Source organism: Pseudomonas sp. R3-52-08 (assembly GCF_003851745.1).
In the GTDB taxonomy this organism is placed as follows: domain Bacteria; phylum Pseudomonadota; class Gammaproteobacteria; order Pseudomonadales; family Pseudomonadaceae; genus Aquipseudomonas.
The window spans coordinates 3,820,313-3,928,786 of the sequence record NZ_CP027730.1; the positions used below are offsets into that span (position 1 = coordinate 3,820,313).

125 protein-coding genes, 2 tRNA genes and 1 pseudogene (2 of these 128 only partly in view) are annotated in these 108,474 nt (G+C 58.5%); 25 read left to right on the top strand and 103 right to left on the bottom strand.

Annotation, left to right across the window (positions count from 1 at the left end; translation table 11 throughout):
* From C4J91_RS17400 to C4J91_RS17460, 13 genes are all read right to left on the bottom strand, one after another.
* Positions 1 to 368: the beginning of an amino acid ABC transporter permease gene (locus tag C4J91_RS17400; protein ID WP_124363474.1), read on the bottom strand. Its footprint begins 604 nt before the window's first position; only the first 368 of its 972 coding nucleotides appear in the window; it begins with the start codon at positions 366 to 368; its stop codon lies beyond the left edge, outside the window.
* Positions 369 to 387: 19 nt separating this feature from the next.
* Positions 388 to 2,781, bottom strand: a complete 2,394-nt coding sequence (locus C4J91_RS17405) for a TonB-dependent siderophore receptor (RefSeq protein WP_124363475.1) — start codon at positions 2,779 to 2,781, stop codon at positions 388 to 390.
* A 524-nt stretch (positions 2,782 to 3,305) separates the two neighbouring features.
* The gene (gspD, locus tag C4J91_RS17410; protein ID WP_124365175.1) at positions 3,306 to 5,429 is read right to left on the bottom strand and encodes a type II secretion system secretin GspD; all 2,124 of its coding nucleotides are present in this window, start codon (positions 5,427 to 5,429) and stop codon (positions 3,306 to 3,308) included.
* Between the two features lie 5 nt (positions 5,430 to 5,434).
* Positions 5,435 to 5,935: a general secretion pathway protein GspN gene (locus C4J91_RS17415; protein ID WP_124363476.1), complete on the bottom strand. Its 501-nt coding sequence runs from the start codon at positions 5,933 to 5,935 to the stop codon at positions 5,435 to 5,437.
* Complete coding sequence (gspM, locus tag C4J91_RS17420) at positions 5,932 to 6,534, bottom strand: type II secretion system protein GspM (RefSeq protein WP_124363477.1); 603 nt, start codon at positions 6,532 to 6,534, stop codon at positions 5,932 to 5,934. Before gspM ends, C4J91_RS17415 begins: the two co-directional genes overlap by 4 nt.
* The gene (locus C4J91_RS17425) at positions 6,509 to 7,501 is read right to left on the bottom strand and encodes a type II secretion system protein GspL (protein ID WP_124363478.1); all 993 of its coding nucleotides are present in this window, start codon (positions 7,499 to 7,501) and stop codon (positions 6,509 to 6,511) included. The genes gspM and C4J91_RS17425 overlap by 26 nt, the downstream gene beginning before the upstream one ends.
* On the bottom strand, positions 7,498 to 8,199 hold the full coding sequence (locus C4J91_RS17430; protein ID WP_124363479.1) for a general secretion pathway protein GspK: 702 nt from the start codon (positions 8,197 to 8,199) through the stop codon (positions 7,498 to 7,500). Before C4J91_RS17430 ends, C4J91_RS17425 begins: the two co-directional genes overlap by 4 nt.
* Positions 8,196 to 8,804 (bottom strand): prepilin-type N-terminal cleavage/methylation domain-containing protein, encoded by a 609-nt coding sequence (locus tag C4J91_RS17435; RefSeq protein ID WP_124363480.1) that lies wholly within the window; start codon positions 8,802 to 8,804, stop codon positions 8,196 to 8,198. Before C4J91_RS17435 ends, C4J91_RS17430 begins: the two co-directional genes overlap by 4 nt.
* A complete protein-coding gene (locus tag C4J91_RS17440; protein ID WP_124363481.1) occupies positions 8,801 to 9,133 on the bottom strand; it encodes a type II secretion system protein in 333 nt (110 codons plus the stop codon). Before C4J91_RS17440 ends, C4J91_RS17435 begins: the two co-directional genes overlap by 4 nt.
* Complete coding sequence (locus tag C4J91_RS17445) at positions 9,130 to 9,555, bottom strand: GspH/FimT family pseudopilin (protein ID WP_124363482.1); 426 nt, start codon at positions 9,553 to 9,555, stop codon at positions 9,130 to 9,132. The genes C4J91_RS17440 and C4J91_RS17445 overlap by 4 nt, the downstream gene beginning before the upstream one ends.
* A gap of 7 nt (positions 9,556 to 9,562) precedes the next feature.
* Positions 9,563 to 9,973 (bottom strand): type II secretion system major pseudopilin GspG, encoded by a 411-nt coding sequence (gene gspG, locus C4J91_RS17450; protein ID WP_124363483.1) that lies wholly within the window; start codon positions 9,971 to 9,973, stop codon positions 9,563 to 9,565.
* A 19-nt stretch (positions 9,974 to 9,992) separates the two neighbouring features.
* Positions 9,993 to 11,189, bottom strand: a complete 1,197-nt coding sequence (gene gspF, locus C4J91_RS17455; protein WP_124363484.1) for a type II secretion system inner membrane protein GspF — start codon at positions 11,187 to 11,189, stop codon at positions 9,993 to 9,995.
* Positions 11,186 to 12,853, bottom strand: coding sequence for a GspE/PulE family protein (locus C4J91_RS17460; RefSeq protein WP_124365176.1), 1,668 nt, complete (start codon positions 12,851 to 12,853; stop codon positions 11,186 to 11,188). Before C4J91_RS17460 ends, gspF begins: the two co-directional genes overlap by 4 nt.
* A gap of 663 nt (positions 12,854 to 13,516) precedes the next feature.
* Here C4J91_RS17460 and C4J91_RS17465 point away from each other — a divergent pair.
* From C4J91_RS17465 to C4J91_RS17485, 5 genes are all read left to right on the top strand, one after another.
* Positions 13,517 to 13,852 (top strand): hypothetical protein, encoded by a 336-nt coding sequence (locus C4J91_RS17465; protein WP_124363485.1) that lies wholly within the window; start codon positions 13,517 to 13,519, stop codon positions 13,850 to 13,852.
* A 100-nt stretch (positions 13,853 to 13,952) separates the two neighbouring features.
* Positions 13,953 to 14,888: a hypothetical protein gene (locus tag C4J91_RS17470; protein WP_164484551.1), complete on the top strand. Its 936-nt coding sequence runs from the start codon at positions 13,953 to 13,955 to the stop codon at positions 14,886 to 14,888.
* A gap of 2 nt (positions 14,889 to 14,890) precedes the next feature.
* Entirely contained in the window at positions 14,891 to 18,466 is a 3,576-nt protein-coding gene (locus tag C4J91_RS17475) for a hypothetical protein (RefSeq protein ID WP_124363487.1), read from the top strand.
* The gene (locus tag C4J91_RS17480) at positions 18,463 to 19,821 is read left to right on the top strand and encodes a hypothetical protein (protein WP_124363488.1); all 1,359 of its coding nucleotides are present in this window, start codon (positions 18,463 to 18,465) and stop codon (positions 19,819 to 19,821) included. The genes C4J91_RS17475 and C4J91_RS17480 overlap by 4 nt, the downstream gene beginning before the upstream one ends.
* A gap of 16 nt (positions 19,822 to 19,837) precedes the next feature.
* Positions 19,838 to 30,250: a peptidoglycan-binding protein gene (locus C4J91_RS17485; RefSeq protein ID WP_124363489.1), complete on the top strand. Its 10,413-nt coding sequence runs from the start codon at positions 19,838 to 19,840 to the stop codon at positions 30,248 to 30,250.
* 418 nt (positions 30,251 to 30,668) lie between these two features.
* On the opposite strand, the gene C4J91_RS17500 is transcribed toward C4J91_RS17485, so the two are convergent.
* The 3 genes from C4J91_RS17500 to C4J91_RS17510 form a co-directional block, all read right to left on the bottom strand.
* A complete protein-coding gene (locus C4J91_RS17500) occupies positions 30,669 to 31,541 on the bottom strand; it encodes an oxaloacetate decarboxylase (protein WP_124363492.1) in 873 nt (290 codons plus the stop codon).
* A 119-nt stretch (positions 31,542 to 31,660) separates the two neighbouring features.
* Positions 31,661 to 32,968: a C4-dicarboxylate transporter DctA gene (gene dctA, locus C4J91_RS17505; protein ID WP_124363493.1), complete on the bottom strand. Its 1,308-nt coding sequence runs from the start codon at positions 32,966 to 32,968 to the stop codon at positions 31,661 to 31,663.
* 102 nt (positions 32,969 to 33,070) lie between these two features.
* Positions 33,071 to 34,240, bottom strand: a complete 1,170-nt coding sequence (locus C4J91_RS17510) for a mandelate racemase/muconate lactonizing enzyme family protein (protein WP_124363494.1) — start codon at positions 34,238 to 34,240, stop codon at positions 33,071 to 33,073.
* A gap of 99 nt (positions 34,241 to 34,339) precedes the next feature.
* Here C4J91_RS17510 and C4J91_RS17515 point away from each other — a divergent pair, with 99 nt between their 5' ends.
* Positions 34,340 to 35,215 (top strand): LysR family transcriptional regulator, encoded by an 876-nt coding sequence (locus tag C4J91_RS17515; protein ID WP_124363495.1) that lies wholly within the window; start codon positions 34,340 to 34,342, stop codon positions 35,213 to 35,215.
* A 461-nt stretch (positions 35,216 to 35,676) separates the two neighbouring features.
* Here C4J91_RS17515 and C4J91_RS27600 read toward each other — a convergent pair.
* Positions 35,677 to 35,745, bottom strand: a tRNA-Pro gene (locus C4J91_RS27600).
* Between the two features lie 162 nt (positions 35,746 to 35,907).
* On the opposite strand from C4J91_RS27600, the pseudogene C4J91_RS17520 reads away from it, so the two are divergent.
* Positions 35,908 to 36,131: pseudogene (locus C4J91_RS17520) on the top strand (hypothetical protein).
* A 3-nt stretch (positions 36,132 to 36,134) separates the two neighbouring features.
* On the opposite strand, the gene C4J91_RS27990 reads toward C4J91_RS17520, so the two are convergent.
* From C4J91_RS27990 to C4J91_RS17575, 11 genes are all read right to left on the bottom strand, one after another.
* Positions 36,135 to 36,371 carry a DUF4113 domain-containing protein gene (locus C4J91_RS27990; protein ID WP_164484552.1) on the bottom strand — a complete coding sequence of 79 codons (237 nt, stop codon included), beginning with the start codon at positions 36,369 to 36,371 and terminating at the stop codon, positions 36,135 to 36,137.
* 684 nt (positions 36,372 to 37,055) lie between these two features.
* Entirely contained in the window at positions 37,056 to 37,643 is a 588-nt protein-coding gene (locus C4J91_RS17530) for a hypothetical protein (protein WP_124363496.1), read from the bottom strand.
* Complete coding sequence (locus tag C4J91_RS17535) at positions 37,618 to 38,037, bottom strand: helix-turn-helix transcriptional regulator (protein WP_164484553.1); 420 nt, start codon at positions 38,035 to 38,037, stop codon at positions 37,618 to 37,620. The genes C4J91_RS17530 and C4J91_RS17535 overlap by 26 nt, the downstream gene beginning before the upstream one ends.
* Before the next feature lie 9 nt (positions 38,038 to 38,046).
* Positions 38,047 to 38,553 (bottom strand): hypothetical protein, encoded by a 507-nt coding sequence (locus C4J91_RS17540; RefSeq protein WP_124363498.1) that lies wholly within the window; start codon positions 38,551 to 38,553, stop codon positions 38,047 to 38,049.
* A 302-nt stretch (positions 38,554 to 38,855) separates the two neighbouring features.
* Complete coding sequence (locus tag C4J91_RS27610; RefSeq protein ID WP_164484554.1) at positions 38,856 to 39,005, bottom strand: hypothetical protein; 150 nt, start codon at positions 39,003 to 39,005, stop codon at positions 38,856 to 38,858.
* A gap of 316 nt (positions 39,006 to 39,321) precedes the next feature.
* Positions 39,322 to 39,846, bottom strand: coding sequence for a lysis system i-spanin subunit Rz (locus tag C4J91_RS17545; RefSeq protein WP_124363499.1), 525 nt, complete (start codon positions 39,844 to 39,846; stop codon positions 39,322 to 39,324).
* The gene (locus tag C4J91_RS17550) at positions 39,843 to 40,268 is read right to left on the bottom strand and encodes a structural protein (protein WP_124363500.1); all 426 of its coding nucleotides are present in this window, start codon (positions 40,266 to 40,268) and stop codon (positions 39,843 to 39,845) included. The genes C4J91_RS17545 and C4J91_RS17550 overlap by 4 nt, the downstream gene beginning before the upstream one ends.
* Before the next feature lie 41 nt (positions 40,269 to 40,309).
* The gene (locus tag C4J91_RS27655) at positions 40,310 to 41,497 is read right to left on the bottom strand and encodes a hypothetical protein (protein WP_177412831.1); all 1,188 of its coding nucleotides are present in this window, start codon (positions 41,495 to 41,497) and stop codon (positions 40,310 to 40,312) included.
* Between the two features lie 53 nt (positions 41,498 to 41,550).
* The gene (locus C4J91_RS17565; protein ID WP_124363501.1) at positions 41,551 to 42,240 is read right to left on the bottom strand and encodes a hypothetical protein; all 690 of its coding nucleotides are present in this window, start codon (positions 42,238 to 42,240) and stop codon (positions 41,551 to 41,553) included.
* Positions 42,240 to 42,575 carry a hypothetical protein gene (locus C4J91_RS17570; protein WP_124363502.1) on the bottom strand — a complete coding sequence of 112 codons (336 nt, stop codon included), beginning with the start codon at positions 42,573 to 42,575 and terminating at the stop codon, positions 42,240 to 42,242. The genes C4J91_RS17565 and C4J91_RS17570 overlap by 1 nt, the downstream gene beginning before the upstream one ends.
* Entirely contained in the window at positions 42,568 to 46,536 is a 3,969-nt protein-coding gene (locus C4J91_RS17575; protein ID WP_124363503.1) for a DUF1983 domain-containing protein, read from the bottom strand. The genes C4J91_RS17570 and C4J91_RS17575 overlap by 8 nt, the downstream gene beginning before the upstream one ends.
* Before the next feature lie 78 nt (positions 46,537 to 46,614).
* Between C4J91_RS17575 and C4J91_RS17580 the strand changes: the two genes are divergently transcribed.
* On the top strand, positions 46,615 to 46,953 hold the full coding sequence (locus tag C4J91_RS17580) for a YceK/YidQ family lipoprotein (protein ID WP_124363504.1): 339 nt from the start codon (positions 46,615 to 46,617) through the stop codon (positions 46,951 to 46,953).
* 48 nt (positions 46,954 to 47,001) lie between these two features.
* On the opposite strand, the gene C4J91_RS17585 is transcribed toward C4J91_RS17580, so the two are convergent.
* The 5 genes from C4J91_RS17585 to C4J91_RS17605 form a co-directional block, all read right to left on the bottom strand.
* Complete coding sequence (locus C4J91_RS17585) at positions 47,002 to 47,595, bottom strand: tail assembly protein (RefSeq protein ID WP_124363505.1); 594 nt, start codon at positions 47,593 to 47,595, stop codon at positions 47,002 to 47,004.
* 56 nt (positions 47,596 to 47,651) lie between these two features.
* On the bottom strand, positions 47,652 to 48,074 hold the full coding sequence (locus tag C4J91_RS17590; protein WP_124363506.1) for a hypothetical protein: 423 nt from the start codon (positions 48,072 to 48,074) through the stop codon (positions 47,652 to 47,654).
* Between the two features lie 2 nt (positions 48,075 to 48,076).
* Positions 48,077 to 48,352: a hypothetical protein gene (locus tag C4J91_RS17595; RefSeq protein ID WP_256681600.1), complete on the bottom strand. Its 276-nt coding sequence runs from the start codon at positions 48,350 to 48,352 to the stop codon at positions 48,077 to 48,079.
* A gap of 181 nt (positions 48,353 to 48,533) precedes the next feature.
* Positions 48,534 to 48,950, bottom strand: coding sequence for a hypothetical protein (locus C4J91_RS17600; protein WP_124363508.1), 417 nt, complete (start codon positions 48,948 to 48,950; stop codon positions 48,534 to 48,536).
* Complete coding sequence (locus C4J91_RS17605; RefSeq protein ID WP_124363509.1) at positions 48,947 to 49,429, bottom strand: ImmA/IrrE family metallo-endopeptidase; 483 nt, start codon at positions 49,427 to 49,429, stop codon at positions 48,947 to 48,949. The genes C4J91_RS17600 and C4J91_RS17605 overlap by 4 nt, the downstream gene beginning before the upstream one ends.
* A gap of 260 nt (positions 49,430 to 49,689) precedes the next feature.
* Here C4J91_RS17605 and C4J91_RS17610 point away from each other — a divergent pair, with 260 nt between their 5' ends.
* Together C4J91_RS17610 and C4J91_RS17615 are read left to right on the top strand one after the other, a co-directional pair.
* Positions 49,690 to 49,950 carry a protein L gene (locus C4J91_RS17610; RefSeq protein ID WP_124363510.1) on the top strand — a complete coding sequence of 87 codons (261 nt, stop codon included), beginning with the start codon at positions 49,690 to 49,692 and terminating at the stop codon, positions 49,948 to 49,950.
* Positions 49,951 to 50,030: 80 nt separating this feature from the next.
* A complete protein-coding gene (locus C4J91_RS17615) occupies positions 50,031 to 50,243 on the top strand; it encodes a hypothetical protein (RefSeq protein WP_124363511.1) in 213 nt (70 codons plus the stop codon).
* 10 nt (positions 50,244 to 50,253) lie between these two features.
* Here the strand turns inward: C4J91_RS17615 and C4J91_RS17620 are convergent, their stop codons facing one another.
* The 15 genes from C4J91_RS17620 to C4J91_RS17695 all read right to left on the bottom strand — a co-directional run bounded on the left by C4J91_RS17620 (position 50,254) and on the right by C4J91_RS17695 (position 61,619).
* Positions 50,254 to 50,496 (bottom strand): hypothetical protein, encoded by a 243-nt coding sequence (locus tag C4J91_RS17620; RefSeq protein ID WP_124363512.1) that lies wholly within the window; start codon positions 50,494 to 50,496, stop codon positions 50,254 to 50,256.
* A gap of 25 nt (positions 50,497 to 50,521) precedes the next feature.
* Positions 50,522 to 51,286: a C40 family peptidase gene (locus tag C4J91_RS17625; RefSeq protein WP_124363513.1), complete on the bottom strand. Its 765-nt coding sequence runs from the start codon at positions 51,284 to 51,286 to the stop codon at positions 50,522 to 50,524.
* Positions 51,287 to 51,288: 2 nt separating this feature from the next.
* Positions 51,289 to 52,041, bottom strand: a complete 753-nt coding sequence (locus C4J91_RS17630; RefSeq protein WP_124363514.1) for a phage minor tail protein L — start codon at positions 52,039 to 52,041, stop codon at positions 51,289 to 51,291.
* 10 nt (positions 52,042 to 52,051) lie between these two features.
* The gene (locus C4J91_RS17635; RefSeq protein ID WP_124363515.1) at positions 52,052 to 52,390 is read right to left on the bottom strand and encodes a phage tail protein; all 339 of its coding nucleotides are present in this window, start codon (positions 52,388 to 52,390) and stop codon (positions 52,052 to 52,054) included.
* Entirely contained in the window at positions 52,390 to 55,452 is a 3,063-nt protein-coding gene (locus tag C4J91_RS17640) for a phage tail tape measure protein (protein ID WP_124363516.1), read from the bottom strand. The genes C4J91_RS17635 and C4J91_RS17640 overlap by 1 nt, the downstream gene beginning before the upstream one ends.
* Before the next feature lie 27 nt (positions 55,453 to 55,479).
* On the bottom strand, positions 55,480 to 55,722 hold the full coding sequence (locus C4J91_RS17645; protein ID WP_124363517.1) for a DUF1799 domain-containing protein: 243 nt from the start codon (positions 55,720 to 55,722) through the stop codon (positions 55,480 to 55,482).
* A 77-nt stretch (positions 55,723 to 55,799) separates the two neighbouring features.
* Positions 55,800 to 56,180 (bottom strand): phage tail assembly chaperone, encoded by a 381-nt coding sequence (locus tag C4J91_RS17650; RefSeq protein WP_124363518.1) that lies wholly within the window; start codon positions 56,178 to 56,180, stop codon positions 55,800 to 55,802.
* A gap of 2 nt (positions 56,181 to 56,182) precedes the next feature.
* Positions 56,183 to 56,854 (bottom strand): phage tail tube protein, encoded by a 672-nt coding sequence (locus tag C4J91_RS17655; RefSeq protein ID WP_124363519.1) that lies wholly within the window; start codon positions 56,852 to 56,854, stop codon positions 56,183 to 56,185.
* A gap of 387 nt (positions 56,855 to 57,241) precedes the next feature.
* Positions 57,242 to 57,658 carry a DUF4128 domain-containing protein gene (locus C4J91_RS17665; protein WP_124363520.1) on the bottom strand — a complete coding sequence of 139 codons (417 nt, stop codon included), beginning with the start codon at positions 57,656 to 57,658 and terminating at the stop codon, positions 57,242 to 57,244.
* Positions 57,655 to 58,251 carry a hypothetical protein gene (locus C4J91_RS17670; protein ID WP_124363521.1) on the bottom strand — a complete coding sequence of 199 codons (597 nt, stop codon included), beginning with the start codon at positions 58,249 to 58,251 and terminating at the stop codon, positions 57,655 to 57,657. Before C4J91_RS17670 ends, C4J91_RS17665 begins: the two co-directional genes overlap by 4 nt.
* Entirely contained in the window at positions 58,248 to 58,616 is a 369-nt protein-coding gene (locus tag C4J91_RS17675; RefSeq protein ID WP_124363522.1) for a hypothetical protein, read from the bottom strand. Before C4J91_RS17675 ends, C4J91_RS17670 begins: the two co-directional genes overlap by 4 nt.
* Before the next feature lie 300 nt (positions 58,617 to 58,916).
* Complete coding sequence (locus C4J91_RS17680; protein WP_164484585.1) at positions 58,917 to 59,420, bottom strand: DnaT-like ssDNA-binding protein; 504 nt, start codon at positions 59,418 to 59,420, stop codon at positions 58,917 to 58,919.
* On the bottom strand, positions 59,420 to 59,869 hold the full coding sequence (locus C4J91_RS17685) for a CTP synthase (protein ID WP_256681603.1): 450 nt from the start codon (positions 59,867 to 59,869) through the stop codon (positions 59,420 to 59,422). Before C4J91_RS17685 ends, C4J91_RS17680 begins: the two co-directional genes overlap by 1 nt.
* Positions 59,870 to 59,915: 46 nt before the next feature.
* Complete coding sequence (locus C4J91_RS17690) at positions 59,916 to 60,878, bottom strand: major capsid protein (protein WP_065950825.1); 963 nt, start codon at positions 60,876 to 60,878, stop codon at positions 59,916 to 59,918.
* Positions 60,879 to 60,890: 12 nt separating this feature from the next.
* A complete protein-coding gene (locus C4J91_RS17695; RefSeq protein ID WP_124363525.1) occupies positions 60,891 to 61,619 on the bottom strand; it encodes a hypothetical protein in 729 nt (242 codons plus the stop codon).
* 141 nt (positions 61,620 to 61,760) lie between these two features.
* On the opposite strand from C4J91_RS17695, the gene C4J91_RS17700 reads away from it, so the two are divergent.
* Positions 61,761 to 62,279, top strand: coding sequence for a hypothetical protein (locus tag C4J91_RS17700; protein WP_124363526.1), 519 nt, complete (start codon positions 61,761 to 61,763; stop codon positions 62,277 to 62,279).
* Here the strand turns inward: C4J91_RS17700 and C4J91_RS17705 are convergent.
* From C4J91_RS17705 to C4J91_RS17820, 24 genes are all read right to left on the bottom strand, one after another.
* Positions 62,276 to 63,364, bottom strand: coding sequence for a minor capsid protein (locus tag C4J91_RS17705; protein WP_124363527.1), 1,089 nt, complete (start codon positions 63,362 to 63,364; stop codon positions 62,276 to 62,278). The genes C4J91_RS17700 and C4J91_RS17705 overlap by 4 nt on opposite strands.
* A complete protein-coding gene (locus C4J91_RS17710; protein WP_124363528.1) occupies positions 63,339 to 64,757 on the bottom strand; it encodes a DUF4055 domain-containing protein in 1,419 nt (472 codons plus the stop codon). Before C4J91_RS17710 ends, C4J91_RS17705 begins: the two co-directional genes overlap by 26 nt.
* Positions 64,754 to 66,055 (bottom strand): terminase large subunit domain-containing protein, encoded by a 1,302-nt coding sequence (locus C4J91_RS17715; protein WP_124363529.1) that lies wholly within the window; start codon positions 66,053 to 66,055, stop codon positions 64,754 to 64,756. The genes C4J91_RS17710 and C4J91_RS17715 overlap by 4 nt, the downstream gene beginning before the upstream one ends.
* Positions 66,042 to 66,503 (bottom strand): DUF2280 domain-containing protein, encoded by a 462-nt coding sequence (locus C4J91_RS17720; RefSeq protein ID WP_124363530.1) that lies wholly within the window; start codon positions 66,501 to 66,503, stop codon positions 66,042 to 66,044. The genes C4J91_RS17715 and C4J91_RS17720 overlap by 14 nt, the downstream gene beginning before the upstream one ends.
* Before the next feature lie 31 nt (positions 66,504 to 66,534).
* Positions 66,535 to 67,158, bottom strand: coding sequence for a putative metallopeptidase (locus C4J91_RS17725; protein WP_124363531.1), 624 nt, complete (start codon positions 67,156 to 67,158; stop codon positions 66,535 to 66,537).
* Positions 67,124 to 67,585, bottom strand: a complete 462-nt coding sequence (locus C4J91_RS17730; protein ID WP_124363532.1) for a proteasome subunit beta — start codon at positions 67,583 to 67,585, stop codon at positions 67,124 to 67,126. Before C4J91_RS17730 ends, C4J91_RS17725 begins: the two co-directional genes overlap by 35 nt.
* Positions 67,582 to 67,773 carry a hypothetical protein gene (locus C4J91_RS17735; RefSeq protein WP_124363533.1) on the bottom strand — a complete coding sequence of 64 codons (192 nt, stop codon included), beginning with the start codon at positions 67,771 to 67,773 and terminating at the stop codon, positions 67,582 to 67,584. The genes C4J91_RS17730 and C4J91_RS17735 overlap by 4 nt, the downstream gene beginning before the upstream one ends.
* Positions 67,770 to 67,991, bottom strand: a complete 222-nt coding sequence (locus C4J91_RS17740; RefSeq protein ID WP_124363534.1) for a hypothetical protein — start codon at positions 67,989 to 67,991, stop codon at positions 67,770 to 67,772. Before C4J91_RS17740 ends, C4J91_RS17735 begins: the two co-directional genes overlap by 4 nt.
* Positions 67,988 to 68,251, bottom strand: coding sequence for a hypothetical protein (locus C4J91_RS17745; RefSeq protein WP_124363535.1), 264 nt, complete (start codon positions 68,249 to 68,251; stop codon positions 67,988 to 67,990). The genes C4J91_RS17740 and C4J91_RS17745 overlap by 4 nt, the downstream gene beginning before the upstream one ends.
* Before the next feature lie 59 nt (positions 68,252 to 68,310).
* Positions 68,311 to 68,559 carry a hypothetical protein gene (locus tag C4J91_RS17750; RefSeq protein WP_124363536.1) on the bottom strand — a complete coding sequence of 83 codons (249 nt, stop codon included), beginning with the start codon at positions 68,557 to 68,559 and terminating at the stop codon, positions 68,311 to 68,313.
* A 47-nt stretch (positions 68,560 to 68,606) separates the two neighbouring features.
* Positions 68,607 to 68,951 carry a hypothetical protein gene (locus C4J91_RS17755; protein WP_124363537.1) on the bottom strand — a complete coding sequence of 115 codons (345 nt, stop codon included), beginning with the start codon at positions 68,949 to 68,951 and terminating at the stop codon, positions 68,607 to 68,609.
* Positions 68,948 to 69,286, bottom strand: a complete 339-nt coding sequence (locus tag C4J91_RS17760) for a hypothetical protein (protein ID WP_010211438.1) — start codon at positions 69,284 to 69,286, stop codon at positions 68,948 to 68,950. Before C4J91_RS17760 ends, C4J91_RS17755 begins: the two co-directional genes overlap by 4 nt.
* 196 nt (positions 69,287 to 69,482) lie before the next feature.
* Positions 69,483 to 70,028: a hypothetical protein gene (locus C4J91_RS17765; RefSeq protein ID WP_124363538.1), complete on the bottom strand. Its 546-nt coding sequence runs from the start codon at positions 70,026 to 70,028 to the stop codon at positions 69,483 to 69,485.
* A gap of 72 nt (positions 70,029 to 70,100) precedes the next feature.
* Positions 70,101 to 70,418, bottom strand: coding sequence for an FxLYD domain-containing protein (locus tag C4J91_RS17770; RefSeq protein WP_124363539.1), 318 nt, complete (start codon positions 70,416 to 70,418; stop codon positions 70,101 to 70,103).
* A 194-nt stretch (positions 70,419 to 70,612) separates the two neighbouring features.
* A complete protein-coding gene (locus tag C4J91_RS17775) occupies positions 70,613 to 70,996 on the bottom strand; it encodes an antiterminator Q family protein (RefSeq protein WP_124363540.1) in 384 nt (127 codons plus the stop codon).
* A complete protein-coding gene (locus C4J91_RS17780) occupies positions 70,993 to 71,280 on the bottom strand; it encodes a hypothetical protein (protein WP_124363541.1) in 288 nt (95 codons plus the stop codon). The genes C4J91_RS17775 and C4J91_RS17780 overlap by 4 nt, the downstream gene beginning before the upstream one ends.
* Complete coding sequence (locus C4J91_RS17785; RefSeq protein WP_124363542.1) at positions 71,273 to 72,649, bottom strand: replicative DNA helicase; 1,377 nt, start codon at positions 72,647 to 72,649, stop codon at positions 71,273 to 71,275. The genes C4J91_RS17780 and C4J91_RS17785 overlap by 8 nt, the downstream gene beginning before the upstream one ends.
* Positions 72,646 to 73,431 (bottom strand): ATP-binding protein, encoded by a 786-nt coding sequence (locus tag C4J91_RS17790; protein ID WP_124363543.1) that lies wholly within the window; start codon positions 73,429 to 73,431, stop codon positions 72,646 to 72,648. The genes C4J91_RS17785 and C4J91_RS17790 overlap by 4 nt, the downstream gene beginning before the upstream one ends.
* Positions 73,428 to 74,435, bottom strand: coding sequence for a hypothetical protein (locus C4J91_RS17795; protein ID WP_124363544.1), 1,008 nt, complete (start codon positions 74,433 to 74,435; stop codon positions 73,428 to 73,430). The genes C4J91_RS17790 and C4J91_RS17795 overlap by 4 nt, the downstream gene beginning before the upstream one ends.
* Positions 74,435 to 74,671 (bottom strand): hypothetical protein, encoded by a 237-nt coding sequence (locus C4J91_RS17800; protein WP_053128920.1) that lies wholly within the window; start codon positions 74,669 to 74,671, stop codon positions 74,435 to 74,437. The genes C4J91_RS17795 and C4J91_RS17800 overlap by 1 nt, the downstream gene beginning before the upstream one ends.
* Positions 74,668 to 75,246, bottom strand: a complete 579-nt coding sequence (locus C4J91_RS17805; protein ID WP_124363545.1) for a hypothetical protein — start codon at positions 75,244 to 75,246, stop codon at positions 74,668 to 74,670. The genes C4J91_RS17800 and C4J91_RS17805 overlap by 4 nt, the downstream gene beginning before the upstream one ends.
* Complete coding sequence (locus C4J91_RS17810) at positions 75,243 to 75,617, bottom strand: hypothetical protein (RefSeq protein ID WP_124363546.1); 375 nt, start codon at positions 75,615 to 75,617, stop codon at positions 75,243 to 75,245. Before C4J91_RS17810 ends, C4J91_RS17805 begins: the two co-directional genes overlap by 4 nt.
* Positions 75,618 to 75,774: 157 nt before the next feature.
* Positions 75,775 to 76,197, bottom strand: a complete 423-nt coding sequence (locus C4J91_RS17815; protein ID WP_124363547.1) for a phage regulatory CII family protein — start codon at positions 76,195 to 76,197, stop codon at positions 75,775 to 75,777.
* 89 nt (positions 76,198 to 76,286) lie between these two features.
* Positions 76,287 to 76,523: a YdaS family helix-turn-helix protein gene (locus tag C4J91_RS17820; RefSeq protein ID WP_008431880.1), complete on the bottom strand. Its 237-nt coding sequence runs from the start codon at positions 76,521 to 76,523 to the stop codon at positions 76,287 to 76,289.
* Positions 76,524 to 76,621: 98 nt separating this feature from the next.
* Between C4J91_RS17820 and C4J91_RS17825 the strand changes: the two genes are divergently transcribed.
* The gene (locus tag C4J91_RS17825; protein WP_124363548.1) at positions 76,622 to 77,047 is read left to right on the top strand and encodes a hypothetical protein; all 426 of its coding nucleotides are present in this window, start codon (positions 76,622 to 76,624) and stop codon (positions 77,045 to 77,047) included.
* 53 nt (positions 77,048 to 77,100) lie between these two features.
* Here C4J91_RS17825 and C4J91_RS17830 read toward each other — a convergent pair whose 3' ends face one another.
* The 5 genes from C4J91_RS17830 to C4J91_RS17850 all read right to left on the bottom strand — a co-directional run bounded on the left by C4J91_RS17830 (position 77,101) and on the right by C4J91_RS17850 (position 79,737).
* Positions 77,101 to 77,541 carry a type II toxin-antitoxin system YafO family toxin gene (locus C4J91_RS17830; RefSeq protein ID WP_124363549.1) on the bottom strand — a complete coding sequence of 147 codons (441 nt, stop codon included), beginning with the start codon at positions 77,539 to 77,541 and terminating at the stop codon, positions 77,101 to 77,103.
* A gap of 3 nt (positions 77,542 to 77,544) precedes the next feature.
* Positions 77,545 to 78,084, bottom strand: coding sequence for a hypothetical protein (locus C4J91_RS17835; RefSeq protein WP_124363550.1), 540 nt, complete (start codon positions 78,082 to 78,084; stop codon positions 77,545 to 77,547).
* A 315-nt stretch (positions 78,085 to 78,399) separates the two neighbouring features.
* Complete coding sequence (locus C4J91_RS17840; protein WP_124363551.1) at positions 78,400 to 79,197, bottom strand: phage antirepressor KilAC domain-containing protein; 798 nt, start codon at positions 79,195 to 79,197, stop codon at positions 78,400 to 78,402.
* Positions 79,194 to 79,595 carry a DUF3077 domain-containing protein gene (locus tag C4J91_RS17845; protein WP_256681604.1) on the bottom strand — a complete coding sequence of 134 codons (402 nt, stop codon included), beginning with the start codon at positions 79,593 to 79,595 and terminating at the stop codon, positions 79,194 to 79,196. The genes C4J91_RS17840 and C4J91_RS17845 overlap by 4 nt, the downstream gene beginning before the upstream one ends.
* Positions 79,573 to 79,737 carry an Arc family DNA-binding protein gene (locus C4J91_RS17850; protein WP_124363552.1) on the bottom strand — a complete coding sequence of 55 codons (165 nt, stop codon included), beginning with the start codon at positions 79,735 to 79,737 and terminating at the stop codon, positions 79,573 to 79,575. The genes C4J91_RS17845 and C4J91_RS17850 overlap by 23 nt, the downstream gene beginning before the upstream one ends.
* 103 nt (positions 79,738 to 79,840) lie before the next feature.
* Between C4J91_RS17850 and C4J91_RS17855 the strand changes: the two genes are divergently transcribed.
* Positions 79,841 to 80,308: a helix-turn-helix domain-containing protein gene (locus C4J91_RS17855; RefSeq protein ID WP_124363553.1), complete on the top strand. Its 468-nt coding sequence runs from the start codon at positions 79,841 to 79,843 to the stop codon at positions 80,306 to 80,308.
* A 97-nt stretch (positions 80,309 to 80,405) separates the two neighbouring features.
* Here C4J91_RS17855 and C4J91_RS17860 read toward each other — a convergent pair whose 3' ends face one another.
* Entirely contained in the window at positions 80,406 to 81,233 is an 828-nt protein-coding gene (locus tag C4J91_RS17860) for a hypothetical protein (protein ID WP_124363554.1), read from the bottom strand.
* A gap of 197 nt (positions 81,234 to 81,430) precedes the next feature.
* Here C4J91_RS17860 and C4J91_RS17865 point away from each other — a divergent pair, with 197 nt between their 5' ends.
* The 3 genes from C4J91_RS17865 to C4J91_RS17875 all read left to right on the top strand — a co-directional run bounded on the left by C4J91_RS17865 (position 81,431) and on the right by C4J91_RS17875 (position 83,646).
* Entirely contained in the window at positions 81,431 to 81,781 is a 351-nt protein-coding gene (locus C4J91_RS17865; RefSeq protein WP_124363555.1) for a hypothetical protein, read from the top strand.
* 102 nt (positions 81,782 to 81,883) lie between these two features.
* Positions 81,884 to 82,258 (top strand): hypothetical protein, encoded by a 375-nt coding sequence (locus C4J91_RS17870; RefSeq protein WP_124363556.1) that lies wholly within the window; start codon positions 81,884 to 81,886, stop codon positions 82,256 to 82,258.
* 128 nt (positions 82,259 to 82,386) lie between these two features.
* Positions 82,387 to 83,646: a hypothetical protein gene (locus C4J91_RS17875; RefSeq protein ID WP_124363557.1), complete on the top strand. Its 1,260-nt coding sequence runs from the start codon at positions 82,387 to 82,389 to the stop codon at positions 83,644 to 83,646.
* Here the strand turns inward: C4J91_RS17875 and C4J91_RS17880 are convergent.
* The 7 genes from C4J91_RS17880 to C4J91_RS17910 all read right to left on the bottom strand — a co-directional run bounded on the left by C4J91_RS17880 (position 83,618) and on the right by C4J91_RS17910 (position 87,684).
* On the bottom strand, positions 83,618 to 83,836 hold the full coding sequence (locus tag C4J91_RS17880; protein ID WP_124363558.1) for a hypothetical protein: 219 nt from the start codon (positions 83,834 to 83,836) through the stop codon (positions 83,618 to 83,620). The genes C4J91_RS17875 and C4J91_RS17880 overlap by 29 nt on opposite strands.
* Positions 83,837 to 83,969: 133 nt before the next feature.
* Positions 83,970 to 84,488, bottom strand: a complete 519-nt coding sequence (locus C4J91_RS17885) for an AidA/PixA family protein (RefSeq protein WP_124363559.1) — start codon at positions 84,486 to 84,488, stop codon at positions 83,970 to 83,972.
* Between the two features lie 754 nt (positions 84,489 to 85,242).
* Positions 85,243 to 85,569, bottom strand: a complete 327-nt coding sequence (locus C4J91_RS17890; protein WP_124363560.1) for a DUF2388 domain-containing protein — start codon at positions 85,567 to 85,569, stop codon at positions 85,243 to 85,245.
* A gap of 88 nt (positions 85,570 to 85,657) precedes the next feature.
* Complete coding sequence (locus C4J91_RS17895; protein ID WP_124363561.1) at positions 85,658 to 86,425, bottom strand: DUF1828 domain-containing protein; 768 nt, start codon at positions 86,423 to 86,425, stop codon at positions 85,658 to 85,660.
* The gene (locus C4J91_RS17900; protein ID WP_177412832.1) at positions 86,418 to 86,939 is read right to left on the bottom strand and encodes a hypothetical protein; all 522 of its coding nucleotides are present in this window, start codon (positions 86,937 to 86,939) and stop codon (positions 86,418 to 86,420) included. The genes C4J91_RS17895 and C4J91_RS17900 overlap by 8 nt, the downstream gene beginning before the upstream one ends.
* Positions 86,940 to 86,981: 42 nt before the next feature.
* Positions 86,982 to 87,209: a hypothetical protein gene (locus tag C4J91_RS17905; protein ID WP_124363562.1), complete on the bottom strand. Its 228-nt coding sequence runs from the start codon at positions 87,207 to 87,209 to the stop codon at positions 86,982 to 86,984.
* Positions 87,210 to 87,219: 10 nt separating this feature from the next.
* Positions 87,220 to 87,684 carry a hypothetical protein gene (locus C4J91_RS17910; protein WP_124363563.1) on the bottom strand — a complete coding sequence of 155 codons (465 nt, stop codon included), beginning with the start codon at positions 87,682 to 87,684 and terminating at the stop codon, positions 87,220 to 87,222.
* Positions 87,685 to 87,967: 283 nt separating this feature from the next.
* On the opposite strand from C4J91_RS17910, the gene C4J91_RS17915 reads away from it, so the two are divergent.
* From C4J91_RS17915 to C4J91_RS17930, 5 genes are all read left to right on the top strand, one after another.
* Positions 87,968 to 88,189 (top strand): hypothetical protein, encoded by a 222-nt coding sequence (locus tag C4J91_RS17915; protein ID WP_124363564.1) that lies wholly within the window; start codon positions 87,968 to 87,970, stop codon positions 88,187 to 88,189.
* A gap of 48 nt (positions 88,190 to 88,237) precedes the next feature.
* Complete coding sequence (locus tag C4J91_RS17920; protein WP_124363565.1) at positions 88,238 to 88,471, top strand: Arc family DNA-binding protein; 234 nt, start codon at positions 88,238 to 88,240, stop codon at positions 88,469 to 88,471.
* The gene (locus C4J91_RS27615; protein ID WP_164484556.1) at positions 88,468 to 88,635 is read left to right on the top strand and encodes a hypothetical protein; all 168 of its coding nucleotides are present in this window, start codon (positions 88,468 to 88,470) and stop codon (positions 88,633 to 88,635) included. The genes C4J91_RS17920 and C4J91_RS27615 overlap by 4 nt, the downstream gene beginning before the upstream one ends.
* Positions 88,628 to 88,975, top strand: coding sequence for a hypothetical protein (locus C4J91_RS17925; RefSeq protein ID WP_124363566.1), 348 nt, complete (start codon positions 88,628 to 88,630; stop codon positions 88,973 to 88,975). The genes C4J91_RS27615 and C4J91_RS17925 overlap by 8 nt, the downstream gene beginning before the upstream one ends.
* Positions 88,976 to 89,266: 291 nt before the next feature.
* Positions 89,267 to 90,451 carry a tyrosine-type recombinase/integrase gene (locus C4J91_RS17930; RefSeq protein ID WP_124363567.1) on the top strand — a complete coding sequence of 395 codons (1,185 nt, stop codon included), beginning with the start codon at positions 89,267 to 89,269 and terminating at the stop codon, positions 90,449 to 90,451.
* Positions 90,452 to 90,533: 82 nt separating this feature from the next.
* Here the strand turns inward: C4J91_RS17930 and C4J91_RS17935 are convergent.
* The 9 genes from C4J91_RS17935 to thrS all read right to left on the bottom strand — a co-directional run bounded on the left by C4J91_RS17935 (position 90,534) and on the right by thrS (position 97,989).
* Positions 90,534 to 90,610: transfer RNA gene (locus C4J91_RS17935), tRNA-Pro, on the bottom strand.
* A gap of 90 nt (positions 90,611 to 90,700) precedes the next feature.
* Positions 90,701 to 91,057 carry a MerR family transcriptional regulator gene (locus C4J91_RS17940; protein WP_003219935.1) on the bottom strand — a complete coding sequence of 119 codons (357 nt, stop codon included), beginning with the start codon at positions 91,055 to 91,057 and terminating at the stop codon, positions 90,701 to 90,703.
* Complete coding sequence (gene ihfA, locus C4J91_RS17945) at positions 91,038 to 91,340, bottom strand: integration host factor subunit alpha (RefSeq protein ID WP_002553164.1); 303 nt, start codon at positions 91,338 to 91,340, stop codon at positions 91,038 to 91,040. The genes C4J91_RS17940 and ihfA overlap by 20 nt, the downstream gene beginning before the upstream one ends.
* Before the next feature lie 3 nt (positions 91,341 to 91,343).
* The gene (pheT, locus tag C4J91_RS17950) at positions 91,344 to 93,722 is read right to left on the bottom strand and encodes a phenylalanine--tRNA ligase subunit beta (RefSeq protein WP_124363568.1); all 2,379 of its coding nucleotides are present in this window, start codon (positions 93,720 to 93,722) and stop codon (positions 91,344 to 91,346) included.
* A gap of 26 nt (positions 93,723 to 93,748) precedes the next feature.
* Positions 93,749 to 94,765, bottom strand: a complete 1,017-nt coding sequence (gene pheS / locus C4J91_RS17955; protein ID WP_034099107.1) for a phenylalanine--tRNA ligase subunit alpha — start codon at positions 94,763 to 94,765, stop codon at positions 93,749 to 93,751.
* A 109-nt stretch (positions 94,766 to 94,874) separates the two neighbouring features.
* Entirely contained in the window at positions 94,875 to 95,231 is a 357-nt protein-coding gene (gene rplT, locus C4J91_RS17960) for a 50S ribosomal protein L20 (protein WP_005789679.1), read from the bottom strand.
* A 29-nt stretch (positions 95,232 to 95,260) separates the two neighbouring features.
* A complete protein-coding gene (gene rpmI, locus C4J91_RS17965; protein WP_002553160.1) occupies positions 95,261 to 95,455 on the bottom strand; it encodes a 50S ribosomal protein L35 in 195 nt (64 codons plus the stop codon).
* Between the two features lie 60 nt (positions 95,456 to 95,515).
* A complete protein-coding gene (gene infC / locus C4J91_RS17970) occupies positions 95,516 to 96,067 on the bottom strand; it encodes a translation initiation factor IF-3 (protein WP_015884933.1) in 552 nt (183 codons plus the stop codon).
* A complete protein-coding gene (gene thrS / locus C4J91_RS17975; RefSeq protein ID WP_124363569.1) occupies positions 96,067 to 97,989 on the bottom strand; it encodes a threonine--tRNA ligase in 1,923 nt (640 codons plus the stop codon). Before thrS ends, infC begins: the two co-directional genes overlap by 1 nt.
* A 364-nt stretch (positions 97,990 to 98,353) precedes the next feature.
* On the opposite strand from thrS, the gene C4J91_RS17980 reads away from it, so the two are divergent.
* Positions 98,354 to 98,668, top strand: coding sequence for a hypothetical protein (locus C4J91_RS17980; protein WP_124363570.1), 315 nt, complete (start codon positions 98,354 to 98,356; stop codon positions 98,666 to 98,668).
* 289 nt (positions 98,669 to 98,957) lie between these two features.
* Complete coding sequence (locus C4J91_RS17985) at positions 98,958 to 99,170, top strand: cold-shock protein (protein WP_003234260.1); 213 nt, start codon at positions 98,958 to 98,960, stop codon at positions 99,168 to 99,170.
* A 72-nt stretch (positions 99,171 to 99,242) separates the two neighbouring features.
* On the opposite strand, the gene C4J91_RS17990 is transcribed toward C4J91_RS17985, so the two are convergent.
* The gene (locus C4J91_RS17990) at positions 99,243 to 99,563 is read right to left on the bottom strand and encodes an I78 family peptidase inhibitor (protein WP_124363571.1); all 321 of its coding nucleotides are present in this window, start codon (positions 99,561 to 99,563) and stop codon (positions 99,243 to 99,245) included.
* Positions 99,564 to 99,707: 144 nt separating this feature from the next.
* Positions 99,708 to 100,013: a hypothetical protein gene (locus tag C4J91_RS17995; RefSeq protein ID WP_124363572.1), complete on the bottom strand. Its 306-nt coding sequence runs from the start codon at positions 100,011 to 100,013 to the stop codon at positions 99,708 to 99,710.
* A 156-nt stretch (positions 100,014 to 100,169) separates the two neighbouring features.
* Here C4J91_RS17995 and C4J91_RS18000 point away from each other — a divergent pair, with 156 nt between their 5' ends.
* Positions 100,170 to 100,376 carry a hypothetical protein gene (locus C4J91_RS18000; RefSeq protein ID WP_124363573.1) on the top strand — a complete coding sequence of 69 codons (207 nt, stop codon included), beginning with the start codon at positions 100,170 to 100,172 and terminating at the stop codon, positions 100,374 to 100,376.
* 33 nt (positions 100,377 to 100,409) lie between these two features.
* Here the strand turns inward: C4J91_RS18000 and C4J91_RS18005 are convergent, their stop codons facing one another.
* From C4J91_RS18005 to C4J91_RS18035, 7 genes are read right to left on the bottom strand one after another with little or no spacing between them, the layout of a single operon-like run.
* Positions 100,410 to 101,438, bottom strand: coding sequence for a nucleoside hydrolase (locus tag C4J91_RS18005; RefSeq protein ID WP_124363574.1), 1,029 nt, complete (start codon positions 101,436 to 101,438; stop codon positions 100,410 to 100,412).
* Positions 101,439 to 101,464: 26 nt separating this feature from the next.
* Positions 101,465 to 101,869: a D-ribose pyranase gene (gene rbsD / locus C4J91_RS18010; protein ID WP_124363575.1), complete on the bottom strand. Its 405-nt coding sequence runs from the start codon at positions 101,867 to 101,869 to the stop codon at positions 101,465 to 101,467.
* A complete protein-coding gene (gene rbsK, locus C4J91_RS18015; protein ID WP_124363576.1) occupies positions 101,866 to 102,783 on the bottom strand; it encodes a ribokinase in 918 nt (305 codons plus the stop codon). The genes rbsD and rbsK overlap by 4 nt, the downstream gene beginning before the upstream one ends.
* Positions 102,784 to 102,806: 23 nt before the next feature.
* Positions 102,807 to 103,829, bottom strand: coding sequence for a LacI family DNA-binding transcriptional regulator (locus tag C4J91_RS18020; protein ID WP_124363577.1), 1,023 nt, complete (start codon positions 103,827 to 103,829; stop codon positions 102,807 to 102,809).
* Positions 103,830 to 103,832: 3 nt separating this feature from the next.
* On the bottom strand, positions 103,833 to 104,810 hold the full coding sequence (locus tag C4J91_RS18025) for an ABC transporter permease (RefSeq protein WP_003174987.1): 978 nt from the start codon (positions 104,808 to 104,810) through the stop codon (positions 103,833 to 103,835).
* Positions 104,807 to 106,360 carry a sugar ABC transporter ATP-binding protein gene (locus C4J91_RS18030; RefSeq protein ID WP_124363578.1) on the bottom strand — a complete coding sequence of 518 codons (1,554 nt, stop codon included), beginning with the start codon at positions 106,358 to 106,360 and terminating at the stop codon, positions 104,807 to 104,809. Before C4J91_RS18030 ends, C4J91_RS18025 begins: the two co-directional genes overlap by 4 nt.
* Before the next feature lie 57 nt (positions 106,361 to 106,417).
* Positions 106,418 to 107,377, bottom strand: a complete 960-nt coding sequence (locus C4J91_RS18035; protein ID WP_124363579.1) for a sugar ABC transporter substrate-binding protein — start codon at positions 107,375 to 107,377, stop codon at positions 106,418 to 106,420.
* Positions 107,378 to 107,828: 451 nt separating this feature from the next.
* Between C4J91_RS18035 and C4J91_RS18040 the strand changes: the two genes are divergently transcribed.
* Positions 107,829 to 108,474: the 5' portion of an asparaginase gene (locus C4J91_RS18040; protein WP_124363580.1), read on the top strand. 443 nt of this gene lie beyond the right edge of the window; 646 of the gene's 1,089 nt are visible here — the first part of the coding sequence; its start codon is at positions 107,829 to 107,831; its stop codon lies beyond the right edge, outside the window.

Below are 108,474 nucleotides of genomic sequence, written 5' to 3' on the forward strand. Positions count from 1 at the left end.
ATATAACCCCAGGCCAACGCCGCCAGCAGCGGCGAGCCCGACAACCGCGCCAGGGCCAGCGCGGTGCCGAGAATGACGCTGAACAGCGTGCTCAGCAGCGTCAGCAACAGGGTCTGCCCCAGGCCGCGCAGCACCGACGGCGAGAAGAACCACTGGCCGAACACGCCCCACTCCCAACGCGGGTTGGTGGCCAGGGAGTGCACGATGGCGAGCAGCACCAGCGCGGCGAAGATCGACCCAGCCCAGCGCCACGGATGCCGGGCCGGCACCACCTGCAGGGCCTTGATCGGCGTGGCGGCGCGGCGCGTGCGGATCGGGTAATGGTTGACCTCATCGATCAGGTCGTAGGGTTTGGCGACAATGGGCATGTTCTATTCCTCGCAGGCCTCAGAAGGCATAAGTCAACCGGGTGTAGTAGTACCCGCCGGTAAAACCATAGGGCGAATAGGTGCCGTAGCTGGCGAGCATGGTGCTGCTCGGCACGCCTTGTTTCTTGGGGTAAATGTCGAAGAGGTTCTTGGCGCCGATGGCCAGGTTGAGGTCCTTGGTGAGGTTGTAGCCAAGGTCGAGGTCGGTGATCCATTTGGCGCTGTAGACGCGGTCCAGGTCGCGATTGGCCGATGCGTTGACTTCCTTGTAGGCGCCGTAGCGCGTCAGGGCCAGGTTGAGGTTCACGCGCCCGATGCTCCAGTCACCGCCGAGGATCAGCTTGGTGTTGGGTTGCACGTCGGTGATCAGGTTGCGCGCCTCGCGGTCCATCAGCTCGTAGGAGGTGCCGAGGATGGTGGTCGACTCCTTGTAATTGAGGATTTTGGTCTGGTTCCAGTTGAACGCGGCCGTCCACTTCACGGCACCGAACGCGCCCAGGTCGTGGTTATAGCTGCTGACCAGGTCCAGGCCCTTGGTGCGGGTGTCGGCACCGTTGATGAAGTACTGGCCGCCAGAGGTGGAGTTGACGCCGTTGTTCTGCAACACCTGGGTAACTTCCGGCCCGAGCAAGGTGCCCGTGAGGGTGATGCGGTCGCGCAGGTTGATCACGTAGGCATCGGCGGTGAAGCTCAGGCGGTCGGTGGGGGTGAGGGTGAAACCGAGGCTGAAGTTGGTGGAGCGTTCGGGCTTGAGGTCCTCGGCGCCCAACGCCTTGGCCGCCGCCGAACCGACTGGCAATACGCCGTAGTTGATCGACTGGTACACCCCGTCGACCACGCCATAGGTGGTCGAGCGCGCACTGAACAGGCTGTTGGCCAGGGACGGCGCACGAAAGCCATTGCTCACCGTGGCACGCACCGCGAATTGCGGCGTGAAGTCATAACGCGTGGTCAGTTTGCCGCTGCGAGTAGCGCCCACGCCCTGGTTGTAATGCTCATAGCGCACGGCGGTGCCCACGTACCAGTCCGGCAGCGGGTTGAAGCCCGCGTCCACGTAACCTGCGACGCTGTTGCGCGAGGCGGTGCTTTCTTCGTCCGGGGAAATGCCGTTGGTGACCTGGGCCCCAGACGACGCGCAATTGCCCGGTGCCACGCAGTAGCCGCCGTTGGCATAGGACGCGTAGTCACCGGCCTGCACCTCATAGGTGTCGCGTCGGTGCTCGAGGCCATAAGACAGGTCCAGCGGCTTTTGCAGGCCGATATCGAAGCCGCGCTTGACGTCCAGGTTGGTGGTCAGCTCGGTGGAAATCCAGGTGCCGGAGGTGAAGCTGTTCGGCGTGGCCTCGCCCAGGGACGGGTTCTGGTTATGGGTGGTGCCCTGCTCCGCTTCGTTGCGCCCGTAGGTGGTGGACAGGTCCCAGTCCCACTCGCCCACGGTGCCTTTGCCACCGAAGGCGGCCTGGAAATCGTCTTCGTCGATGTACCAGGTGGGCGTGTAGCCGGCCGGATAACCGTTGGGCCCGGTGGTGATGGTGTTGGTGATGGTCGGCAGGCGAAAGTTCTGGCCCTGCTCGGCCTTGCGCCGTGAGTAAGTGGTGAAGGAGTAAAGGCTCAGGCTGTCGTCGAGCGGCAGTTCGGCGTTGTAGCCCAGGGTCAGCAGGTTGGTCTTGGGCGTGCCGTAGCCGCCGTAAGTGGACTTGCCGGCCAGGCCGTAGGCTTGTTCGTAGGTGTAGCCGTTGGCGCTGGCCTTGTTGTCGTCATTCTGGCTGCGCGCATCCAGGGCCAGTTGCACGATGCCGCCGTCGCCGATTTCAAAGCCTTTGTTGAGGCTTTGCTGCACAGTCTGCTTCTTGCCGTCATAGCCAAGGCCGGCGTTGGTCACCGAGGTGCCGCTGGTGTCGGCCTTGAGGATCACATTGATCACCCCGGCGATGGCGTCGGAACCGTACTGGGCGGCGGCGCCGTCGCGCAGCACTTCCACATGGTCGATGGCGCTGATGGGGATCAGGTCCAGGTCGGCCGGTGCGGCGCCGGTGTTGATGCCGTTGATGTTCAGGGTCGCACTGGTATGACGCCGCTTGCCATTGACCAGTACCAGCACCTCGGCGGCGCTCAAGCCACGCAGGTTGGGTGCGCGGGCAATGCCGCTGGCGTCCCAGCCGGTTTTTTCCGGGAGTGTCAGCGATGGAATCACCGCACTGAGCGCTTCCATCAAACCGGGTTTACCGGTGCTTTGCAGTTGTTTGGCGCTGACCACATCGATAGGCACCGGGCTGCTGGTGACCGTGCGTTGCTCGGCGCCACGGTTACCGGTGACGACCACGGTGGATAGGGTGCTGTCGCCCTGGGCCTGGGCCGCGGCGGCCAGCAGGGAAAAAGTCAAGGCTGCGGTGGGGGGTAGAACATGCTTCATCGCTGATCCCGGTTTTTCAAATCGCAGGGTCGGGCAGGCACGCGTCAGACGCGGCATGGCCGGTGTTCAAGGTGTGGGTGCGGTTTGAACTAGGTGTGGGGCGAGCGAGGGGCTTGAAGGGGCAACATACGTTGAACTCCGTTCCAACGATTCTGCTGCCGGGGATTACCCGGTCAGGTGCGCAGAATCTGAATCACGCTGGGTACCATCCGGGGTCTGGGGTAGGCTGTTGAGACCAAACATAACGGAATGGATTTTAAAAATATAATGCTATTTGGGTATAAGCTAATATTTGTTAATTTCATTATTTATAAATATCTTTATTCATATAAATAATGTCTCAGCCACATTGGTACGGCGTTCGAAAATCGTTCCCACGCTCCCGCGTGGGAATGCAGCCCGTGACGCTCTGCGTCACCTATACGCAGCAGCATCGGCCGGAAGCTGGACGCGGAGCGTCCCAGGAGGCGTTACCACGCAGAGCGTGGGAACGATCAAAATTCCACATGTGGGAGGGCTCGCTCCTACAGGGGCCGCAACAGCTGCATCTGCTGGCGGTAATCATCCGTCACCTGCCGTGCCTGGCTGCTGCTGGTAATCACCCGTGGGGTAATCAGCACGATCAACTCCGTGCGGTCCTTGGATTTGCTGGTGTTGCCAAACAACCAGCGCAGGCCGGGGATCTTGCCCAGGTACGGCACGGCGCTGACGCTCTCGGCGTTGTCCTGCTTGATCAACCCACCCAATAACACCGTCTGCCCGCTTTGCACGGCGACCTGAGTCGACACCGAGCGCGTGGAAATCCGTGGATTGACCGGCGTTTCACTGCTGCTACCCGGGCTCTGTGCATCGCTGACCTGCTGCTGGATATCCATGTACACCAGCCCGCCCGGATTGATGCGCGGCACCACGTCGAGGATCACGCCGGTCTGCACGTATTCGACGCTGCTCAAGGTGGTATCGGCGTCACCTGTGTTGACGGTGGTCTGGCTGATGGGAATGTTGTCCCCCACCTGAATCTGCGCCGGCTGGTTGTTCATCACCACCAGCGACGGCGCCGACAGCACTTGGGTGCGGCCGTTGGTTTCCAAGGCGTGCAGGGCCACTTGCAGGTTGGAGCTGACGAAGGAATAGAACAACGAATCCGCCGCCCCCAGCCCTGCCCCGCCACCGCCCAATGCGCCTTGGCTGCCGGAGGCGTTGGCCACCGTGGTGCTGGTGGAGTTGCCGGCCAGGCGGCCGAGGTACCACTGCACGCCAAGGTCGAGTTCGCCGGTCAGTTTGACTTCGAGAATGCGTGTCTCGATCTGCACTTGGAGCGGTGGGTTGTCGAGGCGCTTGATCGCCGCTTCGATTTCTTTCCATTGCGCCGGACGCGTGCGCACCAGCAGTTGGTTGCTGCTTTTTTGCGCGGTGATGCGGGTGCCGGTTTCGAGGTCGCTGATGGGCGGCGCCGGAGTCTCCTCGCTGCTCTCCTGCGTGGGTTCCTCTGCGGCGGGCGCGGGGGTGTTGGCCTGCAGCCCTGCGCTGGTGGACGAGGACAGCGTAGTGGTGCGCAACCCCGGCGCGACCTTGGCCGGGGTGTCGTCCTTGATCGCGCCATTGCCATAGATCTGCCGCAGGTACTTGGCCAGGTCCGCGGCCTTCATGTTGCGCACGTCGTACACGTACATCTGCGGCTCATTGCCGCCACCCTCGTCGATGGTGCGAATCCAGTCACCCACTTCGCTGAGGTACTGGGGCTGGGAAGAAATCGCCACCACCGAGTTGGTGCGCTCCACCGGCAAGAACCGCAGCATGCCCGCCAGGGGCGTGCCGCTGTCGGCGCCGAACATGGCTTGCAGCTCGGGCATCAGCTCGGCCACCGAGGCGCGTTGCAGGCCGAACACGCCCACCGACATGCCCTTGAGCCAATCCACATCGAAGGTGTCGATGGTGTCCTGGTAGTTGGCCAGTTCTTCCGGGGTGCCGGCCAGGCTCAGCACATTGCGCGCCGGGTCCACCAGCAGGAAGGCGTTCTCCCGGGCGAAGGGCTTGAGCAGTTTCTGCATCTCGGTGGCGGAGATATAGCGCAGCGAGAACAGGCGTGCCGAGAGGCCGCTGGCGGGCTGCGCCACGCGCATCTGCGGCACCAGCTTGCCGGCCACCGCCTGATTGGCCGGTAGGATTACATAGCGGTTGCCCTGGCGGATCATGGCGTTATCGGTCCAGGACAACAGGGTTTCGAGGATCGACAGCGCCTGCTGCTTATCCACCGGCCTGGAGGTGGAGAAGCTGACGTTGCCCTTTACGCCCTGGGCGATGCTGTAGTTTTCGTGCAGCAGGTCGCCCATTACGCTGTTGATCACCGCTTCGATGGGCTGGTCCTGAAAGTTGAACACGATGTCGCCGCCCGCCTCCTTCAACGCAGGCGTTGATGCAGGCGCGCGCAGGAACTGCTGGTTGCCGCGAATCAACTGGCGCGGCGCGGGTGACTTCGCCTCGGGCTGGGAGCTTTGCAGCACGGGCGCCTCGCTGGGCGGGCGTTGCGAACCGGTGCCCTGCAGGGCTTCGTGGAGCAGTTCTTTATCCGGGTCGAGGCGGTCGGGCAACGCACCGCAGCCGCCGAGGGCGACGGTGGTGGCCAGGCAAAACAACGGGGTGCGCATATCAATCAAGGGAGTGGCTCGCGAGAAGGAGAAATCGAGGGCAGCCGCTTGCCGTACAGGCTCAGGGTCTGGGTGCGTCCGTCCAGGGCGAAGCGCGCCGATTGCGGGGTGAGGTGTTCCAGGCGCCAGCCGTTGGGCAGGCTCTGGCCCAGGCGCACCGTCAGGGGTGGGCCGTCGGATTGTTTAAGCATGGCCATTTGCAGATTGCCGGTGATCATGATGCCGCTGAGGCTCAGGTTCGACAGGCTGGTGACCCGCGCCTTGCCCGCCACACGGTCAGGGCTGCGATCCGGGCTGAACAGCGGCGCTTGCCAGGTACCGGCGAGGTCAGCCAGGGCCACCGTCGGCGGCGCCTGCAGATTGACGGCGGGCTGCGCCGGTGCAGGTTCCTCGGGCAACCACTGTGGTTCATCGCCGATGCTGCTGAGGATCACCGCCATCAACAGTCCCAGTAACCCGGCCAGGCCGAGCAAGCCCCATTCCAGGGGGCGCAGTGTGCCGTTCATGGCGCCACCCGCGCCGGTTGCAGGTAGCCGCGCACCAGCAGGTTGACCACCAACTTGCCCGCGCCGCCACGGGCGGGCGCTTCGCGACTGCGACGGATGCGCAGCTCATCGACGAACAGATACGGCGGCTGATACTCCAGCGCATGCAGGATCGCGGTCAACGGTTCGATGGCGCACTCAAGGGTCAGGCTGACCTTGACCTGGCGATACGGCTCGCCGGCGTCCTGCCCGGCAGTGATGGGTTTGCGCTGGGTCAGGCTGCAACCGCCGCCACGACTGGCCTGGCTGGCGATGAGGTCGGCGAGGCGCTGCATCAGGTCGGCGGCGACCACGTCGGGGTCATCCCCCGGCAACAGGCTGGCGCTGCTGGCCGGGTCCTGCCGTGCCTGCTCAAGCTGCTGGCGCAGCGCATCGCCCTGGCGCAACAGGCTGGCATAGCGTTGCTGTTGTTCGCGCAACTGTTCGGCGTGGGCGCCCATACTGCGCAGCGGCCCGGCGAACCAGCTGTCGATCAGCAGCCAATAGGCCGCGCCCAGCACGACGGCCAGCACCAGCAAGGCGGCCCCGCGGCGTTCACGGGGTGTGAGGGGTCGGCGCATCGGCAGCCTCCTGGCGCAAGTGGGCACGCAGGGCAAACTGATCCTTGCCGGTGCGCGCATCGGGTTGAATCACCCCTTCGAACTGGGCGTTTTCCAAACGGTGGCAGCCTTTGATTCGGGTGATCAGGCCGCTGGCCTTGGCGCTTTGACCGGCGATGGAAATCTCACCGTCCTTGACGTCCAATTGCTCGAGCCAGGTGTCGGTCGGCAGGCAGCGGGTCAAGTCATTCAGCAGCCCGGCCAAGGGCGGCTGCGCCAGTTTGCGGCGCGTGAGGTACTGCGCCGCGCCCTGAGTGTTGAGCAGTTGCTGGCGCAGGGCATGCACCTGGGCCACCTGGGCTTTTTGTTGCTGGACGCTGTGCTGCATGGCATCGAGGACACGCTGGCGGTCGTTGAGCCACAGCAGCATCGCCGCGATCAGCAAGGCGCCGCACAGCCACGGCAGGCTGCGTTGCAAGCCTAAGCCCTGTGCGCGTTGACGCGGGCGCAGGCTGGCGGGCAACAGGTCGATGCCCATGCCTGCCACATCCACCCGATGAGGCCGCAGGCCCAGGGTGGCGCAGTCGGCGAGAATCTGGTCCAGGCGTTCGCGCAGGATCGCTACCAGCGTCACCTCAAGGTGCGTAGCGGTGCGCTGTTCCTGGCGCACGACGAAGTACAACTGCTCGGCATCAAACGGGGTATAGCGGTCCAGTTCATAACCCACCACATTGGCCAGGTTGCGCGCGGCGGCCAGGGGCAGGTGCACGGTTTGCCGCAGCACGTCGTCAGGGCCGAGCATCAGCACTTGGCGCGCTTGGCCCAGTTCGAGCGGCGCGCTCAGCGGCCAGTGATGGATGCGCTCCGGCGGCTCTTTGAGTGCCAGCCAGCCCGGCACACAGCCGCGCAGCTCCGTGAGCCACAGGCGCCAGGCCTGTTGGGCCAGGCTGCCGCGCCAATGGCGGGCGATAGGTTCGAGTCGATTCATTCTTGCCACCGCAGCACCCGATAGGGCTGTGCGCTGTCCTCCGCTGGGCTCAGTGAAACGGTAATGCGCACGCGCGCCTGGTAACCGCCGGGGCGCTCGGCGCGGCTGTCGATTTCCACCACTTGGCCGGGGTCGGCGCCCTCGGCGTTGCGGCTTGGCAGGTTGAGCGCCTTGCGCATCAAGGGGCTGGCGAACGCCGGATCGGGTCGATCCAGGTCGCTCCACAAGGTGATTTCGGGCAGCAATTGGCTGTAGAGCGCCTGGGTCATGCCCGGCAGCTGGCGCACTTCTTCGAGCACCCGAAACGGCGCCAGGCCTTGTGTACGCCGGGCCTCGAGCGCCTTGACCCATTGCTGCGCCTGGGCCGGGGTGGCGCCGCAGGCCAGGGCCAGGCGCGTGAGGTCATCGGCCGAGGCGTTGATCAGGTACAACTTGCCGCGCTCGCTGCGCAGGCTGACCTGCAGCCGCGCATCGTCAAAACCCAGCGCCATAGCGCGCCCATCGGCCACCCAATGCTGCTGCGCCATCACCATGGCGATGCCGGCCTGGGCCGCCAATTGCGTCTGGGTATGCTGTTTGAGCCACAGGGCCTGGCGACTTTGCAACTGCACCCAACCGGCCAGGCCGCCGAGCAACACGCTGAGCAATGCCAGCACCCACAGCACAAGCAGCAACGCCGCACCGCGCTGGCGCTTCATTCTTCCAGGCTCCCACTGGACAGGTTCAGGCGCAGCGCAATCACTTGGGTGACCCACGGCACCGGCCCGTTGACGTTGGCCACGATGCGCACCGCATAAGGCAAGCGCCTCGGCCAGGGCCAGTCAGCGACCCAACCGGTCGGCTGGCCCAGGGGCGACAGGCCGCGGTAGCTGAACTGCATCTGCTCGACGTGGTTGAGCAGCACCTGCGGTTCAACGCGGGCCGGGTTGATGTGGGATTCCAACTGCGCAAACTGCACCTGCAGCGCCTGATCGACCCGCTGCAGGGTAAAGCGCTGGATACCTCCGCCGAGCACACCGGGCAAGGTCGACACAAACTGCAGGCGCTCGGCCGTGCCGCTGAAAAAGCCCTCGGCCTGGCTGTCGTCTTCCGTCACATCCAGAGGCAGCGCCTCGCTGATGGCGGTGCGCAGGAACTGCTGGGCGGCACGCATTTCGTCCAGGCTGACGGTGTAGCGCTGGGCCTTGGTCACCGCACGATTGGCGCCCAGCAAGGCGCCGCCGACCAGCACCAGCAGCACCGCGAGCAAGCTGAGTACCACGAGGATTTCCAGCAAAGTGAAGCCCTGCTCGCGACGCTTCACAGGCGCGCCTTCAAGGTACTGAAATGCGCCTGGTGCGGGCCTTCGCTGACGGTCAGGTCGAGGCGATACAGCTGCGGCTGTTGGCGGCTGAGGGTCAGTTGCCAGTGGATGCCATCCAGTTCGCCCTGGCGCACACCGCTGTCGAGGCGGCCGGCGGTTTCCTGATCAAGCACCGTGAGCGCCGCATGGGCCAGCCGATCACTGCGCGCCACCTGCGCCAGGGAACGCGCGCTCTGGCCGAAGGCGACCAGCAATACACTGCTGCACACCGCCAGCAGGGTCAGGGCGGCGAGCATTTCGAGCAGGGTGAAACCGGCCTGGCGCTTCATGGCAACGCCTTGGACTGCACGCTGCCGGTCAGCCAGCCGATATCGATGCGCCAGCGCCGGGTGCCGCTGGTCAACAACAGGTTGCCGCCGGTGGAACTGCCGTCAGGGTAGAACTCAACCGCCGAGCCGGCTTGCTCGGCGGTGTGCATGCTCAGTTGCAGCGCTTGCGGCCAGTGCAGCGGTGGCCGGCCAGGCGCGCTGAACGCACGGTTGGGCAGATCGAATTCGGTACGCGCCGCCTGGCCGCTGATAATCGCCCCGGCGCGTGTAGCGCGCAGCGCCTCGACCATCTGCCCGACCACCCGACGCTCCTTGGCCGCTTGCAGGCCCTGGCGCAACCCGACGCTGAGCAAGCCGGCAGCAAGGCTGATCAGCAGGATCACCACCAGCATTTCCAGCAGGGTAAATCCACGCTGGGCCATGGGCCGGTTATTCCCAATTGCCCAGGTCGGCACTGTAGCCCTCGCCGCCGGGTTGGCCGTCCTGGCCGTAGAAGATCAAGTCAAAGGCGCCATGCTCACCGGGAAAGCGGTAGCCGAACGCGTGGCCGAACGGGTCTTTCAATTCCGACGGCTTGGCGTAGGGCCCGGCCCAACCGGAGGCCGTCGCGGGCTTGTCCACCAGTTGTTGCAGGCTGGTGGGCGGCGAGCCAACGTCCAGCGCGTAGCTGTCGATCTTCATGCTCAAGCCGGCGAGTTGGGCCTTGCCCGCGCCGTACTTGCCCTTGTCCACATTGCCGCCGACCTGGCGTACCACGATGGTCGCGACAATGCCCAGCAGCACGATCACGGCAAGCATTTCCAGCAGGGTAAAACCGCTTTGGCGGCGTCGGGCATTCATCGTTATAGCTCCTTGAAGTTCATATATGGCTGGTGAGGCTCATCAGCGGCAGCATGATCGCGAGCATGATCACCGCCACCAGCACCGCCATGACCACGGTCAGGGTGGGCACCAGTGCGGCGAGCAATCGGTCGATGCCGCGCTTGGCCTCGACGTCGAAAATATCGGCGACCTTGAGCAGCATGCTGTCCAGTTCACCGGCCTGTTCACCGACCTCGATCATTTGCAGCGCCAGTTCGGGCAGCAAGGGTTGGCCGCCAAACGCCTGGCCGAGGCTGCCACCGGCTTTCACCGATTCGGCGGCCATCGCCACCTGCGCCTGCAGCGCTCGGTTGCTGCAGACCTGCCGGGCAATCACCAGCGCCGGCAGCAGCGCCACGCCATTGCTGAGCAAGGTGCCCAGGGTGCGCGTCAGCCGTGCCGCTTCGACCCGTTGCAGCAGCGGGCCGAGCACGCGCAGGCCGAGCACGCGGCGATCACAGCGCTCGCGGCGGCGCGGGTCGCGCAGGCCGATGACCACCGCCCACAGCAGGGCGATCAACCCGGCCAGCACCAGCAGCCCATAGGCGCCGAGAAACTCGCCGAGCCCCAGGATCACTTCGGTGATCAGTGGGATCGGCACGCCCAGGTCCTGGAAAATCGGCACGAATTGCGGCACCACATACGCCAGCAACAGCGCCAGCGAACCCAACACGCCCACCACCAGGAACGCCGGGTAGATCAGCGCGTTGATCACCTCGCCACGCAGGCGCTGGCTGCGCTCCAGGTAGTCGCTGAGCTGGCGCAGGGTGCGTTCCAGCGCGCCGCCCGCCTCACCGGCGCGCACCATGCTCAGGTACAGCGGCGAGAAGCTGCCGCCCTCCTGTTCCAGCGCGGCCGATAACGGTTGGCCGGCCTTGACCTCGTCGCGGATGCGTTCGATCAAACCGCGCACCTGGGGCGAGCCGGGCTGTTTGAGCAACAGGCCGAGGCAGCGTTCCAGGGGCTGGCCGGCGCCGAGCAGGGTCGCCAGTTGTTGCGTGAAGCTGACCAGACCCGCGCCTTTCAATGCTCCGCGCGCGGGGTTCAACAGGGGCCGACCCGCTGTTTCGATCTGCAACAGCAGCAGGCCGCGCTTGTGCAACGCGGCGACGGCAGCGGCTTGGTCCCTGGCTTGCAGGGTGCCGTTGTGGGCGACACCCTGGCTGTCGAGCGCACGAAACTTGAACAGCGTCACGCCGGTTCCCCACGGGTGACGCGCAGCACTTCTTCCAGGCTCGTGACGCCGTCCAGCGCCTGGCGCAAGCCCTCTTCATACAAGGTGCGCAAGCCGGCGCGGCGAGCGGCTTGCTCGAGGGTGACGGCGTCGGCGTGGCGCATCAACAGGCCGCGCACCTCGTCGTTCATCACCAGCAACTCGGTGAGGGCGCTGCGGCCATGGTATTCGCCGTGGTAGAGCAGGATCGGGCGCTGGTCGGTCAGACGGTCCAGGCCGTGTTCTTCGATCAACGCCGCTGGCGCTTCGAACGCCACGCGGGTGGCCGGGTCCAGGCGGCGCACCAGGCGCTGGGCAAGGATGCCGCTGACGGTCGAGGCAATCAGGTAACTTTCGACGCCCATGTCCAGCAGCCGCGTGATGCTGGCGGCGGCGCTGTTGGTGTGCAGGGTGGACAGCACCAGATGGCCGGTGAGCGCGGACTGGATGGCGATGCGGCAGGTTTCCAGGTCACGGATCTCGCCGATCATGATCACGTCCGGGTCCTGGCGCACGATGGAGCGCAGCACGCCGGCAAAGTCCAGGCCGATGGCCGGTTTTACCTGGATCTGGTTGATGCCTTCGAGCTGGTATTCGACCGGGTCTTCCACGCTGATGATCTTGCGCTCAGGGGTGTTGAGGCGCGACAACGCGGTGTAGAGCGTGGTGGTCTTGCCGGAACCGGTCGGCCCTGTCACCAGCAGAATGCCGTGGGGCCGTTCCAGCAGTTCAAGAAAAGTGGCCAGGCGCTGACCATCGAAGCCCAGGCTGGGAAAATCGAACTGCACGGTCTGTCGGTCGAGCAAGCGCATCACCACCGATTCGCCGAAAGCGGTGGGCACCGTGGACACGCGCAAATCCAATTCCTTGCCCTGGATACGCAGCATGATGCGACCGTCCTGGGGCAGGCGGCGCTCGGCAATGTCCAGGCGCGCCATGATCTTCACCCGGGAAATCACCGCTGCCGAGGAGCTGGCCGGCGGCGCCTCGGCGTCGTGCAGCACGCCGTCGATGCGGTAGCGCACCTTGAGCTGGTGTTCGAAGGGTTCGATATGGATATCCGAGGCGCGCTGCTCCACGGCGCGCTGCAGGATCAGGTTGACCAGGCGGATCACTGGCGCTTCGGAGGCCATGTCCTTGAGGTGCTCGATATCTTCCAGCGCACCGCCCTGCTCGCCCAGGTTCTCCACCAGCGTGCCCATGGCGGATCGGCCCTGGCCGTAGTAGCGCTCGATCAGGCTGTCGACTTCCGTGCGCGGGCCGATGGCCAGCCAGATCGGCACCTGGCAGGCATAGGCCAGGGCCTGGAATGGATACAGCTGGGCCGGGTTGGCCGCGAGTACGCGCAACCCGCCATCGGCCCAGCCGATGGGCACCAGCTGGTAGTGGCGCATGAAGCGCTCGGTCAGCGCGGGGATCGGGTCGAGCAACGGCGGCGCCGCCTCGGCGTGCATCAGCGGCGCATCGAGCAAGGCGGCCCAGGCGCGGGCCAGTTCGATTTCGCTGACCAACCCCAGGCGCGTGAGCAGACCGAGCAGGTCGCTACCCTCGGTGGATAAGCGTCTGGCGCGGTCCAGGTCGACGGTCTTCAGCCCTGCATGCGCCATCAACCATGCGCACACCTGCTCGGTGTGCGGGACAGGCATCTGGCAGGCATTGATGGGGGCTGACGACATAATTAAGTGATATCTGATAGGGCGAGAAGTATGGCTATTTGGAACTACCGAACAATGCCATTAGTTCGCCATAGCCCTGCCGGGAGTTAGCCGGGGGTATCGACTGGAAGTTATAGCGCTAGTTCCTGTGCGAGGGAAATATAAATACAAAACATTGCTGAATGCACTGATTTAGAGCGTTGGCAGCCAATTGCCACTAGTTGCACATAGCCATACGCCTTAATTATTCACGCACTTTCCCTTAAATAACCGGCAAGGAAAAACAGGCAAGCGTTTTTACTCCGGCACTACTCGCGAAGGTGTTTCGCCGGGAAGGGATTTTTACTCTTTCTTCCATAGCCAATACTGCTTTTTCCCATGGGCGTGCCCAGGGAGCTGATCGAACGACTATTTCGGCCTAACGATGCTTATAAAACGCTATTAGAGGCATTTAGCCACACTCTGCCCCATTGCAAAAAGCCATCTGATTACAGTCAGTTGGACGTTAAGCAAGCCACGCGCTCGTCGCAAAACTGGCGAAAAAATGCACCAAATTCTGTTAGCGCCCTTCCTTTACAGCCGAAGAAGCACGCCTAGACTCTCACTCGATTCAGCTCCCTGGATCATGACCAACACTGGAAAAGGATATTCAAAATGAACGCCTTCACTTCGGTAAATACCGTCACCACGCCCCTCACCATCAACTGTAACTCTGTGACCACGTATAACGGCGATCCCAACGAAACCACCAAGGTCACGTTCAACTACCAGAACAACCTGCTGTGGGCGACCCAAGTCACTAACACTGCCTCAACGCAAATTCTCTCCGCCGACGCCCCTGCCGGACCGGTGATCCTGCGCGCGGGCGCCAAGGTGACGCTGCAAAACGTCGGCTCGGGGTTCAGCATTCTGTTCACTGGCGTCATCGTCGACAGCGGTTCCGAGACGCCTTTCACCAGCACCAACATCGGTACATTCAGCCTTTCCTGATCCATACGGGTTCTTTAGCCAGACCCCATCCTTGAAGCCGGCGGACGCGCACGTACGTCGGTTTCATTAACGCAGTACGGGACATGGACGGTACCCTCGCGTGACAAAGCATCGGATGCTTTATACCCGGGTTTGCTGGTTAACACTGGGCGCGATTCTGGCAACCATCCTGTGGGTAATGGCGACCGACAGACATGCGCCGACGGCTTTGCCTGACGGGTTCAGCCATACTTTTTCCAGCGTCGAGTACGCCTCCCTGACCTCGGGCTGCGCCGACCTCGTTCCCGCTCCTTCCGCCTCTTCGGCGACCCCGGCACCGTGCCTGCCAGGGCCGATACTGCTGCCCGGCATGAACGTCAGCCGTCAGGTCGGTCCGGTGCTGTTCGTTCTGATCGTCGACAGTCGCGAGGCCCGGGTGAACGCCGAACTGTCCATGGGCGGCGCTGGCCTGACCGGGTTGAGCATGACGGCCGACACACCCACTGCCACCTTTGACCTGGCCAGCGATGGGCAACGCATACGTGGCAGCCTGGGCGCATTTTTCTGTGCCCCTCCGAACACTTCGCATGTGCTCGCCGACTTCAATATCGAAGGCACGCACGAGGACAACAAGGACAGCGCGCAAGCCTATCGCGGCGACCTTATCCGCTGGCAGAGCCCAACCACCAGCGTGATTGCCCAGTACCGCCAACCCTTGTTGCCGGACCTGCAAGTGACCGTGGAACTGCTTGATCCCTACAAACCCGACAGCAGCAACGCGTTGACGGCCCAAGTGAGTTTCTACTACGCCACGAACCTGATCGACCGCTACACCGTGATGGCCACCGCCAGCCCCGTGACCCTGCGCAAATCCAGCGTCGGGCCGGTACATATCCAGGGTGGAGCCTTGTCGTTTCGTCCCGCTACCCAGGAACAGCGGGGGCAGCTCAGCCTCGATGGCACTTTCCAGTCTGGCCATAACCTGCCCAACCACTACGCCGGCAGCATCGCCGACTGGTCGTGGATTCGTGGGCGTGCCGACAATTGCAGGGGATAGACATGACCAGCCGCGCCGCCACCCCGTCCGACTATCAGCAAATTGCCAACAGCGCGGCCTATGCGCTGCCCGATGACAGTGGTTATGGCTGGCGCGGCTACGTGATGCCCCAAGGCACCCTGCCCGCCAATTTGCCGGCCAGCCTGAGCCCCGCCGATGCGTTCGATAAGCAGGCCGGCCATTACCTGTTCGCCCCCAGCGAGCCGGTCAGCCTAAGCAGCGACCCGTCGGCTTTCGTCACCGCCCTCTATGCCTTTCTGTTTGCCGTCGAGCAGCGCAACTTCGTCGGCAGGGCGCTGCTCTGGTTGCCGGGCGGCAACCTGCCGGCGCCCAAACGCTTCAACGACTATGGGTTGCGCATCAGCCTGGGAACGTCCTGCCAAGTGCAGAACAACCTCAACATAAAGCTCGGCGACCGCCTGACCTTCTTCATCAACTTCGGCACCTTCGTCAAATACGATGCCGACCTCAACGCGTTGCGCCTGAAGTCCAGTACCGGCATCAGCATGGGCTTCAACGACAAACTGCAGGCAGACAGCGGCCTGCAACTGACTCCCCCGCTGCAGCCGTTGGCCTATGTACCGCTGGACGGTAGCCAGGCCGCAAGCCTGGTGTATGCCTTGACCTACAACCCCGTGGCTGCGCTGCGGTATTTCCAGACCGGCTTTGCCTATGTGGTCAACACCGGGACCGGCAACACCCTGCTCAACTACCCGGTGTTCAACCCGATCGGCATGCCGGCCACGTTGAACATGGGCGGTGTCCTCGACCCGCTGGACCGGCTGAACCAGCACATCAGTGCGACGCAACTGGCCGCCGGGTTGATCCGAACCGGCCTAACCTTCGCCGCTGCCGGCAGCACTTCGCTGCCCAGTCAATGGCGCAGCACTGCCGGCAACCCCATCAATCTGGTCCCGCTCAACGGCCTCGATGCCAATGGCTGGCCCCTGCCCCACGCGGCCAGCCTGGTGTTCTGCGATGATGGCGCGAGCTACAGCCTCACCCTGAGCGGTGACTATGGCTTGAGTGTGCCGACCGTTCCCGCCGCCGTCGGGCAATCGCTGTTGTGCGGCATCTTCGGTACCGAATGGCTGAGCTTTTCCAATTACAATCCCGCGGCCAGCCCCACCGAAAATGACCGCATACGCCTGCTCGCCGCTCAATCGGCGTATGCACCCATCTTTCCATTCCCGACCAGCAGCCTGGTGTCCCCCACCAGCGGCGCGGTCACCGCCCTGCTGACCGGCGATTACCGGACCTCCTGGAGCAGCCTGATTGCCGGCGCCTCTATCCCGGCCTACAGCGCACAGCCCGACGGCAGCCCGCTTTATGGCCAGGCCGCGGCCGCTGGCGACACCGTGATGCTGGCCCCCGCCGCGCCACGCACACCGCTCCCGCAAACCCCAGGCTTCGCCTTCCCCCTGGTGCCGTATGCCGGCATGCCCAATACAACGGGCGTCAACCTGACCCAGTTCGAGAGCGAGATTCTTGCGGCCTCGCGCAAGAGCCTGATCAGCGCCGCCACCCTGCCGGGCAGGCGGGCCGCACGGCTCAAACGCCTGCAACGGGGCCCGGCTGACGCGGCCGAAAAACCCGATCGAGCGACAACACCGCAAGGCTTGCTGGTGGACCTGGACCCGGACGGTATCGGCTACCGCAAAGTGCTGCTGGCACGCTCGAAATCTGCCGAGAGCATGCTGGATTTTGCCTTCGAACAGCCCACCGAGGCACTGCACGAAGCGCTGCAAACCAATCAGTTATTTCTCGTCGGCGTCAACCCGCAACCTTTTTTCACCCAGGGCGCAACGTTCAGCAACCACCTGGAGATCGCCGACTGGCACTTCATCGCCAATATCGGTGCCGGCGTGCAAACCACCAGCTACCGCAACGTGCTGATCATGAAATATTGCAGTGGCAGCCTGAAAGAGCGCATCGACAATCCCAACCGCTGGACCCTGCCCGAGACGTTCTCGAAAACCGCAGACCTGGTGCCGGGGCTTGAGACCCTGGCCTACACCGGTTTGTCCCAGTGGCTGCAGGATTTCATCAGCGCCGCCGAACTCAAGGCCGCCGCCACACCGGACAGCCTCTATGCGGACTTCGTCGCTCAGGTCAACGACCCCGAATGGAAAGGCTTTATGGTGCTCAATGCCGACCTGCCCTTGGACAGCCTCCCCGAGCAATTGGCCGGGATCGCCGCCGGCATCGATTACAGCCGCTTTCTCGCCCACCACTTCGGTGCCAGCGTCAGTCGCATCAGCCATCAGGACGACACCTTGGATATCCAGGGCATTTCCAACCTCTTCGGACTGATCGACTATCAGAACCCGGCTTATGAACAGGCCCGGGCCAACGGCGCGGACGCCGACATGCCCATCGCCCTGGCCACGACCGAAGGTTATGCCTTCAGCGTCCTCCAGCTCCAGGCACTGTTTCGTCAGTCCAGGCTGGTGACCTTCAACAGTCGTATCCAACTGAGCCTGGACCGCCTGTTCGGTTCAGCGATCCAGGCCACACGACGCGCCGAAGATCCGAGTGCCGTAAATGCCATGGTCCTCGACGGCAGCGCCCTGCAACAAAACGACACCACCACCTATGTCTTCGAACAAAGCCAGAGCTACCTGTTCAACCTGGACAGCAACGTGCTGCCGGCCGCATCCGTCAATCGCATCCAGTTCAACACCCTGGGCAGCCCGGACAGCGGCGTCACCACCGCCAGTCGTTTCCTGTTGTGGGGCAAGCTGGACTTCGCCCTGCTCGAGACCTCCGCCGGGCCATTCGACCTGTTGTCCTTTGGCAGCGAAGACGGCAGTGCGCGCAACGAGGGCCTGGCTTATACCAACCTGCAGATCGGCATGAGTTTTCCCAGCGCCACACCCAACGCCGTGAGCTTCAGCTTCAATCCCGGCAACCTGGGATTCGATCCGGTCACCAGCCAGGTTCGCGGCAAAAGCCTCTACAAGGGTTTGACCCTGCAGCTCAAGCAATTCATCCAGGCGCCGGAACAGAAGAAACCCGCGGATTACGGTTTTCTCCCGGTCCTGCCGGAGAACCTGTCGCTCAAGCCTATGTCCGGAGCCTGGTCGGGCATTGTCTACAAAGTCACCATGGGATCGCCCGGCGCCTTGGTCTCGGGCGCTGGTTTCGAGTCCGACCTGTTGGTTGCCTGGTCGCCCGACAGCCAGAGCACCGACGCCAACCCCATGCTCTTCGTTGGCTTGAGCCTGCCGGGCGCCGCGCCATCCGCCAGCGTGTTTTCCCTGCAGGGAATCATCAAGGTGTCCACCGGACCGATCAAACTGCTCTACCAGACCATTCCGGGGCAGCCCGATCCGCAGGCGAAATTCTTCAATCTGCAACTGACCGATATCGGAATCAAGATCCTCGGCATCGCCAAGTTGCCCCCGGGGGCGACCCTGCAGTTTTTCCTGTTCGGCGACCCTCAGTCCTCCGGCAGCCTGGGCTGGTATGCCGCCTACGTCAAAGATCCGGACAGCGACACCGAACGTCTGCAGGCCCTGGCGCCGGATACGTCCACGCATCCGGCACTGACCGGGCCATCGGAGATCGCCTCATGACGCGCGTCCTGTACTGGAACATCGAGAGCTTCGGCTATAACAAGATCCGCCCTTTGAGCACCAAGCGGAACCGCGCCGGGGCGTTTATTCCCGACCTGAACGCTGCCGACCGACTGGCGCTGATCCTGGCCCATATCACCGCGTTCAACCCGGACATCTTTGTGGTGGTAGAGACCGCCAGTGGCCCGAGCCACGGCCCAGGCTCACTGATTTCGCCAACCGGCGGCTGGCAAGGTTGCGTGGAGCTGTTGTTGCGCATCCGCAACCTGACCGGCCTTGACTGGAACCTGGTGCCGCCTCTGGTGGTCGGCCAGGCCGGGCGAGCCGAGGGCGTCGCGGTGTTCTACAAACCGGTGATCCCGGCGGGCCCCGGCGTGGCGGCCGGCAGACGCTTGTTCACCGGCCCCAACGCCTGGTCACCGGCGGGCAATGGCATCAGCTTCAACCCCACCGTTTTGCCCGCGCCCGCCGCCGGCAACTACCCGCCGCTGCAGACCAACGCTTGTTTTACCGTCGCCGGTCGCGCTATTCCCCCTGCCGCCCTGAACCCCGGCAACCTGTCCGAAAGCCGGTGCGCGGCGCGGGTCGATTTCGTCGATAACCTCGGCGCGCCCCTCAACTATGGCGGCCTGCGCGAACCCTATATGGTGACGTTCTGTGAAACCGTCGACGGCCCGCCCGTGGTGGTGCAGCGCAACCTCACGCTGTTTGCCATCCATTCGCCCCCGCAGTACGTGGCGGCCAATGCCTACCTCAACGGCCTGGCCAACGTGCGTGACATCAGCGCCGCCCTGGGCGCGTTGGAAACCCGGGTCATCACCGGTGATTTCAATGTCAACCTGCTGAGCCAGACCGGCAATGATCCACTGCGCTACGCCCCGATCACGGGCCTGGGTTACGCCCTGCAACTGCAGCCACCGGCCGCGGCCCCGCCTCCAGCCCTGGATGCCTACATGGGCTATTTCGCCACCCACCTCAAGAGCAAGAAATCGACGATCTTCTGGTCGACCAACGTGGGCGCCGTGCCTTATCCGGGTTACCGCTACATAGGCTCGTCGAGCAGCAGCAACCTTTATTCGATCGACAACATCCTGGTACGTGGCGGCGCGGCCGGGAACTTCACCATCGCCAACACCGTGGTCGGCACGCCGCTGAATGTGGTCAACCCCGCGCCTGGCGGTGCGCCCGTGGGCATGGTGGCCATCGCCAGCGATTTCCAGGCGCCTCCGCTCGGCTGGCCGCCATCACCGGCGCCGGCATTCGCCGCTGGCGACCGGCAACGTTTTCGTGGCTGGCGAAACATGGGGCACATCCGCTCCACCAGCGATCACCTGGCCCTGTTCGTGACGGTCTGATTCAAGGAGAAGACAGATGGCCAACAACCCACTGAGCAACCTCGCCGCGGCACTGACTCGCGATGCCGGCGCCCCGATCCTCCTCACCCGTGACTACCTGATCGCAGGCCTGGCGGATGCCGGCGTCAGCGTTTCCGACAGCCTGGACAGCGACCTCAACGCGGCCTTCCAATCGTCTGTCGCCGGGTTGTCGATCAGCCTGACCGCGCAAAGCGTGCAACCGCTGAACCCGACCAGCCAGACGTTCAAGGTCACGGGCGTCAGTGCGCGGTTTCTGCAACAGGACGTGCAGCAGGGGCTGGTGCTGACCTTCGGCCTGAGCGGCATCGACGGCGCGCAGGCCCTGAGCCTGGAGATCGTCACCACGCCGGCCAGTTGGACTTGGTCCGATCTGTCGAGTTTTGCCACCGGGATTCCCTTCAAGTGGGCAGCGATCAGCAACGCGGTGTTCACCTTCAATGACAACCTGGGTCCCTGCCAGGGTTTTGCCGCCAACCTGACGCCGCCCGCCCAGCTCAGCAATGCGGTCGCGGTGGTGCAGGGCCTGGGCTTTCCCACCCTCGCCCTGCCCTTCAGCGGCAGCATGGATTTCGCCAAGGTCGACGGGATCGATATCTTCATGCCGACCACGACCCTGCAGGCGCCTTTCCTCGGCACGGACAGCGGCCTGAAACTGTTGTACCTGAGTGTCGATGCACCGGTTTTCGGGTTGATCATCGGCCCACCGGAACTGCAGGACGGCGACGACCCGGCGCAAGCCTTCTACGACCAGCAGGTCAGCCTGTATCTGGGCCTCGACCTGAGCCTGACGGATCAGCGCGGTCAATCCATCGACTACCAGATGCGCGCCCTGGCCCAGATCAACAATGGCAACGCGTTCAATTTCTACCTCGGTCACAGCGACGACGGCAGCGCCCTGTTGACCCCGGCCACGGTCATCGGCCTGCTGGACAACAAAGGCAGTTTTTTCACGGGGACGCCACCGGTCTTGCAGCAGTTCCTCTCCGGGATCGGCCTGCGCAGCCTCAGCCTCAGCGGCACCACCAGCCCCAGCCTGGCCCTGAGCAGCGCCAGCGTGACCTTGGGCGCAGACCCGACGGTGATCAATGTCGAGCACCCTTGGGTCCCCTTGCAGGACCCGACCAACCAGTTGGTGTTCGGCGTCACCGATTTCGAGTTGGTATGGGGCATCAACTATCTTCCCCAGGGCAGTGCCTATAGTTTTCTGTTCCAGACCCAGTTCCTGTTGTTGCCCGAGGTGTTCAAGGGCAAGACCACCGGCGAAAACGGCCTGTTCTTCGTCCAATTCAATTCCGACCTCCAGTTGCTTGCACGTTTCGACGGTACCGCCAATCTCAACGACCTGATTGCCGCGCTCACCCTGGGTTTGATCTGCATTCCCAAAAGCTTCGTCGATGCCTCGCTGTCCGACGTAGGCCTGAGCCTTGACGTGGGCGCCAAGAGCTACGCCTTCAACGCCGGCTTCGAACTGGACCTGAACCTGTTCACGCTCGACGGCCTGCCGATACTCTCGGTCACCGACGGTCAGCTTTATATCAAGGCCACCACCCCCACCAGTGCCAGCGGTGTCGCCAATACCGCGCCGGTCACCACTTACCAGGCAGGCATCGGCGGACTGGTCGGCATCGGGCCGTATTTCGCCAACGCCAGCATCGACTATGACGGCACCGAGTCCCCAGCCACCTGGACCGTCGCCGCACGGCTGGCGCAACCGGTGGATGTGCAACAGCTGGTCAGCCAATTCCTCAGCTTCGGTGGCGCCTTCACATTCCCCGACTTCCTGCCCGGCACCCTGCTGGTCGACACGCTTGAGGTGGACGCCACTCTTGCCACCGGTGCGACGCCGATCGACCGCTACACCGTCGCCGGTAGCCTGCGCTGGACCTTCAACCTGGGCCAGGCCTTCAGCGTCGACACCCTGGCCACCCTGAGCCTGAGCTACGACGCCAGCAAACCCGCCCAGCAGCAGTACAGTGGCAGCGCCACTACGCTGTGGGATTTCAGCTTCCTCAACGACAGCGTGCTGCTGGGCTATAGCTTTGCGCCCGACAATCAGGGCAGCAATGCCCAATTGAGCCTGTCCTGGGAAGGCTTGACGGCGATTTATCAGGTCGACAAGAAAACCCTGACCTTCACCCTGAAAAACTGGAGCCTGGGGCGTCTGATCCAGAAACTCATGCAGTCCCTGGGCGACCCCTACTTCACGCTCGACTCACCCTGGGACGTGCTCAACCAGGTTTCCCTCGACGGCCTGTCGCTGGTCATCAGCCTGGAAACCAGCAACGGCAGCACGCCGACCATCGCCGCCAAATACACCCTGGCGAGCAAGATCGACCTGGGCTTCATGAGCATCGACGGCCTGGTATTCGAGCGCAAGAAGGTCGACGGCGTTGACAAAATCACCCTGGGCATCGACGGCTCCTCTGTGTTCAAAGGCAACAATCCCGAGGAACAACAGGACTGGAGCAACCTGCTGGATCCCCAGAAAGGTCAGCCCGTGGACAAGCTGCCTTCGGTTCCAGGCCAAGGTACGGACTATTTCAGCCTACCGTTGCTGGTACTCGGCCAACGCGTGGCCATCAGTGGCTACGACAGCTTCGCTAATACCAAAGCGGTGATCGACGCCTTGAAAGCGGTGCCTTCAACCACCGGCTCCAGCAACCCGCTGAACCCTGGCGACAGCGGTACCAAGGGCACGCCGTACTACAACCGCAACAGCGACTGGCTGATCGCCGGGCAACTGTTGCTGCTCAAGACCGGCAAGGACTGGACCGTCGACCTGATGCTGGTATTTAACGACCCCAACCTCTACGGCCTGCGCCTGGCCCTTGCCGGAGAGAAGGCCAAGGCGCTGGGTAATCTGGTGCTCGACATCCTCTACAAGAAAATCACCGACGATGTGGGCGTCTACCAGATCGAATGGACCTTTCCCGACAGCATCCGCAACCTGAACTTCGGTGCGGTATCGATCGTGCTGCCGGAGATCGGAGTGAAGATCTATACCAATGGCGATTTTTTCATCGACATCGGCTTCCCCTACAATCTCGACTTCAGCCGCTCGTTCTCGATTAGCGCGATCGTCTACGGCGTGCCAGTGCTGGGTGCCGGTGGTTTCTACCTGGGCAAGCTCTCGTCGGTCACCGCGACCCAGGTACCGAAGACCACCCAGGGCACTTTCGACCCGGTGATTGTCTTCGGCGTGGGCCTGCAACTGGGCCTGGGCTACAACTTCGTCAAGGGGCCGCTCAAGGCCGGCTTCGCGCTGACGGTATTCGGCATCCTGGAGGGCACTATCGCCGCCTTTCACGCCTATCGCCCGTCCACCGCGCTGGTCACGGCCAACGGCAGTGTGCAGGACGACTACTACTTCAAGATCCAGGGCACAGTCGGAGTCATCGGCCTGCTCTACGGCAGTATCGACTTCGCGATTATTTCGGCGGCGGTCAACGTGCGCATCACCCTGTCGCTCTCGCTGACGTACGAGAGCTACATGCCAATTCCTATCGCGGCCCGAGCCACGGTGGAAGTCAGCGTCAAGGTCAAGATCGACCTGGGATTGTTCAGTTTCAGCATCAGCTTTTCATTCCATGCCGACGTCTCGGCGCGCTTCGAGATCAATGCCCTCAACAGCGGCCCGGCTCCCTGGGCCGAGCCAACCGCGTTGCTGGCTCGCCAGGCTCGGCATCTGCAGCTCGCCGGCCAGCGACGGGCCGTCACACCCAAGGCAATGTCGGTGCCGCGCAGTGCAACCAAGCCGGCATTGAACCTGTACGCGACGCCGCAATTCACCGTGATGTGCAACGAAGGCGTGAACAGCTACAGCGGCCAGCAAGGTGCTTTCGTGTTCCTGTTGACCATGGACGCACCGTCCCCGACTCAACAGACACGGCAGGCGGTTGGCTCCAGCAGTTTCGAGCGCTTGTGCGCCGATTACCTGCCGTGGCTGATCGGCACCCTGGGCTCGGCCAGAAGCGAGCAGGACACCTTGGCCGACATCCTCGGCACGTTGGTGGACAAGGCCCTGCTGGAGGTGGATATCGAACGCCTTGCCGACCTGGCCAACCCGCCGTTCGGCATCAGCGAGTTGTTGACGTTCCTGTCGTCCTTCGACGTCAGCATCACCTTGCCCGACGCTGCCAACCAGGCGCAGATCAAGCAGGTGCTGGAGGCCGGCTCGGTGCTGTTCCCGGTCTTCGACGGCCTGTCCCTGAACGTCCCCCTGGCGAACGCCGGTAGCGCGACCCTGGACTTTCTCCAGTACGTGGGCACCAACAGCACCTATCGCAGCAACGTCGCGCAGTTATTCAAGGAACTGGCGGCCGTTGTCACGGCCAAGGATGAGCGCAGCGCGCCGCCGCTGCGCGCTGCAGACGATGCCAACGAATCGATGGCCGCCGTGATTTTTACCGATGCCTTCATGGTCATCGGCCGGCAACTGTTGCAGGTCGCCCTCAATGCCTTTGACGACTACGCCTATGCCACGGCCAACGGCAACTCCATCGAGCAGATTCTGCAATGGACCAATGAAGCACGTGGCAACAGCCTGACCCTCGACGATATTGTCCGGCCCAATGCTGAAGTCGCCTTGACCGGTGGGCTGACTCTGAGCATCCCTCTGCCCGCCTATACCCTGCAAAGCAGCGACACCCTGGCAAGCGTCGCACGGGCCTGGTCTGACAGCGCCGTGCCAGCCCGTTGGACGACCACTGCGGCGGGTTTGATCCTGGCCAACGGCAACTCGACGGTGATTGCCGCCGGTCAACTCATCAGCCTGATGGTGGGCAACGACATTCACCAATACACCACGGGCCCCGGAGAAACGTTCAACAGCCTGGCCAGGGCCCTGGGAATCGACCTGCCCGCACTGGCCATGGACAGCGCGCTGTACATCATGGCCGACCTGCTGTTGCCGGGCCAACCGTTGCTGCTGCCGAGCCTGGCGTACCAGACCGCCGCCGGCGACAGCCTGAACAGCAGCGGCGCACGCTTTGGCGTGAGTGCCATGGCCCTGTTCAGCGATCCGCTGTCCGGCAACGTCAGTGTCGGACCGCTATTTGCCACGCAACAGATCACCCTGACAGCCCTCAATAGCCTCTTTACCCAAGACCTGTGGGCCGTGGTGGTGGGCACCGATCAACTGGCCCAATTGGCCGGCATGCTTTCGCGCTTTTTGGCCTATGGCCTGCGTCTGCCGTCAAACCCGGCGGGCATGGGCGGCCTGAGCCTGGGCGCGCAATTTCTCTACCCAAACAACCAGAGCGCCTATGGTCTCTATCAACTGACCGGCCAGCAGTTCCCCACGCCAACCGACCAGATGCCCGGGACTGACTTCCCCATCAGCCTGCGCCGGGACGCCAGCAGCCATGGTGTCGACTTGTCGTTCGTAACGATCGCCGACGGCAGCAGCGGCTCAATGAACCTGAACGAGGCCTACAGCAACCTTTGCGTGGTGCTGGCCTACGCGCAACACGGCAAGTTCCAGCCGGCACCGAGCATCAGCCTGCTGCCGACCGTTGCCCGCAGCCCGAAAGACTATGCGGTTAAAAGCATCTCCCTGTGGTCGACCGCTGACCTGCAGCAGTTGCGTGACCTCTGCCAGCCGAACCTGCGAGCCTCAACCGAAGAGGCGCCCAGCGTGCAACCTATACTCTGGTCCCTGCCGGATGGCCTGGTCCGGCTGAGCAACCAGCGAGTGGGCTGTCTCGCCCCGCAACTGCCTGATCTCTCGCAGCAACTGCCCTACTTGCCGGCCTTCACTCCCTGGGAAGTTTCAACCGACCCCGCGACCCTCGAAACCACGCGCCGCGAAATAGCCTCCTACAGCTACGCGACACGGGTCGACTTCACCATCAAGCGGCTGCCCCAGGCCCAGCCCGGCGTCATTGCCAGCGATGGCAGCAGCCTGGCGTATACCTACCAACTGCTCGGCCCTTCGGCCACCGATGCGCAATTACTGGAGCGCCTGTTGAGCGCGGTGAGCGAGCTGGGTACGTCAATCATCAGCGGCCAGTTCCTGCTGATGCCCCAGGGCAATGCCAAGGCCAGCAACCTGCTGAGTCAGGCACAGAGCGACTTCCTCGCGTTCCTGACGCAGACCAACCTGTCGACCGAAACCAACCCGCCACCCGACTTGATGACCCCGCGCACGGCCGACGACGCGGGGACGCGCGGCATCCTCAATCCTCCCCAGGAAGTGGTAAAACTGCTCTGGGAACTGTCTACCGTCCGTTCGGGCGGCTACTACTTGAGCTATTACGACGTGATCGCCGCCAGCGGGTTGCCCGATGGGATTTTCGACGACAGTGGCACGGCGACCCTGACCCTGGTAATGACCTATCCACGGGGTGCCCTGCTAGGCCGCCTGTGCAACTTCATCAATGCCTTTGTCACCACCGATACGGTGATCCAGCAAGGCAGCCACATGGCCCTGCGCTCGGCCAGCACCGCCGGTGTCAGCCAGCCGACCCGTGCCAGCGACAGCCTGGAAAGCCTGGCGACGTTCTACGGTATCGGCTCCGGACGCATTGCCGAACTCAACCCGGGCGCGACCCTGACCACGAACGCACAAGTACCCATAGACGGCATCATTCACTTGGTGACACCGGCCGACGCCAGCGCAGGCAATGGCGTGCCTGCGGCAATCCTCGACAATCTGGCCCGCTACTACTCGGTGGGGGCACTGCAACCGGTCAGCGCCGCGCAAATCGCGGCCCTCAACCCCGGCGTCAGCGCCATCAGCACCGTGGCGCTGTTCATCCCGGCACTGGTCTATGTCGTTGACGGCAGCCTTGCACCGGGTAACAGCCTGCGGTCCCTGGCCGACTACTACGGACTCGATCTCGATGCACTGGCGGTCGGCGCCGAGCGGGTAGTCGGGCTGCTGGCCAGCGGCAGTGCGTTGACGCTGGATACCCGGACCTTCGATTTGCAAGCGGTGTTCAACCAAGGCAATGCCGCTTTCAGTGTCCTGCGTGACAACCCGCCACCGGTGGATTCCCCGAGCGTGGACCCGGACGGTTATGCCAGTGCCTACCTGTACAACCTTTACTCGGTGCTGAGTGCAGGCATCGATGGCTCGCCCTGGTACAGCGCCAGCGACCTGGCCCTGCCCTTCGGGCCACAGCGGCCGGACATTGGGGCGGATGAACTTGAGGCGCAAATCCATCGTCGAGCCATGCGCAACCCGCAGAGCCGACGCGAGGCCCTCAACGCTCTGGCCGAGGACAGCCAGTACTTCTATCAGCAAACCCTTGGCCTGGCCCGCCGCGCTACCAGCAATGCCGCCCCGCAGCCGGTGGACCCAGGCCTGCCGTCCGCCTCCGACAACCCCTATCGAGGTGTGGGCAGCTTCGCCCAGGTGAACCTCTCCTGGCTGGACATCTTTGGCAACATCACCGTGACGCCCTTCCAGCAGCCACCGCCCGGCTACAGTGGCAGCCTCAACCATCCTCCGCTGCCGTTGCGCTACAACGATCGCCTGATCGCCCTGTCGGCCTGGCCCAACACCCGCGCCTTCTACACCTATGAAGCCGCTGCCGGCGGCGTGCAACTGGTTATCCACCTGAGCCTCGACACCTCCAGCTACGACCCGGCCGGCGGCGGCGACATCAAGGTCCAGGCCGGTAAGGATCTGGAGATGTTCAGCCTGATCTACTATCAACTGAACCAGTCCTACCAGGACTTGAACCTGCCCTGGTGCAACGGCCGCGCGGTCAGCGTGGAACTGGTCAACAGCCTGTTCGCCCAGCCGCTGAGCCAGCTCGACGTCAGCCAGTCGCAGCCGTTGCTGGACTACATCAACGGGGTGATTCTGTACCTCGGGCAATTGACCCAGGGCGCCGCTGCAGCACCACCAGCTACCGTGCGCCTGTGCCTGGCGGTGGATATCGATAGCCTCGCGCCCGGCTCGATCCTGCCCCTGAGCCTGACCCTCGGCCTGCGGCGGGTCTCGACCCTGGTGGCGCCGGATGTCGCCGGCCTGGCAGGCGGCGTGGCGGTGACCAGTACGCTGCTGCCGGTCCCCGATCCAGTGACCGCCAGCACCAGTGGATATAGCGTGTTCGCCGCAGCCTTCGAGGCGCTGTTCCTGCGCCCCGGCGCCTGGCTGACACGGGTCGGCAGCGGCACCGCAGACCCCGGCAGCACGCCGGACGGACGCAGCCAGACGCTATGGGCCGTCCGTTTCGCCGAGCAGGACGGCGCGGCAGGTATTCGCTACCGCATCGATCCGGTCCCAGGCTACTTCGCAGCCCGGCCGATCGCTAACAGCCTGACCTCCGACAGCGTGCAGATCTACCCCACCTACCGGCCGGACCAGCCGTTCCCTGGCGATGACTTGGCGACACTCAACCTCACGGGCGTCGATCAGAACCTCTGGTTCGAAACAGCCCTCAAGGCCATCGACGGCTTCCTGTCACCGACCTATGCCCCCTCGGTGTTCCTGCTCGACACCCTGCTGGGCAGCAAGGACCCGCTCAAGGACGGTTATCTCGGCAAAATCCTCAGCGCCAAACAGGTGCTGGCTGACGATATCGCGTCCACCCTGGAACCGGTGCTATCGGCAGGTCCGCAAGACGGGGCAACCCGGGCCGCAGCGGCTGAAAAACTGCGCCAGGCCCTGCTCAACCAGCTGTACTCGGCCTACAGCACCACCGCTATCGTCGGCTTCTGCGTGCAAGGCAGCGCGACCGACCAAACGTTGTCGCTGTACGGCCAGCCGACCGTTTCGGGTTCCAGTCAGTCAACGCCCGGCACAGGGAACGACAACTACGCCTTCGGCAGCGGCCGCATTCGCTTGCAGGCTTCGGTTGGCGAAAGCGCCCTTGCGTTTGTGTTCAATTCCCGCAACGAGGCAGCAAGGAGCTATGTACCACTGGAACTGGCGTTGCAGGTCAGTCACCTGGAACACGACATGCGCAGCGTCCCGGGGATCAGCGGCTACACCCAGTCGAACTGGATCTCATTGATCGGCGGGCCATTGCTGATCCCCTTGGCCGGAGGGCAGACCATGAACCTGCCGGTGCTGCTGCGAGCCTTGCCTGAACCCCCGACGGTCCAGCGCCAGACAGCGACAGCCTGGGCACAGACGGCGCAAAGTGCTTCGGACCTGAGCAAGTGGACTTATGCCTTTGACTCCCTGGTCCGGGGTGCCGCCCAGGACAGCCTCAACGTCGCCATAGCCCTGAACACCCCGACAACCAACGGCGCGTTGCGCAGCACCGGTAAAAGCCTGGTCGCGGCATTGGCCCAGTTCGTCACTGTTTACCCGAGCATCGAAGTGGCCATGCAGCAGAACCTCACCGGGATCAATGTCAGCCAGCCGACCGAAGTGCAAATCGCTGCGGCCCAGCATGCAGTGGCGGCCTTCGTGTACATCGTCCAGGAGGTCACCGATGCCTACCATGCCTGGGCCAGTCCGATCCGCAGTAAAACCGCGTTTGTGCCCCCCCAAGCCCTGACCTGCGCCTTCAGCCAGGTGCTCACTTGGGTGATGGTCGACGGGCGAGAGGCGGCCGAGACCCTGCTGCTGGACATGACCATCAACGATGTGGCGGCCAGCTACGATCCAGGTACCGGCCGAATCAGCGCCACCCTGGCGCAATGGGGCGAGGTCAGCCTGCCGGCGCCACGGGTGGAAATAGATCCGACGCAGTACGAGGCGGTGAGTGTCATCGATCCGGACATCCCCGGGGCGGTCGCCTACCGTTATCGCCTCAAGAATGTGGTGCCGGCAAAATGGCTCGATTATGCGCAAGCGCTGCTGGTCAACGAGCGCTGTACCAGCCTGCCGGCCCTCAACGTGTTCGATCATCAGGACGCGTGGGCTTCGCTGTCGGTGGAGCGCAACCGCATCCTGTTCCCCGCCGCGCAGATCGGCACCTTGCACACCAACCCGCTGTTCCGCTTCTCCACACCGGTCGTGCGTTTTGTCGACAGCATCAGCCCCCACATCATCCAGGACAGCTTTTCCCTGGACAGCCTGCCAGTGGCGAAGGCGAGTCTGGAGGATTACTTGAATGTGTTTTTTGCCGCCCTGGGTTCAGGCAGCAACGGCACCACGGTCCAGGTGGGCATGGAGGGGCGCTACAGCTACGACATCGCCGGGCAGGGAGTCGTCGCGCGCACCGTGCTGCCGGCCGCGCTGATGTTGCCGGTGAGCACTTCGCTGAACACCCCGCCCGCCTTCATCAACACGTTCAGCCAGGCCATCGATCGCTGGCGCCTGGCCGAAAAAGCCACGGTCCAGGGCAACGCCCGGATCGACCTGACCCTGCGCGCGTTCAGCGCCGACGATCCGATCCAACTGGCACAGGGAGCATTGCCCTCAGACAACCAGCCGCCGTTGCTGAGCATCGAAAATCTTTGGATATCGGCCAACAAGGTTCCCCCGGAACAAGGAGGTCTATGAGGCGAAAACGCTGCTGACCAGGCAGGTCGCTTTCAGCGGAGCAACGAGATGGTCATGAACCTGGCGTCGAGGCCATCCAGCTAGAACGTCCTGCCTATTGGGTCAAGTGGCGAACAGATCAGCAAGCGCCAGGCGGAATGCCGTCTTTGTTGAAGTCCTTCAAGCGCTCACGCTCTTGCTCAGTGGAGTGCGCTGGGGTTTCCTGCTCGGGCTCTTTCTTCTTTTCTTCAGTCATCGCTATATCCTCTGGGTGGTAGCTGTTTCGGCACTTAGTGGAATCAGCAGTTCAAATCAATCCACTTGTAGTGGTCAACTAATCCCGGACACGACGTTCAGTTTTTCTTCGGCCCGAGCTCGCGCCAGCCCTCCGTTGAACGGATGCGGTCGAGTCCAGTTGTATCAATGCATCAAGAGGTTTTTAGCCGAAGTCGTGTCCTGACTTCAAATAGGTTTTCGCCCACTCACGGTAATTGTCCGAGAGTGTGTATTTAGAAAGCAGATCAGGAAGCGAAAGCTCGCTTCCCTCTGTGCCGCTTTGTTCGCGCAGCGCCTCGTAACTCGCTTTGATAGCGGCCAAAAATGGAGCATGCCCATTGACCACGATCCTCACATTGGCTGCGCTCAGTTTCTCAACATCGCTCAGTGCCGGGTTTCCATAATTGATCAGCATGATCGGCACGCAAAGATGCGAGGTGAGTGCCTCCAAATGTTGGAAGTCCTTTACTCCGACAAGGCAAATCGCGTCAGCCCCAGCCTTTTGATAGGCCGTGGTGCGTGCAATGGAGTTTTCCAAAGTGGTAACGGCCGCATTCGTACGGGCGATGATGCTGAGGGCATCATCTGAACGGGCAAACCGCGCAGCGTAAATCTTGCTTGCGGCTTCTTCCATTTCGATAAGTACGTGCGACTGCTCGTCGTATCTGGCCGGTAGGTGGGTGTCTTCCAGCGTCAGGGCAGCAACACCGGCTTTCTGCAGCTCGGTCACTGTTCGCATTACATTGAGTGCGTTACCAAACCCATGATCAGCATCCCCAATGATTGGGATCTGGCTGGCCCGACCGACTCTGGAAACCTGCTCGACATATTCATCAAGCGTGATCAGAGAAATGTCCGGAGCTCCGAGCACTTGAAGCGAGGCGACGGAGCCACCTTGAATGGCAACCTCAAAGCCAAGGTCGTATGCCATACGAACCGAGATAGGATCGAACACGGAAGCAGCAAATTTGCAGATGGTTCCCTGGAGTAAATCACCAAACGCCTCGCGCAGTTCATGATGTGATCGCTCAATCATTTTTGGCTCCACCAAGTTCTTACAAGTAATTTATTTTTCTCATTCGAGTTGAACGAAACCTGCAAGGCACTACCGGTCATATCCGTTTCTAAGGCGAGCTGACCGGCTCTCTTTGCAGGCTATTTCTGCGCCAGCAATGCCTTCCTGGCCGTCTTTTCGTGTTTCATTGCGGCAATCTCACGCTCGCAGGCTTCGGCGTCAAAGGAGTTGTCCCATTTGGCAATGGCGAGGGTGCCGATACCGTTGCCGATCAGGTTAGTCACGGCTCGCGCTTCGTTGAGGAATCGGTCGATGCCCAAAAGCAGGACAAGGCCTACCAACGGAATGGAGTGGATGGTTGTTAGCGTTGCCGCAAGGGTTATGAACCCGGCACCCGCTACGCCAGCGGAGCCTTTTGAGGTCAGCAGGAAGACACCCAGCAGAATCATCTGATCCATAAACGTCAGGGGCGTATTGGTTGCCTGTGCGATAAAAATCGCCGCCATGGTGAGGTAGATGCAGGTGCCATCTGCATTGAAGGCATATCCAGTGGGTAGCACCATGCCCACCACTGACTTCTTGCAGCCGAGCTTTTCAAGTTTCACCATCATTCGCGGAAGCACAGCCTCGGTTGAGCAGGTGCCAAGCGTGATGAGAATTTCATCTTTGAAATAACGCAGAAATTGCATCAGCGGCATGCCCGACCATCTGGCAACCGCCCCCAGTACGACCACGATAAAAATCAAGGTAGTGATGTAGAGCGCGACCAGCAACTGGCCGAGTGACAGCAAGGTACCAATGCCGTACTTGCCTATAGTGAACGCCATCCCGGCGCCGGCACCAAGGGGAGCCAGGCGCATCACCATTGCGACGATCTTGAACAGCCCTTGCAGAAACAAGTCGATGGTATTGATCAGCGGTTTGCTGGTTTCGCCCATTTGAACGAGGGCAATGCCCATCAATACCGAAATCAGAATGACCTGAAGCATGACGCCATTGGAGAATGCGCCAATGAAGGTGCTCGGGATGATGTTGAGAAAGAAATCGATAGTGCCGCCCTGTTCACTGGCGGCTTGGCTGTACTTGGCGATAGCGCTGGCATCAAGCGTGGTAGCGTTGATATTCATCCCGGCGCCTGGCTTTACGACATTGACCACAATAAGGCCGATGACCAGCGCAATGGTTGAAAGGATTTCAAAGTAGAGCAGCGCCTTGACGCCGATCCGCCCGACCTCCTTGATGCTGCCCATCTTGGCGATACCCACCACGACAGTACCGAAAATAATCGGCGCCAACAGCATTTTGATGAGTTTGATAAAGCCATCCGCAAAAGGTTGAAGCCTGGCTCCGAATTGCGGTTCAAAGTGACCAATTGCAGCGCCGATGACGATACCGATCAGCACCTGTACATACAGCTGGCTGTACCAGCGGGACTTGGACATTTCCACGGTAGCACCTCATTTTATTTTTGTGATGGGCATGTGGTTTGGCGTCAGTGGATGACGCCTGAGTCTGCGGCCCCTTTAAAAGGAACCGCAGATCGGGGTTGATCAGCCTTCGCCTAACTCGCGCATGACTGCGTACAAGGCGGACTTGGCTTCGAAACCAACACCTGGAATATCCGGCAGGCCGACATAACCATTTTCCACCTTGATTCCGTCGGCAAAGCCGCCGAAAGGCTGGAACACGTCGGGGTAAGATTCGTTGCCACCCAGGTGCAGACCGGCTGCGATGTTCAGGGACATCTGGTGGCCACCGTGCGGAACTACGCGGCGGGAAGACCAGCCCATTTCTTCCATCACTTTCAGGGTGCGCATGTACTCCACGAGCCCATAGGACAGCGCGCAGTCGAACTGAAGAAAGTCGCGATCAGGGCGCATGCCGCCGTGGCGCAGAAGGTTACGAGCATCCTGGTGGGAGAACAGGTTTTCCCCGGTCGCCATAGGCAGCTCATAGTGATTGGCAAGCTCAGCCTGAAGTGCGTAATCGAGCGGATCGCCGATTTCCTCGTACCAGAAGAGGTTGTACTTCTTGATGGCTTGCGCGTAAGCAATACCGGTCTGAAGATCGAAACGACCGTTGGCATCGACCGCCAGTCGACGACCGTCCCCAACCACCTCGAGTACCGCTTCGATGCGACGGATATCTTCGTCCAGTGGCACCGCACCGATCTTCATTTTGACAACGTCGTAGCCACGATCCAGGTAGCTCTGCATTTCTGCTTTGAGTTTGGTCTGGTCTTTGCCTGGATAGTAGTAGCCACCTGCTGCGTAGACCCAGACCTTGTCATCGGCCACGCCGTTACGGTAACGATCAGCCAGCAGGCGATAGAGAGGTTTGCCTTCGATCTTGGCGACGGCATCCCATACAGCCATGTCGATAGTGCCAACTGCTACTGAGCGCTCACCGTGACCTCCAGGCTTTTCGTTGGTCATCAGGGCTTTCCAGATGGCAAACGGATCCAGGTTGTTGTTTTCATGATCGACGAGCGTGTCTGGATCAGCTTCGGTGATACGCGCCAGGAAGCGATCACGCATCAAAGCGCCTTGACCATAGCGACCGTTGGAGTTGAAACCGTAGCCGATGACAGGTTTACCATCGCGAATTACATCCGTGACAACAGCGACGACCGAGCAGGTCATTTTGGAGAAATCGATATAGGCGTTGGCAATTGGGGAGGCAATAGAAACAGTTTTTTCGCGGATGTCTACGATACGCATAACGGGTTCCTCTTGTTGTTTGTGGCCACACGTTATGCTTTGCGATGACACCCGCCCAATGCTATTAATGCCGCGCCCTATGCACAGGAGGCATTGCCCTTGGAACTCGTTTGGCTTGAGGATTTTTCAGCGCTTGCGGAATACGGCAGCTTTGTTAGGGCGGCTGAAGCACGGCATGTTACGCAGCCAGCATTCAGTCGCAGAGTGCGCTCATTAGAGAATTGGATGGGGGTACAGCTGTTCGTTCGCACGCCTCAAGGTGCGACCTTGACCGAAGCAGGGAGGCAAATTCTGCCAAGTGCTCAGGAGGCCGCCAGGCGCTTGTACAGAATGCGCAACGAAGCTCAAGAAGTGGCGGGAATGGCCGCTAAATCGCTGCAATTCGCTGCAACCCACTCCTTGTCGTTTACATTTTTTCCAAGGTGGCTTCGAAGCGCAGAAAACGGCGCCCCAATCGAGGCTGTGCAATTGCACTCGGATAGTATGGCTGTTTGTGAGCAAATGCTAATACATGGACAGGTTCAGTTTCTGCTCTGCCACCGCCATCCCGACGTTCCCCCCTTACTGGCTCCTGACCAGTTCGTGGGTAAGAAAGTTGGAGAGGACGTTCTCGTTCCTTTGGCGAGTGCTTCTGCCAACTTCGGCACCTCCCCAGCGGCATTGCCATATCTGGCGTACAGCCATGAGTCAGGATTGGGGCGCATAGTCGCTCACCGACTGCGTGGCAAGGAAGATTACCTTCACCTCAAACCACTTTTCAGCAGCCACCTCGCGGCAGTTCTGATGTCCATGGCACTGGAAAGCAAAGGAGTTGCATGGTTGCCCAAAAGTCTCACCGAGCAAGAAATACTGGATGGCCGCTTAGTCAGAGCACTCGACGAAAGCTGGGATATCCCCTTGGACATTCATCTGACCCGTCCGATAGCGCCACTCAGTCAATCTGCCGAAGAATTCTGGGCGAGGATGGGCGGCTAGATCCATTTAGCTACCTACAGTTCTCATTCATCAATGGCATTCTAGTGGCTAACAAAACCAAATACGTCACGTATTCGTGAAGTATCTGATCACTGAATCGCCATTGTTTGAAGTCAGCAACCTGATTCATCAGATTATCGCCAAATTGAACCCCTACTGTGGGGCACTGCGAAGCATTGACGCATGCGCGACCGTGAAACAGACCTAATCCCAGGTGCAAAGTATCCGAGGTGCTATTCAGTGCATCGGCCACCTGTTCTTTGCGCGGCTGATTGATTCACAGATAACGGTAGGGCCTTGGGTGAACCTCGAGTGGTACTTCCTACCCCCCTGTTCTCATGCCTCTCCAGAATCTATGCGCCAGCTAAGATTCCACCTAGAGCTAGCGGTTTTGCAAGGGTGAAAACCAATGAAAATAAAAAAGGGTCGCGAGATAAAATCTCGCGACCCTTTGAAATATATGGTCGGGACGGAGTGATTCGAACACTCGACCCCTAGCACCCCATGCAAGCGGACAACTCTACAGCCCGTTAAACACAAGGCTTCGCGCCTGGCGCTCGCTGCAACGATGCCTAACAGTGCGGAGCCGTCGTTTACGAAGTCACTCGTAAAGTCACTGCGCCTATTTTTTTTTGCTTCTCCGGCGAACTGCCGACCGTTCTCCCAATTCAATAATTTACCTGCCACCCCATTTGCCCCACGCAGGAACAACCAAGCCGAACTCAATCCCTTCTCTACTTTTCAAACTCTACAAAGATCAACTCGCCCTCGAGGCTTCAACATGGAACTGTCGAATTGGGTGGAGCAGCGAGGCTCCGCTCAAGTGGCAGACAACGTCCGCGGCGCGCTTTCCACCATCGGCCACAACGAAGAATTCATAAAAATGACCCTGGCAGTTTTGCAGACCCCGGAATGAGCTCTATTTGCAGGCAACGGTCCATAGCTGGTCCAGCTTGGTGGTATAGCTTTGACTCATCATCTCCCGACGCATACCCCAGTCGTGGTTGGTGAGCATACTTGCGGAGCGAAGCGTCACCCTTCCCCACCCGTCGTTGATCTGGTCAAGCACCGTCATTATGCGTGTTGCTTTGGCCTGTTGCGATATCGCGAACAGATCGGCCGTGCATTCGCCTGGCTGGCACAGGTTGAGCAGCATGTTGCGGCTATGCTGTGCCTGAAGCCCGGCCGGAGGATTCTGTCGAGCGCATCTACCGCGGCCTCGGTGAGCAAACGTACTTCTTCGTTGGGATGGCACATCGACCACCACGCTAAATTATGCAGAGCGTCCAGAGATCTGCCTTAGCCAGGTCCATCGCTGTTTTGATGCCCATTGTGTCCGCGTGAAGCTTCATCTTCCGGCCGACGCACCACCCTCCGAAACGTCGGTGTTGCGCAATACCCAGTCACGCTTTGCCGGATCGGTGACATTCACCACGTCGCCGCTCTGGGCTTACAGGTGCTTCGCTATATCGTTTGCCAGCTTGGTCAGAATCGTTGTGTGGGCAATCCCACGCCCACTGGGATGCCGTTGCACTGAAATATCCGGACGCGAATTGTCAACAGATTGCATCCAGTCTGTCGATACAGACCAGATAAGCAGAGACTTCATAAACCCTGTAGATCCCAACGGAGCACGCCGTGCTATCGACAAGTGCCACTACTCGTCCAATTATATAAAACCTAATTGATTGCGCTTGGCTAGGTTAGAAGATGGCATCGAGCCTACCTTAGCAAGAGAAAGTTCAGTTGCAATTTGAGTGACTCTAAAAAGAGTCGATTGAAATCAGCCAAAAAAAGGCCGGAACTTATCCGGCCATTACTTGCTTTGCGACTATAAGCTTCAATCTGACTCGACGTCAGATTTAGATTGATTTTTCTCTTTTGAACGACGCTTGGTCTTTTTTACAGCGCCATCCTTCACTAGCGATTTTTGCCCAATGCTTTCTATACGCTCAGCTTCATCCACCTCGCCCTCCTCTCTAGCGGCGCTTGCGAAGTCGGCGGCGGGTAAAGACCACATGCCGTGCACGCTGCGAGCTGTCAGGGTAGATGTCATTTCTCGGATAGCGCCATAAAGTATCGTGTAAGCTGCGTGCCTCACCACCCTGAAACGATCAGATCCGGAATGCTGATCAGATCTATATCTGATCAAAGCCATAGCAGTTATGTCTACGTCATATGGAAGATCAAATCCATCTTCTTGAGTGCTTTTAACAAGACGGAGATTTAATGCTACGGAAAAATTTCTTGGATCACCAATTTCGTCTTCAGGATAACCTAGTTCAACTTTCCGCGTAAAACGGCTACCCTTATAATCAAAAGCGATTTGAAGAAGTTCGTCTGAGTAGTCACCGAGCCAATCAGGATTAGAATCAACTCTAACCTTCAAAAAAAATACTTTCTCAACCGAGAGCAAAGACGGCTTCATTAGAACGTTCCTCCAAGTCACCAGCGATTTCCAAAAACAACTCATGATTCAAGGAAAACACTGCGTAATCATTGTCAAAAGTATCTTCGCCACACGTCTTTTTAACTTTACCCGTAACACGAACAGGTCTAACCTCATCCGAGAAGCTAAAGTTCAACTTCTCTTCTACGGCACTGGCGAGCAAGTAAAGCGTATCGATTTTAAGATTCTGGTCCCCTCTGAGCATTCTGGATACATTCGCCTCACTTACTCGGAGACGAGCGGCCACATCAGAGTTACGAATACCTTTTTCAATCATCAAACGTCGAATTTCGAAAACTGGTGCAGCGCGACGAGTCGATCCAAAAATCTCCATATCTTCAGCGATCTGTTCCGCAACACGTTCGTTATTCATCATACAACCTCAAATAAAAACCATTAATTTCGAATCTAGAATTTCTTTAATTATATCTTCAGCATATTTTTTTGTCTCAGGAGCCGTTTGCATTTGATTTTTATGCGCAACCTCTAGAATGAACAGGAAGCGACCAAGCTTCCCGGTATAGGGATACACATAAATCCTATCCTTCTTTCCACGCTTGAGCTCCTTTAAATGGTGCTGAGAATTTTTATAGTCAAACTTAAAGGCAGTCTTATACTCCACTAAGTTTTGCGCATAAAAACTACCAAAGTCTTCTAATGAGATAGCCTCAAATAAACTTTGCACCATGACCAGAAAGCAGCCCTTTTTTCCATTATCGTCCACCTCCTTCTTTATTGAACGAACCAGATGCGTTTTATCTGGATCGTTCCCCGCTCCCATCACCAACACTGGCGTCCAGATTGGCTGGTTCGTGATCCTAGGAGCTTTCGCCGGATCGATCCTGGCCGCCTCCAGAAGATACGTCCGTGTGAGTGTCCTTAGCTTCATGCTGCGCCTCTTATTAACACACAGGTTAACTCCCGCTTAGCCTTTCCGCAAGAATTGTTACGAAGATAACCCGCGGTTTAAATTGGATCCACAGCCCAGTAGCAAATCGCCACCTAAAGATAAATTATTGACGCCAACCTCATTAAAATTACTTGTGAAAAAGCTTATAAATCAATGAGTAGCAATTACGCCCCCCTTAAAGTTACTGTAGGCGGTACGGTTCCATTCTCTAAAACTCTTTTGAAAGCTACGTACTCAATGATCGCGTTAGACAGCTGCCAGAGGTCCGTTCTCGGAGTTTTCTATGGTTCGGCTGGCCCCTCGCCAGCCATTTCAAGTTGTTCAGCGTCGGCCTTTTCCAGGGCTAGATGCTGCATTTCAGCCTGGTGCTGAATCTGGCGCCAGCGCGAGATCTGCCGGTCAATTGCCTGGTCGTAATCAGGCGCAGACATTTTGTGCCGCGGGACGTCCTGCACTGCATCCCACTCGGCTAGGTCGAGACGTAGCATGTCACGGTGCACGCGGTGTAGCAGAGTTAGTCGTGCAGAATGGACTGAACAACGCCCGGGAAGACATAAGGAGCAGCGTCTGCCGGCGGGCCAATCAGCTAACGCTATGAGTACAGCTAGATCACGGTGATGAATGCAATCACCCAGCAGAGAGTCTGCAGAAACGAAAGGCCAGCAAGACGCTTATCCATGAGTTCCAACCTGATTGAATGTATGAGGCTCTCACTGCTGGCCGGTGATTCAGCATAGACGAAAGTAATCAGTGCGCCACGGCCCTGACGTATGCCTGGCAAGCCCGCAGCGCGATCACGGCGTTATCCCCGTCGCCTGTGATGGCGATAATTCGTTGCGCATGCGCTGGGTCAAGTTGGGCTCGACGGGCTGCATGAACCACGCCGGCGGCGCCGGGGGCGGTAGGCACGTTGCAACCACTGGCTGAATCCTCGATGAGGACTGACAGCCGGACATCAGCAGTAGCAAGCTGGTCACGCAGGCGAGCCTGGTTGCGTTGAGCATCTGATAATTCCTTGGTGTGTTGTTGGTCTTGGATGGCGAGTTGCTGCTCGGTGACAAGGCGCCTGTCCTGCTCGGCCTTCTGCTGCCGCCAGGCCTCGTTGGTGATTGCGTCGAGCCGATCCTGGTGCGCGGCGCTCTGGGCCGATAGCTGCTCAGACAGTTGCTTGCCCATTCGCCAGTCCTGAACCTGCCAGGCAACGCCAGCGGCGACGGCCATCAGCGCCAGGATCAGCACCGCCAGTCCAGCCAGCTTCTGCGCCGGCGTCATGCCAGCGCCCGCCGCACGCCTTCGCCCAACACCGCATCAGGGTAGGCATAGCCTGCGTTCTCGTGATGGATGATCGCTTTGACGAAACCAGCCATCACCACCGACTGGGCAAGATCGATCTCTGCGCTAGGCCGGGTGCCGGTATTGGCTTCGACGGCGCGCACGTACGCTGCGGTGTCGTTCTCCACCGACGGCGCCCACCGGCTGATGATCGCCTTCACAGTCTTCAGGCCATGTTTGCGCTGGTAAGTCAGTAACAGCTTGCCCAGCGCGCGGATACCATTTTCGGGGGTGTCGAACCTGGCGAACCGCTTCTCTAGCGCGGCGTCGGGCTTCAGTTGGCCCTGCCACTGGTTGGCCGGGTTGTAGTCGATGTTGCCGGGGTTGTTATTGCGCACCCCACGGGCTTCAGTGTTCTGCATGGCTTTCTCCAGACGTAAAAAAACCCGCTCGGGGCGGGCTGTCATTCTTCTACGGCTGCCATTTCAGGCGGGCCTTGCTCAGCGCTCGGCATGTGCAGACGGACGTCGATCCAGCTATTCAGCGGTACATCTATCGGCGCGCCTCGGCCCGGCACCATCTCTCCGTCATCGGTGAGCGTCCAGCGCTGCTTGAACAGGCGGATGGTGACCGTGCCATCCTCTTCCTGGTGGCTGTCGGTGATACCCAGCATTCGGCCACCATCTGGGGAGCTTGGATCATGGGTCCGCCATCCTTCTAGCGCCAGACCAAGGCTTCCCGTCACCCGGTACTCCCCCAGGCCGAGGCGCTCAACGGTAACACCGCGCGCTTCCTCGTTGGCTACACCCCATTCACCAGCCGGCTCAAAGGACTGCTCGCCCAAGTCCTGACGTTCAGTGAGCGCGACGTTGGCAATTCTTAGGATCGGCGATGCCGCAGAAAGCGCGCCGCCTGAACCGCGAGTCGTGTTGCCGGTGTGATACACGCTGTACGTCGGGCCGAAAGTCCCGGAAGCTCCAGGCGTGGTGCGAAAGAGCAACGAACCGGTGCCTTGCGAAACGGGAATAAAGATTTGCGCCTCATATCCAACGTTGTACGGAATTCGAATCAGGGTTGAATAGCTCAGCCCAGACGAGGAACCGTTATTGAGAAATTTGTAGAAAGCGCCTTGTTGCCCGGGCTCGCCAGGTCTGTCCATTTGATAGGCGTCTGGGGCAACATTGGAGAACATCCCACTGAGAACGCCCGCCGGGATCAGATCGCCATTAGTAAGGCCAGAGTTTTTTGCAGACGCGGTACCAAGGTCCAAAGCAGCTTTCGCTGCAGCTTTGCTGGTAGTACCTAAGCCACCATTTGCAAATGGGACAACCGCCATACTGGAGACAGGGCCAAGCCCTGCGAGCGTGGCTCCCCACTGCTGAACCATCAGGTTGACCGCATCGGCCAGGGCCTTTGGGTAACCGTTTACAGGGACAATGCCATAGGACGCACCGGCGACGCTTGCTCCGCGATAGGCCGGTGAGATTGACACCGAGGTGTCGCTGGATGGGTTAATAACCTGATAGATGCCGTTATCCGGCCCGACAAACATATCGCCGGAGCGACAGTTAGAAAACTTTGTACCGATGCCAGTTACAACGGCATTGCCGTTATTGACTGTGACGGTTCCTTCTGAAAACCAAGAAGCCATGAGTCTCTCCTAATAATGCCGCACCGGGCGTTATATAAATTCTTTTTAAACCTTTAATTCGATTGCTTTCCGATCATTACGGGTATGCCAAGATAAATTGGTCCAGTAGTCCCAACCGTAACTGCAATAAGCTGCTTGCCGGGATAATCCCAAGTCAAATAGAGTGACCGCGAGGTGATGACGGAAGATTGGATTAGCGGCATATACATATTATTTATAAGTACATACTCACCCTCTTCAAGATAAAACGGCGCAACAAAATAAGATCTGGTAAGTCCTTGGGGATCATAATCGTACCCCGTATGCCGCCAAGTGTTTGTTGACCTCACAAAATGAGCGCTGGGCATTCCCGAGTCGAATATGGTGTTTTCAACCGGAAGAAGAAGTCTCATTCCATAGTCGCTAATAGGTGATGCGCCAAAACCAGCGGCAAACCATTTCCCAGCGGGCAGAACGCTGTATCTGTTGTACCAACCAACCCCAAAACCTGTCCAATTGCCTGGGGCTCCGTAGATAACAGGTAACATTCCAATTACCCCGTCGGCAGCGTTCGGGCGTATGAAAACAAACGGCTGCTCCTGGGTGTTGATAGGAGATGGAAAATTGACCTGCGCTGTATTATTCGCGCCGTTCGGCGCATAGGTTCCAGAGTAGATCGTGTTCAGCCTCGTATACTCAGAGTCTAAGATCACACGGCTATCTGAGCCGCCATTTTCAAACATTAATCCAAAGGACTCAGCCATCACTTAAACCTCACTACAACCAGTCTCATTTTCGTGTTGGTGTAGGAGGAATTTCCATACGGATCTCCTCTAATGGTTCTCCAGATTCTCGCCGCTCCATTGACTACCTCCGGCTCCAGCTGCCTGTCGAGATTCCTATTAATCGGCCCAAGAGGCATACAAAAAGCCTGCGAATTTTCCGGCGTCACTCCGGGGATTGATATGTCCCAGTATTTACCAGCCGGCGCGTTGCCTGGGTCAGCAACGCCGGTGTAAACGACGCGCATCGTGAAAGATTCGGGAGTAATCTGCGCAACGTTGCCGGGTGCCCATGTCCATAATCCGTAATCAGCCATTATTTAGTCTCCCTACCATTACTCGTCGGTAATCACTTGCGTCATATACGGATAGCCCGTCGTTAGTAAGTAGTGATGCACCACCAGTACCAGAACTACGCAGGGTGAATGTGCCCGCAGGAATGTTGATTTCCAGCAGTGGTCGGCCCTTCGAGTCGACGGCTGGAGAGCGCAGGACCATCCCGAGGACAATTTCCTGGATAATTGCCTTGCTGATGATCGCCGTGTTGAATACGGCTTGGCCATTCTCAATGACGAACATTGGAACGACCTTGCCGTCGATTTCGTTAACGACCGCCATCCGTTGAGCCATGATCAGAAACTCTGACTGCTCACCATTGGATCCGAATGCCATGCCCGTGGTGACCCTGCGACCGTCTACGATTGTCTGGGCCTTCAAGGTGACTTGAGCAGATACCCGTCCGTCGAGCCCCACCAGCGTCTGATTCACCTGCTGAACCGATGCGTTGGTCTGACCCAAACTTGCCTGGACCGTATCAGTTCGTTTGGCCTGAACGTCTATCGCAGTGGCCCTTACCAGCTCCTCCTGCTGGATAAGCCCTTTCGCGCTATCGATCCCGGCTTGCAAGGTAGTCAGACGCTCAGCGGTCGCTAGTTCGCGAGATGCTTCAACACGCATCTGTTGGGCGATACTTGCGACTGACTCATACGCTTTCATCGCCCCCGCCAGGTCGCCGGCGCCGTCATCGCCACGTACCGAAGCACGCAGTGATTCATTACTGGACGCCTGGGCCGTGACCCGCCCGTCCAAGTTGGTGACCTTCGTGTCGAGGCCATTAATGGCTTGGGCATTGCCGATTGTCTTTTGATCAACCGCAGACAGATCACTCTTGAGTTGGGTAATCTGCGCCGCGGACGTCTCACGGTTGGTGGCAACCACCTGCTCCAGCAACGTCAACGACGACTTGTTGTCACCGACCTGGGCACCCAGGGTCAGCAGTTGCTGAGCCAGCGCATCGGTCTCGGTTGCCCGGGTTTTACGCTCGACGGCGAGATCTGCCGTGGACGTCCATCCCTTGACTGCGTCGGCCAGATCGCCGGAACCGTCATCGCCACGCGCAGCAGAGCGCAAAGCCTCCACCGAGGTGGCGGTGGCCAACACCTTGCCGTCGATCTCTTCGATCTTGGTTTCAATGATCTGCACCTGGGATGCCAGCGCATTCGCTGTTTCCAGGATAGTGCCGATATCGGTCCAGTATTCCGCGTCGGGCGGTGCTGCCCCAACCGGCACCGGGCCTTTGCCTTGGTACAGATGCTGATCGAGACGGACAATGTCGCCCTTCTGATACGACTTGTCGGGATTGTAGGCGAGCGCGTCGTTCACCTGGTTGATCAGGTCCTCCAGTTCCTGCTTGGCTTCCTCAAGGCGTTCGTTTACAGAGCCTGGCCCGTTGCCGGTGATCAGCTCAATCTCTTCGCGCAAGCTCTGGTACAGGGCGCCCTTGCCGATCTTCTCGGCGTAGTACGCCTCATAGTCGCTCTGCTTGGTGCTGGCCTGGCCATTGATCGCGCCAGGCACCGGGAAGAACGGGCCGACGTTGCCGGTCCGGTCCACTAGGCGAGCCCAGAAGAACAGGCTCGCCCCAGCCAACAGGCTGTGCATCTCGTGCGATGCCTGCGGGTAGCTGAAGTCGCTGAGCTTAATCGCCGTAGTCAGGTCCGCCGATTGGCTGTACCAGAGTTCCGTCCGTTGGGTGTCCTCGGCACCCGGTGGGAAACCCCATTGAATGCCAATCCCATAGATCAGGCTGGTGGTGGTCAGGAACGACACAGCCGGCGGAAGGCCTACCTTGCCCTGCAAGTTGGTCAGAATTGAGCTTTTCCAGACCGACGAGATTTCGAACGCACTCACCGAACGCACGCGCGCCACGTATGCACCTGAATAGATGCCTGTGACGTCCACGCTCGTCGAGCCAGTGCGCTGCACCTTGATCCAGTTACCGCTGTCCTTGCGCCACTCGACGTCATACGCGACGGCGCCCGCGACGGCAGGCCATGAGATGTTCATGGTGCTGATGGCAATGCCCTGGTTGACCGCATAGCTCGACGTCAGCGTGACGCTGGCCGGCGCCGGTACCACGGTGATCGGGATAACGCTGATCGGCCGCTCTTCCAGGCGCGCACCGGTGTCGATGTGCGCAAACTTGCTCGGGTCGTACTGAACCGCCGATATCTCGAACACGCCAGGCTCTGGCCGTGCCACGCTCACCACGCGGTACAGCGGGATGGCCAGGTCATCAGCATCGAGCGCCCACACCAGCTCAGGTTCAGGCGTTACCGAGTAAGCCACCGTGACGGTTACCTGCCGGCCGCTGACCAGTTGCACCGTGCGGCCCTCGCACTTGCCGTCTGGCAGGTTCAGGATCAGTCGGTCGCCTGGCTTGGCCTGGGTGTCGCGGTCCAGCTTGATGACCTTGCCGTTCACCGCCGAGATGCGGCCACCCACCGGCCGACCGGCCAGCAGTTCGTCAGCGATCGGAATCACGTAGCCAGGCAACGGAATACGCCCGTCCAACCCCACCTTGAAGGTGACAGCCCGGTCTTTGGAGTTGGTCAGCAGCGCCCACTTGCCGCGACGCTGGGCCTCCGACTCACGGTCGCAACCGATCGCACTGATCTCCAGGGGATTGTCGCCGTAGCGGCGCTGCAGCTTCTGGTCCGTAACGGAGGTGACGTCGGTGTCATAGTTATTCAGCGGGTTGTCGTAGCTGACCAGCGCCCGTGTGTAACGGGTGCGCTCCGACGCGCTGGAGTAGGTGAACTTGCCGTCGATGACGTTCGCTCGCGTGTAGGCGAAGTCAAAGTCCGTGGCGCGCGGCATATCCGAAAGGGTGAATACCTGGCCCTGGGCCCAATAGGTCATACCCCGGTAAATTGCAGAGATGTCGCGCAGCAGCGACCAGGCATCAGCCTTGCTCTGCAGGTTCAGGTTGCAGATGAAGCGCGGCTCCTGGCCATCCTTCCCGTCCGGCACCAACTGGTCGCAGTACTGCGAGATGCGGTATAGCTCCCACTTATCGACCATCCACGGTTTGATGCGACGGCCGAGCCCGAAGCGGTCGTTCGTGGTGATGCCAAGCGTTGCCCACGTTGGGTTGTTGGTGTACGCCTGTTTGAAGGTGCCATCCCAAACACCGGTGTAGGTTCGGGAGGATGGGTCATAATTGCTCGGTACGGACCATTTGCGGCCCTTGCAACCGACCGTCACGGCCGGGATGCTGCGGAATTGCTCTGCTGAGAATTCGATGTAGAGCAGCGCTGTATTCGGGTAACGGATCTTCGCGTCAATCACCTCGGTGAAGCCGGCGATCTGCATCGTGTCCGAGATTTTATTATTGTTTTGGTTGATCGTCAGCCGCGTGATTCGCATCAGCCAACCGGTGGTGGCTTTGGGCAGGTCAATTCGGCGTGTGCGTTCGTAAACGCTGGTGGTCTTGCCGTCGACAGCTTCGCTCAGCACCTGCTGATAGGCACCACCATCGGTTGCCAGCTCGACCTTGTATTCGATCCGGTAGCCGTTGATGTTGCCGCCGGCATCCACGGACTGGAGGGCAGGCCAGGCGAAGCGCACTCGCACCGCCGAAAGCTGGGTGTTGCTGATCGCCCGAACCCACGGCGTGCCGCTGCGCAGCTCGGTACTGATGGTCGTTTCGTTCTCGACCGACGGGATGCCCTGGATATAGGTCTGGTCCACCGCCCCCGTGCGCCATTCCCACTTTACGTTCGGGAAGTTCATGTTGCCCTGGGGGTCTTGCAGCGGGGTGTTGTCGAGATAAATATCTTGCGCAGTGGGCGTGCCCTCGAACTCACCCTCGCCCACCGCTATCAGCATTTTGGCAATGGCGACCGAGCGCAGGCTGTCCGGTGCTTCCGTTGGCGTTTTCGGCTTCTCTTCGCCGCCCTTAGCGCCGTGGATATCAATCTTGCGTGCTGCGCCCATGCTTTCCTCCAGGCAATAAAAAACCGCGATAACGCGGCTTCGGTTAACCTCAAACTTTTCTGGCAAGGAGCCAATGTGATGAAGCTCAAAAATGCTTTGGTGCTGGTAGCAGCGATATCAGCTACAGGCTGTGGAACCGTTAACACTACCTTCCGAGACGACACCGTCGCGAGCAATAAGCTGGCTCGTTGGAGTTCGAGCTGCGATTCGGTACCGAGAATTTATAGCGGTGCCGTTTTTGATTACTGCACACTCGATGCAGCGCCACGTCAGAGCACCGGCTTTGATGGATACCCGTCTGCGTCATTAGTTTTGCTGGATATGGGGCTGTCTGGAATTGCAGATACCCTCCTTTTGCCCTACACAATTTATCTACAGAGCAAGCACGGAGACATAAAAAAGGCGCGATTCGAATAGTCGCACGCGCACAACCTTCAGATTACCGGCACCTTGCTTCGGTTATTGCTACATCTGATCTTCGGCGTAAATAGCGGCGCTGATGATTGCCCCGCCCCAGCGGCGCTCACCGATGCAAAGCGGTACCGGGTTGCCCGACGCCGTGGTGTTCTTGGCGCTGCCGAAGGCGTAGCCAGGGGTGTTCTCGGGTGCGGCGCTGGTTTTGAGCCCGGCCGCCTGGGGGCTGAGCATTTGGATGACACCTCCGGCAACAAGGCCAATGCCCGCGCCTATGAGTGGAGTGCCGAAAGGCGTTGCAGAGAAAATAACACCCACAACAATCAAGATCGCACCGACGATGGTTTGAAGGATACCGCCGCGCTTGCTGCCTACGACCACCGGCGCGATGCGGATGTCTCCGGCACCGTTGTAGCTCAGCTCCTTCTCCCCGATATTGCGCTTATCGCGAAACACCGCGAACTCAAGGCCGCGCGACTTGGCATTCGAAAGAAACCGCTCGAATCCAGGGATCTGCACACATAGTGCTTTGATCGCCTCCGCCGGCGATTTCACCGCGAGCCTGAAGGACTTTCCGAACTGTCGGAGTTGCCCGTGTAGGCGAATCGTCGTCATGGGTTTGTAGTTGATCGCTGATGCCTGCATCACTTTCTCCGGGGCAATAAAAAACCGCCCGGAGGCGGCTTCAAGGATTTCTTGATTCAGTTGTAATCGACATAGGGTCCTATGTAGAACCCAGCCATGTCGCCGCTGATACGGTACAGGCTTTCCTTGCCTGGCTGCACCGTTGCTGCGATGGTTCGAATTGCAGCGCCTGCGCACAAGCCAGAGCCAGCCAGGCCTGCGCCGAGATTGGGCGACCCCGGCGGAAGGTAGAATGTAGCCCGCTGACCAGTCCCGATTTTTGCAGCCCTGCGGCCGTCGACATAAACAACGATGTCGCAGCCAGAACCGATCGCGCCGGAGTCGCGCACCACGGTGATTTTTCCGCTTTTGCCAGCTGGTTTAGTCTGGAAGGCATAGACCTCGTCCGACGGGACCGGCTTTGCATCCCGCACCGTGATCGCCGATGAGGCACACCCCGCCAGCATCGCCACCGCTACCGCCGCTATCAAAATCCGCATGATCACCCCTGAATATTTGACCCGCTAAAATTGAAAAACTTGAACGAGATCTTCCCGCCACTCAGATCTCTGATTTCATACCGAATTCTGTCGAGGCCATCATATACACGGGAGGCCTCAAGATGCATGAACTGGGTCAGGCCGCCACCGAATCCGTTCAACTCAAGAGCGCTGACATCATGAAAAATTAGTGACACCGCATCCAAACCTGACTCATTGGCAGACAGCATCAACTCCAAATCGTATTTGAAGTCGTTGAATTTGATGTCGATGGACATAACACAATCATGCTCGCGCAACAGATCGTTTAAGCGATCAAGCCTATCCATGTATCAACCCATCCGGGACAAATTTCGGTGCCACGTCCATGTCGTTCCCTCATTGGTTTGGCGGGACTGTAGCACTGCGGGCCAAATGCAAAAAGCCCAGCACGTGGCTGGGCTTTGTTCCTCAAAAAACTCAGTTGCCCTTCATGGCATCTGTCGTTGCTTTGATTATCTCTTTAGCGGCTTCCACGCTAATAGGAAGCGGCGCCTGAATATCATCCTGCTCAGATTTTGGTCTATGGTGGAAATAGCGAAGCAACGCTATGAGAAGCAGCGTTGGCACAGTTGAGAGAGACACGATAATCGGAATATCGCCTGTGCTGTGAGGTCGGACGGCGCTGAAGAAATACCAAGCGCCGGCCGAAACTCGAATATTCCCCAAAAACACAAAACCTAGAAGAGAGACGTAAAACAGGATGATCAATCCGACAGTTACATTGGTTAGCCTCTTCTCCCACCTGAACCGCCAAGACTCTCTTCTGAGATAATCACTGATCAGTCCAGGATTATCTGCCTCGCCTCCTGCAAGGTCATCGCTAGTGTCAATCATAAAAGCCCAATTGCCTTAAGCCTAAACTCCATAGCGGCTGTTGACACACCAAATGCACCGGCCAGCTTGGCGATATCGGTGACTCTCTGCTCAAGAACCATGTGCTTAACTAGCGCTGCAGGCATCAGCAGGGCCGCGGCAAAGCGGTTTGCTGCGACCTCTTTGGGGTCTCTTGACCTCGCGCTAAATTGCTCAGAGGTGTCTCGAGGCGCATCTAGATCGCCATGCACGTGGTGTCCCACTTCATGCGCAATAGTAAATCGCTGGCGAACCGGCGCATCGATAAAGTTGTACGTAATCAGTGGGCGACCATTGCGAAACGAGTAGTGACCGCTCTCAGATGGCTTCCATGTCTGCGGGTCGAATGGTGTCAGCGCCTTGACCTCAATACCCATCGCTTCTGCGATAGCTTTTGGGTTTACAGGTAAGCGCCCATCCCAGTGGGCACGCAGGACGTCGTCTGCAGTTCTGTATTCCATACGCCCTCCTTATTTGGCTAGACAGCAACTTCGCTGGATCAAAATGAGGCGGGATATTGCACAAGTCAAGAGCTTTCGTCAAATATTAGTTGACAGCCCCTCAAACACTCGTTCCCAGCTACAAATAACCACAACTGTACATTTATACAGGTTTTCGAATTGCATGGCCAGGCATCCAGCGTGGATGGAATGCCAGTAACCGAGCAGATGCTTAGCGTAGTAGCGTTGTGCCTCTCTTGCCCCCACAGAAAGGAATCACTATGGCGCTATTCACAGAAGAATCGTTGCAATACCTCGAGAAAACAACACCCACCTTGCTCGGTAGCGCACCTTGGAATTCGTTGTTCGGCCCGGCTGAGAAGGTGCTTGTTTCCGGCATATATCGGTGTGAGGGCTGTGGTGACGAGATTACTTCAAACAAAGGCGATCCATTTCCCCCTCAGAATACGCACCAGCACCCTGGCGTTTTCGACAGCAAAGTCCAATGGCGTTTGATTGTCGAAACTCAAACGAAAGGCTAAAGGATTCCCCAGTCCTACGCCTGCAGGCCCAAGGACTGGGATAGTGCCAATTTCGGCGCGTTTATGACCTGGAGGTCAATGTGAGCAACGACGACTACGCACAAAGCAAAAAGGACTGGATATATACATGGGGCGTAGTGCGTGACGAACCCAATATTATGGTAGGAGCTTTCCCGACCAAAGCTGCCGCAGAAGCCAGAGCGCAGACCATGGGAGAGGGTTACAAGGTCAGCTACATGTTCCATCTGCCTGGCACTGATGAATTCATCAGAGAGGACGACCCACACAGCTGATCTTTCAAGGTCAGATCGCCGTAAATGTGATCTGACCAACCTCTGTGAGTAGCGCAGCCCTCAACCCAGGCTTACCCGTGTACTGCCGACGGTAAACGCTTTCACCAGGGCCCACCTTTCCAGAAAGCGTGACGCTATCGATTTCGAGCGCTTCATCCAAGATGGAAACCACCGCTTCGGCACCGCTTACCCCTTCACTGGAATTGGTAAATAGATTTCGAATAGTCAGTTCGTAGTTTTGACTGCCTTGCATATCTCACCCCTGCGGACATGCCGCGTCATGTTGGTTGTTTCGCATCTTTGTGCCTGAGGATCAGACGGGTCCGGTCATGCCAAGGCCCGCCGTAGATGATGATCTCGGACGGCCTACCGTAAAGGTGGTGCAGCAGGAATGGACCAGGGCCGAAGGCGCCCGACTCTTCGCCGGGTAACGCCGGATCAGTGCCCAGGTAGATCCCGGCATGGTTCGGGTGAACTGTCCGCCCGACGTGCATGACGATCATGTCGCCACGCTGGGGTCGGTCGACACGAACAAAGCCGGCGGCCTCGTAGTGCTGCTCGTACAAGCTGGCGTTCTCTGCACTCTCCCACCAACCATCGGTGCGCTGGAATGCTTCGAACTCAAGGCCCCACTCACGTTGATACCAGTCAGCGCAGACCTGCCAGCAGTCCCAGGCGCCGTGCACGAACGGGCGCTTGAGCAGCGGCGTGCTGCCGGTCGGCGTGATCGTTCGCAGGTCGCCCTCGGGCCAACTTAGGATGTGCCAGGGCAAGGCGGTTGCCTCGCACATGGCCAGGTCATGCGGTGACGGCCTGCTGGTGGCGTCCGGGTGGGAGTGAACGATGCCGATAACTTCACCTACGTCTTCAGCCGCAGCATAATCCTCCGGATCAAGCCGAAACTCTTCGTTCGGCTCCGTGGCGATGTTCCTGCATGGAAAGTACTTCTGCGCGCGGCCGACGGCCAGCAACAGGCCGCAGCATTCTTTCGGATACTGAGCCACCGCGTGCGCCTGGATGGCCGCAATGATGTGCTTGCGCATGGTCAGCTCCTCGCTATCAAGCTGACGGCGGGGAATCCGCCGTGGGAGAGCTCGTTGTCTTCACCAAAACGCACCTTGCATGAAGACAAGCAGCCCTTGCACTGGTCCAGAGCTGGGTCGTCCGTTGGGTTGTCCTCGTCGTCGAACATGGCAGCGCCGGTATAGTTACAATCAGGGCCTCTGTATCCACCTGACATGGCCCAGTGGCAGAACGTGGTCATCTGCCGACCGGGAAGTCCGTGGTTGTCGATCTCGCCAGGTGAAGAGAGCTCCCAGACAACAGCCTCCCCGTCTTCGCTGGTTTTCTGGTCGATGTACCAGATTTCCAGCGCTTCCTGGGTCGGGTCAGCAGTCGGGTTGCCCTCGGGGAAGTTCACTGCATCCAAGTACTTGGCCATCGTCTCGCGAACTGTCAGCTTGAACTTCAGCAGGTCCTCGAAAGCCAGGCACAGCGCCGTGACGCGCCCATTGATATTGCCCGCAGCGAAAGTTGGCCGGGAGGCGGTCCCGTCGCTGCTCGATGAGATGCCATCGATCTGCACAGGCCAGGCTGCGTACTCGGCGCCCTGCCACCAAATAGACTTGGCGGGCAGGTCCGCTTCCGAATGCTCGTAGGCCAGTAGCTCCTCGGGCGTGTACGGGATTGCGTGACCGTGGAAGCGCAGGTAATCGGCGCCGTATTCGGTCCCGTCGATTTCGAACAGGCGAATCTCGCCGCCGGGCTCCAGTTTCTGGATGTCCGTGATCAGTGCCATGTGCGGTTACTCAGGGATGAAAGGTTTGCTGGAAGGTCGCGGTGATGGCGTAGACCTGGCCGCCTCTGTGGACTGGCTTGTAGCCGTTGCACTTGTAAAGGCCGAGTTCGCCGAGCGGCGGCTCCCAGAGGAAGCCATTCGCCCCTTTGTGCCGATCGAGGAAAGCCATGATGTCCTTGATGCGCGGCTTCAGACCGGTAAACGTCACCGGCCACGATTGCGATCGGTTGTTCAATCCATCCTCGACCGACTGCTCATATCCATCGCCGAACTGCTTGGAGCGAACGCGTTGGGTAATATTCCCTTCCGCGCCCTTCTCCGTGGCCCAGGTAAATCGTTCGATAGCCATCATCGCCCCTTGATTGCCTTGTTGATGACGCCGCCTTGGCGCATGTCCTTGGAGCGCAGCTCCTGATATTTCTGCTCCACGAACGTCGCCAGCTCCTTGCCGAACAGGTCATAGCCAGGCGCGTCAGCGGTGGACGACGCGTTTCCGTCGCCATCGATATGCACCTCGACATTGATCTGCGTTGCGCCAGCACCACCGCCGCCCATCGCCATCACCCCCAACTTACCGCTGGAAGTCCGGGTCAACGGCATGATCGCCTCTTCCCCCGCCTCGCCCATGACACCGGTTTTGCCGTTGGCCATGCCGAACGCCGTGGGCTTGCTCACGATTGAGTTAGTAAAAGCGCCGCCGTCGGCGAACATCTGCACGCCGCCCGACCAAGCACCACCCTTCGCTTGCGGGAAATACGTGCTCGAGTAGCCGGCCGAGGACGCGCCCAAGTTCGAGGACGTTGCCCCGGCAGATCCCGCTGCCAGCCCATTGCCGCCGCCAGCAGCGCTGCCGCCGAAGTAGCTCGCTGCAGCGCCCACCAGACTACCCAGCAATGCCGAGCTGGCCTGGCGGGTAGCAATGCGCGCCATGTCGGCCAGGATCGATTTGGCGAAGTCCGAGAACGACGCCTTGCCGGTCATGGCAAAGTTGACGATAGAGTCCTCCATGGAGCTGAAGGCGTTCCCGAACAGGCTCTTGGTCTGGCCGGCGATATCCTTCGCCGAGTCCAGATAGTTTTCCCATGCGGCGGTTGCGCCCTTCGTCCAGTCGCCCTGGGCATTCTCCACATCAGCGTAGTTCTGCCGGATCTGGTCAGTTGCGGCCTTGTTCGCGTCTGCGAGCGCTTGTGATTTCCGCTTGAACTCTTCCTCCGACATGTTTCGCGACGGGTCGGAGCGCTGGTTTTCCAACTCAAGTGACTGTTGAGCAAACCTGTCTTGCTGGCTGTTCAACTGCCCGCTCAGTGCGTTCTGTCGGTCACCCTGGCCGACGCCGAGCACTGCGCGCTGGCCTGCCAGTTCCAACGCCCGCTGCTGCTGCCCGAGCGCCTGTACGTAGGAACTGATCGAACGCTCTTGCTTAGCAAGGCGCCCGGTCTCGTTGGAGGCGAGCACTTCAAGCTGGCTGTCCGCGTCCTTCTGCGCCTTGACCATGCCAGCACGCGCGTCGGCGATCTTCTGGTCGAGCTGGATGCTTTGCGCGGCTGATGTGGTCTTCTTGACTTTGGCGGCTTCCAGCGCGGCAATCTCCGCCTCGTAAGCCGCCGTGGTCTGGTCGAGCTGGTTGCCGATCAGCGCCTGGCGTCGAAGCAGATAGTCTTCCTCGGACAGCAGCCCTGCCTTTTGAGCCGCCTCCAGTTCCTTCTGGTAGTTTTTGTAGGTGTCGGTGATTGCGGCCAATTCGTTCTTGGCGTCATTGAAAGCAGTCAGGTCGACCTGTGTACCGGCGGCCTTGGGATCCTTGAACTTGGCGTTGATGTTGGAGATGTTTTTATCGACAACGTCCTGCTGGAGACGGGGATCGTTTGGCGCAACCTTCCGGATATCCGCGAGTTGCTGCTTATAGTCTTCAATCTCCTTCGTCCGCTTTTGCTCATTGGTCAACGACGACTTGGTCAGCGCATCAACCTTCGTCATTGCCGTGACAGCCGCTCCCTGGGCCTTGGCCTGCTCGCCCTCCCACTTGGCGATGTCTGCCTGAGCTGCCTTTTCGTCCTCCAGCATGTTCAGGCGGTTTTGCCTGAACTCAATCAAAGCGTCCTTTGACTTTTGGCTTTGGAACAGGCCATCCATGCCCTGAGCTTCAGCCAGGCCAGCGCGAGCATTCTCGATGTCCGAGTTGATGTCGCGGCGGCCGGCGTTTTTCAGGCCGTCCGCAGCTTGGGCGACAGCGTTATATGCCTTCTCCCAGAAGCTCAGATTCTCCAGAATCTTTGGAGTGCGCTCGTTGATGGCGTCGGCGTAGGACTCGGTCGCAAGCTTCACGGCCCCCGCGTGGTCGCCCTGCTCTTCCAGTGCGGCGATCTGCGAGTAAACCGAAGCAGTGAGGTAGTGATACTGCTCATTCAGCGCTGCCGAGGCCTGAACTGGGTCATCGGCGAGCTTCACAAACTCGGCAACCGTCTCGCCCACCGCTTTGCCCGTGGCTTCCTGCATCGACACTGCGGCCTGGGTGATGCCAGTAAAGCTTTCGCCGGCGATCTTGCCATTGTCTGCCAGCAGCGCTAAGACTGCGGCCGCCTGGCCAGTGGTGCCTACGATAGCGCTGACCTGCCGCGCCATGTCGCCCAGCTGCCCAGCACTCACGCCGGCATAGTTGCCAGTAAGGATCAGTGACTTGTTGTAGCGGTCCTGCTCTTCGCTGCCCTTGTAGTAGGCGACGGCCAAGCCTCCCACGGCGGCGGTGGCCAGGGCCAGCGGCGCCAGGATGGTGAGCAGACCAGCCGCACCAGCGCCAGCGCCAGCGCCCAACTGCGCTACGGCACGAACGCCGCTTCCCCAGTCACCAGAGGAAAGCGCGTTACCCAACTGCACAACGTTTTCCTGAGCCTGGCGGGTACCGAGGCGCAGCTTGTCGAAACCAGTGGCGGTTTTTTCGAGCTTTGCGTAGTCCTTGTCGATCTTACCCAGCGCGTTGTTGTACTGGTCCTGGCTGATTCGGCCCTCGTCGAGGTGCTTGCCGAGCTGCTCGACTTGGTTGTCCAGCTTTGCCAGCGCCGCGCGGGCCGGGTCAATCGCACCCAGCAGGCTGTTCAAGGCCTTCTGCTCATCCATAGCAGACTTGGCCAAGGCCACCTGCTGCTTGTCGAGCTGTGCCGAGATCTTCGCCGCCTCGGCCTCGCCATAGGCACCAGTCTTGGTCAGCTTGGCGAGAGCATCACGCTGCTTTGCAAGGTCCTGGGTGGTTTTGGCGCTGGTGGACAGCGACTTTTCCAGGGCCTGCATTTCGTTCATCAGCGAAACGGCGGACTGCTCGGCCCGGCCGCCAGCCTTCGCCATTTCATCCAGGCTCGTTTTCGCCTGGATTGCATCGGCCGAGTCGATCTTGACGCCGAGTTCTGCAATGTTCATCGACTCACCTTGAATAAGTGCCCGTGGTTACGGGCTGTTTTCCCTTTCCTCCGCCATAACGCGCAGGGCTTCGCCTTCCAGGACCTGAAGGTCAGGGAAGATGTCAGCGAGTTTCTTTTTCTTGATGCCGAGAAAACCGGCCACGTCGCGGATGCTGCTGTAGTCGAGGCCAATCGCGCCGCCGGCGCCTGCTCGCCACTGGGTGGACATCCGGTTGAATAGGAGGAAGGCAGACCAGAGGCACGGCCAAACCTCGAACTCTTCTTCCATGTCCTCTGCGTCCCAGCCGAAAGCCGCGATCTGCTCGGCATCCGGGGGGGGCTCATACAGGGCGCGGGCGGCGCGGATCAGTTTCCCGTGCGAGCCTTGGCGAAAGCTGCCTGGTACGCATCCACGACGGCCTCGGTCGTCCCATGACACGAAGTCACCAAAGCCTTGATGCTCTCGTCATCGAACTTGTCGTCGAACTCCCAGCCAACGACCAGATCCTTGATCTGCTGCATCTGGTTTTCGGTATCCACGGCAATAATTTCCGATACCGTCGGCTTTTCACCAAAGCGCTCTTGGCCGTCCTTGCGCCGCTGATTCCACTCATCGAACAGGGCTGCCAATTCGATACGGTTTCGATACTTGAACGTGAATTCAACCTTCACTGGCTCCTGGCCAACCACGGGGATCATCACCGCACCCAGAAACGTCGGCGCCTGGGCAATCTTGAATTTCGCCATGATTAAGCTCCGCCGCCTGCAGCAACAGGCGCGCGATACGCAGTGATTTCCGCGTTGATGGTGAACCCGAAGGAGACAGCAGCGCCTTCGTTACGAACCAGCGTCGGCGTCTTGTTGAACGATGCGTAGCCAGCGTAGTAGATCGTTTTGCCGTTGGGCAGCGACATACGCAGGATGCGGACTTCCTTCTCGCGGTCAGCCTTATCGAGCTCTTCGTACCAAGCCAGGCTGTCATCGTCAGCCAATTGGAAGGCGAAAGCCTGTGCGTTTTTGGTGGTTGGGATCTGCTTGTCGCGACGAGCCTCGAGCGGCGCATAAGTCCAGTACTGCTGCTCGCCACCGGACATGGAGTTGCCGATCACTTGGTTGACGGCTACCCAGCCGGTAACTTTCTTGGCGGTGCCGCCGCTGATCCCGTCCGGGAAGAAAGCAACATTGGATGTGTCGATGCCCTCTAGGGTAAATGCGCCGGCGGCGGCGTTGGATACACGCACGGCGCGCTCGTTGATGTCCTCCCAGCCGGAGGTGACGAGCAGAATATCGCCATTGGCAAAACCGTTCGCCGCGCTGGTAGCGACACCCGGGTTCGCGTTACTGATTGAAGAAATCAGCTTGGCGGCAGCGAATCCGCTGGAAATCGAAAGTGTTGCCCCGTTGGGGAAATAAACAGACATGGGTTTTCCTCTGTGCAGAAATGACAAAACCCGCTCAATGGCGGGTTCCGGAGTTGCCCAACGGGCGAATTTGTTTGGTGCTATTCAAGTTCCATATTGCTGCGAACCTCGTCTAGAGGGATTCCAGACTTTGAACCGACGACGACGCCGGTGAGCCCGCAAATGGGGCAGCAAGCATGCCGATCCTCGTACCACTTGATGATCTCTTCAGGTTTCAGCCATGCGCCGCAGCCAGTACAAAGGCACCTGTCGCTCTCGCTAATTTCATCACGATTCCGATAGCAGTGGTCATCTACCAACTCGCTCAAATACTGAAGACGTTGCTTCCTATTTTCTTCCATCACGGGTCCGCCCTACCAATCTGTGATGGGATTGTACTCTAGGGGCTCAGTAGGTTTCGGCGCGGTATTGGAAGGACACCGGCAGGGTGAAGGCTGTGTCCTCAGTCTGCTCGGGGCCTGGCTCAACAGGAGTCATTATCAAAGCCGTTAGCTCGTCACGGATTAGACGATCGTTCAACGGGTACAGCGCGGCAAGTTCATCGGCGATCGTCTCGGCACCGCCAGGACCATTGCCTGTCGGCGTTACGATGGTGATTTGAAATAGACCAGTGTAGAGCCGATGCTCGCCGGCCAAGTCGTTGCTGTCGGTTCCGGCTGGTAGAAGAAACGCCCTGAGGTACGTTTCGCCGCTGTTCGGGGTGAATGGCACGTTCTGGTAGGCGATGCGCAACGCAGGCATTCGGGCGGATGCCCAGGCCTTCAGGCGCGATTCCAGCAAAGCGCGGATTAACTTGTGGCTCATACCTGATTGTTCCTGATGGCCTCCAGCACGATCTGCTGGAAGCGAGCCACGGTTACCCGGACCATACCGCCGGGAGCCTGGGTGGAATGACCGAACTCCAGCGGGATCGCGTAGGGCAAATTGTTGATGATGTAGGCCATCTGGCCGGCGGTGAAGTCGCTCATTGCGGCCACCAGTGCGGCAGTGGTTTCGACGCCGCTTGGGTCCACCTCGTCAAATATGACGCTCTCTACCACACCGAGCGATATGTGCCAGTTCGCTCGGAACCGGCCGCCGACGTAGCCCTCAGGCGCTCTGACGTCCATGCCGTCGTTGAGCTTGCGGCCTTTCTTAAGCCTGCCGCCCTTAGTTAGATTGGCCGAATCACTGCGCAGCGCGCTGTTGTGGTCGTCGACCGCCTTGTTGTACTGGGTCGCCACAGCGTTCTGCGCCCAGATCTCCGGGTTACCCACGGGTGACATCCGGATCAGGCTGCTGCCGACCTCGATGATGATTTCGCGCACACTTGCGTCAATGGCTTCGCTGGTCTGGGCGGCGAACTCGGCCAGGCTCAGGGCGAAGCTGCCGGATTGTCCGGCGCCTGCGCGGCTCACGACCGTACCTGCAGCTCGTACAGGATCGGTGTGCCGGCGGGGTTGATCTCTTTCAGAGGAGGTACGATTGACCAGGTCCGGCCCTGGGCCACTACTTTGTCGAGCAGACCCGGTACCCAGGCCAATCCCTGCGCGGCGATCTTGAGCTTCTTGTCGCCCTGCTTGATGAGGCTGTTGTTCTGAAATTCTTGGCCGGTGAAGTCGAGCAGGATGCCCTGAGCAATCTGCTCGACAGTTGCCCCCGGCGCTTCGCCTCCCGTCTCCGGGTCGTACTCGCCCTGCTCCGTCTTGCTGATGTTCACGGGCTGGCCGAACTCTGTGATCATCTCCAGAGCCATCACGGCCATTTCGTCGTAAAAGGCCATGGTGGCTCCAGGAATGAAAAACCCAGCGCGATGGCTGGGCTTGGGTAGCAAATAACAAGCTAAGTGATTGAAACCACCTTAGCGTCAAACTCCGAATCCTCTGTCTCAAAAAGAGATCCGTCACGTCGAACATCCAACGTTTCTACAGAAGACACATTCACGCGCCAGTGGTAGCAGTAGTCGTGCACTACAACTACCTCAAGGTCCTGGGGCATAGCTTTCAGCAGCTCTATTAGCTCAGACACTTTCATTCAGCAGCCTCTTTAGCGGCAAAGCGCGCCCAAAAATAAAGATGCCGAATTATGCCCGAACAGCGAACAGTCCGCGCTTCTGTAGGTAGTCGGCAAACTGAGTTGCGCTCGGCCGGTCCGGTGCAGCAGGCAATAGCCGATTGCTTGTATTGGAGATCGTCGCGTACTCGCGAGTGACCGCGCCCTCGATGCGCTCAAGTGTCACAGCACCCTTGCGCTTGTCGATTGGGTCGATGTCGTCCTGATGTATCTCGGCGGCCAGCGCCATCTGCCCGTACTGAATGCGCGCGGGCAAGTAGTTGTTCGGCTTGATCTCGTGATCCAGCAGCACTTCTCGGCGCGGCCAGGACAGGGCCTGATCGCTATTCGACTTGCGACCCTTCCAGGTCATGCCATCCATCACCAAGGCGGCCCGGCGCAGCAACGCCTCTTGCGCGGGAGCGCCCGCCGGGATGACCGTGCCGAATTTCACGGCATACAGGGCCAGGTCCTCGGCGCTCGCGTAGCTTTCGGCGTCAGGCTTGCCGGTACCGTCCTCGATGATGAGCATGATTACTCCTTGATTTCGTTCAGGCGGTCAGCCTCGGCCTTCGCTTCATCGGCAGTGCCGACGAACTCGCCGAATCGTACACCGTCGCGGGTGATGATGATCCACTGGTCGTTCGATTCCAGCTTCGGAATGTAGACCGGCTCATCCTTCGTGCCATCCTTGAGGGTCCCGTTGGTGCCACCGGTCAGCACGTTTTTACCGGTCTTTTCCTTACCAGCGGCCACTTTGTCCTTCGCGGTCTTTTCCTTACCGGCGGCGGACGTAACCGGAGTTTTGCGGGTCTGCACCTCGACCTCAATCTGGGCAGCGTCATACGCGGCTTTGATCTCAGGGTAATCGCCCACGATAACGACCTTGGTCACACCACGCTCCACCGCACGAAACAGATCAGGATTGCGGTAGCGCTTGTTCGGGTCGAAATCGCCCAGTTGGTTGCTGTAAATGAGTTCCATGATTCTCTCCATGGCGGCCATTGCTGGCCGCGTCTTGGGGTGGGTATCAGCCGGCGGCAGGCGGCGTGGTGGTCAGGGTGATCATCACGCCGGCGGTGACCTTGTTGCTGTCCGAGTGCTTGACCCAGTTGGCAGCCGAACCAACAGCGGCCAGGGTTGGGTTGGCACCGCCAGTGGTTTCCTTCCAGCTGTAGCCCAGCACGTCGATGTTTACTGTGCCTTCTGCGCGGTAACCAATACCGAGGTTTTCCTCGTCGTTCACCTCGTAGGACCGGAAGCCCGGAGCCTGGGATTCAGTAATCACGACAGCATTCGGCAACAGACCGAAAATCACGTCAGCCGGTGCGGTGTCGGTCACCAGCACTGGCTTGCCCAGCGTGCCAGGCAGACCGCCGTAGATGACGACGCCAGCCTCCTCGTAGACCTTGTTCGCGATCGCTTCGTCCACGATGTCAAAATAGGCGGACGAGTGCATTACCCACAGGGCGATGCGTCCGAACTTGTCGCCGAATTTGCGCATGCCACGGGTCAGGGTTTTCTTGCCGTCGGTCTCGATGTTGGCCGAGACCACCATGCCTGCGTTGGAGCCGATCGCGGCACGCAGCGCGGCGGTGGCGTAGTGGATGAAGCCCTCCAGGGTAGCGTCGGCCACATCAACGCCGATGATTTGGGAGAATTCATCAACTGGACGGCCGCGACGCTTGAACGCTTCTTCGGTGGTCTGGTACGGGCCGTATTTCCACGGTGCCTTCACACCAACAGCTTCACCGGCGCCGATCTTCTTCGAAACCACTTTGGCTTCGGAGTTTACGTCGCGGTGATCCAGCCCGCCGCCGAGCTTGTAGAACGCTCGCTTGCGGAAATCGCCTTCGATCATTTCGTTGTCGAGGACGATGGCGCCGTTGGAGGATGCGTTGAACACATCCAAGTTGTCCTGGACGCGCTCCAGGTATGCGGTTTGCGCCTCATCGTTGTAGATGATCAGGTCGCTGTTGACGGTTGTCGCCATGGGTGTTTCCCCTTACTTGGGCAATTGCAGATATGCGGTTTGGCCGTGCTTGCGCTGGTAGTCGCGCTTCTGCTCGGAGGTCATTTCGGAGCGCTTGAATGCAGCCTGGCCGCCACCCCCGCCCGGGGCTTGTGTCCCTGAAGCCCTTGGCCACAGGTGAGGTGCGCTTTCACGCAGGGATTCCGCCCATTCGAGCGGGGTCAGAGGGGTCTTGCCGTCTTTGCCGAGGATGGTCTGGCCGGACTCATCCACAGCGACCGCTTCGCCGTCTTCGTTCAGGGTGAACACGCCTTTGGCGCGCAGGATGATGTCGTCCGTAGCTTCAGGAATCGCGCCAGCCTTCAATGCAGCGCTGCGCACCGCGTCGCCCAGGACTTTGCCTTGGAACTTGGCGGCGAAGGACTCGGCCTTCTCTGCGCGCGCGCTGACGGTCTTCAACTGCTTGTCATATTCGCCACGCAAGCGCTCGGTGCGCTTGTTGAATACCTCGTCCACCTTGCCCTCTGTCAGAAGCTTGGTTTCTTCGTCTTGGCCTGCACGACTGAGCAACCCTTTCACGGCATCAATGTCGATGCCTTCGAATTGGGTTTCAAACTGGGTCAGCTTGCCGGAGGTTTCCTTCAGCTTGCCCAGCAGTTCCGAGTTCTTGGTTTTCAAGCCGGAAACGGATGCTTCAACGGCAGTCGCGATAGCGGCCTTGATTGCCGGGTTTTCCAGGTCGATTTCGTTTTCTTCTGCCACGTGATGCACCCCTTGGGTATGTTTTGCCCACTTCGCAGGCAATAAAAAACCCGCCTTAGCGGGTTCGTTTTCAGATACAGGTCGTTAAGATCAGTCGGCCTGATTACGATCTAATGAGCAATTCACGGTAAAGGAACCCGCATGACTAACAGACATCCACCCTCGCCAAGCTCAAAAAGCCGCATTCCCGAGGCGATATTCGCAGCTTGCATTGCCGCACTGGCGGCGATTTTTGTCGCGTTTCTGACATGGTATTCCGCAGAGCGAGCTTTGCGCCTATCCACCACAGAAAGCTGCATCAGGAAAATCGATCAACGAGAGGATGACCTTAGGGACAAAACCGGCAATTTCCTGGCTCTGTATGCTGAGTGGCTTACGACTTCTGAGAATCCAAATTTCAATATCAATGACTACTACCAATCCGGCGGGAAGGCAATTGCCGCCGCTCAGGAACTTTCCGTTAATGCGCCTCTTCGATTCGGATTGGCTGCGGTTATGGCGGGTGACTCCATAAGGCAGCGCATGACCGCCAAAACCGAAGAAGAAAAAACGGCCGTATTGAAAGAGCTCAAAAATCCCAACTATGATCTCTTTAAGTTTTTCTTTGATGAGCTCAATACCTTTGAAGAACAACGAGTAGCGTGCAATTCGCAAAGTTAGGTGATACCGGACTTCTCAAACGCCAGCGGCTCTAATCTCTTCATCTGCGCCAGGGTCAGCGGAGCGAAGTTGCGGTCAAGCTGCAACTCAGTGAAGCGCTCGACGGTCAACCCGCCCTCCCGGAACAGCTTGGCCCGTACAGGTCCGATAGCCACGTCCTGGAACGATGCCGGCTGCTGCTGGAGCCAGTGGTAGTAATCGAGGTCAGCGTTGACCTGCTGTCCGCCATTGGCACCAACAGAAGCCCGCGTAGCGCCTTTGGCAAACATCGCGCTGAGCTTGGTCAGTAGGATGAAGGTGGTACGGCAATTCGGGTGAAACGGCGGCCGGGGGCCGGACTCCACGGGAAACTTGCGCTTATCCATCGAGCGGCATTGCTGGCTGGTCTTGCTGTCCAGCGTCGCCACCATTTGGATCTCTTCGACGATATCCGTGTTGGCCTTGGCCACCTCCATGCGCGCCTGAGACGAAACATGCTGAATCGCGGTATGTACGACCGTGCTGGCATTGCGGCTGGTGGTAGCAAGCATCCCGTCCTTGTACCCCGCCGCCTTGGTGCCGCGGATGTTGCGAATGATCTGGAAGTTCGTCTGCCCTTCGAAGAACCCCTGCCGGATGGTGCCGGTGACGCGCTCACGTTCGGCGCCGGTCCAGCCCTTGATGAAGGCTTTCAACAGCTTGCCGCCACCGGTACCGCGCACACTGAGCGGATTCGTCAGCACGGCGGTGCGGATTGCAGCAGCTGTCGGCGCGACCACATCCAGTGACACGCCAACCGGTGCCGACCTGGCAAGACTGGTCGCCTCGAACTCTGCCTCGTAGTTGGCGATATCCACCAGGTCGAGATTCAGTTGCGCGCTGTAGCGATCGAAGATGCCCAACAGCAGGCTATCCACTTCCTTCAGCAACGCTTCAAGGCGCTTGACGTTGTACTCAGTGAGGTCCGACTGGGTGAGTCGGTCACGGATCGAGCGGTCAATCTCCTTGAGGAAGGGAGCGAACTTGCCCACCTCCCCAGCTTTGAGCTTTTCGAGGAAAACGGCGTGCCGAATGGTCGCGTCAAGTATCGCTTGGTTCGCTGCCATCTATCTTGTCCTCGTCGTCCAGCCCAAGGCCATCGCCCTGCTCTTCCAGCTCGCCGTCGATCTGTTTGTCTGTGCGCTCTGGTGCGATCAGCCCAAGCTTGCGCAGGTAAGCCCGCAAGTCAGCCTTGGCGAATCCGCCGTTCTGCCACAAGCCAACCAAGGCAGTGATCATCTGCGGATCAGCCGAGAGTTCGACGAACTCCTGATTCACCTGGTAGGCGACCTTCTTGTCGGTGATTCCCATGTAGGTGCAGCACCACATGATGGCTCGTGTGTAGGCTTCGCTGACGTTCGCCACGCACCCGGCAAGAACTGATGTCGATGCTGACTGATCGCCGCGGGACTCTGTAGCGGTCTTGGTCGCAAGTGACGCAACCACCATACGGGCGCCCAGCTCGATCATCATCTGGTTTTTGTCGGCCATGGCCTCCTTGACCAGCGTGTTGGGCGTGGGCTGCGCATAACCGAATGCACCGCCAACGGGAAGCATCATCGGGGCCCTGGAGCCGACATAGATGCCGTTCTTCTCCATCCAGTCGCGCCATTGCTCATCCAGACCGCTGATCCACGGCTGAGCCTGCCCACACCAGAACACGCTGTCTTCGTAGTCAGCGCTGTTCCGGTAATGGCCCAGGTTGATCATGGCGATATCGTAAAGCGGCGATTCGTCGATGCTCGGGTCGTTGTTCTGCGCGCCGACGAAGGTGAACGGGATCTCCTTCAGCCGGCCGCCAGCGCCTTTCGGACGGAACTCCTCGGCAACCGCCAGTGGCCCGCCAGTCTCGGGCCCTGACCGGCGCCATACTCGACAAACGAAGCCGTCTTCCTCCAAGGCCAGCTCCCGGTATTGCTCAACCGTCTTGAAGCCGAAGCCATCAGGGATTTCCGGCGATTCCTTCAGCACTACCAGCGTCAGCACACTGTGTCCGTTCACCATGCCAGTGCGCCAATTAATGATCTCCTCGGCACAGTAGGTGAGGATCACCGCGTGCCCGCCAATGCCATTATCTTGGTGATAGTCGACGTACAGGCCATGCCGCCCAGCCTCGAGCACCTTTTCCAGCGTGCCCTGAGAGTGCTGATAAATGCTCACCCCGGAGCCGTTGGCGTTGTCTTGCAGGTACTCAAGCTTCGTCGGTACCGTCAGCGTCGGGTCTTTGTGGAAAGCCAGGCCAAGCAGCCCGTTTCGGGTGTGCCCGGTGGCGTTCTTGAACACCGCACGCTCACGGTAAGCTCGATTCCGGTCCTGATTTTCCGGCGATTTGTCGTGCGCGTTGATGTACGGCAGCCGATCGACAACCCGGTGCTGGCCTGCGCAGACGTCGCGAACGGTCGCCCAGCGGTCCAGCACTGCCGTGTATTCCGCCCGCTTGAAGGAGACGTCGTTGCTCATCGGGCGTATCCCATTTTGATAGCGGTGACCGGTTTGATGATCGGGTACTCGCGGTGGATGAAGTAGCCGCCTGCGTCGTTCGCGTGATCGATGCCGGCAGTTTTATCTGGCTCCCCATTCGTGCCCCACACCTGCTGCTCCAGGCCATCGGCGTAAGTCGGACAGGTGAACGGGTTGACCAGGTAGCGGCGCTCGCCCTGCGCATTGCAGAAGACGGCGTTCATTGCGTTGATTCGGTCCTTCACCGGCGGATTAGCCGCTGGAGCGATGACCGTAAACCCGGCCTGTTTGAGCATGGCCAGGTCGGTGATGCTGGCGTTCACGGACTTGCGCGAATCGCCCGAGGCATCGGGGTAGACCCTGATTTCGCAGGTTTTCTTGAAGTCGTTGCCGTCGTGCTGCCAGTAGCGTTCCTTGATGCGGCGGATCATGTCGGGCGTGTCGTAGCCGTCGATCAACTCATCCACTGCCCTGGGCAGGCCCTGGTCGCGCTTGACGTGGGTGATCGCCGCCATCTTGCCGACGTTGAAGTCCATCCCAATGAAAAGCGGCTCCCCGGACTGCACGGTGTCGAAGCATCCGTTCAGCTTGCGGTCGTAGGCCGTGTAGATCGTGCCGGACGTCAGGTTGACGAACTGGCCTTTGAGGTAGGCCATGATCAACTGCGGCGGATACGACTCCATTAGTGATGCAATGTAGTCATCCGGCAAGTTCAGCTCGTTATCGAACGTGCTGGCTTGCACCAGGCCGTACATCTCTTTGAGTGACGGCTTGTCGCGCAGCTGCTTCACGAACTGCAGGAAGACGAACTTGAAGCCTTCCGGTGTCGTGGTGACGTCCACCCCGTTTTTCAGCCCGGGCAGGTTGTAGCGCATCCGGGCAATGATCTTGCGCCAGGCCTGCTGAGCCTTGACGGCGGTCAGCACGTCCAGCTCATCCACCAGGGCATGGCCGATCTTGAAGCCGACAATCGTCTGCGGCTTCTCCATCGACCGGCAAATCACAGTGCCGCGATACTGCCGGCCGCTATAGATGTGAACCTCGTGGTTCGCCTGGTTGATCTTGGTCTTCAGCCCCCAGTCGTAGGCCACTTCATCCATGGTCGGATAGAAGATGTCCCGGATCTGCGGATAAGTCGGTGCGAAGTAGCCAGCGTTGACCCCAGGCCACTCCATGAAATGCTTGCTCAGTGCCGAGCATCCCACCCAGGTCTTGCCTGAGCCGAACCCGGCAACGAACGCGCGAAACTTGTGGGGCAGCGTGAGGAACTGAGCCTGCGGAACGTTAAGGCTCGGCATTCGGCTTCCTCGCATCCACCACGTCGACCTGGATGCGGGTCGGGATCACCGGTTCGTCGCCAGCTTCTTCCTTCCTGGCCCGGTTGACGTAGATGTCGCCAGTTTCCTTCGCAGCCTGTTCGAGGATCTGCATAGCCAGGCCGATGTTCTTCATCGACTCGGCCCTCTCCACGAAGCGGTTCATGGCGCGAAGGCGGAAGGCGCGGTTGGCGATCGGGATATCGACTGTTTCTTCCCTGAAGCGCTTGCGACACTCTTCAAAAAACGTCTTCCACTTCTGCCCGAGGTCGCGACCGGAATACTTGGTGGGGTCGTATCGCTCACACAGTTGGCGGGATACTTCGATGCCGTATTGCTCCTTGACGGCCTGGCAAACCTGACTGGGGGTGTCGAAGCAGGCCAGCGCTTGGACAATAAAGGTCTTCACCTCGTCTTTCAGGGCTGCCATAGATTCGTTTTCCGTCAAGGGCTGTCAAGGATTAAGCCAGCTTGAGCAGACAGGTTCCGCAGGCCCTCGCAATGTTCAATTTCCCCACCTCAGCAGGACTGTTTGCAGCATCCACCAAAGCTTGAACGTCAGGGCTCGCGCCGTAGCGGCGGACTACACCGACGAACTCTTCGACGTCGTGGCCCTGCAGCTTGATCTTCGGTGCACCGTCTTGGGTGAATGCTGGTTGACCGTACTTGTCGGTCGCGTGAGCTAGGTGATACAGCTCGTGTTCGATCAAGGCGCAGAACTCAAGGTCGCTGCACTGGACGCAGTAGTCAGCCGCCAGGGTGATGATGAAGGCCGGAACATCGCCGAACCAATCACGCATCTGTTGCTCCATGCGGGCTTTCTGCCAGCCACCGGCACGGAACGCTACCTGTTCGGCCTGGCCCAGGACTGTGCGGCCTTGCTTGCTGAAGCTCGACGACGCCCACATGACCCGGATGTCTGCATCCAGTAAGTGGGCATGGTCTTCGTTGTGAATGGTTCCCGTGTCGGTAAGGATCTCGGCTTGGAGCCATTCCCATACTTCAGGGGCTGGAGTCAGGCGGATACCGAAGTCGGATAGGTCAGACAGCTCAAGCAGTGACGCCGGGGGTATTGGTCTTTGCATCAGCCATACCCTCGTCAATGATCAGTGTGCGGATTGTGCCGCCGGTGCTGGTGTCGCGCTTGGAAGCCATCTCCACCGCCTGATAAGCAGTGGCGCCCATGTCCATTGCGGTGATGGCGTTGTCCGAACCGCTACCGATTGCGTACTCGTGGTCTACCGGGTATTTGAACAGTCGGCCCTCAGTCCAGATGATCTCTGTCACCCGTCCATCGTGTACGACTATCACCTGAGCATCACACTCCCCTTCAATCTTCGCACCAAAGAAGGCATCCATCAGGTTCAGAATGTCAGAGGTCGAACCAGAGCCGAAGAACACATGCCCATCGCGCTCACGCTTCTTGTCTGCGCTGTCAGTGATGATCCTTCCATCGCATGTTCGGCGGGAGTCATAGGCGATCACGCCGTCTTTGTAGGCAATGGTCGTCATACGGTTACCATCTGATGTGTTTGTGCATGGGCATGCCCGTGGAGCAATCCAACGAGCAAGCCCTGGGGAAGCCCGGCTTCTTTGGCAGCGTCCACGGCATCGGCAATAGCCTTGTCGAGTGCGGTTATTGCGGCGTTGATGTCCGAGCTCATTGGCAGAGCGTGGCGCAGGCGGGTGACGTTACTCACGATTCCTCCAGGGTTAGAACGGTGATCTCACCCCACACAGGATGGAAGTCGACATACTCGCCGTCCGTGGACTTGAGCGGCTGGTCGGCTACAACAGCGATACCGGCCTTCGCGTCGCACCAGATCACATGCGTGACGGGCTGGCCGTCGATGGCCACTTCCCGCCGGCCTCGACCATCATCCCAGTAGTGGACATGCTCGCCTGACTGGTCGCTCATGCAAGACGCTCCAGGGTGACTGGGTCAACCTCGATGTAGCCCATGCCGAAGTCGAACAAAGTGGTCTTCTGCCCGCACTTGCCGCAAGTACATACATCGTGGAACGGTGCTGGGCCATCCAGCTCGACGTGACGCCATCCGCCGCAGTTTGCCTGCCACGTATCGCACTTAGGGCACCGCTGATCGCAGTAGTAGCGATTCAGCCAGGCTTTGCGCTCTTGGCGCTCAGCCCAATGCTTGATCCAGGTCCAGATACTCATATCTTTCCCCAATTGCGCGCCACGATTTGGCGCATTCGAAAACGTGGCGCGGAATTGCGTTACTCGGTCCGCCGACCTGAGATGACTTCGCCAAGCGTCAAGCGGTGACGGCTGCGCTGCGATTTGATCCCGGCGGTGATGTCCTTGGCGACCATCCCGTTAGCAACGTCATCAGCGATGTGCCCATTGGCGAACTCACCGATGACACTGGACACGGCACCGGCCTGCGAGCCGTCTTGATTCGACGCGGCTTCGTAGCGGGTCACGACATAACGGGTGACTGGGCGAACTTGGTATTCGGTACTCATATAGCCTCCGGCCTGCGCACAGGCTGATTGTGGGTGAAACGTGTCTGCTACTTACCCCGGCGGTCGACACCACCAGGTGCCTTGTCGCATTGCAGGCAGTGCTCGCAGTTCAGCGTTCGGCAGAGCCAGGCCTTCACCCGCAACCAGCAGGTGACCATGAACATGTGCCGTACTCCGGCCATGCAGAGTGCGACATGGAAAGTCACTCCAGCACTGGTCGGGCCAAAGAAGATGTTCTGGCTACGGGTCATCACGACGAACCCGCTGATGGCAATGGCCGAATAGATCAGCTTGCCCAGGATGCCGTCCCTCACCTTCCCGCTCAGTACGCACCAGGCAGCCCATAGGGCGATCAGGCCGCAGGCGATGGAGTTGATCAGTTCAAGATTCATGGTGGATTGCCTCCCCCGAACCGCTGGCGAATGAGCGCCCAGAGGTCAGCGGCTTTGATGGCTCGGTTGATTGCTGCCAGGAGGGAACCGCCGAATGTGCCCAGCAAGAATCCGATGCCGGCGACGATCTTGGGCTCGGTGACATTCAGGTAGGCGCTGACCATGCTCGTCAGGTACAGCGAGCAGGCTACCCCGGTGATCAAGAACACCATCCAGGCGCGCCAGTCGGACAAGTCGTCCTTGTGCCACCAGCTCGCAACGACAGCCCCAATCAGGCCCGCAATCAGCAATTCGAACCTGTCGATCTTGTCGAGCAGGCGCTGTAGATACTCCATGCGCTCGACTCCGTGGGGCATGTTTGAAATAGGTCAGCCCCGGCGGCACTCCCTGCTCAGAGCGAAGGGTGTGGCGGGGCCGAAAACAGAAAGGCCCCGATCATGTCGAGGCTTATTGATTCCAAGAAGCAAAAAGCCCAGCACTTGGCCGGGCTTCAGTATTTATTCGAAAGGGCTGAATCAGACTCGCAGATTGTTAAACTAGCAACGCCTGCTCTTCATCCTCCAAGGCCCTAAGAGACTCCCCAACCTTCTCATTGAATTCGTTGAAAAGACTTCCAGCATCAAGAACAGCATCCTCCGCCGCATTATGCGAGATCGCGAATGAGGCCTGAGAGCAAAGCTTTGACAGCCTTTCTGCCATGTCTCTTACATGCTCGTCACGGACACGAACCTTGGTCAGGGTAACTTGACGGAAGGCAGAGCGAGATCGGTCATTCACGTCTTCGGTTAACTCGCTCTCACCCCAGCTCCCGGTTTCTTGGTACATATTGCATTCAGCTAGGTGCAGCACCGTGGTGCAACGCATCAAATCCGAAATAGCGATTTGTATGTCCCCGAGCGCTTTTCGTTGAATATCAATCCGCTGCATGAGGATGAGTTCTTTGCGTTTTTCGACTCTGGATTCTCTTTCAAACCCAGCCCGTCTTTTTTCCGTCCATGAATCAAAAAAAGCTTTTAGAAAGGCACCGATGACCAGTGTAACTACGGGAAACCAAATCGATGGACTTATGCCTTCCACTATTTCGTCCTTTTCAAGCGTCGAGGCCCACAAAGCAAAAGCCCAACTCTAGGGTCGGGCGTCTATCTAAATTCAGTAAATATCGATGCTGCTTAGCTTGGCCTGAGCAAATGGTGCGGTGGTAGGTGCTGAAAACTTCCAGTTCTCACCAGGACCAATGTCCGCTGCGTGAGCCACTGTATTGCCGATTACATTCCCGGCCGCGTCATAAAGCTTGAACTTCACAAATACAGAACCCAGCTGGGCATTCGTATTGTTGTGAGCAGTGCCCATTACCGCGATAAATCCTTCAGGAGCCTTGCCTGCATGAATACCGGAAACCGTTACACGGTCGTCTGCAAGCGCGAAGGTGGAAATCAAGAGTGCGGCCATGGCGAGGATCTTTCGCATCGGTACTGCTCCATTTTAAATAGAGCTCAACCTTTGCCCAACCAAAGAGTTCTGTCAACATCCCAGCTACTGTGTATTCGCTCTGTACTCGCACAAAAAGCCCGACTCGAAGGCCGGGCTCTTTGTGTGTCGCGCTTGAAAAGCTGAACACGTTGCCATGAAAACAAGGCTATTCCGCGTGTGCAAGTATTTTTTTATGCGGCTTCGATGAATCGCTCCAGCGAGCAGTCTATCCATCCGACGCCCGTCTTGATGATTTCCCTGGCCTTGGCTTCGCTCATATCGTACTTGTTGCCAACTCGCTTGGCTGGCCACTTGGCCGCGTAGTACAGCCAAACGAAGTCGCCCATTTCAGGCGCCCGCTTGCAAAGCCTAGCAACTGCGCCATCAACGACAATAGCCAGTTCATCCGTTATGACATAGGACCTACATGTCGATGGAATCATATCTCTCATGATCGCCCAGGACGGCGACACATAGCTCGGCACGCCCATACCATCCATGCGCCAGAAGCCCCACTGTTCAAGCATGTACTCGGTATCACCCAAAGGAAGACGCGCTGGTTTTCTGGTATTCATGCGGCTTTCCTCGGATCTGGATCAATCAGGCCAAACAGGTCACGCAGCAACCGGTCAGCGGGTTTGTTCTTTGCATTGCCCTCGATCAGCCAGCGTTGCCCGAAATCATGGAAACCAATCTGCGCTCGACTGCCGTGCCAACTGGCGACCATATCCAACAGGTAGGCCAGCGCACTCGGCCCGCCGACTTTGACCTTGGCCAGTTCCTCACCCGCAATCTTCAGAAAGCGCCGCTCCAGGTCGCTCATGCTTTTGCGCGGCAATGCTGCTGTGACATTACTCATGATCTTTTCTCCCCTTTGAGCGGCTGGTGAATTTCAATACGCGCCCCATTTCAACCTCTTCGGTGCTTGGTGCTTTACCTCCGAAATCAACAAACCTGACGTACTTGCCCTGCTGCTGCACAAGGCACGAACCGACCTTTGCGTGCCTGACCTTGCCGACGATGAGTTCGGTTACTCCGTTCTGGCCCTCTTCGCTGTCCATATCGCGGTGCACCAAGATCACTACATCAGCGTCCTGCTCGATCTGCCCAGAGTCCCGGATGTCACTCGGGCGAGGACGCTTGTCTGGACGATTGGTTGAGCCGCGGTTGAGCTGGGCCAGCACGATCACCGGGATCTTGAGCTCCTTGGCCAGGTTCTTCAGGGCCGTAGATATCTTCCCGACCTCGATAGAGCGATTGGCGCTACCTTCGGCGCTGATCAACTGGACGTAATCGACCAGCAACACGCTGAGCCCTTCCCTGCGCTGGCATTGCCGGGCGATTGAGCGGATGCGGGGCATCGTCATGCCCGCTTGGTCATTTACAAACAGCTTGGCTTCGTTGAGGACGCTGACCGCGCTGGTTAGCTTTGGCCAGTCATGGTCTTCAAGATCGCCACTGTCCAACTTGCTCAGATTGACGCTACCGATCGATGCAAGACCGCGAGTGATCAATTCCTCCTTGGTCATTTCCATGGAGAAAGCCAAGCCGACGCCATCAAGGTTGCAGGTGACGTGCTGGGCGATTTGCAGGCCGAGGATGGTCTTGCCTGAACCTGTCAGGCCGCCAACGACGATCATGTTGCCCGGACGTAACCCGCGCACTAACTCATCAAGATCCGTCAGCCCAGTCGAAAGCCCGGTTGGCATCGTTTTGTTGAACTTCGAGTCTATGGCGTCGACAACACCAGGAAGGATTTCGCTCGCCCTGTAGTAATCCCGCTGGCCGTCGTCGTCCAGATCACGTAGGTCAGCCGTCGCCTGCTGGGCAAGTGCGATGATCTCCGCAAGCGGTAGTTCTTCCGTGGCTTGCTCACGAATCACATCTCCGGCCTCAACCACCCGACGAAGTATTGCCCGCTCCCGAACGTGCCGAGCGTACGTCTTCCAGTTGGCGGTGCTGCTCACGTTATTGACGATCTCGACTGCGAACGCCAGGGTGCTATCACCGCTCGGCAACTTCGGCCGCCAAAGCCCAACTGTGACCGGGTCAACCGGATCACCTGTGGCGTGGCAGTCAATGATTGCCTGGTAGAGCGCGGCGTTCTCCAAGTCGTGGAAATCGGAGACGCTGACCTTGCTGGTCACTTCGTCGAACAGATCCGGTTTCAGCATGATCGCGCCCAGGACGCCATGCTCGGCTTCGATGCTGAACAGTTCGCGGCTCATACGGCACCCCGCGCAGATGCCCAGCGAAATACCACCACAATGCCGCTCTTGTCGCGCAGGCGGTCAACAGCTCGATCACCCAGGCACTGGCGCAGCTCGGTCACGCCCAGGTTGCTCACCACGATTGTGGGCTTGATCTTCTCGTACCGGCCATTGATCACCTCGAACAGCACCTGGCGTTCGAAGTCGGTCCCGTGCTGAACGCCAACCTCATCGATGACCAGCAGGTCGGGGTGAATCAAGTCGGCGTAGACATCCGCCTCGGTACGCCCGCGATTGCCAAACGTGGCTTTCACATCGCGGATGATTGAACCGGCGGTAGCGTAAAGACCGCGTAGTCCATCATGAGCGTGTTCGCGGATCACGGCCTGCAGTATGGCCGCGCCCAAGTGCGTTTTTCCTGTGCCAACGGTACCCAGCAACATCGCGGAACGCCCGACGGCAAAGTTCTCGCCGAATGCTTCAACGAAACCGCCGCAGGCTGCATGCGCTTGAACCTGCGCAGGAGCCTCAGCAATCCAGTTGTCCAGAGTGCAGCCCATGAAGCGATAGGGGATACCTGCGTCGAGGAGGCGTTCGTTCAGCAGTCGGTCCCGCTGGATACCCACCGCCTTCGAACGCTGGTCAAAGTCTTGTGAGTGGCGAGCATCGAAGTGGCAACGGAGGCAACCGAACCAAACCGGATCGGCGCCAAACTGTTGCACCAGGTGATCAGCAAAGCTGCCATCCACCTGGCATTCACCCGCCCGAGTTTCGAGGGTGTACTTTGGTTTTGTGGTCATGGGGTCACGCTCGCAATTCGATAGGTGCCGTCGGTCTGCTGCTCAAGGCCGTCGGTGTGGTCAATTCTGTTGAGGTCCACGTGATGGGACTGCTCGGTCGTAGCCAGGAGCTCGTCTTCCCAACATCGGCCGTTGAGCCAGGTAGCTGGGAGCGGAATGTATTGGCCGCCGTCCTTGATCCAGTCAGGTCGCAGACAGTGCCTTGCCAATGCAGCAAGCACGGTTTCGCGCAGTGCAGCGTCAGGTTTGAGCTTCTTCCAGGCTGACTCGGCGCTCGGTCGTTTCTGACGCCGCGGGTACAACCGGTAGAACTGCTCAAAACCGTCTAGCGGATCCGCAGCTGCAGGTTTGATATCTCGCTTCGGTTTCAAGTCCGCCGAAGCGGGTTGATCAGTTACGGGTTGCGCCTGCCCATTTGCCTCAGCTTGAGATTCCAGTGTCGTATCGTCCGGCGGAGCATCGCGACGATGGACATGCTCTTGATCTTGTTCTTCTCCTTTCCTATTACCCATCCCTTCCCTTCCGGGGTCGAGGCCTATCAGAGGATTCGACGAGTCCTCGTCGAGAAGTAGTCGAATGATCTTAGAGGGCTCGCCGACAGAATCACCTCCAGGCCCCGGTTTCTGGTTGTCATCAGTGCCAGCCCCCAGAAGTGGCGGACTGGACACCGCTGGGGACTGAACAAACTCCGGGTACTTGAAGGTTGGTTTATCGATCCTTTGGTGCTCCCACCCGCTGACATGCAAATACCGCTTGCCAGAGTGCTCGTAGAAGGCCAAAAGACCGTTCGACGACAGCTCGTCGAGCATTCGACGAATACTCGACGAGCTGATTTCGTCACCGGGAAAAACCCGGGCCTTGATGGTTTTCTCCGAGTCAGGATGATTGCCGCCATCGTCACAAAAATTCCAAATACCAATGAACAGCAAGCGTGTCAGAGCCTGGCACTCCATCACCTGTTCACTGCTCCAGAACTCTGGCTTGATCGTCCTAATGCGCGCCATCAGATATCCAGCTCCTCTGTCACGCGACGGATGAAGGCATCGTAGGTTTCAGCCATCTCGAAACCTTGGCGCTCCAGCGACTCGCGGTAGGCCTTGGCGCTGCCGTAAAGCACCCAGCGCTCGCGCTCTGGAAGCGTTCGGAAGTTACCGTAGGTTGGCCAGGGGCCGGCGATGGTGCAGGCCGTTGCAGGTTTAATTACGGGGATTCCCGTAGTTGATTCGACAGAGCCGATCATTGCAGCGTCTCCCCATGCTTGCGGCACATCCCGGCACCCATGGTTTCCATTGAGCCGCCAGACAGGCGCAACACCAGCAGGCGCAGTGCTGTGGTGGAGTCAATTGAGAGCGTGCGAGCCTCGTCCAACGCCAAAGCCTGCGGTGAGTGGTCCATGATCAGAACTCGAACGCGATCGCTGTAGTTGAACGCCGCGCAAGCCAGTTGTTGGTCCGTCAGGCCGGCGAATGCCTCATCCGGTAGGCACTCCCCAGGGAACACGACGATGGGAATGCTGTTTTCTGGTCGTGGCTTTCCCTCCAACAAGTGGCAGCTCATGGCTTCAAAGTGATCCAGGGCAACTTGCCTTGCATCGTGGCCAGTCCTACGCCTGAACAGCACCATGAGTGCGTAGTAGGCTCGGTACAGGTCAACGTGAGTGTCATCCTCTTTTTCAATGGAGTACTCAGGCTCGTCGATGACGTCTAGCGTGTCCTTGACGACCTCGAAACACTTCAACAACAGCGCTGCATCGGGATATTTCTCGAAGTGCGCTTCGTCGATGACGGTTGGGCCAGTTTCTTTGGGAAGACTCATGAGTCGAACTCCACACTGCAGTACCCGCCAGCTTGCAGCACGCGCCGAGTTCCAAATAACTTCAGATTTACAGCCTCACAATCCTCACGGTAGCGATCGTATTCGGGGCCGGTACCGACAGCTTGGTTATCGACCCAATCCGGCAAATGCTTGCGAGCACGCATTTCGTTGAGAAAGGTCCACCACCTAGAATAGTGTTTACGCTCAGCCTGGATAAGCTCTGCAACAGCTATACGCTGCTCCTCGGAAAGGCCGTGTAGTACGCTCCCCTCTTTAGCCTCATACAAAGTGGCCTCGGTATCTCGTACTTTTGGATTTGGAAACGCATGTACATTCGAGCTTGCTTGTTCTTTACGGATTGCGCGTGCCATGATTAACACCTCTGCAGTTGTGTAGTCCTGATCACACAGGACGATTAGATGAGCCCGGTTCCCGCCGGGTTTGTTGCTTTCTGCACCGGGCAAAATTGACTCTCCACCCGTTTTAAATAATGCAAGTCTCCAGACGACCGCCTGCTCTGCCGGTCCTTCACGCCGCTTTCACCGACTCCTCCAGCACCAGCAAGCTCTGCCGAACATGGCCGATTTCCTTCTGAATGCCGGCCTTTTCGATCTGCGTTACCCGGCCATCCGCCATGGCGTCATGAACCGCCCGGGAAACATCTCCAGTTTCAGCAGCCATGTGGACGAGCGCTTGAACCAGGCTTTTGCCATCAGGCTTAACCAGCGGCACCAACTCGTACCCCAAAGCACAAGCCAGCAATTGCAGTGGCTCTGGATTGTTGCTGTGCACCAGGATCTGGAGGAACTGCTCGAGATTCAGGCGATGCGAGTCATCGTTGGTATTGCTGCGGTTGAGCAACGCGGTGTGGCTCATGCCCATCAGATGAGCCAATTGTTTTGGCCCCGCCTCCAGAACTGCCTCGTGGATTGCGCGATGTACCTGTTCCATTTCGGGAAACCTCTTGGTGGTTGTCGTGGCGGAACGTTCAGCTCGAGGCGAAGATATGCGTCCTCGGTCAGGGCTTCTTTTAAACGGGTTTAAAGATTCGGCTCTTGGCCTGAATTACGCAGATAGGCCCAGTCAACATCGGGCCGGAGCTCTTCACAGGTCACCGCCCTGCTCGACTCCCGTTCAAGGTTAATAGCGAGGCCTGGACCCGCCCGGCGAAAACCGTGGGCAATCTGCTTGAGGTTCCCAGCACTGGTGCCGCTGCGCTTGGCCAACGACTCCACCGAGGGGGTGTCGAGGGACCGAATGAGTTCGAGTAGCGTCATGTTTGCCTCCGAAAGAAGCTCAGATTACTTTTTGCTAATTCAAATAGCAATAGCATTTTATAATTTACTGTTTGCTAACGCAGGGACACTATTCGCCTATGGATATCAAAACTCTTCGGGTCGACGCGCTGCGGCGTGTCATCGGCCCACTCAGCCAGAAAGACTTCGCCGACCAGCACGATCTGGACGCGTCGTATTTGTCCCAGATCCTCAATGGGCACCGCTCCCTGGGCGAGAAGGCAGCGCTCAACCTCGAGCAGAAAATCGGGCTCACGCCTGGTGTACTGGTCAACCCTAACGGGCAAGGGCCGGCGATGATCGAGGGCGAGTACACGCGGCAGGATTTGGTGCGAGAGGCGCCGTCGGCCTACCAGGTCCTACAGGACAAGGCGACGCCGAGAGCTGTTGCGGTTATCGAGAAGCTCGCCCGGGCCGCGGCGAAGGGAAGGCTCAAGGAGTCGGACCTAGTTCTACTCGAAGGCATTGCAGGACTGCTTGAGAAGGCCAACGCTGAAAAGCCTTGAGCCAAATGCAGAAAGCCCGGCACTGGGCCGGGCTAGAAATTTGATAGAGCTACTCAGTTATCGTTGCGAAACTCACGTCCAAGACGCCCTAAATAGAGCATGAGTTCATTGTCATTTGCTTGGTCATGAGCAGAAGGCATCAAAATCCCGATAATGCAGAATTTGTGATTCTCAAAAAGCCCCCTAGCGTAAACAAGCGCAATATCATTCTCAGGCTCACCCTTCCGACATTTACGCTGCGCCTGCTTTTGTCGCTTTGGAAAATTCCTAGGCGGGATACACAGGTGAATATGTTCGATGCATCCAGCTATCGCTGGAGGAGAACCGTATTCAACATCCAGACCAAAATAGTCAGGTAAATCTTCGCGCATGGATTGCTGATAGCGGCAAAAATCCGCTAAAAGCTGGTCCAAAAATCCGGGATGGGAGGACTCAAGAGGCTTGAAAAATCTCTCATAGGTACTCGGATGAAATGAAACCTCAATAGGCTCCATCAATCAGGAGTTGAACGACGAAGCAGCTTCTCGACTCAGCTTGGCAAGAGCAACCAAGCCTTTACGATCAATAGCGCTGACATAGGGTTTTGGCTCTGCCAGCATCTGACGGATCAGGTTTGCGTTGCGATCAGCCTTGTGCCGGGACTCCGCTAGAACGGTAATCAACTGGTCTCCATGAGGACCCAGTTCGCCCGTGCCTTTGAGGTCTCTAATTTCCTTCAAGGCTCGACCAAATATCTCCGACACAGTAACGAACGGATTATTCAGAAGACGTTGATGTGGAACTTCGCCAGCAAGAATGGCAGCGTAAGCCCTGTCAAAAAAAGCAATTACTCGCTCACCCATTTGGATCAGGCCAGGTATTCGAGCCAGAGCGTCAGCATCCGCAGAGCTTGAAGCTATCAATTCGCCTTCCCGATAGGAAGGCTCTTGCCCAATTTGAGCAGCATCACCGGCAAACGCGGTCGCAGACACAGCCAGCGCACAAACAAGTGCGAGCTTGGTAGCGATTGGAGTTTTGCTTTCGACGACTGACGCCATGGGACTCTCTCGATGTGTTGCTCGCACAGATCAAGCTGACGTGCGTGTCAACCAATTATAACCGTTGCTCATATTTGAGCAATGGCTTGCTAAACCTTCGACTTACGCAGGGCCAACGGTCCTTTTCGCTACGAGATTCTTAGTTTTTATCGATCCTGCTACAACGCACCTGTATCTCCATCCAACGTGGACGGATAGTGATTAACTGATATAGCACGTTGTGACGCTCATCAAGCCAACTCTCTTAGGTGCGCCTTGAAAACTACGCCTCCTGATCGAACAAAGCCCGGCGCTAAGGCCGGGCTCAATTCACTCCTACGCCAACAGATCGGCGTCCCTCTCCCGCCACAGCGCTTCCAGCTTCGTCAGCCCCTTCCCGGTGATCAGTGTCGAGCACGTAGGGATCGTGCCCTGAATGGGATGCTCAAAGGTCCCGAGCTTCACATCCAGCAGGCCGGCCTCGATCTTCGCCTGGTACGGCTCGTTCGATCGGGTGATCCAGCCCTTCTGCCGCATGAACTGCAGTAGCCTGGTGCGGCCGGTACCGATGAGCTTCGCAGCCTGGGCGGCGTTGTACGTCTTGTGTGAAACCACCACCATGTCGTGAAAGGCCACCTTCGGCGCGTCCTGCTCCACCTTCACTTCCAACTCGTGGTTTTCCTGGGACAGCTCAGTGTTGTCAGCTTCCAAGGCGACAACTTTGCGGACGTTGTCAGTCAGCAGTGCAAGCAAAACCTTGGGGTCGTTTAGGCGCGTCATATCAAACGCAGGCTGGAATGCCGATTCCTCCAGTGCCTGCCAGCGGTCGACCAGCGCACCAGTGAACTCAGGGCTTAGCTGCGCGACTACCACTAGACTGTCACGCTTTCCTTTTTCGCCGGAGAATACATATTCCTCGACCGGCCGGCCGCCGGTAGGCTTTTCCACCATCGGTGGGATATCGATTACCCCCTTGGCTGCCAACCTCTCAATGGCTCGCTTGACGCTATCGTGTCGAGAGCTCACCAGATCGGCTATTTCCTGTGACGACATTGTTCGGGCCACATTTGAAGACTGCGGAAAACGTGGCGCACCATCAGAAGATTGCTCGGATTGAATGGAGATAGTGTTCATCGCGTTTTCTCCAGGCCTTCGGCGACAGAGTCGATTGCAGCCTTAGCAGACTCGACCGCCAAGTGTAGCAACCATGCTTGGCTTGGCGTAACAATGAGCTCTGCCATTCCCGCGTCCCCCAACGCCGATCTCACGCTATGAAGAATGCAAGATGCCTGATTTAAAGCATCGACGGCAGGAACGCCTGGACAGACGCTGTACAAATCTTGTCGCTCAACGTTGCAGCGTACGAATGAAAGCGGCACGGTCAGCGCCCCTTTAACAGCGCCAGCATTGAGTTTTTCGTTTACTTCGGTATGCTTATTCATGACGATTTCTTCCTCGAAGTTGATCTCGTTAATCCCAACCCCAGCGCCGGCCAGCGCTGGGGTTTTTTTATGCTTGGCTGATTTGCTCATCTTCACGCTCCAGGGATTTTCTCAGGCGGAATACAATTTCGCTGCTTAGGCTGCGTCCATTCTCAGTTGCCTTTTTTTCAAGGTGCTCTCGCATCACCACAGCGATGCGAACGCCAACTACCTTCTTTTCTGCGCCTTTCATGAAGCTTTCTCCGTTGTCTGAGCGTTGACTTTATTGCTCTTTGTTGCCTTTGTAAAGCAACATGTTGCTTATTTTGCATGTACACGCCTAGCCGTGTACTTTCATGGCTTTACTTGCACTGACGGAGCATGAATTGGACGCATTGTTTGGCAAGCGGTTAGCCCGAGCTAGGGCAGCGGCCAACATGACACAGCGGGAATTGGCGGGCGCTGTCGGCATAACTTGGTCTCAGATTTCTCGCTACGAAGCCTCGAAGGCAAAACCGCGTCTCGGGGTTCTACTCAAGCTTGCCGAGGCATTGGGGGTGACAGCGGAGGACCTATCCGGCGAAGGCAGCGATGACGAAGGCCGTGAAATTACCTTGATGCTTAAAGCCTCCGAGGAAAAAGCAATTGAAGATTTTGCTGCCAGAGAAGGCATCTCCTTTGAGCAGGCAGTAAATAAGATAGTCGCAGCCGGTATGAAGGACCGTATGGACAGAAACCCCGACTTGATGGCGCAGTTGGAGGCTGAGATTCCAGGTGCATATCAGAAGCTTATTAAATTGCTAGCCAAAGACCAGAGCGAATAGTTCCTCATCTCCATTAGTGCAGATTAAATCAACGCTTCGAAGCCCAATAGTACGGTTTGCGCGCAGACCTTACGGTATGCGCGCAAACCGTAAAAACTTACCGCTGTGATTGCTCGTATTGACCAATCCACTCGTAAAGCGTTCTTTCTTTGACTCCATGGACGCGAGCGATAATCCGCACAAAATCAGCACGGCTTCTGTACTCGTGCTTTGATTCCACCCACTCATTGACTAGCTTGGCTTTGAGTGCGTTTGTGGGCGCGTGCCTACTACTACTGGCCTTTTTTGCTCTTGATCCCAAAGCGAGGCCAACCGACGCAATGCATTCTTTATAAAGCTTTGCAGAAGATAAGTTTGTTTGGACTATATCAATAGCCTCATCGAGTCCACGTCCATCTATATGGCTAGCGATAACACAGCTATCCACGTGCATTACTGCTATAGCGGAAAGTAACTTCTCAAAATCAGGGAATTTATCCGCCGCAATTTCACCACTAATGACTGTATCCTTTGCCGTCCTCATAAAAACCTCTACGAGCCACCCAAGTGGGGCATCTTGCATTTCAGCAACCAGATTAGTTACAGGAGGTTCGTCCGCATCTGAATGTAGAACCAGTACATCTGCATCAATCCAGCTCTGCACGACAGGTGCAAATTCTTCTTCAATACCAACAATCTCCTTGTAAATATCTTTAAAATCCTGGACCGATGGATTTTTACCTAATTTTTTTGCAACAAGAACATATGCCTCACGGCCAAGGCGCCAAACAGATGGAAGCGAAGGCTGTCCGTTCCACTCATTGCCATACCAAGACCTGTCACTTGGTACGCCATCAAGCCCTATGAACAGTTTTTCTTTAAATCCTAACTCGCCGTCAGCGAAAGTTAAGTAAGGATCCACAGCCAAAAAACCGCTGAAGCTCATGTCACACCTCGCATACCGCGTCCCATAGCTGTCTATCCATCCAGCGATGACACCAGTTTAACCAGCCCGTTAGCAAATTGTAATAGCCCTGCGGCGCATCCGAGGAACACACCCAAAATGACCGGGCATTCAGGCGTTGAGGGCGGCATCTGGGATTGGTAGAGTCAGCGCCCCACCACCTGAATCATGGAAAGATGATGCCCACACTGCGCTGGATGATGTTGCCGCTGACCGTTGCTGCGCTGAGCCAAACGGCGTGGGGGTATGGAGATATTGATAACCTGGCAGGATCAACAATCTTGGCTTCTGGCGGACTTGAGCGAGTTACCTGCCCTCCTCTCGGCAATTACGACTGCATGACCTGGCCTCAAGACTTGTACAAGCTCAAGCTACAGAACGTTTGCTTTACTGCCAGGATCATGATGTGCAGCTACTCCTGTGAAGGCTTTATTGCACAGAAGGCCAACATTCAAACGCTTTATGTGGTTGGCAGTACTGGCCTGGACAGTTCGTCGATCAAGCTTTACAAGTGCCCGAACATGTACTGACGCCTTCAGATTGCCCACTAACCGGTTGGGCCTTGTCCACCGCAAGCCGAATGGCGACCTCCAACAAGACTGGAACCTGCGTATTTATGGACGTATATGCAAATGAATGAGGCAAAAGCTCGCAAGCTTGAAGCAGAAATCAATGAGCTGAATACTTTTATAGAGGCTTTGCGCTCGTCGATTGATGCGCGCCGGTCTCGGATTGGATCGGCGAAGACATTGGTACTCGTGGCGCTTTGCTTCGTAGGCGCCACGGGCGTGATTGGAATGTTCATGGAAGGGTTGCGGTGGCACTGGGCGGTGATGATAGGGATCGGCGGACTCACGCTCCATCACGCCCTTCAGACAGAAAAGTCATCGACGGCCATGAAGCAACTGCTTGCGGATACCAAGGCGCGTCTTGACGAAGCAGAGGACGAGTTGAAAAACGAAACTGCAGCGGAACGGTTGAAGGCCCTGTTCACTAAGTCTGGTTGAACTCCAATATCAAACGGAGCGTCCCAATGCTCGAGCGTGCAGCGCCTATCTGTACTTGTTGCTAATGGTGGTTTAGCTGCCCAGAGTGATACGTTCAGTCTCCTCACCCGGCGTGAAGAGACAAGAGCATGGCTGCACTCGAGAAGCGCTATCCCCGCGAATCGTTCACAAGGAAGCTCACCCGGATATGCCAGAAGCTGGACGAGGCATCCACCCGAGCTATCGCTCACAAAGACTTCTTCAACAAAGCAGTGACGTCCCGGGTTGAGATCACTTCGCTGTGGGCTGTCGGCTCGTACGCCCGAGGCGCGCTGATGTGTGGCGACCTGGATCTTGTCCTTGAGTACCAACTTGTGGAAGGCCCTCACCCTGCGCCTCGCACTATGACGAAGACGTTCTTCGGCGCCCCTCCGTACGTTAGCTATTACTTCGGAAAACCAGAGAGCAGCACCTCAGGAGTTGCGTTCCCTGACGCAATCGTGATTTGGACCGAGCCTGGCTGCGATTGGAGAGCTGCGATCGATTCAATTAAGCCTGTCCATAGCGCCGGCCGCGCAGCACGCGAGACGGACTCGATCCCGCTGCGACCGGAACAGCTGTACATGGAAGCGGAGCGTCTGCAGGAGTTAGCAGCGCAGGAGAGAAAAGGCCTCGTTGACTGGGAGTTTGTCGAATTCACCTCGGCAGACCTCGATCCGGTACCGGCAGAAGAAGTCAGCGATCGGGATAGAAAGCTCCTCCGGATAGCTCCCATGATGGGCAAGAAATCCCAGGCGCTGATACCTGCGATAATTCGATTAATGGCCAGGTACGAGCCCAATGGAGGCTGGGGTTCATCAGATAGCTATCGCGTGAAGTTTAGCTGCGGTGCGACAGCTCTGCATTTGGGGCGCCCCGCTTTGCCGCACAACCCATTCGAAGAACTAACCATCAAGCAATACGCCCTCCTCCCGCACATCAGCAGGAAGGGCCCTAACGGCGCTTGGGTAATTCGCCGCGGCCCCAACCATCCAGACACCAAAGCTCTCGCAAACAGGCACGCTTATTATCTGGGAAGCCAAGGATATCCGGAGACAGTTGCGTATCGCGATCGAAGTAAAATCTGGTCGACGGAAATGCTTGAGCTTTTCAGCACGCACGAAGATGCCGAAGAATTTGCAGCCATGCTGGATGAGGAGCGTGGACCACCAAACACGGTGATTAGTAGAGCCGAAGGGCTAGACCTGATCTCACTTTTCGCCCTGGTGGACGTCGTCGAAATTGGGGAGCATCAGCTCGCAATTACACGTGCCAGCGCTGCCTACTTTGAGCGAGACAAAGCGAAGATGGACGAGATCGTGGCCGCCCTCCCCCTGGCGATCAATCCCGCCCCTGCGCCCTCAGCCTAGCAATACCCTGCTTGATGTGCCCGGCGTTCTCGCCGATCGTCTCCAGGGCACCGCGCACGTTGCCGCCAGCCTCGGCGCTGCCTTGGCTTTCGACGAGCAATGTCAGCTCCATCAAAGCAGCCTCAAGAGCGAGCTGGTTCTCGCAAATGCGTTCGAGAGTGTCAGGAAGAGAGTATTCGAGAGAGGGCATTAGATTTTATCCAAGCACATGAATTCGCTTCAAAGTTCTTGTTCATTGCGGGCTAAATCGATAATGCGTCTGCGAGCGGACCTGACCGGCATGCCACCGGTCGGGTCTGTGCGCGACGTCTCGGCTATTCCAGTTAGTGGTCAGTGACGGTGATGTAAGGATCCCAGGTATGGGTTTCGCCGATTTGCTTCAGGCTACGGTCCAGCAGGACGAATTTGATTTGATAGGCGAGCTTCCCCTCGCTTTCAGCAACGGCCTGCCAAACGGTGTAGGTCACATCGGTTTTAGCGAAGGCTTGGGTTTGGCCGTCCTCTAGATAGGGCACCGGGATATTTTTAACGTTTATGGGCGTTGGTGCAGAAATGGAGCCGCCCTGCGTGGAATCCTTGGATTGGTTGATGCCGATAATAATTGCGACGCGGTCAAAGTTACGCGACAGGGTGGTGGCACGCCAGCGGACGATGTCTCCCGGGTTGAGGTCGATCCACAGTTCGTAGCCTCCGTCGGCGGTGATGCCGCTGGCTTGGCTATCGATCGCATCGCGATTCACGAGCATGGAAACCGCATTAGCTACTAATGCGTTGGGGTTGGCGATCAAGTAATCGGCGTCAATAGCGATGAGTACATCAATGGTTTGGGTCGATCCAGACATTTTACAACTCCTTGTTTGAGTGGCAGTTGCCGACCGCGGCCCTAAAAGGGAGTCCGGCCACCCGGTCCCTGGGTGCGGTCTGTGGGAAGAGTAGATGAGGAACCTCTAGTGTCAAGGCGTGGGATTTTGATAAGGGTGGGTCGGTCAGTTTTGCAGAGATGAGCAGCCGACTGAAAGGTTTTCACTAGGGCTTGGGGGGGAACCCTATGTGTTTCGTGGCGTACAGCCGTCGTTGCTCTAACACTGACTGGATACCTGCCATCGCGACTATGCTGAGTTTACCCACAACCGTGATAGAGGCCCCAATGAGAGAGGCACGACGAAAATTGACCCTGACAGCCTGGTGAGAGCTTTCAGCGCTGGATGGAAGTCGAACGGGCGCAGAGGTTAAATACTTCGAATTGCTGAGGCGGGTTGATGCCATGGAGCGAGCCGACCTCATCAAAGGTGATGAGTGGATAAGGCTTGTGAAGCACGCCGGAGCATTGCTTTGCAGTACTGCGCAATGTATGGCGGGCCAGGATAGGCCAGAAGAAAGATAACCCGTCGTCGGGTCCAGTTGTCCGTTGACTCCGGCCATCCGGGAAGGGCGTGGGAAGCATAGCCGCAGGCAAAAAAATGGCCCGCTTAAGTGCGGGCCTAATGGGAATTTTTCAAAGGAGTAGGGCGACCTTACTCACCGTCGTGTAAATGCCAAGTGAAAAGGATGTCCCAAAAACGGATGGTCTGGTGTCACGGCAAGCTTGAAGGTCGATCAGAGAGAAGTAGCGATTGCTTGGGCCAGTTGCATGTCAGACATGAGAGGCAACCTGTAGGTCGAGCGATAGAACTGAGATGCTTGCTCAAACTGAGCGCCGCGAATCTCGCCCTCCGAACCAATGAATGCCAGAGCGTCGGTCTTCGCCGATTTGAAAACCTTTGGCGGCTCGGTCGTGAGAGATGTGGTCGCTCCAATTAAAATGGTTGGCGCGGAGATTGTGAGAAATATCGCGGCAGCGATAGGGTTAGCACCATCACCTGATACGGCCTGCGTGCTGACCGCTGCCAGCAGGGCGATCGCCAGCGTCTTCCATGAGTCCATTCTTCGTTGCTTCCATCACGTCCAGAGATCGCCACAATAGCAGAGCATGGCGGTCGCCAGAAACAAGAAGCCCGGCGCTGAGCCGGGCTTAACGAATGTGGTGAAGAACTTTGTCTCTGAAGTTATCAATATCAGCAATGTCCGGCACAAAATCATTCGCCGCCTTGAGCAGGCGGGTGTGATCTTGTTTTGGAAGAGAAGAGAAATCGCTGCAAACGATGATCGAGGTGAAAGACTCTCCAACCTGCTTCAGGTGCAGAAGGGTAATCGTGGTAATTCTCGCTTTATCTTTGCCATTTACCCCGAAGAGATAAATAGGCCGGCCTTGCGACTGTATCCGGTAATCGACCGTGTAGGCCGGGCCATCCGCAATCTCAGGCACATAGTTTTCCTCAAAGCTGTCAGCAGGAAGGATGGATTTCAAGGCCGCCCGCAGATCATCGTAGAACGTCGAACCAAGACGGGAGCGTGACCATAGCGCCATGTCTTCAACGCGCGACAAACCCTGAGTCAGGTCAAACAGGCCCCGCACCAGCTTATCCGCTGGAACCTCAATGAAAATTTCACCATCTTCATCGCGCAGTCCGGATTCTGCCAGGATTCCTTGGTAGAACTTTCCTCGCGAGCCATTTGAGTATTTTGAAATGTCGTTCTCGTAGCTCAGGCGCATCATTGTTGTGCCAGCATCGGACAACCGCCAGCCACCAGACGTCCTGGCTAGATAAGCAGTGAACTGATCCCCGTCGCGTGCAACCAGCGGGAGAGATACCGCCAGCAAATCCCCGCACTCACGCACAGCAACATCTTCGCAGAAGGCTGTGCAGAGTGATTCGCGGATTTCAGTTAGTTCATTCATCAAAAAAACTCAGCTGTGTCGTCATACCCTTGACTGCCCCGTTCTCGATTGTTGGCGGGACGGGCTTTTGCAGGCCAGAAATATTGCAATCCTGCAGCATTGCCCAAAGCGCCCCCTCAAGATCAGTGTAGGCGTTCGTGGCAACGGCGTAATGCTCTGGCTTTCTGCCGGCACGCATGTAGCGCTCCGTTGCGCGATGTATGTGCGGAGTGAAATCAATCCGCTCCCCATCCTCAAGCAAATTCTGATGAGGATGGCAGCTGCCGTTGTATCGCGCTAGCGTGATCGTATCGCCGGAGGGGTGCTTTAGAAATATCCCGCATGAGAAGCTATGTGCAATCCTGGAGTTCTGTCGCAAGTAAATTTCGAATTCTGCGCCATCATCCGAGATTACATCGTAGTTCTTCTGCTTGCACGACTGCATATCTTTCCAGCGAGCGCCGGGGTTTGATATGGTTTTATTGCAAGTGAGCAGATCATTGATCTGCGCATCAGTAAGGAGCGTGTCTACCACGTCTTCGTCCTTGAGATATGAATGGGTTTTTCGGGTTGCTTCCTACTCCGGTTTGGCCCTGGTGATGCGCTGATCTCTGACCTCATCCGCATAAGCCACCAGTCTATCTGCCTCCTCATAAAGCGTACCCACCAACCCCATCAGGGCTATGGCATCGGCATCGCTGAGCTTTTCCGAAAGCTTTCCCAGGTCGACACAGGACTGCTCAAGGTTGAACGCTATTGCCTTGACCTCGCGGCGCAGTTGCGGATTGGGCTTGGCGAGGGGCATACCTTAAGACCTATTGCGCCATTATTTCCTGATAGCGCTTCTGGTATTCGTCATAAGGCAGGTTTTGCTCAGTGAGCTTCTGGAGCTGGACCTGCTTGTATTGACTCTTGGTCATAGGTCCAGGTGTCGGCTGCACGGGCGCAGCGGAATATTTCGATGGCGCCCCTCCCCCGACCTTCGACCCGCTTCGGGCATAGCTGCTCACATTCCCATCAGGAGCAATGGTCACCGTCGTGCTCTCTACCTCTGTGCCGATACCTGCGAAACCGACGTAGGCATAGCCCCAACCCAAAACCTGCGATCCGTCAGAATTCTGAGTGACTGCTGTGGGCGGGCCGAGAAGAGCAATTACTTCATTGCTGGTGGTTTTGCCTTTGACCAAACTGTCGATCTGGGCTTGTTCGATTTTGGTGCCACTGCTAGCGCAGCCCGAGAGGAGCGCTGCCATTGAGAGGCAAAGAAGCATCTTTTTCATAAAGTCCCTTTATGTCCTGAGGCCGGCAAACTGAAGCTCTAGCTGGTGCTGCCAACCAGTCGTAATGAAGCGAATCTAACACCATTATTTAGCCACTACGAGTTGAAAGCTTTCTCCCCGCGAAAAATTAGCAAACGTCAAATCTCAAAAACAATTTGCTAATTTATTTAGCTATTGCTAATTTGCAGCCACTCCTTCGCCACCTCATGGCGAAACAAGAGCACCTCAATTTTTTGTGAAAGCCAACAACGTGGCGGGCCCTTGCTCACCCTGGAGAAAGTGAATGTCCCGTAAACCCACCACACCGCTTCAGCTATTCAAAGTGATGATTTCCATCCTGCTCTACATCACCGCCTCTGGCGCTTGGCTGCTTTTTGCCGCCCGCGACCTGATCAGCAGTTCCTCGGATTTCGACGTGACGGCGGCTTTCTTCGGCACCACAGTCTGGCTCATTGCAAGCGCCTGCTTATTCCTCCTCATCACCACGCCGAAATCAGGCGATTAACCCAGTCAGCCAGCTCCCAATATTTCAAGAGCTCGCCAGGAGATCATCATGACCACCAACCAATACGATTCCCGCACCGCCGACAAGTTTGTGGTGCGCCTGCCTGCCGGCCTGCGCGCTGACATTGAGGCGGCTGCGAACGCCGCGGACCGCAGCATGAACAGCGTATTCATCCAAGCCGTGCGCCAGTATCTGGACGGACAGAATCGCCAAGCCTTGCTGCTGGGCGCGCTGGCAAGTGCCGCCGCTCCACTCCCACCTGCTGGGAGTTCGGGCCAATGAGCCGCCGCAACGGACAGCTGGGCGAGCGTCTGATTGAGCTGTTCAACGCCCTGCAGCGCCGGGAAACCACCTTCGGCCAAATTTACGCTATGTCAGCATCGTGCGGGGTCGACGCGCGCCAGGTGCTGGCCGACCACTTTCAAGGTGGTACACCCCATGGCTAAGACAGTACTCCGGGTGCGCCTCGATGGCGTCGCGTTCTACATGAACACCGAGACCTCTTCACCCGGTACCGGACACCGGAACAGGTATCGCTTGTTCAAGACAGAAAACTACGGGCGGGACAAATCCGGCTGGATTCAGGTGGGCTCGACGGCTGGCCAGGAGTTGCTGGCAATTGAAGATGAAAGCACCTTGCTGAAGGCGTGTGAAAAGCTATTCGCCAGCAAAAAGCCCCACCGCTACGACCTGCATGGCGCGATACGCGGCAAACCCGGCAAGTGGGAGGGCGAGGCCTTTCCCGTCAGGAAGTCAGTGCAAATAATGTCCTCTATCGAACAGTGATGACGCCATGGCCAAGTCAACTGCATTACCCATCAAAGAGACCACGCCGCGCTTCCTCAGAGCGTCAACTGCCCCCGCGTACCTGGGCATGTGCAGGGAAGAATTTAATAAGACGGTTCGGCCTAACGTCCGTGAATTTCCCATTGGGAAACAGGGTGTTGGCTTCGACCGCATCGAGCTGGATGAATGGGCAGATTCCTGGGCTGAGTCCATGGCAATTGAAAAGCAGGCCGATCGGGACAACAATCGCCCCCGCAGTGAGCGCCAGGGCAAGAAGAAAGGAGAATTGCCATGGCCCAAAAAGCTATCACCGGGCTCCAGCAAATGCCGAACGGCATCTGGAAGATCGACAAAAAGTATAGAGGAGAGCGAATTCAAGAGAGTACTGGCACTTGTAACCGCGCCGAAGCAGAGCAGTACCTAATCCATAAGCTGGAGAAATTGCGCCAGCAGAAGGTGTATGGCGTTCGGCGGGTCAGGACGTGGCGGGAGGCGGCGACTCGTTTCCTGCTGGAAGTGAAGGATCAGGCCTCGATCCATATCTCGGCCACCTATATGGAACAACTTGACCCGTTCATTGGGGATATGCCGCTGACACACATCGATGACGATGCACTCGCGCCATACATCCAGTCGAAGCTACATCCAGCGGTAGGGAAACCGGTCACCAATCGAACGGTGAACATTGCGCTTCAGCGGGTCATCCGGGTGTTGAACCTCTGCGCGCGCAAGTGGCGTGATGAGGAGCGCCGGCCATTGCTCGATGTGGTTCCGATGATCTCCCTGCTGGATGAGAAGACGAACAGTCGAAAGCCCTACCCGCTTTCATGGGAGGAGCAGTCAATCCTGTTCGCTGAACTCCCGGCACACCTTCAGACCATGGCGATGTTCAAGGTCAACACCGGTTGCCGGGAGCAGGAAGTTTGCAAGCTTCAGTGGAATTGGGAGATTGCGGTACCGGAGCTTGGAACGAGCGTATTCCTGATCCCTGCCGGGTTTGGGGGGAGGAGTGCCAGGGCCGGCGTGAAAAACCGAGACGAACGCCTGGTCGTTATGAATGACGTGGCCAAGTCGGTGATCGAGAAGCAACGCGGCAAGCATCCGCTCTACGTGTTTCCGTTTGGCAAGCCAGATGGCGATGGGAATGAAACGACGGTTCACCGCATGAACGACTCGGCCTGGAAGAAGGCGCGGATCCGAGCGGCGAAGAAGTGGCAGGAGAAATTCTTGCGACCGGCACATGACGGCTTTGCCAGAATCCGAATTCACGACTTGAAGCACACCTTTGGGAGAAGGCTGCGTGCTGCTGGCGTGACGGAGGAGGATCGCAAAGCGCTGCTCGGCCACAAGAACGGGAGCATCACCAGCCACTACTCGGCGGCGGAACTGGATCAGCTGATTGCGGCGGCAAACAAGGTATCAGCAACCGACTCACGCGCACCAGCGCTGACGATTCTGAAAAGGAGGGAGGCATGATGAAGAACGCCAGGGTCACTCGGAAAGTCACTATGGCAAAAACAACAAAGCCGCTAGAAAGCGGCTAAGTCATTGAATAATATGGTCGGGACGGAGTGATTCGAACACTCGACCCCTAGCACCCCATGCTAGTGCGCTACCGGACTGCGCTACGCCCCGACTAGGCGTGTTACTGGGTTTGCTTCTTAACGAAGCGAACCGGAATATACCGCAAGCTTTTGAAATGTGGAAGTATTTTTAAAGCCTGAATCACTTTTTCAGCACCACCAGCACATCTTCGAGTTCGGAGATCATCTGGCGGATCATTTGCTTGTATTGGGTGGTGTCGTCTTTGGCTTCATCACCGGACATGCGCTGGCGTGCGCCGCTGATGGTGAACCCCTGGTCGTACAGCAACGCGCGGATCTGCCGGATCATCAGCACATCCTGGCGCTGATAATACCGGCGGTTCCCAGTGCGTTTGACGGGGTTGAGTTGAGGAAACTCCTGCTCCCAGTAGCGCAGCACGTGCGGTTTTACCGCACACAGCTCGCTGACTTCACCGATGGTGAAGTAGCGTTTGCCCGGGATGACGGGTAGTTCGTCGTTATGACTTGGTTCCAGCATAAGCCTCAACTCGGGCCTTCAACTTCTGCCCTGGACGAAAGGTGACCACACGGCGAGCCGTGATCGGGATTTCTTCTCCCGTTTTTGGATTGCGGCCAGGCCGCTGGCGTTTGTCCCGCAGGTCAAAATTGCCGAAACCGGACAATTTGACCTGTTCGTTGTCTTCCAGAGCGTGCCTGATCTCTTCAAAAAACAGCTCGACCAATTCCTTGGCCTCGCGCTTGTTCAGACCCAACTCTTCGTACAGACGTTCCGCCATCTCAGCTTTCGTCAAAGCCCCCATACGTCACTTCCTTAACGTGGCGTTCAACCTTTGTTCGAGCGAGGTGAGGATATTTTGTGTCGTGGTATTCACCTCATCGTCATTAAGAGTGCGCGATGGATGCTGCCAGGTCAAGCCAACCGCAAGGCTTTTTCTATGCGGATCAATGCCTTTACCCTGATAGACGTCAAATAGCCTGAGGTCTGTCAGCCACTCCCCTGCATTTTCTCGGATTACATCCAGAACAGCCGTGGCGGCGACTTCACGGTCGGCGATCAGGGCCAAGTCGCGGCGTACTTCAGGGAAGCGCGAAAGCTCGCTGAATTTGGGCATTTTGCCCGACGCAACTTCAGCCAGGACCAGCTCAAAAACGAAGACTGGACGGTCCAGGCCCAGGGTTTTCGACAGCTCCGGGTGAATGGCACCGACAAATCCGACCAAACGACCTTCGCGCTCGATACGCGCCGTCTGGCCTGGGTGCAACGCAGGGTGTTTGCCTGGCAGGAACGTGAAGGCGTCCAGCGCACCGGCGAAGCCCAGCACTGCTTCCACGTCAGCCTTGACGTCAAAGAAGTCCACGGCATCACGGCCTTGTGCCCAGCCTTCCGGCAGGCGGCTACCGCAGACCACACCCGCCAGCATCGGCTCTTGCTTCAAGCCATCGAGCTGACCGACAAAGCGCAGGCCGCTTTCGAACATGCGCACGCGATCTTGCTGACGGTTCAGGTTGTGGGACAACGCCTTGATCAACCCTGGCCACAGCGACGAACGCATGGCCGCCATGTCGTTGGAAATGGGGTTGGCCAGTAACAGCGGCTCAACACCTGGGTTGAACAGCTCGAACTGCTTTGGATCGATGAAGCTGTAAGTCACTGCTTCCTGATAACCACGCGCAACCAGCAGGCGACGCAGTTCAGGCAGATGCGCACGGGCTTCAGCTTTCGGCTGCGGGGCCAGACGCGCTTGCGGGTAACGAACCGGCAGACGGTTGTAGCCGTACAGGCGGGCCAGTTCTTCGATCAGGTCAACTTCCAAGCTGATATCGAAGCGATGGCTTGGCACTTCAACGTGCCACTGCCCTTCCCCACCCGCGGAGATGGCGAGACCAAGGGCCGATAGCAGTTGCTCGATCTCGGCTGGCTCGATCACCAGGCCGAGCATTTGCTCAACGCTTTTGGCGCGCAGCGTGATTGGCGCAACGGACGGCAGGTATTGTTCGCTGACAGTCTCGGTGATCGGGCCGGCTTCGCCACCGGTGATTTCCAGCAGCAGGCCAGTGGCGCGCTCCATGGCTTCACGGGCCAGCTTCCAGTCCACGCCACGCTCGTAGCGGTGCGACGCGTCGGTGTGCAGGCCGTATGAACGAGCCTTGCCGGCGATGGCGATCTGGTCGAAGAACGCGCTTTCAAGGAATACGTCGCGAGTGGTCGCAGATACGCCGCTATGCTCTCCACCCATCACGCCGGCAATCGCCAAGGCACGGGAATGGTCGGCGATGACCAGCGTGTCGGCGCGCAGGCTGACTTCCTGGCCGTCGAGCAGTACCAGCTTCTCGCCTTCTTCTGCCATACGCACGCGGATGCCGCCATTGATTTCGGCGAGGTCAAACGCGTGCAGCGGCTGGCCTAGCTCCAACATCACGTAGTTGGTGATATCGACGGCTGCATCGATGCTGCGTACGTCAGCGCGGCGCAGGCGTTCGACCATCCACAGCGGAGTCGGCCTGGACAGGTCGACGTTACGGATCACGCGCCCCAGGTAACGTGGGCAGGCGTTTGGCGCCAGCACTTCAATCGAGCGCACGTCGTCGTGCACGGCAGGCACGCTGGCAACCACCGGGCGCGTAACAGGCACGTTGTACAGCGCGCCCACTTCACGGGCCAGACCGGCCAGGGACAGGCAGTCGCCACGGTTTGGGGTCAGGTCGACCTCGATGCTGGCGTCTTCCAGCTCCAGGTAAACACGGATGTCCTGGCCCACTGGCGCGTCGACCGGCAGTTCCATCAAGCCGTCGTTACCCTCGCCTACCTGCAGCTCGGCCTGGGAGCACAGCATGCCGTTGGACTCGACGCCGCGCAGCTTGGCCTTCTTGATCTTGAAATCGCCCGGCAGTTCGGCACCGATCATGGCGAACGGAATCTTCAGGCCCGGGCGCACATTGGGCGCTCCGCACACGACCTGGAAGGTTTCGGCGCCATTGCTGACCTGGCACACCCGCAATTTGTCGGCATCCGGGTGTTGCTCGGTGCTCAGCACCTCGCCCACTACCACGCCGCTGAATACACCGGCGGCCGGGGTAACGCTATCGACCTCAAGACCGGCCATCGACAGACGAGCAACCAGCTCGTCGCGATCTACCTGCGGGCTTACCCAGCCACGCAGCCATTGTTCACTGAATTTCATCCTGCTCTCCTAAAGATTCGTTACGACTAGCGAAATTGCGCGAGGAACCGCAAGTCGTTGTCGAAGAACAGACGCAAGTCGTTCACGCCGTAACGCAGCATGGCCAGACGCTCAACGCCCATGCCGAAGGCAAAGCCCGAAAACTCTTCCGGATCGATCCCGGACATGCGCAGCACATTGGGGTGGACCATGCCGCAGCCCATCACTTCCAGCCAGCCAGTCTGCTTGCACACGCGACAGCCTTTACCGCTGCACATCACGCATTCCATATCGACTTCAGCGGACGGCTCGGTGAACGGGAAGAAGGACGGACGGAAACGCACCGCCAGCTCTTTCTCGAAGAACACCCGAAGGAACTCTTCGATGGTGCCTTTGAGGTCGGCGAAATTGATATCGCGATCAACCAGCAGGCCTTCGACCTGGTGGAACATCGGCGAGTGGGTAATATCAGAGTCGCTACGGTACACACGGCCTGGGCAGACGATGCGGATCGGCGGCTTGTTCGCTTCCATGGTGCGGACCTGTACCGGCGAGGTATGGGTGCGCAGCAACATGTTCGCGTTGAAATAAAAGGTGTCGTGCATCGACCGGGCCGGGTGATGGCCTGGGATGTTGAGCGCCTCGAAGTTGTGATAGTCGTCTTCGACCTCAGGGCCTTCGGCAATGCCGTAGCCAATGTGGGTGAAGAACTGTTCGATACGTTCCAGAGTCCGGGTGATCGGGTGCAAACCGCCCGAGGCCTGGCCACGGCCAGGCAAGGTCACGTCAATGGACTCGGCGGCGAGCTTGGCCGCAAGATCGGCCTCCTCGAGCGACGCCTTGCGCGCATTGAGAACCTCGGTGACGCGCTCCTTGGCAACGTTGATCAGCGCACCGACCTGCGGGCGCTCTTCAGCCGGCAAATTCCCCAGGGTCTTCATCACCTGAGTCAATTCACCCTTTTTACCAAGGTAGTGAACCCGGATTTGCTCCAGGGCATTGATATCTTCAGCGCTTTGCACAGCCTCAAGAGCTTGAGCGACGAGCGCGTCCAGGTTTTCCATGTACAGACTCCAGATACAAAATAGGGGAAGAGCTTGAAGGCTCTTCCCCTATTTATGACGTTTACCACCTTGGGCTACAGGAGTAACCCAGGGTGACTGTCGGGGGTACTTAAGCCAAAGAGGCTTTAGCTTTCTCGACAATCGCAGCAAACACCGCTTTTTCGTTCACGGCCAGTTCAGCCAGAACCTTACGGTCGATTTCGATGGACGCTTTTTTCAGGCCAGCGATGAAACGGCTGTAGGACAGACCGTTAACACGTGCACCAGCATTGATACGAGCGATCCACAGGGCGCGGAACTGACGTTTTTTCTGACGACGGTCACGGTAGGCGTATTGGCCTGCCTTGATTACCGCTTGTTTGGCAACACGGAATACGCGTGAACGCGCGCCGTAGTAGCCTTTAGCAAGTTTCAGAATTTTTTTGTGACGCTTACGGGCAATGACGCCACGCTTTACACGAGCCATGAGTTACTTCCTCTATTCTTGATCCAAAATTAACGAAGGCGCAGCATGCGCTCGACTTTTGCCACGTCAGACGGATGCAGCAAGCTGCTACCGCGCAGTTGACGCTTACGCTTGGTCGACATTTTGGTCAGGATGTGGCTCTTGAAAGCGTGCTTGTGCTTGATACCGTTAGCAGTTTTCAGAAACCGCTTAGCAGCACCACTTTTAGTCTTCATCTTTGGCATGTTCGGATACTCCGCATTCAGTTGATAAACATAATCAGAAGGCCTGCCGTGCCCTGTTGATTACTTCTTCTTTTTCGGGGCGATGACCATGATCAGCTGGCGTCCTTCCATCTTAGGATGCTGTTCGACCGAACCGTACTCGAGCAGGTCAGCTTCAACCCGCTTGAGGAGTTCCATCCCCAGCTCCTGGTGGGCCATCTCACGGCCGCGGAATCGCAAGGATACCTTGGCCCTGTCCCCATCACTCAGGAAACGTACCAGGTTGCGCAGTTTTACCTGGTAATCCCCTTCCTCCGTCCCTGGACGAAACTTGATTTCTTTTACTTGAATCTGCTTCTGGTTCTTCTTCGCTGCGGCAACCTGTTTCTTCTTCTCGAAGATCGACTTGCCGTAGTCCATCACCCGGCAAACGGGTGGGATTGCATCGGCGGAAATTTCCACCAGGTCCAGCTTGGACTCTTCTGCAATACGAAGCGCTTCATCAATCGAGACGATGCCAATCTGCTCGCCATCAGCGCCAATTAACCGAACCTCGCGTGCCGAGATATTCTCGTTGATCGGGGCTTTCGGTGCAGCTCGTTTATCTTGTCTCATTTCACGCTTAATAATAATTACTCCGAATCTGGGCGACCACGCCGGGAAACCGCTTGCGCGAGGAACTCAGCGAACTGGGCGACGGGCATCGAGCCCAGGTCAGCACCTTCACGAGTACGCACAGCGACAGTCTGCATCTCGACTTCCCGATCTCCGATAACCAAAAGATAGGGAACCTTGAGCAAAGTATGCTCGCGGATTTTAAAGCCGATCTTTTCATTTCTCAAGTCGGACTTGGCACGAAATCCGCTTTCGTTGAGTGTTTTTTCAACTTCAGCGGCAAAATCTGCCTGTTTATCAGTGATATTCATGATCACTGCCTGAGTCGGAGCCAGCCACGCCGGGAATGCACCCTCGTAGTGCTCGATCAGGATCCCGACGAACCGTTCGAACGAGCCGAGGATCGCCCGGTGCAGCATAACCGGGTGTTTACGGCTGTTGTCTTCGGAGACGTATTCGGCTCCCAGACGGATCGGCAGGTTAAAATCGAGCTGCAGGGTACCACACTGCCAGACGCGGCCAAGGCAATCTTTCAGCGAGAACTCGATTTTGGGACCGTAGAACGCGCCCTCTCCCGGCTGCAGGTCGTACGCAAGGCCCGCGCTGTCGAGTGCGGCGGCCAGTGCAGCTTCGGCGCGATCCCAGAGTTCGTCGGAGCCGACGCGCTTTTCCGGACGAGTGGACAGTTTCATCTCGACCTCGGTGAAACCGAAATCGCGGTAAACGTCCATGGTCAACTTGATGAACGCGGCGGACTCGGCCTGCATCTGCTCTTCGGTGCAGAAGATATGGGCGTCATCCTGGGTGAAGCCACGCACACGCATGATGCCGTGCAGCGCACCCGATGGCTCGTTGCGGTGGCAGGCACCGAATTCGGCCAGGCGCATCGGCAACTCGCGGTAGCTCTTCAGGCCCTGGTTGAACACCTGCACGTGGCATGGGCAGTTCATCGGCTTGATGGCGTAGTCGCGGTTTTCCGACTGGGTGGTGAACATATTGTCGGCGTAGTTGGCCCAGTGCCCGGATTTCTCCCACAGACTGCGATCAACCACCTGCGGGGTCTTGATCTCGAGGTAACCGTTTTCACGCTGAACCTTGCGCATGTACTGCTCGAGCACCTGGTAGAGCGTCCAGCCGTTCGGATGCCAGAACACCATGCCCGGCGCTTCTTCCTGGAGATGGAACAGGTTCAGGCGCTTGCCGATCTTGCGATGGTCGCGTTTCTCGGCTTCTTCGATACGCTGGATATAGGCGGCCAGCTGCTTCTTGTCGGCCCAGGCGGTGCCGTAGATCCGTTGCAGCTGCTCGTTCTTCGCGTCGCCGCGCCAGTAGGCGCCGGACAATTTGGTCAGCTTGAACGACTTGAGAAAGCGCGTGTTCGGCACGTGCGGGCCACGGCACATGTCGACGTATTCTTCGTGGTAGTACAGGCCCATGGCCTGCTCGTCCGGCATGTCTTCCACCAGGCGCAGCTTGTAGTCTTCGCCACGGGCGGTGAACACATCGATCACTTCGGCACGCGGGGTGACTTTCTTGATGACGTCGTAATCTTTTTCGATCAGCGCGTGCATGCGCTGCTCGATCGCCGCCAGGTCGTCCGGTGTAAAAGGACGCTCATAGGCGATGTCGTAATAGAAACCTTCGTCGATGACCGGGCCGATCACCATTTTCGCGGTGGGATACAGCTGCTTGACCGCGTGGCCGATCAGGTGCGCGCAAGAGTGGCGAATGATCTCCAGCCCCTCCTGATCCTTGGGCGTGATGATCTGCAGGCTGGCATCGGCGGTGATCAGGTCGCTGGCGTCAACCAGCCTGCCGTCGACCTTGCCGGCCACGGTGGCCTTGGCCAGGCCAGCACCAATGGATGCGGCGACCTCAGCTACGGAAACCGAATGATCGAACGAACGTTGACTGCCGTCGGGTAGAGTAATAGTTGGCATGGCGCCTCCTCTCCTAGTGGTGACCCCTACCAAAGGTCACGTGGGTTGGGATGAGCCAGTACAAGATCCAACACCAGGCCGCTCAATGCTGAACGCCTGCCTTACAGCGGCAGGAGCCTTTCGGCCAACCGATAATCGAACCAGAGTGACTGGATTAAAAAAAATAACCTGGCAAGGCGGCAAATGGCGCACCTGGAAAAAGCCAAGCCCAGGATGCTAGCACAGATGAACGGTCATCGCGCCGACACGACCTGCGGTAGAAGTAAATTCGATGCCTTATGGTCGCAAAAGTGAACTTGAGCTGTACGCCACGCCTCAAACACCCCGAGAATCGCCGTTCGTCCTCGACCCAAAGGAGCATCCCATGATGCGTTTTACCTCGACACTCGCCCTCGCCGCTTCGCTGGCATTCCTTTCGTTTGGCGCGCAAGCCGCAGCACCATCGAACTGGCCGGAAGGCGCCCGTGACGCCTTCGTCAAAGACTGCAGCGCTGCGGCCAGCCAGAACGTGGACGTCAAAACTGCCAAAGCCCATTGCGAATGTGGCGCCGACAAGATCAACGCCGAATTGAGCACTGCGGAAATCAAAGAATTGATGACCAACCAGAACGCCAGCCCAGAGCTTAAAAACAAAGCGGTTGCGGCTATTTCGTCCTGCAAAGTGGTCAAGAAAAAGTAAGAACGCTCACTGATCGGGCGTCTTTTTTGCCAGAAAAACAGCCTGAAAACGGCTGTTTCTCACAAATTACGTAGCTTTTACGGCTTTTTTTAACAGCTGATATTTCGCTCCAAAGCCCCGTAGAACGGGGCTTTCAGCCAAAACAGGCACGCAACGCAACGCGATTGATTAGCAAACAATGCCTTGGGGGGGCTCCCAAGCCGAACATTTCGACTATGATAGCCCTGTGTGCCCAGTTGGCCTGAGCAGCACAGCACTACTGAAAATATATGTTTCTTGGAGATACACCATGTCTAATCGCCAAACCGGCACCGTTAAATGGTTCAACGATGAAAAAGGCTTCGGCTTCATCACTCCTCAAGGTGGCGGTGACGACCTGTTCGTACACTTCAAAGCTATCGAAAGCGACGGTTTCAAAAGCCTGAAAGAAGGCCAAACCGTTTCCTTCGTGGCTGAGAAAGGCCAAAAGGGTATGCAAGCTGCACAAGTTCGCGGCGAGTAATTCTCCGCTGAGCTAAAAAAACCCCGTCCATGTGACGGGGTTTTTTATGGATGCTGCAAAAGCCAGAGGCTATCAGCCGCAATTGACTCGCGTAATCACCAGGTTATCGTCGGTGTTCAGGTTCAGGCGGTCGGAGCGATACTCCAGCGTGATCATGTCGTTGGGTTTGAGGATACGTGCGTTCTGCGCACCGGCACGGGTACGTGCCTGCTCCAGCAGTTGAGGCGAGGCTTTCTGGCCGATCGTGAACTCGGCAGCCTTCGACTCACAGCGGCTATGACCAGCATCGGTCACGGTGGCATCTTTGCCTGGCTCAGAGGCACCCGGGGTGCTGCAACCCGCCAACGCGAGCGCTGCCAACAAAGTACCGAATGATGCGAGCTTCCAAGGCATGAAGCCTCCTATGATTAAAAATGGACAGAGATCGTGCGACAGCGAGTGAGCCGATTGGTTTCAAGACGTTAACGCCTGACGCCCAAGTCTGCCTGAGTCACGCACGGCAAGCGCCCCGTCAATCGTGACTAGATATGAACATGCTCAGTAGATATCAATGTAGTCAGATGACGGCGTTGGCCAATTCTGCTTGAGCGCGTTGAAAATCTGCATCACCCAGACTTCGTCGTTCGCGGCCACGTTACCCACATAACCGGAACCCTTTGCCCAGGTCTCCAGGCGAAACAGCAAACCACCTATATCAGCGCCCCCGACCACGCCTGAAGAAATGTAGGCAATACCCGCCTTGCTGACCCGCAGTTGGGTGTGCTCATCGTCACTGGCGCTGGCCAGCAGTTGGCGCACAGCGACCAGCGTAAGACTCTCGGGGTTATTCAAATCGATCTGCACGCAGTGTTTCCCGGCCAATAAACAGGCGGACAGTGTCGCACACCCCCTTCCTCATGCCTAAGTAGGAGTGCCAACTTGCGCGCAAAATGGTTAACTGCGCCCGCTGCAGCCAACCGCCAGCGCATTGCCCAGTACCTACAGCCCGCGAGATTTCCCATGACCACCGTAACGCTCCAAGCCGATATCAAAGCCAAATGGCCCCAAGGGCAAAGCTCCTACAGCCCCGGGAGTCCGGAGGAATTGGCTATCATCGGTATCGACCTGCTGGTCAAGGAGCTCGGCACCAAGGGCGCGCAAGCATTCATCAGCCAGGTATTCGAGAAATACCCGGCCGACCACATGGGCGCACCCGAGCGCGAATAAGAACCGGCCGGCGAACGCCGACCGGTAAGGGGGTTACTTCAAACGCGCCAGGCGCTCGGTCAGCAGATCGAAGAAGCCCTGGGCGTCGCCGTTTTCGACCCAGAATGCATTCTTGTCCTGCTTCAGCCCATCGTACCAATCGACAATGGTTTGGCCGAAGGTCGGGCCTTCCCGACTGTCGACAACCACATTGACCTGGCGACCGCTGAACAGCGACGGCTTGAGCAGGTAGGCGACCACCGTGGCGTCATGCACCGGCCCGCCAGGAATGCCGTAGTGCTCCATATCGCCTTTGACGTATTCGTTAAGAATATTGCTCACAACCTTGCTTGCGTTGTTGTTCAGGTCGGCAATTTTCTTCAGGCGAGCCTCGCTGGTCAGCACCTTATGGGTCACGTCCAACGGCAGGTAGATCAACTTCACGCCGCTTTTAAGCACGATCTCAGCGGCCACCGGGTCAGCGAACAGGTTGAACTCGGCCACCGGCGTGATATTGCCGCCATTGAAGTGCGCACCGCCCATCACCACCACTTCCTTGATGCCCTGGGTGATTTCTGGTGCCTGGGTTAATGCCAGGGCCAAGTTGGTCTGCGGGCCGAGCATGGCAATAGTGATGCTGTGGGGCTTGGCGGCCGTCAGGGTCTTGATCAGGTAATCCACGGCGTTGCCGTCCGCCAGGCCTTGTTTCGGCTCGTGCACGGTCACACCGGAAATCCCTTCCTTGCCATGGATATTCTCGGCATAGATCGGCTTGCGCAGCAGCGGTGCCGGAGCTCCCGCGTATACCGGGATGTCCTCGCGCCCTGCCCACTCGCGCGCCAGGCGTGCATTGCGCGAGGTTTTGTCCAGGCGCACGTTGCCGGCCACGGTCGTCAGCGCGCGGATGCTCAGCTCTTCCGGCGACGCCATGGCGAACAGCAAGGCAACAACGTCATCGGCACCTGGGTCGGTATCGATGATCAGGTCGATTTTTTCTGCCGCCTGGGCGCTTGCAGCGGTAAGTGCGGACAAAAGCAGAACACTCCGAAACAGGTTTTTCACGGATGGAAGACCACGTTGCATAAAACACTCCTTGTCGTAGGGGGACTCTAGAAGGTTACGCCGGAGACCAGCGCGATATTGCAGTACGGTTGACATTCGCCGGTGCGCACCACGGCGCGCGCCTTGCCACTCAGTTGCTTGAACGCGTCATGGCTGAGCAGGCGTCGTTCGCCCAGCGCGGCCTGTGCGGTCAACGCATTGAGCTCGGTCAGCGCCGGCGGCTGCTTGAGCAGGATTTCTTCAGCCAGTACGTGGCTTTCCACCTGCATTTCGCTGAGCACAACGCGCAGGGTGCTGATGAAATCCGGGATGCCCTGGGTCAGCGCCAGGTCGATCAACTCGACGCCAGGTGGTACCGGCAGGCCGGCATCACCGATGACCAGGATGTCGCCGTGCCCCAGTGACGCGATCACGCGCGACAGGGCGATATTGAGCAGAGGGGTCTTTTTCATGAGGGCACAAAACCTTGTACGTCGTGCAGGGTAGGAATAGAAGGTTGGGCGCCGGCACGGGTCACCGACAACGCTGCCGCGACCTGGCCAAACCGGATCGCCTCGGCTTCGCTCTTGCCTGCGGCCAATGCCGCAGCAAAACCACCTACGAATGTATCGCCGGCAGCCGTGGTGTCCACCGCCGTGACCTTGGGCGCGACCAAGTGTTCGAAGCTGTTGCCATCGGCAAACAGTGCACCCTGGGCGCCAAGGGTGATGATGACTTTAGCGGCGCCAGCCTTGATCAGCGCGGTAGCCGCGAGCTTGGCGCTGTCGAGCGAATCAACCGTCACGCCGCTCAAGGCGCTGGCTTCACTTTCGTTGGGGATCAGGTAGTCAATCGAGGCATACCACGCGGCCGGCAAGGGCCCACTGGCGGGCGCCGGGTTGAGGATCACCGTCTTGCCCAGCTCGCGGCCGCGCTTGAGCGTATGCCCGACGGTTTCCATCGGTACTTCAAGCTGGCAGATGATCACGTCGGCGGCCTGCAACACCGCGTCGCAGGCCGTCATCGAGTCGGGCGTCAACTGACCGTTACTGCCCGCCACAATCACAATCGCGTTCTGGCTGCTGTCATCCACCACGATCAGTGCGACACCGCTGGAGCCTTCGACGGTGCTGACGGCCTGACAATCGATACCTTCGACCACCAGTGCATCACGCAGTTGGCCGCCGTAGGCGTCAGTGCCGACGCAACCGATCATTGCCACATCTGCGCCCAGGCGCGCCAAGGCTACGGCCTGGTTGGCGCCCTTGCCACCGGGTACGGTGGAAAATGTCTGGCCGATCAGTGTTTCACCGGCACGCGGCAAGCGACTGGCGCGGGTGACCAGGTCCATGTTCAAGCTGCCTACTACCACTACTTTTGCTGGCATACATCAGTACTCATCAATTCGGTTCAGCGGTATTGGGCGAACACACCGGCCAACGGCGCCGTCGACTCACGCAAGACAATACTCGGCGTCACGATACGTTGATCGATCGGGCGTTGGGGTGTCGCTATACGTCGCAATAATAATTCAGCCGCCGTCTCGCCCAGTTGCAGGATCGACTGCCCGACCGTGGTCAGCGCCGGATAAACATACCGGCCCATTTGAATGTCATCGAAACCAATCACCGACAGCTCGCCCGGCACGCGGATATTCTGCTCTGCCGCAGCGCGCAGCACGCCGAAACCGATCATGTCGTTGCAGGCAAATATCGCACTGGGGGGTTGCTGCGCAAGCAATTGCACAGCGGCGGCATAGCCGCCGGTGCTGGTGAAATCACTTTCCCGAATGCGCTCAGCCGCTATTTCGACCCCGGCTTCGCGCAGCGCACGCCGATACCCTGCCAGACGCATTTGCGCCACGCGAGTATGGGCCGGGCCGGCGATACAGGCGATGTCGCGATGGCCCAATTCAAGCAAGTGCCGGGTCGCCAGGTAAGCCCCCTCTTCATGGTCGATACGCACCAGGTCGACGTCGATACCGTCCAGCGCCCGGTCGACTATCACCATGGGCGTGCGCACCGCACTCAAGCCAGCGGCGAGGCCACTGTCATCGCCGCCCACCGAGGTCACGATCAAGCCATCGACGCGTTTCTCCAGCAACACGCGCAAATAGCTGCGCTGCTTTTCGGCGTTGTCGTCGGAGTTGCAGAGGATCACGCAGTAGCCGTTGCGCTCGCAGTAGTCCTCAATGCCCCGGGCCAGTTCGGCGAAATACGGGTTGAGGCTGTTGGGCACCAGCAGCCCGATCGTCGCCGTGGTCTTGGCCTTGAGTGAGCGCGCGACCGCACTTGGCACGTAGTCCAACTGCTTGATCGCCGCCTCGACCTTGATGCGCACCGGCTCGCTGACCGGGCGCGTCTTGTTCACCACATGGGACACCGTGGTGTAGGAAATCCCCGCCAGCGCTGCCACATCCTTGATCGTTGCCATGGTTCAGCCCCGCCGACTGGCGCGCTGGCTGCGGTAAGTATCAAGGACCACGGCGATCACGATCACCGCACCGGTAATGATGCGTTTGGTCGGTTCTGTCGCGCCGATCTGCGCCAGGCCCGCAGCCAATACCGAAATAATCAGCACACCAAAAAAGGTACTGATGACCGAACCGCGCCCGCCCATCAGGCTGGTACCGCCGATCACCACAGCAGCGATCACTTGCAGTTCCAGGCCCGAGCCGGCATTCGGATCCGCCGCTTCCAGGCGCGAGATCTGGAACAGCGCGGCCACGCCGGCCAGCAGGCCCATCAGGCTGAACACCAGGATCTTGTAGGGCTTGGGGTTGATACCGGCCAGGCGCACCGCTTCTTCGTTGGTACCGATACCGATCAGGTAGCGACCAAACACGGTGCGGGTCAGCACCAACTGGGCGGCGATGATCACCAGCAACGCAATGATGAACGACGGCGAGATCCCGAACGCAATCGGGTTGGACAGCCAGGCAAACGAGTCACCGATATAAGCGGTGCGCGAGCCGGTCATCTGGTAGGCCACGCCCCGGGCCATCTCCAGCACGCCGAGGGACACGATAAAGGAAGGGATCCGCCAGGCCACGGTGATGGAGCCGGTGAGTGTGCCGGCCAATGCGGCGCAGCCCATGCCCAGCACGGCGGCCGGCAATACGCTCCAGCCCCAGCTCAGAATCGCCACGCTGACCGCCGACGCCGCCAACGCCAGTACCGAGCCCACCGACAGGTCGATGCCACCGATGATCAGGATGAAGGTCATGCCCACCGCCAGTACCATCAGGTCTGGAATCTGGTTGGCCAGAGTGCTGAATGTGTCGTAGGACAGGAAGTGATCGCTGAGTACCGAGAACAGCGCAATCATTGCCAGCAACGCACCTGCCAGCCCCAGGTAGGTACCCAAGCCGTAGAAGTTGCCGCCAGTCTTACCGGGGGAAGTGGTTGTTTTCATGGGGTATTCCTAGGCGCTGCATCGTTGAGCAGCGCATCACGTTTCTGATAGCCGGCAAAAGCGGCGGCGAGCAATTCGTCCTGGGTCCAACTGTCGCGCTCGAAAGTCTCGATCAGGCGCCCGGCGGACAATACGCCGATGCGGTCACAGATCAGCATCAGCTCGCGCAGGTCACTGGAGACCACGACCAGCGCTTTGCCCTGGCGCGTCAACTCGCCGAGCAAGGCGTAAATGTCGAACTTGGCACCCACGTCGATACCTCGGGTGGGCTCATCGAACAGCATCACCGAACAATCACGCTCCAGCCAGCGGCCAATCACCACCTTCTGCTGGTTACCGCCCGACAGTTCGCAAACCAACTGCGCCGGGCTGGAACTGCGGATACGCATGGCGTCGATCTGGCGCTTGGCCAGGGCGGTTTCATCGCGGCTGTTCACCAGCCCCCCAGCGGAGATTTCCGGCATGTTGCCCAGGGCGATGTTGGCGCTGATCGACTGGGTCAGCAGCAGGCCTTCACCCTTGCGGTCTTCGGTGATCAGGGCAATGCCATGACCGACCGCATCGACCGGGGAGCGAATGCTCACTACATTGGCCTGCGGCCCCAGCGCCACGGTGCCGCTGTCGGCCGGGTCGGCGCCGAAAATCAGGCGCAGCAACTCGGTACGACCGGCGCCGATCAGGCCGGAAATACCGTAGATCTCACCGGCGCGCACCTGGAACGACACGTCACGGACCTTGTCCGAGCGCGTCAGGCCTGTGACCGTCAGGGCCGGTCCGCCGATGGTGCGCGGGCCCAGGTCGATATGCTCGCCCAACTCGCGCCCCACCATCAGCGTCACCAATTGTTCGCTGTTGTAATTGGCCATCGGCTCGACACACACCAGCTTGCCATCGCGCAATACCGCAATGCGCTGGGCCACACGGGCCAACTCTTCCAGCCGGTGCGAAATATAAATAATCGCCACGCCTCGGGCCTGCAGGCGAGTGATTTGTTCGAACAGCATCTCGACTTCACGGGCAGTGAGCATCGCCGTAGGTTCGTCGAGAATCAGTACGTGGCAGTCGCCGATCAGGTTGCGGGCAATCTCGACCATTTGTTGATGGCCAATGCCCAGGCTGCCGACCAGCGTGTCCGGGTCGATGGCGTCCAGGCCAACCTGGGCCATGGCTTCGGTCGCGGCTTTGCGCAGCTGTTTGCGGCTGATCCAGCCACCACGGCTGGGCAGGTTATGCAGGAACAGGTTTTCAGCCACCGTCAGCGTTGGCAGCAGGTTGAGTTCCTGCATGACCATGCGCACACCCAGCGCTTCGGCCTGGGTGCGGCTGGCGGGGTGATAGGCCTGGCCATTAAACTGCATGTTCCCGGTGGTTGGCGTGACCAATCCGCCGATGATCTTCGACAAGGTGCTTTTGCCTGCGCCGTTTTCACCGGTCAACGCCAGCACTTCACCGCGATTGAGCGTGAGCGTGATGTCGGACAGAACCGGTTGGGCATAGGTCTTACCGATACCGCTGACCGAGAGGACAGCGTTCGGGGCGGAAGATGACATAAGAAAATCTCCAGGCGCCCGCTCAGGACGAGCGGGCGCTGTTGGCTACTGCCGGGATTACTTCTTGAGGACGAGTTCGACTGGGGTTTCGATCACACCGTCGGTGGCGTCGACCTTCTCACCCTTGACCAGCTTGAGTGCATTCTGGATGCCGAACACGGCTTGCTGGGCAGCGGCCTGGTCGGCGGTTGCGAGCACGCGACCGTCCTGCAGCATCGGCTTGATGGCTTCGATGTTGTCATAGCCCACCACCAGCACTTTACCGGCCTTGCCTGCCGCACGTACGGCGGAGACCGCGCCCAGGGCCATGTTGTCGTTACCGGCCAGCAGTGCCTTGAGGTCCGGGTATTCGCTCAGCATCGCCGATGCGACTTTCTGGCCCTGGTCGATTTCCCAGTTACCGGATTGGGTGGAGACGATCTTCATGCCGGCGGCATCCATCGCATCCTTGAAGCCTGCGGTGCGCTGCTGGGCGTTGGTGGTGGTCGGTACGCCTTCGATGATACCGACCTTGTCGCCTGCGGCCAGTTGCTTGGCCAGGTAGTCACCCACCAGCTTGGAGCCTTTGCGGTTGTCCGGGCCGACGAAGGGAATATCGAGCTTTTTGCTTTTCAGCACGTCCGGGTCCAGACGGTTGTCGATGTTAACCACCTTGATGCCGGCATCCGAGGCTTTCTTCAGCACGGTGACCAGCGCTTTGGAGTCGGCGGGTGCAATGACGATGGCGTTGACCTTGGCCAGAATCATCTGGTTGACGATATCGATCTGCGCGCTGGTGTCGGTTTCGTTCTTGATGCCGTTGGTGATCATGTCGAAATCGGCGGCGTGGTCTTTCTGGTACTCCTTGGCGCCCTCTTGCATGGTCACGAAAAATTCGTTGGCAAGGGACTTCATCACCAGGCCAACCTTGGGTTTGGCGGCGGCGTCGTCAGCGAAAGCAGAAGAGAGAGGCAGGGCAGCGGATGCGGCGGCAAGCACAGCGACAGCGAGAAGACGTCCTGCAAATGGCAGCTTCATGGGTGTACTCCGATCTTATGATTATTGTGAGCAACGCTCGCGCCGAAGAAACATCTCGCAAACGTTTGCGTTGTCAGAACTATGAGAACCTTGTCGAGATTTGTCAACGGCAGCCGTTCACCTTTCATCCTGAACCCACCCTGCCCTTTTTCCCGTTAGTTGAAACGACAGGCGCAACGACGATCTCATACATAACCTGCGCCAACCCGAGCTGGCTTTCGGACAACCGAACAGCGAGGCGCCTTCCGTTCGGAAAGCCGGACGGCGTCGCATCAGCTCAGACTGAAAACTCCAATTAAATTGTTTTAAATCAATAGCTTATTTTATCGATCCGAGCATGATTGGCTTGGTACAAATCCTGCTCTTTCTCAGCACCTCGAGGCGTTCAGAGTCGCCCGGGTGTTCTGGATGAACCTGCTACCGCACTCATCAAAAACCAGAGAGAAAAATAATGAAATCTGCATTGAAGACCTTTGTTCCTGGGGCGCTGGCCCTCCTGCTGCTGTTCCCGGTTGCCGCTCAGGCAAAAGAAGTCGACACCAAGACCAAGCTTTCCAACGTGGTGATCCTCGCCACTGGCGGCACCATTGCAGGGGCTGGCGCCAGTGCGGCCAACAGCGCCACTTACCAGGCCGCCAAAGTCGGCATCGAACAATTGATCGCGGGTGTTCCTGAGCTTAGCCAGATCGCCAATGTACGCGGCGAACAAGTGATGCAAATTGCTTCGGAAAGCATCAACAACGACAACCTGCTGCAACTGGGTCGCCGCGTCGCCGAATTGGCCGACGACAAGGATGTGGATGGCATCGTGATCACCCACGGCACCGACACCCTTGAAGAAACCGCCTACTTCCTCAACCTGGTTGAAAAAACCGACAAGCCTATCGTGGTGGTCGGTTCCATGCGCCCTGGTACCGCCATGTCGGCAGACGGCATGCTCAACCTGTACAACGCCGTTGCCGTCGCAGGCAGCAAGGACGCCCGGGGCAAAGGCGTGCTGGTGACCATGAACGACGAGATCCAGTCGGGTCGCGACGTGAGCAAGATGATCAATATCAAGACCGAGGCTTTCAAGAGCCCATGGGGCCCGCTGGGCA

What these genes read in the sequence shown, in the direction of transcription:
- C4J91_RS17405 (WP_124363475.1), bottom strand. Translation starts at nt 2,781, where the DNA reads ATGAAGCATGTTCTACCCCCCACCGCAGCCTTGACTTTTTCCCTGCTG.
- gspD (WP_124365175.1), bottom strand. Translation starts at nt 5,429, where the DNA reads ATGCGCACCCCGTTGTTTTGCCTGGCCACCACCGTCGCCCTCGGCGGC.
- C4J91_RS17415 (WP_124363476.1), bottom strand. Translation starts at nt 5,935, where the DNA reads ATGAACGGCACACTGCGCCCCCTGGAATGGGGCTTGCTCGGCCTGGCC.
- gspM (WP_124363477.1), bottom strand. Translation starts at nt 6,534, where the DNA reads ATGCGCCGACCCCTCACACCCCGTGAACGCCGCGGGGCCGCCTTGCTG.
- C4J91_RS17425 (WP_124363478.1), bottom strand. Translation starts at nt 7,501, where the DNA reads ATGAATCGACTCGAACCTATCGCCCGCCATTGGCGCGGCAGCCTGGCC.
- C4J91_RS17430 (WP_124363479.1), bottom strand. Translation starts at nt 8,199, where the DNA reads ATGAAGCGCCAGCGCGGTGCGGCGTTGCTGCTTGTGCTGTGGGTGCTG.
- C4J91_RS17440 (WP_124363481.1), bottom strand. Translation starts at nt 9,133, where the DNA reads ATGAAGCGCCAGGCCGGTTTCACCCTGCTCGAAATGCTCGCCGCCCTG.
- C4J91_RS17445 (WP_124363482.1), bottom strand. Translation starts at nt 9,555, where the DNA reads ATGGCCCAGCGTGGATTTACCCTGCTGGAAATGCTGGTGGTGATCCTG.
- gspG (WP_124363483.1), bottom strand. Translation starts at nt 9,973, where the DNA reads ATGAATGCCCGACGCCGCCAAAGCGGTTTTACCCTGCTGGAAATGCTT.
- C4J91_RS17460 (WP_124365176.1), bottom strand. Translation starts at nt 12,853, where the DNA reads ATGCCTGTCCCGCACACCGAGCAGGTGTGCGCATGGTTGATGGCGCAT.
- C4J91_RS17465 (WP_124363485.1), top strand. Translation starts at nt 13,517, where the DNA reads ATGAACGCCTTCACTTCGGTAAATACCGTCACCACGCCCCTCACCATC.
- C4J91_RS17475 (WP_124363487.1), top strand. Translation starts at nt 14,891, where the DNA reads ATGACCAGCCGCGCCGCCACCCCGTCCGACTATCAGCAAATTGCCAAC.
- C4J91_RS17480 (WP_124363488.1), top strand. Translation starts at nt 18,463, where the DNA reads ATGACGCGCGTCCTGTACTGGAACATCGAGAGCTTCGGCTATAACAAG.
- C4J91_RS17485 (WP_124363489.1), top strand. Translation starts at nt 19,838, where the DNA reads ATGGCCAACAACCCACTGAGCAACCTCGCCGCGGCACTGACTCGCGAT.
- C4J91_RS17500 (WP_124363492.1), bottom strand. Translation starts at nt 31,541, where the DNA reads ATGATTGAGCGATCACATCATGAACTGCGCGAGGCGTTTGGTGATTTA.
- C4J91_RS17510 (WP_124363494.1), bottom strand. Translation starts at nt 34,240, where the DNA reads ATGCGTATCGTAGACATCCGCGAAAAAACTGTTTCTATTGCCTCCCCA.
- C4J91_RS27990 (WP_164484552.1), bottom strand. Translation starts at nt 36,371, where the DNA reads ATGCTGCTCAACCTGTGCCAGCCAGGCGAATGCACGGCCGATCTGTTC.
- C4J91_RS17530 (WP_124363496.1), bottom strand. Translation starts at nt 37,643, where the DNA reads ATGAAGCCGTCTTTGCTCTCGGTTGAGAAAGTATTTTTTTTGAAGGTT.
- C4J91_RS17535 (WP_164484553.1), bottom strand. Translation starts at nt 38,037, where the DNA reads ATGAATAACGAACGTGTTGCGGAACAGATCGCTGAAGATATGGAGATT.
- C4J91_RS17540 (WP_124363498.1), bottom strand. Translation starts at nt 38,553, where the DNA reads ATGAAGCTAAGGACACTCACACGGACGTATCTTCTGGAGGCGGCCAGG.
- C4J91_RS27610 (WP_164484554.1), bottom strand. Translation starts at nt 39,005, where the DNA reads ATGTCTGCGCCTGATTACGACCAGGCAATTGACCGGCAGATCTCGCGC.
- C4J91_RS17545 (WP_124363499.1), bottom strand. Translation starts at nt 39,846, where the DNA reads ATGACGCCGGCGCAGAAGCTGGCTGGACTGGCGGTGCTGATCCTGGCG.
- C4J91_RS17550 (WP_124363500.1), bottom strand. Translation starts at nt 40,268, where the DNA reads ATGCAGAACACTGAAGCCCGTGGGGTGCGCAATAACAACCCCGGCAAC.
- C4J91_RS27655 (WP_177412831.1), bottom strand. Translation starts at nt 41,497, where the DNA reads ATGGCTTCTTGGTTTTCAGAAGGAACCGTCACAGTCAATAACGGCAAT.
- C4J91_RS17565 (WP_124363501.1), bottom strand. Translation starts at nt 42,240, where the DNA reads ATGGCTGAGTCCTTTGGATTAATGTTTGAAAATGGCGGCTCAGATAGC.
- C4J91_RS17570 (WP_124363502.1), bottom strand. Translation starts at nt 42,575, where the DNA reads ATGGCTGATTACGGATTATGGACATGGGCACCCGGCAACGTTGCGCAG.
- C4J91_RS17575 (WP_124363503.1), bottom strand. Translation starts at nt 46,536, where the DNA reads ATGGGCGCAGCACGCAAGATTGATATCCACGGCGCTAAGGGCGGCGAA.
- C4J91_RS17580 (WP_124363504.1), top strand. Translation starts at nt 46,615, where the DNA reads ATGAAGCTCAAAAATGCTTTGGTGCTGGTAGCAGCGATATCAGCTACA.
- C4J91_RS17585 (WP_124363505.1), bottom strand. Translation starts at nt 47,595, where the DNA reads ATGCAGGCATCAGCGATCAACTACAAACCCATGACGACGATTCGCCTA.
- C4J91_RS17590 (WP_124363506.1), bottom strand. Translation starts at nt 48,074, where the DNA reads ATGCGGATTTTGATAGCGGCGGTAGCGGTGGCGATGCTGGCGGGGTGT.
- C4J91_RS17595 (WP_256681600.1), bottom strand. Translation starts at nt 48,352, where the DNA reads ATGTCCATCGACATCAAATTCAACGACTTCAAATACGATTTGGAGTTG.
- C4J91_RS17600 (WP_124363508.1), bottom strand. Translation starts at nt 48,950, where the DNA reads ATGATTGACACTAGCGATGACCTTGCAGGAGGCGAGGCAGATAATCCT.
- C4J91_RS17605 (WP_124363509.1), bottom strand. Translation starts at nt 49,429, where the DNA reads ATGGAATACAGAACTGCAGACGACGTCCTGCGTGCCCACTGGGATGGG.
- C4J91_RS17610 (WP_124363510.1), top strand. Translation starts at nt 49,690, where the DNA reads ATGGCGCTATTCACAGAAGAATCGTTGCAATACCTCGAGAAAACAACA.
- C4J91_RS17620 (WP_124363512.1), bottom strand. Translation starts at nt 50,496, where the DNA reads ATGCAAGGCAGTCAAAACTACGAACTGACTATTCGAAATCTATTTACC.
- C4J91_RS17625 (WP_124363513.1), bottom strand. Translation starts at nt 51,286, where the DNA reads ATGCGCAAGCACATCATTGCGGCCATCCAGGCGCACGCGGTGGCTCAG.
- C4J91_RS17630 (WP_124363514.1), bottom strand. Translation starts at nt 52,041, where the DNA reads ATGGCACTGATCACGGACATCCAGAAACTGGAGCCCGGCGGCGAGATT.
- C4J91_RS17635 (WP_124363515.1), bottom strand. Translation starts at nt 52,390, where the DNA reads ATGGCTATCGAACGATTTACCTGGGCCACGGAGAAGGGCGCGGAAGGG.
- C4J91_RS17640 (WP_124363516.1), bottom strand. Translation starts at nt 55,452, where the DNA reads ATGAACATTGCAGAACTCGGCGTCAAGATCGACTCGGCCGATGCAATC.
- C4J91_RS17645 (WP_124363517.1), bottom strand. Translation starts at nt 55,722, where the DNA reads ATGGAAGAAGAGTTCGAGGTTTGGCCGTGCCTCTGGTCTGCCTTCCTC.
- C4J91_RS17650 (WP_124363518.1), bottom strand. Translation starts at nt 56,180, where the DNA reads ATGGCGAAATTCAAGATTGCCCAGGCGCCGACGTTTCTGGGTGCGGTG.
- C4J91_RS17655 (WP_124363519.1), bottom strand. Translation starts at nt 56,854, where the DNA reads ATGTCTGTTTATTTCCCCAACGGGGCAACACTTTCGATTTCCAGCGGA.
- C4J91_RS17665 (WP_124363520.1), bottom strand. Translation starts at nt 57,658, where the DNA reads ATGAGCCACAAGTTAATCCGCGCTTTGCTGGAATCGCGCCTGAAGGCC.
- C4J91_RS17675 (WP_124363522.1), bottom strand. Translation starts at nt 58,616, where the DNA reads ATGGCCTTTTACGACGAAATGGCCGTGATGGCTCTGGAGATGATCACA.
- C4J91_RS17685 (WP_256681603.1), bottom strand. Translation starts at nt 59,869, where the DNA reads ATGGAACTCATTTACAGCAACCAACTGGGCGATTTCGACCCGAACAAG.
- C4J91_RS17690 (WP_065950825.1), bottom strand. Translation starts at nt 60,878, where the DNA reads ATGGCGACAACCGTCAACAGCGACCTGATCATCTACAACGATGAGGCG.
- C4J91_RS17700 (WP_124363526.1), top strand. Translation starts at nt 61,761, where the DNA reads ATGACTAACAGACATCCACCCTCGCCAAGCTCAAAAAGCCGCATTCCC.
- C4J91_RS17705 (WP_124363527.1), bottom strand. Translation starts at nt 63,364, where the DNA reads ATGGCAGCGAACCAAGCGATACTTGACGCGACCATTCGGCACGCCGTT.
- C4J91_RS17710 (WP_124363528.1), bottom strand. Translation starts at nt 64,757, where the DNA reads ATGAGCAACGACGTCTCCTTCAAGCGGGCGGAATACACGGCAGTGCTG.
- C4J91_RS17715 (WP_124363529.1), bottom strand. Translation starts at nt 66,055, where the DNA reads ATGCCGAGCCTTAACGTTCCGCAGGCTCAGTTCCTCACGCTGCCCCAC.
- C4J91_RS17720 (WP_124363530.1), bottom strand. Translation starts at nt 66,503, where the DNA reads ATGGCAGCCCTGAAAGACGAGGTGAAGACCTTTATTGTCCAAGCGCTG.
- C4J91_RS17725 (WP_124363531.1), bottom strand. Translation starts at nt 67,158, where the DNA reads ATGCAAAGACCAATACCCCCGGCGTCACTGCTTGAGCTGTCTGACCTA.
- C4J91_RS17730 (WP_124363532.1), bottom strand. Translation starts at nt 67,585, where the DNA reads ATGACGACCATTGCCTACAAAGACGGCGTGATCGCCTATGACTCCCGC.
- C4J91_RS17740 (WP_124363534.1), bottom strand. Translation starts at nt 67,991, where the DNA reads ATGAGCGACCAGTCAGGCGAGCATGTCCACTACTGGGATGATGGTCGA.
- C4J91_RS17745 (WP_124363535.1), bottom strand. Translation starts at nt 68,251, where the DNA reads ATGAGTATCTGGACCTGGATCAAGCATTGGGCTGAGCGCCAAGAGCGC.
- C4J91_RS17750 (WP_124363536.1), bottom strand. Translation starts at nt 68,559, where the DNA reads ATGAGTACCGAATACCAAGTTCGCCCAGTCACCCGTTATGTCGTGACC.
- C4J91_RS17755 (WP_124363537.1), bottom strand. Translation starts at nt 68,951, where the DNA reads ATGAATCTTGAACTGATCAACTCCATCGCCTGCGGCCTGATCGCCCTA.
- C4J91_RS17760 (WP_010211438.1), bottom strand. Translation starts at nt 69,286, where the DNA reads ATGGAGTATCTACAGCGCCTGCTCGACAAGATCGACAGGTTCGAATTG.
- C4J91_RS17770 (WP_124363539.1), bottom strand. Translation starts at nt 70,418, where the DNA reads ATGCGAAAGATCCTCGCCATGGCCGCACTCTTGATTTCCACCTTCGCG.
- C4J91_RS17775 (WP_124363540.1), bottom strand. Translation starts at nt 70,996, where the DNA reads ATGAATACCAGAAAACCAGCGCGTCTTCCTTTGGGTGATACCGAGTAC.
- C4J91_RS17780 (WP_124363541.1), bottom strand. Translation starts at nt 71,280, where the DNA reads ATGAGTAATGTCACAGCAGCATTGCCGCGCAAAAGCATGAGCGACCTG.
- C4J91_RS17785 (WP_124363542.1), bottom strand. Translation starts at nt 72,649, where the DNA reads ATGAGCCGCGAACTGTTCAGCATCGAAGCCGAGCATGGCGTCCTGGGC.
- C4J91_RS17790 (WP_124363543.1), bottom strand. Translation starts at nt 73,431, where the DNA reads ATGACCACAAAACCAAAGTACACCCTCGAAACTCGGGCGGGTGAATGC.
- C4J91_RS17795 (WP_124363544.1), bottom strand. Translation starts at nt 74,435, where the DNA reads ATGGCGCGCATTAGGACGATCAAGCCAGAGTTCTGGAGCAGTGAACAG.
- C4J91_RS17800 (WP_053128920.1), bottom strand. Translation starts at nt 74,671, where the DNA reads ATGATCGGCTCTGTCGAATCAACTACGGGAATCCCCGTAATTAAACCT.
- C4J91_RS17805 (WP_124363545.1), bottom strand. Translation starts at nt 75,246, where the DNA reads ATGAGTCTTCCCAAAGAAACTGGCCCAACCGTCATCGACGAAGCGCAC.
- C4J91_RS17810 (WP_124363546.1), bottom strand. Translation starts at nt 75,617, where the DNA reads ATGGCACGCGCAATCCGTAAAGAACAAGCAAGCTCGAATGTACATGCG.
- C4J91_RS17815 (WP_124363547.1), bottom strand. Translation starts at nt 76,197, where the DNA reads ATGGAACAGGTACATCGCGCAATCCACGAGGCAGTTCTGGAGGCGGGG.
- C4J91_RS17820 (WP_008431880.1), bottom strand. Translation starts at nt 76,523, where the DNA reads ATGACGCTACTCGAACTCATTCGGTCCCTCGACACCCCCTCGGTGGAG.
- C4J91_RS17825 (WP_124363548.1), top strand. Translation starts at nt 76,622, where the DNA reads ATGGATATCAAAACTCTTCGGGTCGACGCGCTGCGGCGTGTCATCGGC.
- C4J91_RS17830 (WP_124363549.1), bottom strand. Translation starts at nt 77,541, where the DNA reads ATGGAGCCTATTGAGGTTTCATTTCATCCGAGTACCTATGAGAGATTT.
- C4J91_RS17835 (WP_124363550.1), bottom strand. Translation starts at nt 78,084, where the DNA reads ATGGCGTCAGTCGTCGAAAGCAAAACTCCAATCGCTACCAAGCTCGCA.
- C4J91_RS17840 (WP_124363551.1), bottom strand. Translation starts at nt 79,197, where the DNA reads ATGAACACTATCTCCATTCAATCCGAGCAATCTTCTGATGGTGCGCCA.
- C4J91_RS17845 (WP_256681604.1), bottom strand. Translation starts at nt 79,595, where the DNA reads ATGAGCAAATCAGCCAAGCATAAAAAAACCCCAGCGCTGGCCGGCGCT.
- C4J91_RS17850 (WP_124363552.1), bottom strand. Translation starts at nt 79,737, where the DNA reads ATGAAAGGCGCAGAAAAGAAGGTAGTTGGCGTTCGCATCGCTGTGGTG.
- C4J91_RS17855 (WP_124363553.1), top strand. Translation starts at nt 79,841, where the DNA reads ATGGCTTTACTTGCACTGACGGAGCATGAATTGGACGCATTGTTTGGC.
- C4J91_RS17860 (WP_124363554.1), bottom strand. Translation starts at nt 81,233, where the DNA reads ATGAGCTTCAGCGGTTTTTTGGCTGTGGATCCTTACTTAACTTTCGCT.
- C4J91_RS17865 (WP_124363555.1), top strand. Translation starts at nt 81,431, where the DNA reads ATGCCCACACTGCGCTGGATGATGTTGCCGCTGACCGTTGCTGCGCTG.
- C4J91_RS17870 (WP_124363556.1), top strand. Translation starts at nt 81,884, where the DNA reads ATGAATGAGGCAAAAGCTCGCAAGCTTGAAGCAGAAATCAATGAGCTG.
- C4J91_RS17875 (WP_124363557.1), top strand. Translation starts at nt 82,387, where the DNA reads ATGGCTGCACTCGAGAAGCGCTATCCCCGCGAATCGTTCACAAGGAAG.
- C4J91_RS17880 (WP_124363558.1), bottom strand. Translation starts at nt 83,836, where the DNA reads ATGCCCTCTCTCGAATACTCTCTTCCTGACACTCTCGAACGCATTTGC.
- C4J91_RS17885 (WP_124363559.1), bottom strand. Translation starts at nt 84,488, where the DNA reads ATGTCTGGATCGACCCAAACCATTGATGTACTCATCGCTATTGACGCC.
- C4J91_RS17890 (WP_124363560.1), bottom strand. Translation starts at nt 85,569, where the DNA reads ATGGACTCATGGAAGACGCTGGCGATCGCCCTGCTGGCAGCGGTCAGC.
- C4J91_RS17895 (WP_124363561.1), bottom strand. Translation starts at nt 86,425, where the DNA reads ATGAATGAACTAACTGAAATCCGCGAATCACTCTGCACAGCCTTCTGC.
- C4J91_RS17905 (WP_124363562.1), bottom strand. Translation starts at nt 87,209, where the DNA reads ATGCCCCTCGCCAAGCCCAATCCGCAACTGCGCCGCGAGGTCAAGGCA.
- C4J91_RS17910 (WP_124363563.1), bottom strand. Translation starts at nt 87,684, where the DNA reads ATGAAAAAGATGCTTCTTTGCCTCTCAATGGCAGCGCTCCTCTCGGGC.
- C4J91_RS17915 (WP_124363564.1), top strand. Translation starts at nt 87,968, where the DNA reads ATGTCCCGTAAACCCACCACACCGCTTCAGCTATTCAAAGTGATGATT.
- C4J91_RS17920 (WP_124363565.1), top strand. Translation starts at nt 88,238, where the DNA reads ATGACCACCAACCAATACGATTCCCGCACCGCCGACAAGTTTGTGGTG.
- C4J91_RS27615 (WP_164484556.1), top strand. Translation starts at nt 88,468, where the DNA reads ATGAGCCGCCGCAACGGACAGCTGGGCGAGCGTCTGATTGAGCTGTTC.
- C4J91_RS17925 (WP_124363566.1), top strand. Translation starts at nt 88,628, where the DNA reads ATGGCTAAGACAGTACTCCGGGTGCGCCTCGATGGCGTCGCGTTCTAC.
- C4J91_RS17930 (WP_124363567.1), top strand. Translation starts at nt 89,267, where the DNA reads ATGGCCCAAAAAGCTATCACCGGGCTCCAGCAAATGCCGAACGGCATC.
- C4J91_RS17940 (WP_003219935.1), bottom strand. Translation starts at nt 91,057, where the DNA reads ATGCTGGAACCAAGTCATAACGACGAACTACCCGTCATCCCGGGCAAA.
- ihfA (WP_002553164.1), bottom strand. Translation starts at nt 91,340, where the DNA reads ATGGGGGCTTTGACGAAAGCTGAGATGGCGGAACGTCTGTACGAAGAG.
- pheT (WP_124363568.1), bottom strand. Translation starts at nt 93,722, where the DNA reads ATGAAATTCAGTGAACAATGGCTGCGTGGCTGGGTAAGCCCGCAGGTA.
- pheS (WP_034099107.1), bottom strand. Translation starts at nt 94,765, where the DNA reads ATGGAAAACCTGGACGCGCTCGTCGCTCAAGCTCTTGAGGCTGTGCAA.
- rplT (WP_005789679.1), bottom strand. Translation starts at nt 95,231, where the DNA reads ATGGCTCGTGTAAAGCGTGGCGTCATTGCCCGTAAGCGTCACAAAAAA.
- rpmI (WP_002553160.1), bottom strand. Translation starts at nt 95,455, where the DNA reads ATGCCAAAGATGAAGACTAAAAGTGGTGCTGCTAAGCGGTTTCTGAAA.
- thrS (WP_124363569.1), bottom strand. Translation starts at nt 97,989, where the DNA reads ATGCCAACTATTACTCTACCCGACGGCAGTCAACGTTCGTTCGATCAT.
- C4J91_RS17980 (WP_124363570.1), top strand. Translation starts at nt 98,354, where the DNA reads ATGATGCGTTTTACCTCGACACTCGCCCTCGCCGCTTCGCTGGCATTC.
- C4J91_RS17985 (WP_003234260.1), top strand. Translation starts at nt 98,958, where the DNA reads ATGTCTAATCGCCAAACCGGCACCGTTAAATGGTTCAACGATGAAAAA.
- C4J91_RS17990 (WP_124363571.1), bottom strand. Translation starts at nt 99,563, where the DNA reads ATGCCTTGGAAGCTCGCATCATTCGGTACTTTGTTGGCAGCGCTCGCG.
- C4J91_RS18000 (WP_124363573.1), top strand. Translation starts at nt 100,170, where the DNA reads ATGACCACCGTAACGCTCCAAGCCGATATCAAAGCCAAATGGCCCCAA.
- C4J91_RS18005 (WP_124363574.1), bottom strand. Translation starts at nt 101,438, where the DNA reads ATGCAACGTGGTCTTCCATCCGTGAAAAACCTGTTTCGGAGTGTTCTG.
- rbsD (WP_124363575.1), bottom strand. Translation starts at nt 101,869, where the DNA reads ATGAAAAAGACCCCTCTGCTCAATATCGCCCTGTCGCGCGTGATCGCG.
- rbsK (WP_124363576.1), bottom strand. Translation starts at nt 102,783, where the DNA reads ATGCCAGCAAAAGTAGTGGTAGTAGGCAGCTTGAACATGGACCTGGTC.
- C4J91_RS18020 (WP_124363577.1), bottom strand. Translation starts at nt 103,829, where the DNA reads ATGGCAACGATCAAGGATGTGGCAGCGCTGGCGGGGATTTCCTACACC.
- C4J91_RS18025 (WP_003174987.1), bottom strand. Translation starts at nt 104,810, where the DNA reads ATGAAAACAACCACTTCCCCCGGTAAGACTGGCGGCAACTTCTACGGC.
- C4J91_RS18030 (WP_124363578.1), bottom strand. Translation starts at nt 106,360, where the DNA reads ATGTCATCTTCCGCCCCGAACGCTGTCCTCTCGGTCAGCGGTATCGGT.
- C4J91_RS18035 (WP_124363579.1), bottom strand. Translation starts at nt 107,377, where the DNA reads ATGAAGCTGCCATTTGCAGGACGTCTTCTCGCTGTCGCTGTGCTTGCC.